The organism is Streptomyces sp. NPDC091282 (genome assembly GCF_044757385.1).
In the GTDB taxonomy this organism is placed as follows: Bacteria; Actinomycetota; Actinomycetes; order Streptomycetales; family Streptomycetaceae; genus Streptomyces; species Streptomyces gramineus.
In genome coordinates this window covers 1-112,313 of sequence record NZ_JBIVUX010000003.1, presented here as the reverse complement: position 1 = coordinate 112,313, position 112,313 = coordinate 1, and the positions used below count along the sequence as shown (strand labels likewise).

The window sequence follows — 112,313 nt, the reverse complement described above, 5'->3', positions numbered from 1 at the left end:
GCATCGACTCAGTGTTCAAGATCGCACCGAAGGCGTTCACGATGCCTTCGCACATCGGTGACCTGGGGGATCGTTTCCACGAATCCGCCAAGGCACACTGAGAGGACACAAGGCTGTGGACTGGTATCCGGCTCCCGGGGAAACCCCGCGCATGCGGGTGGAGGTCGCCTTCGCGACCGGCATCGCACCGCCTGTCGCGGGGCTGCGTTCCTTCCGCGACACCGAGCGGCACGACATCGAAGCTCAGCTAGGCTGGCCGCCCGGTCCCGGCTTCACCCCTCGGAGCAGGCCCGACAGGGTCGGAGTACGGGCCCTGGACATCGCCCTGCTCGGCATTCCACGCCTCCTCAACATCATCGCGAACGCGGGCGCGGCCGGCGGCACCTTGTTCGGCGAACCGGCCGATGTCGGCAAGCCACGTGAGCCGGAGAACGAAGTGGACGACTTTCCCGTCATGTGGGCGGCACCCGGCGACACGGCCCGGACCCTCCCCTGGCAGCTCGACCCCGCCCGTCGGCCCAAGGCATACCGGACCGAGCTGGTACTGACCGACCAGCGCCTCGTCATCCTGGGAAGGGACGAGGACGACGGGTCCGTCCCCGCCGAAGAACTATGGGCGGCTGCGCGCGACGCGGTCGCCCACATCGAACGCATGCCTTACTCGGAGGGCGGGTCGGATGTCAGAGTCCGCTTCACGGACGGATCGTGGACGCGCTGGAAGGTCCAGGAGCCGCTCAAGCTCGCGGGACGCTTCCGGAACGACCGACTGCCGGTGACGGAGGGCGACCTCACGCCGGAACAGCGCGAGCGCCTCGCCGAACTGGTGGCGTCGCCTCCCCTGCAAATCTCCCGCTCGATCGGCACGATGCTTCCAGTCACCGAACCGCCGTCTCTAGAAAGCTTCTCGGACGGCACCGTGATGGTCGAACTCCAGGTCCCGCTCTCCAACGGCATTATGTGGACAGTCACTCGCTATCTGTCCCCGGACGGCACGGACGACATCACTAAGGACAGCCTCCAGTGACGGAACCGATCCTGCTGGAGACAGCGACGGCTGAACAGCCCGTCCCACCAATGACGTTCGTCGTCCCGGAGGGTTTCCACGCCCTACCCGTCGGGATCCCCGACGAAGAACGTGCTGCAGCGATGGCGGAGTTCGTACGAGGCGTGTATCCCGGTGGGGACGACGTGCTGTGGCAGTCGGCGGCGCCGTTCTACGGGCTGATCGCGGAAGCGATGGCGGCCGCCGGGCTCGCCTACTCAGCCTTCGGCCTGTTCTCACTTGATTCCGGCGGAGTGGCGCACTGCGCTCTGAGCGTGGCGGCGTACGTCACCGATCATCCCGCCCCGGACATCGCCGCGCAGGGCATTCTGGCCATCCTCTCTTCCGACGCGACGAACGACGCACGCTGGCTCGACCTGCCCTGCGGTCCCTCCGTCGTCAACATCACGGTGCGGGAGATCAGCCTCAATCCCGAGGTCACGGCCAGCGGTGAGCGGACCACGCTGCACACGGGCCAGATCCAGGTCCACGTCCCGTTCCCATCGGGACGCCACACGGCCGTCTTCACTCTGGACACCGCCGCAATCGACTACTGGGGCGAGTTCTGCAACATGGTGACGGCGGTCCTCCAGACCGTCTCGTTCCCGGAGGCGACGGAGCCCATCGGAAACACACCCCCTTAGGTCCAGGCCAGGACTGTCTGCGTTCGTTCCGTGCGCCTAACGACACTGCACCGACGTGGATTTGGCGGCTTCATCACCCGGGCCGGGCAGCCGCCCCGGGCTCCAACCGCCGTCATCGGACGACTGGCAGACCGTCGATCATCAGGCTGCTGGGTGTGCCCCTCGCGGTGAGGCGACCCAATGCACCCAGAATTATCACCATTCACAGTGAAGTTCGCGCTGGCGAAACCAAGAACCTCACCGATACCGTCGGATCTCTTGACTGGACTTATGTCTTACGGGGAGATCACTGTGAAGCGCCGTACCCTGCCCGCCGTCACCGCGCTGGCGGCCACGGCAGCACTGCTGTTGACCGCCTGCGGCAGTGGGGACGACAAAGCCGGCGACAACGACAAGATCGCGGGCGCCGACCGGGCCACGAAGACACCGACGGCTTCCGCATCCGCCTCGGGCGCGCCGGCGGAGGACACGCCCGACGGGGTGGACGTGTCCCTGCCCAAGGACGTGAACCTCGTCTTCGACTGGGACAGGCCGAAGGACAAGAACGAGGCGGCTGCGATGGAGGACGCTGCGAACTTCATGCGCTCCATCTACCGGGGCGTCGTCAAGCACTCGACCAAGGACGCATCGCTGGCGGCGTACGCAACCGGCGACGGGCTTAACTATGCAACCGTGCAGATCAACGAGTGGATGAAGGGCGGCTGGACCGCCACCGGTACTCGCCGCCACTACGACGCCACCACCCGTTCCGCCTCGAACGGCACCTCGGTGGAGGTCGGCTTCTGCTCGGACGCGAGCAAGTTCTATGGCAAAGAGATCAAGACTGGGAAGGTCCTGAAGACCAAGCCCAGCCTTAAGGACTTCGGCTACTACAAGATCATCATGGTCAAGGTCGCCACGAGTGAGAACCTCTGGCAGGCGTCCAAGGTGTACGTCGAGACGGGAGCTCGACAGTGCCAGTGAACGATTCACGGCGTTCGCCTCTCGGCACGTGCACCGCCGTCCTCGTTCTGGCCATGAGCGCGCTCATGCTGACGGCGCCCAACTCGGTCGCAGACCCGGTGGACTACGGCAAGGGCGGCGATTCGGACGCGAAGGGCGGCAGCGACAAGACCAGCATCTACGCCGCCGCCGAGATCCACTACTCCGGCGCCGTCGCCAAGACCGGCGGCACCGGCAACGTCACCTCCTCCGACGTCAACTGGACGCCTCCGCCCTGCTGGTACGCCCCCTACCTCGGTGCCAAGGACTTCAAGAAGAAGATGTCCGGGGAGATCGACAGCGCCAAGAACACGCCCGGCATGGGCGGCACCGCGGGCGCGGCGATCGGCGAGATGCAGCGGCACTACGAGGACGACTACGGCTGGACCGACACGCCCGGCTACAAGGACTACAACGTCGACAAGGACGGCCAGGGGATGTTCTGGGCCGCCGTCGAGAACCCCGACGAGCCCGACATCCTCAAGCGCAGCTCCTGCAACGACCTCCCCTTCTGGGTCGACAACGGCGACACCCCGCCCGCCCGGTACCAGGAGGCGATCAAGCCCGAGATCCTGGCCGCCCTCGCGTACCAGCGCATGCAACTGCCCGACACCAAGGTGACCCTGGCTCCCGAGGCCACCACCAAGGTGAACCTGCCGACGTGGGCGTGGCTGGACAAGGCCGTCTTCGACGAGGTGCAGGCCACGGCGGCCATCGACGTCCCCGGCTTCGGCATCCAGGCCACGACCACCGCCAAGCCGGTCGCGCTCAAGCTCGAACCCGGCACCGCGGACGCCGAGACCTTCCCGCCCTCCGGCGAGTGCGCCATCAACGGTGACGGGTCCATCGGCAAGCCCTACGCCAAGGGCGACGCCGACAGCACGCCGCCCTGCGGAATCAGGTACCTGCACTCCTCCGGTGACGGCGTCTTCAAACTCCGGGCGACGATCACCTGGAAGATCTCCTGGACGGGTACCGGCGGCGCGGGCGGAGACCTGCCCGACGGCACGTTCGGCACCACCCAGGACATCACCGTCCAGGAGATCCAGGCCGTCAACCGCTGATCGGAGGCGGGTGGATGGAGAGCCTCCGTCCACCCGCCGCCCGGCCGTTCACCGGATCCAGCGCAAGGATTCCGCGATCGATTCGCAGAGCCGGCGCATGGGGCCCGCCACCCCGTCGAGCGGCACCGCGAACGCCAGGACCAGGTAGCCGACTCCGCCGGGCATCTGGACATAGAGGTCCAGCGTCGTCGGACCGAGGACCCGGACGGCCTCGCCTGCGGGCAGGACAACGGTCGAGATCGCAGGGGAGAAGCCGTCACTCTGCGCCGACCCCGCCCGGAGCGATTCTTGGAGATCGCGGGCAGACAGACCCTCGGCGCGTGGGATCAGGGAGACGACGAGCGAGGCCGGGAGAACACCGCCGCCCTCCAGCTCCGGCCTGAGGAAGAACTCCAGCGCCCCCGCTCTGACGGCGGCCTCGGCGGTGTTGCGCAGGACGGCCCAGGTCTCCTGCCTGAGGTCGGCCGATACGTTCTTGCCCTCGGCCTGGTGGTCCACGAACGTCTTCAGTTGCGCACGCCAGCGCTCCTCGGTGAGATCGATGCGGAACCAGTCCCGGGGTACCAGGAGTCGGTAGTCCCTCGGGGGTGCCGTGGCGGCGGGCTCCGTGGTCATGCCGGCATCACCGTCGGCCTGCCCGACTCGTCGAACAGCCGGACGCTCTTCACGACGCCGGCGAACATGGTCGAGAAGACGTCCCAGGCCTGAGGTGTGGGAGTGCCCATCTCCAGTACCAGGACCGTTCCGTTGTCGAGCGGTATCTGCACCTGGATGAAGGATGTCACCACCGGTTCGTCGGCTCCGGAGGCGGTGAGGCTGCCGGGCAGGCTCCCCTTCCGGGTGCCGATGCAGGACACGGCCGGACCGCAGGGCAACTCGATCTCGCTGACCTGGCCCATGTCGAGGTGACGCATCGTCGAGCCCAGGAAGGCGACGGGGCGCGCGCCGGCCCTCGCGTCCAGGTCGATCATGCTGACGGTGACCGTCGCCGTGCACCGGTCCCCGTCCACCTCCGTCATGACGAAGCCGGAGTACTGGATCCCGGCTTCGACGAAGGAGTCGTACTGGGCGGCGACCATGACCGCCCACTCCAATTGCACCTCGAAGGTGGCCTCGGGCATCACGGAGCGGGCCAGTTCGACGAGTTGCTCGGCGGTCTCGTCCAAGGTGTCCGCGTCCATCGGGATCTCGAAGAACCCCTCCGGCATGATCCACCGGACATCGATGCCCGGGCCGCCGAGCGAGCCTCGAACATTCTCTTCAGTTGTCACGGCGCTCACGACAGGCCTTCTCCCTCGACGGTTTCTGCTTCGTCCGCTTCGGGACGGAACGTGGCCGCGAATGGATACGGGCCGTAGTGCGGGTAGTGAGCGGGTACGTCTGCCCCGCCTTCGCTCGCGAGATGCGCCAGCTCCCGGTAGGCACGCGCGCGGGCCCGGAGGTTCTGACGAACAGGGTTCCCCCAGTGCAGAGCGGCAGTGCGGACGAAGACGGCGAGCAGGATCAGTACGACGGCACAGGCCGCAGCCGCGTAGCCGATTCGGGCCGTGTCCGACTCCCAGAACTGGACCACGCCGCCCCAGTACACCGCCGCGCCGAAGCCGACGAGCGCCAGGGGCACACCGATCTTGAACCCCGCGTTGAACAGCGCGGTCTCGTCCTCATGCCGAAGCCGGAGCATACGAAGGACCTGCCGGTCGTCCAGGAAGTCGAAGCGGAGTTCTTTTCCCGACTGCTCCGCGAACGCCTTGGCGGCCGGGACGGCGGCAATCACCTCACCGGGAACGAGCCGCGCGGTCTCCGCTCCCCTGCGGCCGACGAATTCCCATGCGCCGAGTTCGGTCGAGTCGCTCACTTGGATCACCTTCTTGATACGCGGCTTGGACGGACGTCGGAGCGCCTACGCGGCCAGCGCCGCGTGGAACGGCTTGGGCGAAGGCTGAGGCGACGGTGACGGGGTCGGTGTGGGCCGGGCGGGCTCCGGCTCCTGGTAGCCGGTGGTCCCGCCGTTCTTGCCGCTGAACATCCGGTGGAGTGCGCTCGCGAGACCGTTCCCCTTGATGACCCCGGTGATCTGCTTTCCTGCGATGGGGACGAACTGTTCGGGAAGACCGGCGACGTTGAGCCGCTGCCCGACTTTGAGACCTTGGGCGAGGACCTTGTTCGTCAGGGTGACGCTGAGGCCGTTGAGGAAGTTGTGCCCGACTCCGGCAAGAGCACCGGCCCCGACCTCACCCAAAGTTCCCAGCTTGAACACTCCCTTGAGTTTGGTCACGGCCTTGAAACCCTTGAGGGCACCGAGCCCGGGAAGAACTCCCAGAAAGTCCGTGCCGAGTGTGAGCCAGTTGACCTTCCCGCCACGCACCGTCATGTCGTAGGCGTGCCCTGCCAGTGCCGCCGCGCTGGCGAGCACCGCGAGGGTGGCGAAGACGGGGACCAGGAACTGCAAGGGCGGGATGAATGCGCAGACGACTGCGAGGACGGACAGGATCGCGGAGATGTTGGAGAATGTGTCGGCCCAGTCGGCAAGCCAGTTCATGAATCCGCCAGGGTCACGCACCGCGTCATGGTGGACCACATCCTTGATGTGGCGGGCGGCACGGTCCCCTGCGTCATCGAATATGTCCCTGGCGTCCTTGACCTCCTTTCGCGCCTGACCGATGCGATGCAGCGCGTCGTCGCGCTTCCTCTCCCAGCGTTCGTACTCGGGCCTGTCCGCCTCGGGTATCTGACTGACGAGGTACTTGTCCGTGAACCTCTTCACTTCCCGGTCGGCGAGATCGTGATCGGACTTGGCCTCGCGGTAATCCGTCAGGGCCTTGTCAGCCTTCTTCTGAGCTCGCTGCAGCTCTCCGGCGAACTCCTTGGATTCGCCCTCGGCCACTTTGGTACCCAACGCCTTGGACGCCTCGTCGTACCGCTCGAACGCCTTCTTGAGCCGGTCTCCGGCACCGTCCGCGATCTCGTTGAAGGCGCGGCCGGCGTCACTGTCCCACCCCTCCACCGAGGACAGCGCCTTGATCACCCGCGCCTGCTCGTCGATGGTGTCGGCCATCTGCCGCAGCTTCCGCCCGAGGGCGGCGACTTCGTCCGGGTCCCCCGGCGTGGGATCCTCGTCCCACAGCGGCGGCCAGTCACTGGATCGCCTGCTCACTTCTTGCCCTTCCCCGTGTTCTCGGCAATGGCCCTGGCCAATTCATGGTCGATCTCTTCGTACTTCTGGGCCGCCGCTCCCGTGTAATCGGCCAGCTTCTTCAGTTCCTTCGACAGCTTCTTGCGCGTCTTCTTCCAGGTGGTACCGAACTCGTCGAAGGCGTCTTTCAGCCCACCGTGCCCAAGTTCGTCCTCGTAACCGTCCGAAGGGTTCCCGTGCTGGTCAAACTCTTTGTGGAGTTTTCCCAGTGTGCGGGAGCACCCCTTGATCATGTCGAGGTCGTACCTGATTCTGTCGGCCATTGAAAAGCTCCCCCATCATGGACATGAGACACTGCCGCGAGACGTCCTCCGACAGACGACACGGAAGGTGGGACGGGGTTGTCCACGAGTACCGACCACACCGTGCGGGACCGGCTCGGCGTCGCCCCCGACGCAGCGGCCTGGTGCACGATCGGCAAGATCCCGGAGCCTCCGGCCGAAGCACACCGGGCAGCCGGATCGGCGCCCCTGCGGCCCGCCTTCATCAGGCCGCTCGGCATGCTCGGGGTCACGCTGGGAACGCCCGTCCTGTACATCAGCAAGCTGTTCGCGCTCATCGCCACGGGTGAGGAAGCCCTCCAGCGCATGCTGTCGACGACCGGGGAGCAAGACCGTCACCGTGCCGCGATGCTCGAAAAGAGACGACGGGACGAAGCCGTCGTCGAGTTCGGTCTCGACAGGACCTTCGACGGCGACTGGAACGGGGCGGCCGGCCGCCTCCTCCTGCAGTGGTACAGCCATTCCCCCCACCACGAACGTCTGGTCGCACTCGCCGGAAACCGCATCCTGCTGGCTGCCCCGCCCAAGCGCGTGTCGATCCGCCGCGATGCCCTCATGCAGGTCGTCGCCGAGATACCCGCAGGAGAGGCCGTCCTCGCGGACCCCCTCGCCGACTTCACGCTCAAGAACGACAAGCTGCTCCTGCGCTTCGACGACGGCTCGTGGCTCACGCTGAAGACCGAGGAGTGGGACAGCGAGCTGCACACGTACGTGAAGCGCCGTCAGCAACCGGACGAGGCCCGGGCCACCGAAGCCTGACAGCCGGGTGCGACGAAGCACAGCACGTGCTCCGTCGCACCCGGTCGTCCAGCGACCTCGGACTTTACTAACCCTTGGCCTGCTTAGCCAGCTGATCGTCCAGCTGCTCGTACGCTTCCTTGGCCTTCTTCAGGAAGTCCGAGAGGCCGTGCAGGCCCTGGATGGTCTTGGTGGCGCCCTTGGTGAAGTCCTTCATGGAGTCGTCGTAGGCTCCCGAGGCCTTCTGGGTGGTGAAGCCCTCCTCCACCAGTGCCGAGACACGCTTCTCGATGTTCTTGATCTTGTCCTCGAGCTCGTGCATGTCCTTGATCAGGTCGCCGGCGACCTTCTCCATCTCGGCATAAGTAAGGTCCGTGTCTTTGCCCTTGCCCATGTCGGCATCCCTCCCGTTGTGTTGTGGCCGCCCCAGGGCTCGCCCCCGTGGCTTGCTCGGACGGATCGGCCGGTCCTGACCCGGCCGTCCCATGAGCAAAGATCCTACGGGTGGGACACACGTGGCCGCAGGGCCCTCGTGCGAGGGAATCGTGAACCGGAGCAATCCCGTTGCGCCCGTGAAAGGCCGTCCGGCTAAGGTCGATCCGAGTGTGCCGGGCCGGCGAGGAGGACTGACGTGCGCCTGAGTATGACCGTCGTGGACCCGGTAGGCGGCGCCACCGCCGACGTCGTGCTCGACGCCGATCCCGAGTCGACCGTCGGTGACGTCGCCCGGGAACTGGCGAGCCAGGTCGGTCTCGGCCGGCCGGACGGTGACGAGGTCGCCCGGGTCATACCCATCGGGGCGCCGCGCGGGACGTCGGCCGTCCAGGCGGCCGGTCCGCTCGCCTACGTCGACGGCTACGCCCTCGACCCGGCCGCCACCGTCGTCGCCTCGCCGCTGCGCGACGGTGTCGTCGTCAGCCTGCACGATCCCGCCGGATGCGTGCTCGGCGAGCCCACCGGGATCGTGGAGTTCCGGGTGGCGGGCGGTCCCGCGGCCGGTGCCGTGCACCGGCTCGGTGTCGGGCGGTACGACATCGGCTCCGGCCCCGCCTGCCACCTCCGCGTCGACGACCCCGAGCTGCCCGTCCGCGCCGCCACCCTCACCATCGCCATCGACGGGACCTGCAGGGCCGAGACGCACACCGACGGCGCCCGGCTGGACGGCGAGGAGTTCGACGGCCCCGGCGACTGGCCGCTCGGCGCCCAACTGGCGCTCGGCAACAGCCTGTTGGAGATCACCGGATACACCCCGCCCAACGCGGCCCTCAAGTGGTCCGACGACGGTGCCGGGCTCGACTACAACCGGCCGCCGCGGCTGCGCCCCGCCGAGCACCAGACGCACTTCTCGCTCCCGAACCCGCCCGGCGACTACGAGGCCCGGCCGCTGCCCTGGCTGATGGCGCTGCTGCCGCTCGTCGGCGCCGTCGTCTCGGTGATGATGTTCGGGCGCTGGTACTACCTGATCATGGCCGTGATGAGCCCCGTCATGCTCTTCGGCAACTACTTCATGGACAAGAAGCACGGGCGCAAGTCCCACGCCAAGCAGCTCAAGGAGTACAAGGAGCACAAGGGCCGGATCGAGGACGACGCGCAGGAGGCCCTGAGGACCGAGCGGAGCGACCGGCGGGCCGCCGTACCCGATCCCGCGGCCGTGCTGACGTACGGCACCGGGCCCCGGACGCGGCTGTGGGAGCGGCGCCGTACCGACGCCGACCACCTGCTGATCCGGTTCGGTACCGGGCGGGTGCCCTCGGAGGTCGAACTCGACGACCCGGAGCAGGACGAGCACAAGCGCAAGGTCCGCTGGTACATCGAGGACGCGCCGGTCGCCCTGTCGCTGCGCGACCTCGGAGTCGTCGGCGTCGCCGGGCCCGGGGACGCGGCGCACGCGCTGGGCCGCTGGGCGGTCGCGCAGACCGCCGTGCTGCACAGCCCGATGGACGTGCAGTTCTACGTCCTCACCGACCACGACGCCGGCGGCCGCTGGGACTGGGTGCGCTGGCTGCCGCACTCCCGTCCCGGCGGCGGCCAGGACGTGAACGTGCTGATCGGCACGGACTCCGAGACCGTCGCGGCCCGCGTCGGAGAACTCACCCAGATCCTCGACGCCCGGCAGAAGGCCCTCCAGCAGGGCGGCCGGAGCAAGACGGACGGGCCCGCCTTCGCCGACCCGGACGTCGTGATCGTGTGGGACGGGTCGCGGCGGCTGCGGTCCATGCCCGGTGTGGTGCGGCTGCTGAAGGAGGGGCCGGGAGTGGCCCTGCGGTCCATCTGCCTGGACGAGGAGGAGCGGTTCCTGCCGGGCGAGTGCCAGGGTGTCGTCGTCGCCGAACCGGTGGCGGCGAAGGAGGCGCCCGCGACGGCCGTGGCACAGCAGGCGGCCGGTGGCTTCCCGTCGTTCCAGGCCTGGCACCCGCAGGCCCAGCAGACGCAGCAGGCGGCGGAACAGGCGCCGCAGGACCTGGAGTTGCGGCTGCGGGTCGAGCAGAGCGGGGCGCTGCGCAAGCGGGACGTGCGCCCCGACCTCGTCTCCCCCGCCTGGTGCGCCCGGCTCGCCCGCTCGCTCTCCCCGCTGCGTGACATCAGCGGCGAGGCCGAGGACTCGGCGCTGCCCGCCGCCAGCCGGCTGCTCGACGTGCTCCAGCTGGAGCCGCCGAGCCGGGACGCGATCGCCGCCCGCTGGCGGATGGGCGGCCAGTCGACGATGGCGGTCATCGGGGAGTCCTACGACGGTCCGTTCGGCATCGACCTCCGGCGCGACGGCCCGCACGGCCTGATCGCCGGCACCACCGGTTCCGGCAAGTCCGAGCTGCTCCAGACCATCGTGGCGGCGCTGGCGGTGGCGAACACGCCGGAGAACATGACCTTCGTGCTCGTCGACTACAAGGGCGGCTCGGCGTTCAAGGACTGTGTGCAACTCCCGCACACTGTCGGCATGGTGACCGACCTCGACGCGCACCTCGTGGAGCGGGCGCTGGAGTCGCTGGGCGCCGAGCTGAAGCGGCGTGAGCACATCCTCGCCGCCGCCGACGCCAAGGACATCGAGGACTACCAGGACCTGGTGCGCCGCAACCCCGCGCACCCGCCGGTGCCCCGGCTGCTCATCGTCATCGACGAGTTCGCGTCCATGGTCCGCGACCTTCCGGACTTCGTCACGGGCCTGGTGAACATCGCCCAGCGAGGCCGGTCGCTCGGCATCCACCTGCTGCTGGCCACCCAGCGGCCCTCGGGTGTGGTGTCGCCCGAGATCCGCGCCAACACCAACCTCCGGATCGCGCTGCGGGTGACCGACGCGGGCGAGTCGACCGACGTCATCGACGCGCCCGACGCCGGGCACATCGCGAAGAGCACGCCGGGCCGGGCGTACGTGCGGCTCGGGCACGCCTCGCTGATCCCGTTCCAGTCGGGCCGGGTCGGCGGCCGGCGGCCCGGTGCGGCCGACCCCGCGACCCTGGCGCCCTGGGCCGGGGCGCTGTCCTGGGAAGACCTCGGGCGGGCCGCGTTGCGCAAGCCCAAGTCCGAGGCCAGGGAGGACGACGAGATCACGGACCTGAAGGTGCTGGTGGACGCGGTGCGCGAGGCGAACACCGCGCTGGCGATCCCGGCCCAGCACTCGCCGTGGCTGCCCGCCCTGGACGACATGCTGCTGCTGGACGACGTGCCGGCCGTGCAGGGGCAGGGCGCGCTGCCCGCCGCCCCGTACGGTGTCGAGGACCTGCCCGGCGAGCAGGCACGCCGTGCGGTCGCCGTCGACTTCGCGCGTTTCGGGCACCTCATCGTCGCCGGTGCACCGCGCACCGGACGCTCCCAGGTGCTGCGCACCATCGCCGGTTCGCTGGCCCGCACCAACTCCTGTGCGGACGTGCACCTGTACGGCATCGACTGCGGCAACGGCGCGCTCAACGCGCTGACCCGGCTGCCGCACTGCGGAGCGGTCGTCGGCCGCAACCAGACCGAGCGCGTCGAGCGGCTGATGGCCCGCCTCAGCGGTGAACTCGGCCGCCGTCAGGAGCTGTTGGCGGACAAGGGGTTCGCGGACATCGGCGAGCAGCGGGGCGCCGTCGCGGAGGCGGAGCGGCTGCCGCACATCGTGCTGCTCCTGGACCGCTGGGAGGGCTGGCTGCCGACCCTCGGCGAGCTGAACCACGGCGACCTCACCGACCAGATCATGGTGATGATGCGGGAGGGCGCGAGCGTCGGCATCCATCTGGTCCTCACCGGTGACCGGCAGATCCTGGCGGGCCGGATCTCCTCCCTCACCGAGGACAAGTACGGTCTGCGGCTCGCCGACCGGGCCGACTTCTCGATGCTGGACATCAACTCCCGCAAGGTGCCCGAGGAGATCCCGCCCGGCCGGGCCTTCCGCAGCGAGACGGCCGCCGAGACGCAGTTCGCGCTGCTGTCGGAGGACACCAGCGGGCAGGGACAGAACGCGGCGATCGTCGCGATCGGCGAGGCGGCCGAGGCCCGGGACGCCGGGGTGCCGCGCTCCCGGCGGCCGTTCCGGGTGGACGTGCTGCCCGGCCGGATCTCCTTCGAGGACGCGTGGGCGATGCGGGACCCGGCCGCGGCGGCCTCGCCGCTGTGGGCGCTGGTCGGTGTCGGCGGCGACGAACTGACCGCCTTCGGACCGGACCTGGCGCAGGGCGTGCCCGCGTTCGTCATCGGCGGACCGGCCAAGTCCGGCCGTTCGACGAGCCTGTTGGGCTTCGCCCGCTCCTATCTCGCGCAGGGCGTGCGGATCGTCGTGGCCGCGCCGCGGATGTCGCCGCTGCGTGAACTGGAGGGCCGGGACGGCGTGTTGAAGGTCTTCACCGGGCGGGACGTCGACGAGGACGAGCTGACCGAGGTACTCGCGTCTGCGTCGCCGGCCGAGCCGATCGTCGTCCTGGTCGACGACGCCGAGGTGCTGGACGACTGCGACGCCGAGGACGTCTTCAAGCGGATCGTGGAGCGCGGGGCCGAGGAGGGCCTCGCCGTGGTCATCGCCGGTGACGAGGACGAGATCTGCGACGGCTTCTCCGGCTGGCAGGTCGACGCGAAGAAGGCCCGCCGGGGCATCCTGCTCTCCCCGCAGGAGTCCGGTTCCGGCGAGCTGATCGGCATCCGGACGACCCGGAACATGGTCGGCGGGCCCGTCACGCCCGGCAAGGGCATGCTGCACCTGGGCAGCGGGGAGCACGTCACGGTGACCACTCCGCAGTAGCGGCGGCCGCGGGACGGGGGCTCAGTCCCCCGTCCTCGACATCACCGACACCGGGTTGCCCTCCGCCGAGCTGTCCGAGGTGTAGATGAGATCGCCGTCGCTCGGGGTCAGGTACACGGTGACGGGGTCCGGGTCGCAGCCGTCGTGGTTGCCCTCGGCGCCCTTCGAGGTCGCGACGATCTTCTTGGCGGTGACCGATCTCAGGGTGAGGACGTCCGTGCAGACCCCGCCCAGCTGGTCGGTCTGGCGCAGCCGGCCCAGCTCCTGGCCGGTCCTGGCCTGCCGGACGGTGACCCGGAAGGTGCCGACGGGCAGGTTGCCGTCCAGGGCGGTGGCGGAGCCCTCCCAGGTGCCCAGGTAGGCGGCCGGGACGGGTCCGTCACCGGAATCGGACGGCGACGACGGCGACGACGGCGACGACGACGGCGACGAGGAAGAGGAGGACGCGGAGGACGACGCCGAGGACGATCCCGTCGGCGAGGTGCCGGCGCCGCTGCTCGGACCGCCGTCGTCGTGGCCCAGGTAGGGCTGCAGCAGGAACCCCGCGCCGACGGTCACCGCCGCCAGCGCCCCGGCGACCGCGAGCGCCACCGTGCAGCTCACCCGGCGCCCGCGCCCGCCCTCCCCCGCCGGTACGGCGGTCGCGGCGACGCTCACCGAGACCTTCCCCGGCGGTACGGCGTCCCGCGGCTCGGGTACGGCCGCGGGCGGCACCGTCGGCGGCGGCCCGAACACCCCTGCGGGCACGGGCCCGCCCGCGGGAACGCCCGTCGACGCACCCGTGGAGGCACCCGTCGAGGCAACTGGGGGAACGCCCGTCGAGGCGCCTGCGGCAACGCCCGTCGAAGCTTCCGCGGGCGCCTCCCGCGAAGGCGCCCCGAGCGCCACCGTCCCGGACGCCGGCACCGCCGCCTCCGCGGCTCCCGTCGCCTCCAGGTTCAGCACCGCCACCGCGCTCCGGCTGACCCGCTCCACCAGCGCCCCCGGCAGCCAGCCGCCCGACATCAGCCGCGCCGCTCCCTCCGGGGCGAGCCGCCGGGCCACCTCGCCGGGGGCCGGCCGGGCCGCCGGGTCCTTCGCCAGGCAGGCCTCGGTGACCTCGCGCAGCTCACCGGCCAGCGCGCCGAGTTCGGGTTCCTCGTGGACGACCTTGTAGAGCAGGGCGGCGGAGGAGTCGCCGGGGAAGGGCGGTGTGCCGTTCGCCGCGAACGCCAGCACCGCGCCGAACGAGAAGACGTCCGCGGCACCCGTGACGCCCTTGCCGAGGATCTGCTCGGGCGACATGTATCCGGGCGAGCCGATGGAGACGCCCGACGACGTCAGCGAGGCGGTGCCGTCCGTGGCGCGCGCGATGCCGAAGTCGATCAGCAGCGGGCCGTCGAGGGTCAGCAGCACGTTGGACGGCTTCACGTCCCGGTGCACCAGGCCCAGTTCGTGGACGGCGGTCAGCGCCTCGGCGAGGCCGGCGCCCAGGGCCCGTACCGTGTGCGCGGGCAGCGGGCCGCCGTCGACGACGGCCGCGGTGAGGGACGGGCCCGCCGCGTAGGCGGTGGCGACCCAGGGCACCGGGGCCTCCGGGTCGGCGTCCAGGACGGGTGCCGTCCAGGCGCCGCCGACCCGCCGGGCGGCGGCCACCTCGCGGCGGAAGCGGGCCCGGAACTCCTCGTCCAGGGCGAAGTGCGGATGCACGATCTTCACCGCGACGGACCGGCCGCCGGCCGAGCGGCCCAGATAGACGCGGCCCATGCCGCCGGAGCCGAGCCGGCCGAGCAGCCGGTACGGCCCGACAACCGTAGGTTCGTCACCCGCGAGCGGCTGCATGTCCCCACCCCCCAGTAAGTCCGGGCAGCAGCCTATTGCCTGTCAGGCCTGAAGCAGATCGACCTTCACATCCGCCGCGAATCCGGTCGTCGGGCCGACCCGGCGGGCGAACTCCTGGACGGCGGCCAGCTGGGGTGCGCCGAAGCTGAAGTCGAGGGTGGTGAAGTACTGGGCCAGGGTCGCCTCGTCGAAGGCCTCCCAGCGGGCGGCCTGTTCGGCGACCTTGGCGACCTCCTCCAGGGAGAGGTTGCGGGAGTCCAGGAAGGCGCCGTGCACCTCGCGCGTGAGGTGGGGCTCGCGTTCCAGGTAGTCGCGGCGGGCCGCCCAGACCGCGAAGACGAACGGCAGGCCCGTCCACTCCTTCCACAGCGCGCCGAGGTCGTGCACCTGGAGGCCGAAGCGCGGGGCGTCCAGCAGGTTGGCGCGCAGGGCCGCGTCGCCGATGAGCACCGCCGCGTCCGCCTCCTGCATCATCAGGCTCAGGTCGGGCGGGCAGGTGTAGTAGTCGGGGCGGACGCCGTAGCGGTCGGCGAGCAGCAGCTGGGCCAGGCGGACCGAGGTGCGCGAGGTCGAGCCGAGGGCGACCCGGCGGCCGTCCAGCTGGTCCAGCGGGACCTGCGAGACGATCACGCAGGACATGACCGGGCCGTCGCAGCCGACGGCGATGTCCGGGAAGGCGACCAGGTCGCCGGCGTTGCGCAGGAACTCCACGAGGGTGATGGGCCCGATGTCGAGGTCGCCGCGCACCAGCTGCTCGCTGAGCTTCTCAGGGGTGTCCTTGGTCAGCTCGAAGTCGAGAAGGGTGCCGGTTCTCGCGAGCCCCCAGTAGAGGGGCAGGCAGTTCAGGAACTGGATGTGGCCGACGCGCGGCCGGGTGCGAGAATTGTCCACATCGCGAGACTAGACCCCATGAGGTACGGTGCTGAGACCGCCCCTGACGTCAACCCACTTCCGAGGCCGTTCAAACGTCCGGGTGACGTGATCTTGGCCTCTGTTGCTTTCGGCTGCCCGCATGCTAGGCTCGCCGCAAGTTGCAGTTTGGTTTCCCTTGCAGTACAGAGCCTGCGGAGCATGTAACCGCGGGCTCTCGTCGTTTTCAGACGTATGCAGTTGTGCGGCACTTAGTTTGTTTTCACACTTGCAGGTTCTGGAGCAGGGCGACCCTTTTGAGCCCAAGGAGGGCTTATGGCTACCGGAACCGTTAAGTGGTTCAACGCCGAAAAGGGCTTTGGCTTCATTGCCCAGGAGGGCGGCGGCCCGGACGTCTTCGTTCACTACTCCGCGATCAACGCGAGCGGCTTCCGCTCGCTCGAGGAGAACCAGCAGGTGAGCTTCGACGTCACGCAGGGTCCGAAGGGCCCGCAGGCGGAGAACGTCACCCCCGTCTGATCTCACTGATCCAGACACCCACAAGTCTGATCTCAGACTGAGTGCAGTACCCAAGGAGCCCCGCGCCTTACGGCGACGGGGCTCCTGCCCTTTTCCCGGGCCCGGCCCGGACGGCGGGCGCTGTCAGTGGCGGCCGCTAGCGTGCCGCGGCATGACCGCCGATTTCGTCACCGCCATCCGCACCTTCTACGACACGGTCGCCGAGGACTACGCCGACCACTTCCGCACCGATCTGGCCGACCGGCCGCTGGAGCGGGCCCTGCTGGCCGCGTTCGCGGAGCTGGTCGGCGAGGGCGGTGCGGTGGCCGACCTGGGGTGCGGGCCCGGCCGGGTCACCGCCCGGCTGGCCGGGTTCGGGCTGTCGGTGTTCGGGCTGGACCTGTCCGAGTCGATGCTCGCCGTGGCCCGCCGGGAGAATCCGGGCCTGCGCTTCGTCGCGGGCTCGATGCTGGACCTGGACCTGGCGGACGGGGCGCTGGACGGGGTGCTGTGCTGGTACTCGTCCATTCACACGCCCGACGACCGGCTGCCGGCGCTGTTCGGGGAGTTCCGCAGGGTGCTGCGGCCGGGCGGGCGGCTGCTGCTCGCCTTCCAGGCGGGCGACACGGACCGGCGGCTGACGGATCCGTGGGGGCATCCGGTGGCCCTGGACTTCCGGCGGCGGCGGCCGGAGACGATGGCCGCGCTGCTGGCACAGGCGGGCTTCACGCTCCACTCCCGCACGGTGCGGGAGGCCGACGCCGACCTCGGCGAGAGCAGTCCGCAGGCCTTCCTGCTGGCGACCGCCTGACGCGGATGGCGGCGCCGCTCAGTGGCCGGCGAGCTGTTCGCGCAGCAGCTCCCGCACGCCGACCGGGTCGCGGCCGAGCAGCTTCGCCAGGGTCGGGTCGGCGGTCGCGAACTCGTGCTCGCGGGCCGCGGGGAAGATGCTCAGCAGGTGGCCGGCCGTCTCCTCGGGGACGCCGCCGGCCACCAGCCGGGCGCGGAAGGCGTCGTCCGGTGCGACGGTCCTGGTGACGGCGCGGCCGGTGAGAGCGGTCGCGGCGGCGGCGAGGTCGGCGAACGTCAGCGCCTCCGGGGCGGTGAGCGCCGGCGTCGGGCCCTCGAAGCGGCCCTCGTCGGCGAGGATCACGGCGGCCGCCTCCGCCAGGTCGGCGTGGGCCGTCCAGCAGACGGGTCCGTCAGCGGGCAGGACGACCTCTCCGGAGGCCAGGCCCTCGGCGAGGAAGTGCAGTCCGCTGGCCGCGTGGAAGCCGTTGCGCAGCGAGGTCCAGGCGGCGCCGGAGGCGGCCAGGGCCTCCTCGGTGGCCGCGTGGTCGCGGCAGGCCTGGAACCGCGAGGTGGGGCTCGCGCCCATCTGGGCGGTGTAGAGGATGCGGCGGGCGCCGGCGGCCACGGCCGCGTCGATGGCGGTGCGGTGCTGGCGTACGGTCTCCGCGCCCATCCGGTCGACGGAGACGATCAGGATCTGGGACGCGCCCTCGAAGGCGTGCGCCAGTCCGGTCCCGTCGGTGAAGCTGCCCTGCCGCACCCGCACCCCGCGGTCCGCGAAGGACCGCGCCCGCGCCTTGTCCGGGTCGCGCACGCTGACGCCGACCCGCTCGGCCGGCACGCGGTCCAGCAGCCGCTCCACGATCTGGCCGCCGAGCTGTCCGGTGGCTCCGGTCACGATGATCACGATGTCCTCCAGGACGTCGATATCAATGGAAACGCTTGAAGCGTAACATCGATACTAACGATGGAATCAAGTGCGCGATATCGTTGATTCATGGCCTCCGGTTCACCTGACACGACCCCCGCCGCCTCCGCCTCAGGCTCCGCCGCGGACACCCGGCAGCGCGTCATCGACGCCGCCATCGGGCTGCTGGAGCGCGAGGGGCGGGACGCGGTCACCACGCGGGCGGTCGCCGTCGCGGCGGGACTGCAACCGCCGGCCCTGTACCGGCTGTTCGGCGACAAGGAGGGCCTGCTGGACGCGGTCGCCGAGCACGGCTTCGCCGCGTTCCTCGCGAGCAAGCGCGTGGTCCCGGACCCGGAGGACCCGATCGAGGACCTGCGCGACGGCTGGGACCTGGCGGTCCGGTTCGGCCTGGAGAACCCGGCGCTCTACTCGCTGATGTACGGCGACGCCACGCGCGCGGAATCGGCCGCGTTCCGGACCGGGATGGGGATCCTGAAGGGCCGGGTGCGGCGGCTCGCGGTGGCCGGCCTGCTGCGGGTGGGCGAGACCCTGGCGGCCAACGTCATCCACGCCACGGCCCGCGGCGCCGTCCTCACCTGGCTGTCGATGCCGGAGTCCGAGCGCGACCCGGCCCTGCTGACCACGCTGCGCGAGGCGATGGTCACGGCCGTCACCGACGAGGAGCCCGCCGTGCGCGCCGCGGGCCCGGCCGGTGCCGCCCGCGCCCTGCGCGCCGGTCTCACCGACCGCCCGACCCCCCTCACCCCCGCCGAACAGCACCTCCTGACGGAGTGGCTGGACCGCCTGGCGGACGACGTGTGACACCCGCCGGGGCGGTGCCGGGTGCGTCCCGGAGCTACCGCTCCTTCGCGTAGAGGCCGTCGATCTCGGCCGCGAAGTCCTTCATGATCGCCTCCCGGCGCAGCTTCATCGACGGCGTCAGGTGGCCCGCCTCCTCGGTGAAGTCGACGGGCAGCATCGTGAACCGGCGGATGGACTCGGGGCGCGAGACCAGCTTGTTGGCCTCGTCGACGGCCCGTTGCAGGATCGCCAGCAACTCCGCGTCGTCCAGGAGGAGTTCCGGCGGCACCGGATGCTTGCCGTTCATCTGGCGCCAGTGGGTGAGGCCGTCCCTGTCGAGGGTGATCAGCGCGCTGACGTAGGGCAGTCCGTCGCCGACCAGCATCACCTGGGAGATCAGCGGATGGGAGCGGAGCCAGTTCTCCAGCGGTGCCGGGGCCACCGACTTGCCGCCGGCCGTGATCAGCAGCTCCTTCTTGCGGCCGGTGATGGTGAGGTAGCCCTCGTCGTCGAGTTCGCCGATGTCGCCGGTGGCCAGCCAGCCGTCCCGGGTCGCCGGGACGACCCCGCCGGCCTGCGGGTCCCAGTAGCCGCGCAGCACGTGGTCGCCGGCGAGCAGGATCTCGCCGTCGGCGGCGATGCGCACCTTGGTGCCGGGCATCGGCCAGCCGACCGTGCCGAGCCGGGGTTTGAGCGGCGGGGTGACGGTCGAGGCCGCGGTGGTCTCGGTCAGGCCGTAGCCCTCGTAGATCTCGATGCCGGCACCGGCGTAGAACGCGGCGAGCCGGCGGCCCAGCGGGGAGCCGCCGCAGATGATGTGCCGGACCCGGCCGCCCATGGCGTTGCGGATCCGCCGGTAGACCAGCGGGTCGTAGCAGGCGCGGGCGGTCTTCAGTGCGCGGCCGGGGCCGCTGCCGGTGCCGGTCTGCTTGGCCTCCAGGGCCTCGCCGTACCGCTGCGCGATCCCGGTGGCCCGGTCGAAGACCGCGACCCGGCCGCCCGCCTCCGCCTTGGCACGCGCGGAGTTGAAGACCTTCTCCAGCATGTAGGGGATGGTCAGCAGGCAGGTCGGCTTGAAGGCGGCCAGGTCCGGGAGGAGGTCCTCCGGCCTGAGGCTGGGCGCGTGGCCGAGCCGGACCCGGGCGCGGATGCAGGCGATCGCCACCATCCGGCCGAAGACGTGGGACATGGGCAGGAAGAGGAGGATGGAGACCTCCTCGTCCTTGCGGGCCTTGAAGATCGGGTAGAGGAGTTCGATCGCGTTGTCGACCTCGGCGAAGAAGTTGCCGTGCGAGAGCGCGCAGCCCTTGGGCCGGCCGGTGGTGCCCGAGGTGTAGATGAGGGTGGCGATGGTGTCGGGGCCCAGCATGCCCCGCCGTACGGCCACTTCGGCGTCCTGGACGTGGCCGCCCGCCTCCGCGAGCCGGTCCACGTGCCCCTTATCCATCACCCAGAGGTGGCGCAGGTCGGGCAGCCGGTCCAGCTCGGGGCCGAGCGCGGCGGCCTGCGCGGAGGTCTCGGTGACCAGGGCGACCGCACCGGAGTCGTGCAGGATCCAGCGGGTCTGGAAGACCGAGGAGGTCGGGTAGACCGGGACGGTCACCAGGCCCGCGGCCCAGGCGCCGAAGTCGAGGAGGGTCCATTCGTACGTCGTCCGGGCCATGACGGCGATCCGGTCGCCCGGCATCAGCCCTTCCGCGATCAGCCCCTTGGCCACCGCCAGGACCTGCGCGGCGAACTCGGCGGCCGTCACCTGCTCCCAACGCCCCTCGCCGTCGGCCGACTTGCGGCTGAGGACGATCGTGCCGGGGCCGGCCTCCGCGTTCTCGAACGGCAGGTCCGCGAGCGAGCCGTGCCGCACCGGCGGCGCGAACGGCGGGACGGACGCCTCCCGCACCACACCGTCCAGCCGCTGCACGAGGGGTTCGACCAGGATCGGCTTCCCGTCGTAGTCCGTGGCCTGGATCGCGGCGCCCGGGGAGAGGGGGACGGCGTGCTGGAAGGACGAAGTGGACACGGGGCGGCTCCTCGGGCGTGCAGCGGTGAACTGCTTGCTGCATCACGTACGTGCCTCGTGCGGCGAGGCGTTCACCGGCGCCGGCCCTCGGGCAGGGGTTACCGGCGGTTAGGTCTGGAGATCGTACGGGGCCGCTGTGGCGGGGGTGTGGGTTTTCGGGGATGGTCCGGGGCCGGGCCTGTGCAATCCCGGAGGGTACGTGAGGGTCTCTCACGTTAGGCCCCACTTCCGGACCTTGCCCGCCGTGACGTAGACTTACCTTCGGTAACCTTACTCCAGAGTCAGCAGTTCGGGCGAGACCGGGGGACGCACATGACGGAGACCGTCCTCGGCGGGACGCCCGCCCTCGCACCGCTGCTCGCGCGGGGCGCGCTGCGGTCGCCCTTCAAGAGGCCCGCGGCAGCCGCCTCCTACCCGCGCACCCGGCTCGTGCTCCCGGACGTCCGCGCCGACCTCGGCAGGCTCGCCGCCTACGAGCGCGTCTGCGGCTTCGGCACCGGCGAGGACGGGCTGCCCGTCACCTATCCGCACGTCCTCGGGTTCCCGCTGGCCATGCGGCTGATGAGCGAGCGCGACTTCCCGCTGCCCCTGCTGGGGCTCGTCCACACCCACCTCGACGTCTCCCGGTACGCGGTGATGCCGGCCGACGCGGCCTACGAACTCTCGGTCCGCGTGGCCGGGTTGCGGCCGCACCGGCGGGGCACCGAGGCCGTGGTCGTCACCGAGGTGCGGGACGGACAGGACCTGGTGTGGGAGTCGCGGAGCCGGTACCTGGCCCGGCACCGGACCGCGGGGACGGCCGGGACCGCCCGGCCCGAGGAGCGGGCGCCGCTGCCCGCCGTCGCCGAGTGGCGGATCGCCGCCGACGTCGGACGGCGGTACGCGGCCGCCTCCGGGGACCGCAACCCGATCCACCTCCATCCGCTCACCGCGCGGCTCTTCGGTTTCCCGCGGGCCGTCGCGCACGGCATGTGGACCGCGGCCCGGTGCCTCGCGGCCCACGGCGTGCCGGAACGGGCGCACGTGGAGGCGGAGTTCCGGGCGCCGGTGCTGCTGCCGGCGACGGTCGCCTACGCGGCGCGGGCGGGCCGGTTCGAGCTGCGGGGTCCTGCGGACCGGGTGCACGTGACGGGCGGTGTGCGGCCGCTTCCCGGCTGAGGGCGGGCTCCGGTCAGGCGCCGGCCCAGGGCCTGCCGTCCAGCAGGCCGCCGAGACCGGCCCAGGCGAAGTTCATCAGCGTCGTCGCCGCCTCGCGCGCGGTGACACCGGGCGTGACGTTGGCCCAGGCGGCGAGGGACTCGGCGGCGCCGACCAGGGCCTCGGCGAGCCCCGCCACCTCACGCTCGGGCAGGTCGGGGTCGCGGCGCGCCTCGCGGGCGGCGACCACGATGAGCTGGGTCACGAACTCCACCAGCTCGGTGCGCATCGCGGCGACCTCGGAGGCGAACCGCTCGCCGTGCGTGCGCGCCTGGAGGTGCAGCACCGACCAGCCGTCGGGGTGTGCGGCGGTGTGCACGAAGAACGCCCGCAGGCCGTCCCAGAGCTGGCGGTCGGCGGGCAGGTCCCTGCGGACCCCGCCGCGGACCGCCTCGGTGAGCGCCGTCGCCTCACGGCGGATGCACGCCGTGAACAGGTCGTCCTTGGAGTTCAGGTACAGGTAGACCAACGGCTTGGAGACACCGGCGAGTTCGGCGATCTCGTCCATCGACGCGGCCATGTAGCCGCGCTGCCCGAAGGTCCGCACGGCGGCGTCCAGCATCTGCTGCTCCCGGACCGCCCGTGGCATGCGCTTGGTCTTCACGGCACCCATGGGCAAAGCCTACGGGCGGCCGGACGCGCGGGAGTCGTTCAGGAAGAGGTCCGGGCCTCGCCCCGGGGCTGCGCCGCCTCGTCGACGACCTCGTCCTCCTGGCTGCGGCTGGCCTCGATGTTGGCCTTCATGCGGTCGACCCGCTGCGAGACCTGGACCGACGCGCGGTCCCGCTCCTTGCGCAGCACGACGAAGCTGATCGGCGCCGACACGACCAGGGACAGCAGCAGGACCCACAGGAGGTTGGAGTCCCCGAAACCACGCGGGAACGCGCCGGCGTAGACCAGGCCCCAGACGACCAGGAAGCAGCCCGCGAAGATACCGAGGCGCATCAGCGTGTAGCGGAGCATCTCAATCCAGTCTTCCGATGACGAAAAGGGGCACCGTCCAGTGAAGCACGGGCCGGGACCGATCTTGCAGCGGGGTCAGGCGAGCGTCAGCAGCATGGTGATGTCGTCGCGGTCGTCGCCCGGTGCCACCCGGATCGCGCCGGGGACGCGGCCGACCTCCCGGTAGCCGCAGGAGCCGTAGAACGTCTCCAGGCCCTGGCCGCCGCGGCAGGTGAGGCGTATCGCGGCCGTGCCGTCGAAGCCGCGGGCCGCGTCGGCGGCGGCCGCGAGGAGGTCACGGCCGTAGCCCTGGCCCTGGTGCTTGGGGTGGACCATCACCGTGTACAGCCACACCCAGTGCTTCATGAGGCGGTGGGTGTTGAAGGAGAAGAAGGCGGTGGCGGCGACGTTGCCGGCCTCGTCGTGGCCGACGAGCAGCCGGGTGCGGCCCTCGGCCATGCCGACGAGGTGCTTGACCAGTTCCGGCCGGATCTCCTCCGGGGTGACCGGGGCGACGAACCCCACGGAACCGCCGGCGTTGGACACGTCCGTCCACAGGTCGAGGATGCCGTCGCGGAGGGCGGGGGTGACCGCCGGGTCCAGGGTGAAGGTAAGGGGCATGGCGGGATGCTATCCCTTACCCCAGGAGAGGTGCGACGACTATTCGCCATACGGACAGAGGTGCGCCCCTGAAGGGGCGCGGGGAACTGCGCGACAAGCCACGACGCACCCGCACCCGGCCACACGCCGCCGGCGGACTCAGACCCGCATCGGCTGCGGCGACTCCCGGCGGGCCGGGTCCGGGCCGTCGTACTCGCGGATGATCTCGTAACGCGTGTTGCGCTCCACCGGACGGAAACCGGCGTCGCGGATGAGGTCCAGCAGATCCTCACGGGTCAGCTTGTTCGGCGTGCCGTAGTTGTCCGCGTCATGGGTGATCTTGTACTCGACGACCGAGCCGTCCATGTCGTCCGCGCCGTGCTGGAGGGCGAGCTGCGCGGTCTGGACGCCGTGCATGACCCAGAAGACCTTGACGTGCGGGACGTTGTCGAAGAGGAGCCGGGAGACCGCGAAGGTCTTCAGGGCCTCCGCGCCGGTCGCCATCTGGGTGCGGGCCTGGAGCCGGTTGCGGACCTTGCCGTCCTTCACGTCCACGAAGTCGTGCTGGTAGCGCAGCGGGATGAAGACCTGGAAGCCGTTCGTCTCGTCCTGGAGCTCGCGCAGGCGCAGCACGTGGTCGACGCGGTGGCGGGGCTCCTCGATGTGGCCGTACAGCATGGTGCACGGGGTCTTCAGACCCTTCTCGTGCGCCAGGCGGTGGATCCGCGACCAGTCCTCCCAGTGCGTGCGGTGGTCCACGATGTGTTGGCGGACCTCCCAGTCGAAGATCTCCGCGCCGCCGCCGGTCAGGGACTCGAGACCGGCGTCGATCAGCTCGTCGAGGATCTCGGAGGCCGACAGGCCGGAGATCGTCTCGAAGTGGTGGATCTCGGTGGCGGTGAACGCCTTCAGCGAGACGTCCGGCAGGGCCGCCTTCAGCTCCCGCAGCGAGCGCGGGTAGTAGCGCCACGGCAGGTTCGGGTGCAGCCCGTTGACGATGTGCAGCTCGGTGAGGTTCTCGCCCTCCATCGCCTTGGCGAGCTTCACCGCCTCCTCGATGCGCATCGTGTACGCGTCCTTCTCGCCCGGCTTGCGCTGGAACGAGCAGTACGCGCAGGACGCGGTGCACACGTTGGTCATGTTGAGGTGCCGGTTGACGTTGAAGTGGACGACGTCACCGTTCTTGCGGGTGCGCACCTCGTGTGCGAGGCCGCCGAGCCAGGCCAGGTCGTCCGACTCGTACAGCGCGATGCCGTCCTCACGGGTCAGCCGCTCACCGGCCCTGACCTTCTCCTCCAGCTCGCGCTTGAGCCCGACGTCCATACCCACACCTCTCTACGACAACTTCGACAACCGTACGCCCCCGTCCTTCGGGCGGGAGGCGCCCCCGCACGGACCTTCGGGCCTACACCTCTTCGGGGAGTTCCCCGACCCGGTTCTCCCACTTCGTGGACAGCACGACGGTGGTACGGGTCCGGGAGACGCCCTTGGTCCCGGACAGCCGCCGGATGGTCTTCTCCAGGCCGTCCACGTTGGTCGAACGCACCTTGAGCATGAAGGAGTCGTCGCCGGCGATGAACCAGCAGTCCTCGATCTCCGGCAGGTCCCGCAGCCGCTGCGCCACGTCCTCGTGGTCGGCCGCGTCGGAGAGCGAGATGCCGATGAGGGCGATGACGCCGAGGCCGAGCGAGGCGGCGTCGACGGTGGCGCGGTAGCCGGTGATGACACCGGCCGCCTCCAGCCGGTTGATGCGGTCGGTGACGCTGGGTCCCGACAGTCCGACGAGCCGCCCCAGCTCCGCGTACGAGGCCCGGCCGTTCTCCCTCAGGGCCTGGATGAGCTGCCTGTCCACGGCATCCATGCGATCGAAGCCTTCCACTGAAAGTTCCCGAAGTAGATGAGAGGTGGTGCAGGGGTACCGCTACGTGCTCGCGCCGCCGAGGTCGCCCTCCCAGCGGCGGTACAGCCGGTGCCCCACACCGGCCGCGTCCAGCACCCGCCCGGCCACGAAGTCCACCAGGTCCTGGATGTGCGTCGCGCCCGCGTAGAACGCCGGGGAGGTGGGTACGACGACCGCCCCCAGGTCGTCCAGGGTGACCAGGTGGCGCAGGGTCTGGCCGTTCAGCGGGGTCTCGCGCACGGCGACGACCAGCGGCCTGCGTTCCTTGAGGTTGACGCTGGCCGCCCGCTGGAGCAGGTCCTTGGAGAGCCCGAGCGCGACCCCGGCGACGGCGGCGGTGGACGCCGGCACGATCAGCATGCCCTTGGTCCGGTACGACCCCGAGGACGGCCCGGCGGCCAGGTCCCCGGCGTTCCAGTACCGCACCGCCGCCAGGTCCGCCTGGAAGGTCCCGGGCTTGCCGTCGGCCCCGCGGCCCAGCCATTCCCCCAGGTCCTCGCGCCAGTGCGCGTCCCGGAAGGAGATCCCGGTCTCGTCCAGCAGGGTGAGCCGCGAGGCCCGGCTGACCACCAGGTCGACGCTCTCGCCCGCCGCCAGCAGCGCTCGCAGCACCGCGGCCGCATAGGGCGTTCCGGACGCCCCGGACACCCCCACGATCCAAGGCACGCGCTGCGTTTCTCCTGCGTTCACACCTTGAGCGTACCGGCGCACCGACCGAGGTTCAGGCCGGGTGGGGTGCCTCGGCTCCGACGCGGAGCCGGAGGGCGCCCACCGGGGGGCCTCCGGGAAGCCGCCGGGCTCCGTCAGGCGGTCAGACCCCGGACGAGGAGGTCCAGCAGGGCGCACACGAACAGGGCAATCCCGATGAACCCGTTGACGCTGAAGAAGGCGCGGTTGAGACGGGAGAGGTCGTGCGGGCGGACGATGGTGTGCTCGTACACGAAGGCGCCCGCGACGATCACCAGCCCCAGCCAGAAGAACGCACCGGCGCCGGTGGCCAGCGCGTACCAGACGAACAGGCCCGTCGTCACCGCGTGGCACACCCGCGCGCCCCGGATCGCGGCCGGGATGCCGAACCGGGCCGGGACGGACATGACGCCGATCTCGCGGTCGGTCGTCACGTCCTGGCAGGCGTAGATCAGGTCGAAGCCGCCGATCCAGATGCCGACCGCCAGGCCGAGGATCACCGCGTCCCAGGACCACTCGCCGCTGATCGCCAGCCAGCCGCCGATCGGGCCCATGGCCTGGGCGAGGCCCAGGATGGCCTGCGGGAAGTTCGTGAACCGCTTGCCGTAGGGGTAGACCACCATCGGGATCACGGCGACCGGCGCGAGGGCCAGGCAGAGCGGGTTGAGCAGGGCGGCCGAGCCGAGGAAGACCGCCACCGCGATCAGCGCGCCGGTCCAGGCGTGCTTCACGCTCATCGCGCCGGTGACCAGCTCGCGGTGGGCCGTGCGCGGATTGCGGGCGTCGATCTCGCGGTCGATGATCCGGTTCACGGCCATCGCGAAGGTGCGCAGGCCGACCATGCAGATCGTGACCAGGAGCAGCCGGCCCCAGTGGATGTTCCTGTCCCACTCGTACATCGCGGTCAGCGCCGCGATGTACGCGAAGGGCAGGGCGAAGACCGAGTGCTCGATCATCACCAGCCGCAGGAAGGCCTTCGTGCGTCCCGGCTGCGGGAGCGCTGCGGAAGCGGAACTCACAGTCCGTACTCCTTCCAGCGGCGGTCGACGGTCGCCGCCGTTTCGGGGTCGGACAGGACCATGTCCGGCCAGCCCCCGTCCCTGGTGTACCCCTCCTCGGGCCACTTCTTCGTCGCGTCGATGCCCGCCTTGCCGCCCCAGAACTGCTGGTAGGAGGCGTGGTCGAGGTGGTCGACGGGGCCTTCCACGACCGTGAGGTCACGGGCGTAGTCGGTGTTGCCGAGGGCCCGCCAGGCGACCTCGTGCAGGTCGTGGACGTCGCAGTCGGAGTCGACGACCACGATCAGCTTGGTGAGCGACATCATGTGCGCCCCCCAGACCGCGTGCATCACCTTCTGCGCGTGCTTCGGGTACTTCTTGTCGATCGAGACGATCGCACAGTTGTGGAAGCCGCCGGCCTCGGGGAGGTGGTAGTCCACGATGTCCGGGACGATGATCTTCAGGAGCGGGAGGAAGAAGCGCTCGGTGGCGCGGCCGAGGGGACCGTCCTCGGTCGGCGGGCGGCCGACGACGATCGACTGGAGGAGCGGACGCTTCCGCATCGTCACGCAGTCGATCGTCAGCGCGGGGAACGGTTCCTGCGGGGTGTAGAAGCCGGTGTGGTCGCCGAAGGGGCCCTCGGGCAGCATCTCGCCGGGCTCCAGCCAGCCCTCCAGGACGACCTCGGCGTTCGCCGGCACCTGGAGCGGGACCGTCTTGCAGTCGACCATCTCGATCCGCTTGCCCGCGATGAACCCGGCGAACAGGTACTCGTCGATGTCACCGGGCAGCGGCGCGGTGGAGGCGTAGGTGACGGCCGGCGGGCAGCCGAAGGCGATCGCGACGGGCAGCCGCTCGCCCCTGCGCGCCGCCACCTGGTAGTGGTTGCGGCTGTCCTTGTGGATCTGCCAGTGCATGCCGATGGTGTTCCGGTCGTGCCGCTGGAGGCGGTACAGGCCGAGGTTGCGGATGCCGGACTCGGGGTCCTTGGTGTGGGTCAGACCCAGGTTGAAGAAGGAGCCGCCGTCCTGCGGCCAGGTGAACAGGGCCGGCAGCAGGCCGAGGTCGACGTCGTCGCCGTGCAGGACGACCTCCTGGACGGGCGCGTTGTCGGCCTTCACCTTCTTCGGCGGGACGTGGGCCATCGCGCCGAGCTTCCCGAACGCCTCGCGGACGCCGACGAAGCCGTGCGGGAGTTCCGGGCGCAGCAGCCCGCCGATCTTCTCGGAGATCTCGCCGTACGACTTCAGCCCGAGGGCCTTGAGCAGCCGCCGGTCGGTGCCGAAGACGTTCATGGCCAGCGGCATGCTGGAGCCGCGCACGTTCTCGAAGAGCAGCGCCGGGCCGCCCGCCTTCTGCACCCGGTCGACGATCTCCCCGACCTCCAGGTACGGGTCGACCTCGGCCTTGACACGCTTGAGGTCTCCCTCGCGCTCCAGTGCCCGGAGCAGGGAGCGAAGATCGTCGTAAGCCATGCCCCCCAGTATCGGCCACCCGGGGCCGGGGCCCGGTCACCGCCCCCTGGGATGCCCCCTGCGATACTCGTCGGCCGTGACAGTCCGCCGCCGGATCAGCCGGTTACCGCTGCTCCTCCTGCCGCTCGTGCTCGCCGCCTGCGCACCCGGTCAGGACACCGGCGGCTCACCGGTCTCCGCGCTGACCCGCGTCGCGGCCGCCGACCGCCCGGCGGCTCCCGACCTGGCGGGTGACGGTCTGGACGGCACGGCGGTACGGCTCGCCGACTACCGGGGCCGGGTCGTCGTCCTGAACGTGTGGGCGTCCTGGTGCGGGCCCTGCCGGGCCGAGGCGCCCGAACTGTCCAAGGCCCAGAAGGAGTTGGACGGCGAAGGGGTCCAGGTGCTCGGGGTGGACACGGACATCGAACGAGGCAGCGGACGGTCCTTCGAGCGGGCGCACGGGCTGGTCTACCCGAGTCTGCACGACCCCGGTTCCCGCAAGATGCTCAGGCTGCCCAAGGGCTATGCGCCGCGGGCGCTGCCGTACACCCTCTTCATCGACCGGGCCGGGCGGATCGCCGCGAAGTACCTGGGCCCGCTCACGGCGGCGGACGTGCGCACGATCGTCGGCCCGCTGCTGGCCGAGAAGGCGTGATCAGCGCGCGCTCTCGACCATGCGCTCCGCGGGTGCGCCGTCGGGTGCGGGTGCGTCGGGGCTTGTCGCGCAGTTCCCCGCGCCCCTGACGGGGCACCCGCTACCCTGGCCGCCATGCTCAGGTATCTGCCTTTTCTGCTGGTCCTCGCGCTGTGGATCTATGCCTTCGTGGACTGCCTGAACACCCCCGAGGAGGAGGTCCGCGCGCTGCCGAAGCTGGTGTGGGTGCTGATCATCCTGCTCTTCGGCGAGGTGCTGGTCGGTCCGGTGGCCTGGCTGGTCGCGGGCCGGGCACGGCAGCCGCGCGAGCGGTGGGTCGCGCCGGACGACAACCCCGAGTTCCTGAAGTCCCTGAAGCCGGAGGATCCGCGCACCGACTGACCTGCCCTAGAGCAGCGCCTTCACCTGGGCCGCGGTCAGCGGGCGCTGGAACACCTGGACCTGCCTGATCGAGCCCGGGAACCAGTCGGCGGGCCCGCCGCCCGCGGTGGCGCGGCCGATCACCAGCGGGCCGTCGGCGGCCACCGGATCACCGTCGTCGACACCCGCCTCCTGCACGCCGTCGACGTACAGGATCATCTGGTCGCGCGCGTCCTCGTAGACGCCGACCAGGTGGGTCCAGACGTCCGGCTTCGGGACGGTGAACGACAGGGCCCGCAGGTCGGGCCGGGCAAAGGCCCAGCGGTTCTCGGCGGCCGCGTACTGGAGGTAGAAGCCGCTGACGGCACCGGCGTCCTGGCTGACGGCGGTCGCGAAACCCGCCGGCAGCGTGCTCAGCGCCACCCACGCCGAGACGGTGAAGCCGTGGCCCTTGCCGGTCCTCAGCACCGGCCCCGCGGTCATGATCTGGCTGGTACCGCCGTCGAACAGCGGGGCACCGTCCTTGCCCCGGCCCCAGCCGACCCCGGCGGCCGTGCCGTCGTACCGGCCGGTGTCGTCGGCGGCGACCGCGCCCGAGGTCTCGTCCAGCGGCCACGCGGCGAGCGGCGACGGGACGGAGACCGACCCGCCGGAGTGCTTCGGCGACGCCCCGGCCCCGCTCCGGCCGACGAGCCGCGCGACCGGTACGGCCGCGAGCGCGGCCACCGCGAGCGCTCCGCCGGACAGCAGCAGGGTGCGACGGCCGGTGCCCGGGTTCTGCCGGTACGGCACCGGCGGCACCGGCTGCGGCGCGGGTTCGAGCCGGGTGACGGGACGGGTCGCGACGGGGCGCGGAACCGGGCGGGTGACGTCGGTCGCGGAGACGACCGCAGGGCGCGTGAGCGGGGCGTCGGCGTCGGCGTCGGCCGTGAAGCCGGTCCTGGCCAGGATCTCGCGCGGAGTGGGCCGCCTGGCCGGGTCCTTGGCCAGGCAGGCGGCGATCAGCGAGGCGAGGTCCGGATCGGTGACGGCGGTGATGTCGGGTCCGTCGTGCACGACCCGGTAGAGCAGCGACGGAGTGGACCCGTCACCGAAGGGGTTGCCGCCCGTGGCCGCGAAGGTCAGCACCGCCCCGAGCGCGAACACGTCGCTGGCGCCGGTCACCTCACCGCCCTCGACCTGCTCCGGCGACATGAATCCGGGCGAGCCGATCATGAGCCCGGCCCGCGTGATGGTCTCGGACTCCACACTGCGGGCGATGCCGAAGTCGATGACCCGCGGCCCGTCGTCGGCGAGCAGCACGTTCGACGGCTTGAGGTCCCGGTGCACCAGGTGCGCCGCGTGGATCGAGGTCAGCGCCTCGGCCAGCCCGGCGGCCAGCGCGAGCACGCTCCCGGCGGCCAGCGGACCCCGCTCCGCGACCGCGTCCTGGAGCGAGGGTCCGGCGATGTAGCTGGTGACGAGCCAGGGCAGGGCGGCGTCCGGGTCGGCGTCCACGACGGGCGCGGTGAAGGCACCGCTCACCTTGCGGGCGGCCTCCACCTCACGCCGGAACCGCGACCTGAACTCGGGCTGTCCGGCGACCAGTTCGGCGTGCACCACTTTCACGGCCACGGACCGGCCACCCGGCGAACGGCCGAGGAACACCCGGCCCATGCCACCCGCGCCGAGCCGCCCGAGCAGCTGGTACTCCCCGACGGAGCGCGGATCGCCGGGCTCCAGAGCTGCCACGACCCCTCCCGCACCGCTGACACCCGAAGACCCGGTCAGCATAGGACCGCCGATCGCGCTCACTGGCCAATTCCAGCTCCCCCAGGGCAAGTTGCCCTCGGGTCTGCCCTCGCGGACAGGCCGCTACACCGACGCGACGAAGGCACTCCACGCGTCCCGGCCGAGGATCAGGACGGGCCCGCCGGGGTTCTTGCTGTCACGGACGGGGACGGCGGAGGTGAACTCGGGGGCGAATTCGAGGCAGTCGCCGGGCTCCTCGTCGCTGTAGCTGCTCTTGACCCACCTCGCCGCGCTCAGCTGATGCTGGTTCATCGTCGCCGTACTCCTCCATCAACTGGCCGATCAGAGCGGCGGATTCGCGGGCGGACAGGGCGTCCGCCCGGAGCACATCATAGAGTCGGCTCTGCTCCGCGTAGGCGGCTGGATCATTGTCGAAGCAGCCGCGCCTGTGCGATTCCGAGTAGGTCCAGCGCTCCCCGTCGGGCAGCGTGACCAACGACATCGTCTTGGCGGGCCGCTTGATGTCGAAGCGATCGGCGGGGGCCACCTGGATGCGGATGTTGGGGAGTTGCCCCGCGCGCAGCAGGTGCGCGCACTGGTCCCGCATCACGGCGGGACCGCCCACCGCGTGCCGCAGACAGCTCTCGTCCATCACGACCACATAGGTGGGTCCGTCCTCGGTGAAGTAACGCGGCTGTCGGCTCAGCCGCGCCGCGACCCGCTGTTCCAGCCGGTCACCGCTGGCTCGGCGGGACAGCAGGGCCCACGTGTACTCCGGGGTCTGCAACAGGCCGGGCACGACCATGACGTGATAGGTGGACAGCGCGATGGCCTGCGCCTCCATCTCCACCCAGCGCTGGAACCAATCCGGATGCTCCACCTGCTGGTACCAGTCGATGCGCCCCCACAGCCGCGTCAACACCCCACCCGTGCGCAGGGCTTCGTCGCACGTCTTCGCGAAGGACGCCTGCGGCACCCGGGTGCCGGCCTCCACCCGCGCCACCAGCGACCGGTCGCAGGGGACCTGTTTGGCCAGCGCGTCCTGCGTGAGGAGGGCTTCCTCGCGATAGTGGCGTAACAGCTCTCCGAAAAGCTCCGCGTTGGTGGTCACCGACCGGCCCCCTCTGTGACAGGTGCCGGTGGCACGCGTCCGGCATTGATACCGACCGTTCCCGTCCGCAACGCTCGACACACCCAGAGTGACGAAGGTGGCGTCGGAGCGCACATGACTGAGCACATCGAATACAGAATCGAAACGGGAACGGTCGTCTACGACACCCGTGCGGACAAGGTCGGCGAGTACCGGGGACAGGCCGGCCCGTACGCCCTGCTGCGGCCCCTCGGCGGCGGCCGGGAGTGGGAGGCGCGGCCGGAGTCGGTGCGGCCCGCGACGGCCGGGGAACGGCTCGCCGCGGAGGTGCGGGCGGCCAACCACCGCTCCCGCACGCCGAGTCACCCGGCCCCGGACACCCCGGCACCGGAACCGGTCGCCGGCTGCGCGGCCTGCGCCGAGTTCGCCGGGCGGCGGGGGCAGGCCGCGGCGCGGTCGGACGCGAGCGCGGTGACCGACGCCGACGTGCTGCTCCGGCGGCACCTGCGCCGCGACCACTGGGGCACCAGGCCCCGCCGGTTCTTCCGCTTCGTGCCGTACCTGATCACGCAGGACGACACCGCCGAGCCGGAGTACGCGGCGTACTGCGTCTCCGGGGACGAGGCGGACTGCGGCGCGGAGTCGGGGCCGTGCGGGTCGCCCGGAGCGGTGGAGGAGTGGCAGCGCCGCCACACCCGGGACACCCGGCACCTGCGCTACCGGCGCAGCTTCACGGACTACGCGGTGCTGGAGCAGGAGAGCGCGCGGCCCTGACGCGGGTCAGCAGGGCGAGTCGTCGGGCAGGTGCTCCTTCGCCCACGCGCCGAGTTCCTTCAGCGAGGGCTCCAGGGCGGCGCCGGCCGCGGTCAGGCGGTAGGAGACCCGCAGCGGCGGGCCCTCGTCGACCTCGCGCACGACGAGCCCGGCGGCGCCGAGTTCGGTGAGGCGGTCGGAGAGCATGCGTTCGCTGATGCCGGGGATGGCACGGCGCAGGGTGGCGAAGTGCGTCGGCCGGTCCAGCAGGACGGACAGGATCGGGCCGTTCCAGCGCTTCCCCAGTACCTGGAAGACACGCGTGATGCCGACGTCCACCGCCTTGCACTGTTCCGGGTCGTGCGTCTGGTCCACCGCCATGGCTTCAGGGTACAGGTCCACGACAGAGGGAGGTGAAAAAAAGTAAGCACCTGTGTTATCTATAGCTGAGTACGAATTCTCAGCCCGCGTCCCGCACCGGGCTCGCCATTCCTGTGTCTGGAGACCCCCATGGCCACCCTTCTCCACATCGACTCCTCCCTCCTCCCGGGCGGGGCGTCCGCCTCCCGCGCCGTCACGGAGGCCTTCCGCGCGGCATGGCAGGAGCAGCACCCCGGCGGCACGGTGGTCTACCGCGACCTGGCCGCGGACCCGGTACCGCACATCACCGCGGACAGCCACACCGCCGGATTCGCCGACCCCGCCGCCCACACCCCCGGGCAGGCGGCGGCCTTCGCGGAGCGGGTGCGGCTGATCGAGGAGCTGGAGCAGGCGGACGCGATCCTCATAGGCGCCCCGATGTACAACTTCACGATCCCCTCGACGCTCAAGGCGTGGCTGGACAACGTGATCCTGTTCGGCCGCACCGGCGGCGAGAACCCGTCCGCCAAGGGCACGCCGGTCACCGTCGTGGCCAGCCGCGGCGGTTCGTACGCTCCGGGCACCCCGCGGGAGCCGTTCGAGTACGTGCAGAACTACCTGGAGGCGGTCCTCTCCGGCGCCCTCGGCCTCGAAGTCGACTTCATCGTCCCCGAGCTGACGATGGCTCCGCAGAACCCGGCCATGGCCGAGCTGGTGCCGCTGTACGAGGCCTCCCGCGACCGTGCCCTCCAGGACGCGGCCGCCAAGGCGAAGGACCTCGCGGCGCGCCTCGCCGCGTAGCGGTCCTGCGGAGCGGATTGCGCCGATCGGCCCAGCTCCGCATGCGGGTCCGGTGGCGGGCGGTTGTGATGGACGCGTTGTCATCCCGCTACCAGGAGGCCTTCATGCGCATCCGTGCTCTCGCCGTCACCGGCGCCATCGCCGCCACCCTCGCCCTGGGCACCACCGCCGCCTACGCCGACAACGGTGCCGACGCCACCGGTTCCGCGGCCAACAGCCCGGGTCTGCTGTCGGGCAACGTCGTCCAGGTGCCGGTGAGCATCCCGGTCAACCTGTGCGGCAACAGCATCAACGTGATCGGCCTGCTCAACCCGGCGGCGGCCAACGCCTGCACCAACGGCTGACCCGGCCGGAACACCACCCGCGGAGCCTGCCGAGGACCCCTGTCCTCCGGCAGGCTCCGCGCGTGCGTGGCGGCGCTACGTGCGTGGCGGCGCTAGTCCCCCTCGGAGGCGAGGTACTTCTCGTAGGCGTCGGCGCTCATCAGCCCGTCCAGCTGCTTCTTGTCGGAGACCTGGACCTTGATCATCCAGGTGTCGTGCGGCTCCATGTTGATCAGCTCGGGTTCGGACTCCAGGTCCGGGTTCACCTCGCCGACCTTGCCGCCCACCGGCATGAAGAGCACGCTCACCGACTTCACGGACTCCACGGTGCCGAACTCCTCGTTCGCCGGGACGGTCTTGCCCACGGTCGGCACGTCCACGAACACGATGTCACCGAGCTGCTTCTGGGCGTACTCGGTGATCCCCACCTCGGCGGTGTCGCCGTTGACGCGGACCCATTCGTGTTCCCTCGTGTACTTGCGGTCGGTCGGATACATGGCGCGGCTCCTTCGAGGTCGGTGGGCGCAATCAGCCTGCCACCATCGTCGCTCTGAGTAACGGGGTGGCTACGCCTTCCGGGCTAGTCGTCGTCGCGCAGCCGCCGCCAGACGCGGGTGCGGTGCAGGACGTAGCCGGCGGCGGCCACGGCCACGATCTGGAGGCCGACGGCGAGCAGCCAGAACTCGTCGCGGGTCTCCAGCTTGTCGGTCAGGAAGGTGAAGTTCATGCCGAAGAACCCGGTCAGGAACGACAGCGGCAGGAAGATCACCGACACGATGGCCAGCCGGTTGATCACGCCGTTCTGTTCGCCCGCGATCAGCGACGAGTAGCTGGCCAGGGCGCGGCGCGCGGCATCCTGGAGGGACTCGACGTCCGTGCGGACCAGCCGGGCCGTGCGGACGAACTCCTGCGCCAGCCGCTGCCGTTCGGCCGGGAAGTCGCTGCTCGTCATCCGGCGGGCGACCACGTCGTCTACCGCCTGGAGGTAGGGCAGCAGCGCGTGGTGCAGCAGCGCGGCCCGGCGGCGCAGCTGGGACAGCCGGTAGATCTGCTCGGGACGCCGGTCCTCGAACATGTCGTCCTCCAGTTCCTCCACCTGGAGCAGCGCCCGCACCGTGGCCCGGCGGAAGGTGGCCAGCGCCTCCTGGAGCAGCAGGAACAGCGTGGCCACGGCATCCCGCGGCCGCTCCCGGCACAGCTGCGCGGTGAAGCCCGACGCCAGGACGTCCTGACCCCAGTGGGCGGCCACCACGAAACGCTCACCGGCCAGCGCGTGCACGTAGGCGATCCGGTCGTCGACGACCACGGGGACGACGAAACCGGCGAGGTCACCGAGGAACTCGGCCCGCGACGTCTCGTCCGCCCGGCCGAACCAGGCCAGGTCCTCGTCGTCCAGCCCGAGCCGGCCGGCCGCCGGCTCGTCCGCCGGATCCGCCGCGTCGGGCAACTGGACCCCGAGCAGGAGGAACGGGTCCTCGGCGATCAGCCGCCGCGCCTCGGCCGGGGACACCCGCGTCCGGCCCCCGTCCGGCACCGACACCCTCGTCAGGATCATCGCCCTCACCGCCCTCGGCCACCGTCCCAGCCTCCGCACGCCCGGCGCCCCGCGCACGCCGGGGCGCCCGTCTGCCGGGCCGGACGGCCACCTACGGGTGAGGGCGCGGCCCGTTGCCCCGCCGCCGCGGGCACAGGAGAGTGAGGACATGGACCAGCAGCAGGCACGGACCTGGCTCGCCACCGCCGTCACCGAGGCCCGCGCCGGGCTCGCCGAGGGCGGCATCCCGATCGGCGCCGCGCTCTACGGCGCCGACGGCACCCTGCTCGGCCGCGGGCACAACCGGCGGGTGCAGGACGGCGACCCGTCCCTGCACGCCGAGACCGCCGCCTTCCGGGCGGCGGGACGGCAGCGCTCGTACCGGGGCACCACCATGGTGACGACGCTGTCGCCGTGCTGGTACTGCTCGGGCCTGGTCCGCCAGTTCGGGATCTCCCGGGTGGTGATCGGCGAGGCGGCCACCTTCCACGGCGGCCACGACTGGCTCGCCGAACACGGCGTGGAGATCGTCCTGCTGGACGACCCGGAGTGCACCGCCCTGATGCGCACCTTCACCACGGACCACCCGGCCCTGTGGAACGAGGACATCGGCGAGGACTGATTCCGTCACGGCCGCACCACGCACACCGTCGATGACATCACTCCCGGTGCCGGTTTCGTAACCATACGGACATCACTCGGTCTGGCCCGAAGCAACTACCCCTTCCTACACTGGTGTCAGGGGGGAGCTGCCTTGCACAGACGGTTGCACGGGCGTGGGGCGCTGTTCGACGTGGAGCCGGCCGGGCTCATACCGAGGATCGTCGGGTTACGGCCGTACCAGCACCGCGCCCATCCACCGGAACACCCGGGCGAGCTGCCGTTCGTGGTGCTGACCGGGGCCCGGGGGCTCGGCAAGAGCGCGGTGCTCGGCGAGTTACGGGACGCCTACCAGGGGCACACCCCGGTCGCGCTCGCCGACTGCGCGGAGGCGCAGTTCGCGGCGCCGCCCACGGAACGGCCCGCGGAGTCCTGGTCGCCGCTCGGGCAGCTCCTGCTGGTCGTCGCCGAACAGCTCGCGGAACCGGTGACCGGCGCCGGGCGGATCACCTTCCCGCGTCTCATGTCCGGGCTGGTCGCGGTGGCCGCAGGAGGCTGGGGCGACGCCGACTCGGAGCGGATCCGGCGCGAGGTGGAGCGGATCCTGCTGCTCAACGAGAGCGGCTCCTGGATCAGCGGGCTCGCGGGACGCTGGGCCGGGAAGGTGGCCGCGAAGGTGGTGGCCGCCGCCACCGGCACCGGGCCGCTGGTCTCCGGCGCCATCGAGGCCACCCTGGAGTCGGTCGCCGAGGGCTTCACCAGCCGCCGGCACCAGAAGGCGTCGGTCTGGTACCGCACGTACCCCAACGCGGGCGGCCACGCGCAGCGCGGACTGATCCTGCTGTCCGGCCACTTCCGGGCCGGCGGCACCTCACGGGAGCACGCCGAGCGCTACCTCGTACGGGCCCTGCTCGCCGACCTGGCGGAGGCGTACGCGGGCGTGCTGCCCCGCATGCAGCGGCTCGGCCGTCCGCTGGTACTGATCGACAACGCGCAGGCCGGGCCCGGTCCCGGCCTCCTCGACGCCGTGCTGAAGGACCGCGCCGACGGGATCGCCGACCAAGTGGCGTTCGTCGCCGGACTGCGCGGCGACGGCCGGGAGCTGCTGCGCAACGGCGTACGGCGGGAACTGGCCGAGGTGGCACGGCACACCGAGTGGGCGCCGGACGCGGCCGCGCCGTCCTCCCGGGCCCTGCTGGTGGCGCTGCCGCCGCTCTCCCCCGACGACACCCTGCACCTGGTCGCCGCCCCGGCCGTGCCCCAGCTCCCGCACGCCGTCCACCGGCTGACCGGAGGCAACCCGCTGGGCACCACCGTGCTCGCGGAGGCCGCCGCCCAGCACCCGGACCGCGCCGGCACCCTCGCCGACCTGCTGACGGCCGAGGTCCGGCTGACCGAGGACGGCCCCGCGGCCCCCGCGTACGCCCAGCTCCTGGACCGGCTGGTCCCCGAGGACCGGCTGGACGAACTGACCGTCCTGGCCGCCGCCCACGACTACGGTTCGGCGTGCGCCCTGGCCGAGGCGCTGCTCCCGGACGACTTCGGACCGTCGGGCGTACGGGCGTTGCAGGACCTGCTGGCCGAGGAGGGCATGCCCGTCAGGTACGGGCAGTTCGTCGGCGACCGCTTCGTCCGCACCCTGCTGCTGCTCCGGCTGCACCTGCGCGACGGCGACCACGGCGACTGGCGCACCGTCCACGAGACGCTGATCGGCTTCTACACCGGCGACTGGCCGGCCGGCTTCCGGCTGCACCTGCAACTGGCGCTCGGCGAGACCGACCAGGCCGTCGCCCACCTCCGCGACACCTTCCTGACCGTGGAGACCCCCGTCTGGCTGCGCACCCTGCGCTTCCTCGCCTCCGCGCCCTACTTCCACGCCCACGACGCCGAGGGCCGCGACTCCGCCGGGCAGGGCGACCGGCGGGCGGCGGTGGCGCTGGGCCGCACCGACGCCCGCCACCCCGTGCCCGAGGGCGCGGACCCCGTACTGCACCTGCGGGTACGGCGGTTGCTGCACGCGCTGTGGTACCTCACCGACCCGCTGGTGGTGCCCGACGCGAAGGTGGGCGACCGGCTGCGCTTCGAACTGGAGCAGCTGTCCAACCTGCGCCCGGCCGACAACGCCCTGCTGTGGCAGGCCTCCCGGGCCTGGCCGGCGGCGGCCCTGGCCGGACGGCCGCCGCGGGCCGACGGCGACGACGAGGGCGACGACGACCGGAACGGGGTGGTGTGATGGCACGGCGGCGCATGGGCACGTGGTTGCGCGAGGGCGTCTGGGAGATCCCGCTGCGCCGCTACCTCGCCCTGCTGGTCACGGCCGCACTGATCGCCGGTGCGGTGATCGGGATACGGACGGCCGTGCGCGACGACCGGTCCTGCGCACCGGGAGTGGCCCGGCCCGAGGGCAGCGACGAGTGCGTGGGCGTGGCGACCACGGCGTTCGACTTCGGTCATCCGCAGCTGCGCGCCACGGTGGAGGCGATCGCCCGGGAGAACTCCCGCCTCGCACCCGGGCGTTACGTGACGGTCGCGGTGATGCTGCCGTACACCGCGACCGCGGCGGCGAGTCTCGCCGACATCGAGCACGAGCTGCAGGGCGCCTACCTGGCCCAGTACCAGGCCAACCACGACTCCAACGGCCAGTCGCCGGCGATCCGCCTGGTGCTGGCCAACCCCGGTGCCACCAGCCAGTACTGGAAGGAGATGGTGGACCGGCTGGCGGCCATGACCGGCGGCCAGGACCGGCTGCGGGCGGTGGCCGGGGTGGGGCAGAGCACCGACGACAACAAGAAGGCCGTCAAGGAGCTGACCCGGCTGGGCATCCCGGTGGTCGGCTCGTCGATCACCGCCGACGACCTCGCCAACGGGCAGGGCGGCAAGGACCCGTACCCGGGGCTGGCACGGGTGGCCCCGACCAATACCGACGAGGCTCGGGCGCTCGCCTCCTTCGCCAAGGTCGGCGCGGGCCGGGCACTGCTGGTGTACGACAGGCCGGGCGACCCCTACACGCGGACGCTGCAGAAGTCGTTCGCCGCGCTGATCAAGGGGTCGCCGTACGAGCCGCAGCCGTTCACGCCGCCGGCCGACCGCAGCAAGGAGGGCACGACCGCGAACACGTTCCGGCAGATCACCAACCTGATCTGCGACACCTCGCGGTCGACCGACACGATCCTGTTCGCCGGACGGCACACGCAGCTGCGGCAGTTCATCAACGCGCTGGGCGGACGGGGCTGCCAGGACCGGAAGTTCACGGTGCTGACCGGGGACGAGGGGTCGTACCTCACGGGCGAGAAGCACCTGGACCGCGACGCCCTCCGGCACAACCTGTCGGTCCGCTACACGGCTCTGGCGCATCCGGACGCGTGGCTCAAGGGCAGCCCGGCGACGGGTGGTTCGGCGGCCGCGGCCCAGACGCTGACCCGGCTGCTGACCAGCGCCGAGCGGTCACCGGTCGGGCCGATCGGACCGGTGGCCCTGGAGGACGGACAGCTGATCATCGCGTACGACGCGATGCGGCTCGCGGTGCACGGGATCCGCGAGGCGGTGCCGCAGGGCAGGTCGGTGCCCGCGCTCGCCGACGTCGGGCTGCAGTGGCCGCAGGTGAAGGGGTCGCTGCGGGTGGACGGGGCGAGCGGGTGGATCTGCCTGGACGTGCACGGGAACCCGTACGACAAGGCGGTGCCGATCGTGGAGCTGCGGCCGGAGGGCGGGTCCAGGTTCGTGACCCTCGCCTGGCCGGAGGGGAAGCCGCCGGGCGGGGCGTGCCTGCCGCCGTCGTGAGGCCTGATTCCCCGGCCCTCGCACGCCGTCCTCGCATGCCGGCCTCGGACGCCGTGTTCTCACGCCGTGTTCTCACGCCGTCAGAAGCTCGGTCAGCCGCTGGAAGCGGCTCTGCCACCGCTGATCCGCGGCGCTCTCGTCCTCGCCGTCGCGGGTGAAGCGCAGGAGCGTGCCGGACTCGCCGTCGGGTTCCAGGTGGAAGCGGAGCCTGCCGCCGCTGGCCACCGTGTACTCGGCGATCCGGTCGACGTCCCAGGCGGTCACCCGGCCCGTGCCCAGCTCACCCAGGGTGACCATGCCGTCGAGCCTCGGTTGCAGGACGTCGACCGGGGTGAGCCAGGCGGCCAGGCCCTCCGCGGTGGAGAGGCTCGGCCAGACCTGGCCCATGGGCCTCGGCAGTCGGATCAGCAGCTGAAGGACGGCCATGGGACCAGTGTGGCCCCTCGGTGGCTCACACGCCCGCGTAGGAGTGCTTGCCGGTGACGAAGATGTTGACGCCGTAGTAGTTGAACAGCCAGCAGCCGAAGGCGAGCATCGCCAGGTAGGCGGCCTTGCGGCCCTTCCATCCCGCGGTGGCGCGGGCGTGCAGGTAGCAGGCGTAGGCGACCCAGGTGATGAAGGACCAGGTCTCCTTCGGGTCCCAGTTCCAGTACCGGCCCCAGGCGCTGCCCGCCCAGATCGCGCCCGCGATGATCGTGAACGTCCACAGCGGGAAGACCGCCGCGTTGACGCGGTAGGCGAACTTGTCCAGCGAGGCCGACGCGGGCAGGCGTTCCAGGACCGAGGTGGCGAAGCGGCCGGGGGTGCCGCCGGTCTCCAGCTTGTTCTCGTAGGAGTCCTTGAACAGGTAGAGGATCGTGGCGACCGCGCCGACGTAGAAGACCGCGCCGCAGAAGATGGCGGTGGAGACGTGGATGTAGAGCCAGTACGAGTGCAGGGCCGGGACCAGCGGCTCGCTCGCCGTGTAGAGGACGGTGACCGCGAGACCGAGGTCCAGCAGGACCGTGGTGATCAGGAACAGGCCCATCCAGCGGACGTTCTTCTTCAGGGCCAGCAGCCCGAGGTAGATGGCGACGGCCACCGTGGAGAACGTGATGTTGAACTCGTACATGTTGCCCCACGGCGCCCGCTGCACGGAGGCGGCCCGGGTGATCACACCGGCCAGCTCCACGAGGAAGGCGAGGACCGTGAGGGAGATCGCGATCCGGCCGTAGAGGTCGCCCTGCTCGTCGCCGCCGTGCGCGCCGGGCCCGTCCGGCACGTCCCGCGAGCCCGCCGCGGAGCGGACCACGACCTTCGGGCGTTCCAGTACGGCGGTGCCGCCGGCCTTCTTGACCGTGACCGCGGGCGCCTTCTTCGCCGCGGGCTCGGTGGTGAGCGCGTTGGCGGTCCGGGCGACGCGGCTGCGGCTGCCGAGCAGCCACTCGAAGATGTAGGCGAAGAAGGCCAGCGTGTAGACGGCCATCGAGGAGTAGATGAGCGTGTTGCTCATGCTCGCGAGATGCTCGTTGGTCGCGGCGAGCGTGGTTGCGGCGGCGGAAGTCATCGCTTCTCAGCCCCTTCGGCAGGTACGGGGGATGCTGCTGACTGGTCGTCTTCGTCGGGGTCGGGAGCCCCCGGCGCCTGGTCGTAGAGGATGTCGGCGAGGTCGCCCAGTTCCTCGGGCACCTTCGCCGACTCGCTGCGGCCGAGGCCGGCCATCTCGACGACGGTGACGCCGTCGGGGCCCGGCACGGCCCGCACCCAGACGCGGCGGCGCTGGATGAACAGCGAGGCGGCGAGGCCGAAGATCGCGGCGAGCGCGCCGCCCAGCGCCCAGCCGCTGCCGGGCTCCTGGACGATCTCGAAGCCGGCCCATTCCTTGACGTCCTTCTCGAACGTCACGGAACCGGCGCCGTCGGGCAGCTGCATGGTCTGTCCGGGCTTCAGGTTGTCGCGGAACTGCGCCCCCTTGGAGTCCTTGAACTCCTTCATGTGGGACTTGTCGAGCTGGTAGACGCTCTGCGGGATGCCCGAGTCGACGCCGAGGTCGCCGTGGTACGGCGTCAGGTTGAGCACCGGGTTGCCGAGCGCCGGGAAGGTGGACAGCACCGAGGAGCCGCCGCCGTAGGTCGGCAGGAAGAACGCCGAGATGCCGAGCTGCTCGCCGACGCCCTTGGCGTTCTTGTAGCCGTCCATCACCTTGACCACGCCCTGCGAGGTGACGTTGGCGTCGAGCGGGAGCAGCGGGACGGCGTCGTGGTAGACGACGGCGCCCTTGGCGTCGCGGACCGTGACGACGGGGGCGTAGCCGTGGCTGACGAGGTAGACCTTGGCGTCGTCGATGCGCAGCGGCTGGTTCACCTTGATGGTGGTCCGCTTCGGCTTGCCGTAGGCGCCCTCGCTGTAGTCGATGTCGGCGCTGAAGGTGACCGGCGTGCCCTTGCTGGGGCCGCTGGTCTGGTAGCTGGCCTTGAAGTTCTTCAGGTCGAAGCTGAACGGCACCAGGTCGTCGGTGCTGAACAGGGAGCCGGACTTGAAGTCGTCGTACTGGAGGATCGAGTTGGCGAAGCCGTCGCCCTCGACGACCAGCTTGGTGCCGTCCGACTTGTACATCTGGCCGGAGGCGAACGCGATCAGCATCACGATCAGCGCGACGTGGAAGACCAGGTTGCCGAACTCGCGGACGTAGCCCTTCTCGGCGGCGACCGCGTCGCCGACGAGGTGGGAGCGGAAGCGGCGCTTCTTCAGCAGGGTCAGCGCCGCGTCACGGACCTCCTCGGGCGCGGCCGTGGTCCGCCAGGTGGTGTAGGCGGGAAGCCGGTTCAGCCGCTTCGGCGCGCCCGGCGGACGGCCGCGCAGCTGGCCCACGAACTGCCAGGCGCGCGGGATGATGCAGCCGACCAGGGAGACGAACAGCAGGATGTAGATCGCCGAGAACCACACCGAGCTGTAGACGTGGAACAGGCCGAGCTTGTCGTAGAGGGGCGACAGCGTCTTGTGGGCCTTGCGGAAGTCCTCGACCTTGGAGATGTCGGCGCCGGACTGCGGGATCAGCGAGCCGGGGATCGCACCCAGCGACAGCAGCAGGAGCAGCAGCAGCGCGACCCGCATGGAGGTCAGCTGCCGCCAGAACCAGCGGGCCCAGCCGACGACGCCGATGCCGGGGACGATCGGCGGCTCGTCCTGGGAGGGCGCGGTGGACAGCTGCGAGCCGGCCGCGCCGAGATCCTGATCGTCAGGGGCGTGCTTCGAACTCGTACTCATCGATCAGATCCCTACACTGAAGCCGTCGGACCAGCCCTGCATCTCCTGCACGAGGCTGTCCCAGGCCCCGGTCAGCAGCAGCACGCCGGTCACGATCATCATCGTGCCGCCGATGCGCATCACCCAGACATAGTGGCGCTTGACCCAGCCGAAGGCACCGAGCGCCTTGCGGAAGGCGACCGCGGTGAGCACGAAGGGGACGCCGAGGCCGAGGCAGTACGCGACGGTCAGTATGGCGCCGCGGCCCGCGCTGCCCTGCTGTGACGACAGGGCGATCACGGAGGCGAGGGTCGGGCCGATGCACGGCGTCCAGCCGATCCCGAAGAGCGCGCCGAGCAGCGGTGCCCCTATCAGACCGGCCGTCGGCCGCCGGTGGAAGCGGAACTCGCGCTGGGTGAACCAGGGCATCAGGCCCATGAAGAACACACCCATGGCGATCATCAGCACGCCGAGCACCTTGGTGAGGGTGCCGGACTGTTCCTGGAGGTCCTGGCCGAAGTAGCCGAACAGGGCCCCGCCGGAGACGAAGACGGCGGTGAAGCCGAGGACGAAGAGCGCGGCGCCGGTGGCCATCCGGCCGCGCCGGGCCTCGGCCAGGTCGGTGCCGGCGACCCCGGTGACGTACGACAGGTAGCCCGGGACGAGCGGCAGCACGCAGGGCGAGAAGAAGGAGACGAGTCCGCCGAGCAGCGCGATCGGCAGGGCGACCAGCAGGGCGCCGCTGAAGACGGTCTCGTTGCGGCCCGTCTCCGCGGCGACCGTGAGGAGTGCGCTCACGTCACTTCTCCGCGACGACCGGCTTGATCATCTTTTGCAGGTTCTCCTCGCTGAGCGCCGCCAGCGAGCGCGCCGCGACGTTGCCCTGCCGGTCGAGGACCAGGGTGGAGGGGATCGCCTGCGGGTTGAGCGTGCCCTTCTTGAAGCGGAGCATCAGCTTGCCCGTCGGGTCGTACAGGCTCGGGTAGCCGATGCCGTTCTGCTTCTCGAAGGCGACCGCGGAGCCGGTGCTGGTGTCGCGGGTGTTGATGCCGACGAACTGGACACCCTGGTCCGCGTACTGTTTGGAGACGGCCGCGAAGTAGGGCGCCTCGGCACGGCACGGGCTGCACCAGGAGCCCCACACGTTGAGGACCACGACCTTGCCCTTGTAGTCCGCGACGTCGAGCGTGCTGCCGTCGATGGTCTTGCCCGACAGGTCGGGGGCCGCCGCGCGGTGGCCCTTCGCGACCGTGTCGATGCCGTTCTTGCCGGCGACGAAGTTGGTGTTGCCGCCACCGCCCGAGGTACCGCCGGAGCCGCACGCGGACAGGGTCAGAGCCGCCGCGGCGGCCATGGCGCCGAGCAGGACGGCGCGGCTACGGGTACTCATGTGAAAAGTTTCGCATGCCCGTTCTGAGGATCTTGCGCACCCCCCTGGGTCCGGGATGCGCCCCCGTTTCAGGCCGCGGTCCCCTGCTTGAGGAGCGTCTTCCAGCCGCCCGTCGGCCGCTGGCCCACGTCCAGGGTGCGCAGCTTCTCCAGGACCTCGGGCTTCTGGACGTCCATCCAGTCCACGAACTGGCGGAAGGAGACCAGGCGCACGTCCGCGCCCTTCTCCTTCTCGCGGGCGATGTGCTTGAAGGCCTCCTCGACGGAGTCCATGTAGATGCCGCCGTTCCACTGCTCGAAGTGGTTGCCTATGAAGAAAGGCGCCCGGTTCGTCGTGTATGCCCGCTCGAATCCCGCTATGTACGACTGTGCGGACTGCTTCCGCCAGCCCGGGTAGTTGTAGGCCGGGGCCTTGGTCGAGTTGACCGACTGGTTGGCGAGCATGTTGTAGTCCATGGACAGGACCTCGAAGGAGTGGCCGGGGAACGGGATCTGCTGCAGCGGCAGGTCCCAGATGCCCAGCTTCTTCTGCGGCCAGACCTGGCGGCCGCCCGGCGAGGAGGCGTCGTAGCGCCAGCCGAGGTCGCGGGCGGTGGGCAGCAGGTTGTTCTGGCCGAGCAGGCAGGGCGTGCGGCCGCCGACCAGTTCCTTGTCGTAGTCGAAGGGCAGGGACGGCAGGTCGGTCCAGCCGCTGTTGGTCCGCCACTCCTTCACGAACGCCTTGGCCTGGTCGATCTCGCTGCGCCACTGCTTGGGCGTCCAGTTGCCGACCGTGCCGTAGCCGCCGCAGAAGTGCCCGTTGAAGTGGGTGCCTATCTCGTGCCCTTCGAGCCAGGCGCGGCGGACGTTGGCCAGCGTCGCCTTGATGTGCTCGTCGGTGAGGTAGCCGATGTCGGAGGCGCCCCGCGGGTTGTTCGGCGGGTTGTACAGCCGCTTCTTCGACTCCGGGAGGAGGTAGAGGCCCGAGAGGAAGAAGGTCATCGACGCGCCGTGTTCCTTGGCCAGGTCCAGGAAGCGCGGGAAGAGGCCGTTGCCGACCTCGCCGGCGCCGTCCCAGGAGAAGATCACGAACTGCGGCGGGGTCTGGCCCGGCTCCAGCGGCTCGGGGGCCGCGGGCTGGTGGGGCTGCTTGCCGGTGCGGGAGGTGGAGCCGTCGCCGAGGGGATGGGCGGTGGGCTTCGGGCTGGGCGTTCCGGAGGGAGTTCCGCCGGAACCGCCGGCGTGGGTGGCGCCGTCCGACGATGTGTGGCTCCCGCAGCCGGCGAGGCCCAGTCCGGCCGCGGCGCCCGCGCCGACGCCGAGTAGTCCCCTTCGGGTGAAGGTCCGCATGGTTCCCCGATTCGTCACGTCCGCTGGTGGTCACCCATTCAGAGGCCGGGACGAACCGGGAGGTTCCATGAGGAACAACATATTTTCAGATTAATTTAAGGAAACCGGTTTCAGGGGTGCGGAGTTCACGCCCCGAAGGCCTTGCCCTTCCCCTGCACCGGCTTGGCACCGGCGCGGAGGTGAGCCGGGACGAGGTCGATGGCCGGCTCGGAGTACCCGACGGAAACGATCCTGTCCCCTTGATATGTGAAAGTCGTCAGGGAGGCCAGGGTGCACTGCCGCTTGCGCGGGTCGTGCCACAGCCGGCGCTTCTCGACGTAGGACCGCAGGATCCAGATCGGCAGCTGGTGGCTGACCAGGACCGCCTCGTGCCCGCGGGCCCGGTCCTTGGCCGCGTCCAGCGCGCCCCGCATCCGGACGACCTGGTCGACGTACGGCTCGCCCCAGGACGGCCGGAACGGGTTGACGAGGTACTTCCAGTTGGCGGGCTTCTTCAGCGCACCGTCGCCGACCCCGAAGGTCTTGCCCTGGAAGATGTTCTCCGCCTCGATCAGCCGCTCGTCGGTGGCGAGGTCGAGACCGTGCGCCTTGGCGATCGGGGTGGCGGTCTCCTGCGCACGCTCCAGCGGCGAGGCGACGACGTACGTCACGTCCCGCGGGGCGAGGTGCTCGGCGACCCGGTCGGCCATCTTCCGGCCCAGCTCGGACAGGTGGTAGCCGGGGAGGCGGCCGTAGAGCACCCCGTCGGGGTTGTCGACCTCGCCGTGCCGCATCACGTGGACGACGGTGATGTCCTGCTGCTCGCTCATGCTGCCGTGGCCTCCGCGGCCGCTCGGGCCGCCGCCGGGAGGGCGTCGGCGATCTTCTGGATGGCCCGGTCGTCGTGGGCCGTGGAGACGAACCAGGACTCGAAGGACGACGGCGGCAGGTAGACGCCGTCGGAGAGGAGGGAGTGGAAGAACGCGGTGAAGCGGAACGACTCCTGGGCCCGCGCGTCCTCGTAGTTGCGCACCGGACGGTTGGTGAAGAAGACGGAGAACATGTTGGACGCCGTCTGCACCTGGTGCGCGACGCCCTCCTTGTTCAGCGCCTCGGAGACCAGCGCCTGGATCTGCGCGGAGACGGCGTCGACCTTCTCGTAGGCCGCCTCGTCGAGCAGCCGCAGCTGGGCCAGCCCGGCGGCGGTGGCGACCGGGTTCCCGGAGAGGGTGCCGGCCTGGTAGACCGGGCCGGCCGGCGCGAGGTGCGCCATGACGTCCGCGCGTCCGCCGAAGGCGGCCGCAGGGAACCCGCCGCCCATCACCTTCCCGAAGGTCATCAGGTCGGGCACCACCCCGTCGATCCCGAACCATCCGGCGCGGCTGGTCCGGAACCCGGTCATCACCTCGTCGGAGATGTACAGGGCGCCGTTCTTGTGGCAGGTGTCCCTGACCCCCTGGTTGAACCCGGGCGCGGGCGGTACGACGCCCATGTTGCCCGGCGAGGCCTCGGTGATCACGCAGGCGATCTCCCCGGGGTGCCGGTGGAAGGCCTCCTGCACGGCTTCGAGATCGTTGTACGGCAGCACGATCGTGTCGCCGGCCTGGGCGCCGGTGACACCGGGGGTGTCGGGCAGCGCGAAGGTGGCGACCCCGCTGCCGGCCGCCGCGAGCAGCGAGTCGACGTGACCGTGGTAACACCCGGCGAACTTGATCACCTTGGTGCGCCGGGTGAATCCGCGGGCCAGCCGGATGGCGCTCATGGTGGCCTCGGTCCCGCTGCTGACCAGCCGCACCTGCTCCAGCGGGTCGATCCGGGCGACCATCTCCTCGGCCAGGGCGACCTCGCCCTCGCCGGGCGTGCCGAAGGAGGTGCCGCGGGAGACGGCGTCCTGGACGGCGGCGATGACCTCGGGGTGGGAGTGGCCGAGGATCATCGGCCCCCAGGAGCAGACGAGGTCGACGTACTCGCGGCCGTCGGCGTCGGTGAGGTAGGCCCCCTTGCCGGAGACCATGAAGCGGGGGGTGCCGCCGACGGCACGGAAGGCGCGCACCGGGGAGTTCACGCCGCCGGGCGTGACCGCGGAGGCGCGGTCGAAGAGCGCCTGTGAGACGGGCGCGTCGTAGGGATAGGGCGTTTCGCTCTGGGCACTCATGGCGTGCGGCTTCTCCGGCTTCTCGGACTCCGGTTGCTGGGTGACCTCCTCAGGGTAGGCGGAGGAGCCTGCTCTGCTCGCAGCGACGGTGGCCTTCGCGGGGCGGACGCGAGCGGACGCGGTGACGGCGGGGCCTCTCGTACGGGTAATCGGCGGGCCCGGCGCGGGGCCCTGGGCATCTGCGAGACTGTGACCCGATACACCCAGCTCATCCGGTACAGAGCCGGCCGGAGGCTGTAAAGATCCTGCGGACTGATGTTTCGACGCACGTTTCGGCGGGCGGCCGTGGGGGAGGTCACTGACACGATGATCGGGTTGCGCGGCGGGGGCCACGCGTCCTAGAAAAGCAGTCGGGTGGAGATATGCATCGCGGTGGCGGACTGGGCGAGGGGACTGACGACCTGGGTCCTCGACGTGCCCGGCGGGGAAGGCACCGACGCGACGCGGAGGAAGCGGCTGAGGCAGCACGTCAGGAACAGGGCGGCGTACCGAGTGAGTCCGATCGGCGCGACCGACGTATCGATCAGTGGGACCAGAGGGGCCAGCGGATCGATCGCCGGATCGAACGTTCTCAGACCGGTAGCAGGAATGGTGGTCGGGTGGGGGTGACGTACAAATACTTCGGCGCACCGGACGGCGCGACCGCGGCCCGGGTCCCGATCTCCATGCGCCCCGAGGAACTCGGCGGCGACGAGCTCGGTATGAACGGCATGTTCACGAAGATCAAGCCGGAGACCATGGCCGCGATGGTGCTGACGGGCATCGAAGGCGTGCCCCTGAACAAGGTGCCGCCCCTGGAGCTGGTCGTCCTGCACCCGGACTACGCGGTCGTCAAGCTCCCCATGACGGTCGTGGACCCGCTGCGCGGCATAGGCGAGGAAGCGGTCGGCGCGGCGGCCTTCATCTGGTCGACGGTCCCGGACCGGGGCGGCCCGAGGGACGCGTTCAACGTGTATCAGCTGCTGCACGAGTGGCAGGACTTCAGCCACCGGCTGCATGAGGCGGGGCATCAGCCGTATTGCCTGGTGTGGCCCTGAGCTGGGGGCTCGGGGGTTTCGGGCGGGGTTCTCGGACCCCGCCCTCTGTGTGCGCCCAGGGCCGGTCGGGTCAGCGGATGCGGGCCACGCCTGCGTAGATGCCGCTGCCCTCGGCGGCCGGGGCCACGGAGGCGGCGAACCACTCCGTCGCGGTGACCAGGCCCGGCGTCACGAGGTCCATGCCGTCGAAGAACCGTTCCACCTCGGGGCGGGTGCGGAAGGCGAGCTTGATGCCGCCCTTGGCGTACTCGGCGACGACCTGCTCGACGAGGTCCGGGTAGAGGTCGGACGCGGCGTGCGACAGGATCAGGTGGCTGCCGGAGGGCAGCGTGCCGACCAGGGCGCGGACGATGCCGTGGGCGTCCTGCTCGTCGCTGATGAAGTGCATCAGCGCGATCAGCGACAGCGCGACCGGGCGGTCGAAGTCCAGGATGTGCCGGGCGTGCCGGACGATCGCCTCCGGGTCGCGGACGTCCGCCTGGATGTAGTCGGTCGCGCCCTCGGGCCGGCTGATCAGCAGCGCCTCCGCGTGCCGCAGGACGATCGGGTCGTTGTCGGTGTAGACGACCTTGGCCGACGGCACGACGTTCTGCACGATCTGGTGCAGGTTCGGCTCGGTGGGGATGCCGGTGCCTATGTCCAGGAACTGGTCGATGCCCTGGGTGGCGAGCCACGCGGCGGCGCGGTGCATGAACTGGCGGTTCTGCCGGGCGGCGTCCCTGGCCTCGAGCGGCAGTTTCTCGCCGACCGCCTCGTCGACGGGGTAGTTGTCCTTGCCGCCGAGCAGCCAGTCGTAGACCCGCGCAGGGTGCGCCCTGCTGGTGTCGATCGACGGAGACGGCTGAGGATTGGTCGTCATGGCAACTCCATCGCGCCGGTGAGAAGTACAGAGCGAGTTCGCGGTGATCGTACTCGTCATCTCATCTGCCATGGAAAGTGGGCGACTTGAACACCCCTGGAGGGTTTCGATGCGCAAGGTGACCTATTCGATGAGCATGTCGCTCGACGGCTACATCGTCGGGCCGGACGGAGGGTTCAACTGGTCGGCCCCCGACCCGGAACTGTTCCGCTTCTGGATCGAGGAGATCCGGGAGGTCGGCGTCCACCTGATGGGGCGGCGGCTGTACGAGACGATGCTGTACTGGGAGACCGCCGACCAGGAGCCCACGTTCGACGACGCGGACCGCGAGTGGACCGCGCTGTGGAACCCGCTGCCGAAGGTGGTGTTCTCCACCACGCTCTCGGAGGTCCGGGGCAACGCCCGGCTGCTCACGGGCGGCGTGGCGGAGGAGATCGCGCGGCTGCGGGCCGAGCCGGGGACCGGCGACATCGCGATCGGCGGCGCGACCCTCGCCGCCGAGGCGGCCGCGTCCGGCCTGATCGACGAGTACCGGGTCATGGTCTACCCGGTGCTGGTCGGCGGCGGCATTCCGTTCTTCCCCAGGGAGGAGCGCCGGGTGGACCTGGAACTCGTCGAGAGCCGCACGGTCAGTTCGGGGGTCGTCTACCTCCGGCACCGGGTGGTGCGCGAGGCGGCCCCGGCGCCGGACGGGACAGAGTGAGCGGCCGCCCTCAGATCCAGGTGTCGAGCCACATCCTCGCCTGCCAGCCGGCGTACGGGATGGTCCGGCCGGTGTAGATCGGGAAGAAGTAGACGAAGTTCCAGGCGATGAGCAGGACGAGGACGCCCGCGGCCACCGCGCCGGTCCGGCGCCTGCGCTCCGTCGCGCCCGGCGGCCCCAGCATGGCCCCGATCATCATCGTCACGGCCAGGCACAGGTAGGGCACGAAGGCGACCGCGTAGAAGGAGAAGATCGTGCGGTCCTGGTAGAGGAACCACGGCAGGTAGCCGGCGCCGACCGCGCACAGCACGGCGCCGGCCCGCCAGTCGCGGCGCAGCGCCCAGCGGTGGAGCAGGTAGACCAGGGCGAAGCAGGCGGCCCACCACAGCAGCGGGGTGCCGAGCGCGAGCACCGTCCGGGTGCACGGGGTGGCGGTGTGGCAGCCGTCCTCGCCGGGCTGCGGCGAGGTGTAGGAGAACAGCACCGGCCGGCCCTGCACCAGCCAACTCCACGGATTCGACTGGTATTTGTGCGGCGTGTGCAGCCCCACGTTGAACTGGTACACCAGGTACTCGTAGTGCCACAGGCTGCGCAGCGGGGCCGGGATCCACGACCAGGTGCCGCCGCGGCCGTCCGCCCAGTGGCGCCCCCAGCCGTCGTCGGACAGGAACCAGCCGGTCCAGGTCGCCAGGTAGGTGGCGACGGCGACCGGCGCGAGGGAGAGCGCGGAGGGTACGAGGTCCTTGCGCAGCACCGCCCGGTACGGGTGCCGGGCTCCGGCGACCCGGCGCGCGCCGACGTCCCAGAGCAGGGTCAGGACCATGAAGAAGACCAGGAAGTAGAGGCCGTTCCACTTGGTGGACGCCGCCAGGCCGAGGAAGAGGCCGGCCGCGAGCCGCCAGGGCCGCGCGCCCGTCCCCGTGCGGTCGCCGGTGTCGCCGTCCGGGCGGATCCGGCCGTCCGGGCCGGCCGGCAGCGCCGCCGCGAGCCGGGCCCGCGCCCGGTCCCGGTCGACCAGCAGGCAGCCGAAGGCCGCCAGCACGAAGAACATCACCACGAGGTCGAGGAGTGCGGTCCGGCTCATCACGACGTGCAGGCCGTCCACCGCCAGCAGCGCGCCGGCCAGGCAGCCCAGGAAGGTGGACCGGAACAGGCGGCGGCCGATCCGGCACAGCATCAGGACCGACACCGTGCCGAGCAGCGCGGTCATGAACCGCCAGCCGAACGGGGTGAGGCCGAACAGCCCCTCCCCCAGGGCGATCACCCACTTGCCGGTCGGCGGGTGCGCGACGAACGACCCTCCGTCGGAGAGCGGGATCACCTGCGGATGGGCGAGGATCTGCGGGTCGGCGATCTTGCGGTCCGGCCAGCTGCCCTCGTAGCCGAGCCGCAGCATCGACCAGGCGTCCTTGGCGTAGTAGGTCTCGTCGAAGACGATCTCCCGCGGGCTGCCGAGCCGCCAGAACCGGATCGCGCCCGCCAGCACGGCGACCAGTAGCGGCCCCAGCCACGCCATGGCCCGCGCGGCGCGGTACGCCGGGGCGGGCGCGAGACCGAGGAACTCCCATGGGCGCGGGGACGGTTCGGGGAACGGCGGGACGAGCCGCTCCCGCACGTCGGCGGCGGGGCGGACGGGAGCCGGACCGGCCGGCCGCCGGTCTCCGGGCCGCGTCCGGACGCCGGTACCGCGACTCCGGTCCGTTCCGTCCGACCCGTCCGACCCGTCCGATCCACCCGTCCCGCCCGATCCACGCGATCCGTCCGGTCCGCCCGGTCCGTCCGTCCCGTATGTTCCGTCTGTTCCATCGAGCACGTGAGCCACGTCAGTTGGACGTGATTTCGCCCGTACGGGTTGCGGTCCGGGGTGTCGGTGATGTCACTCCCGCGGCCCGGTCACTCCTCGCCGTGCTGGCGGCGGATCCTGGCGGCCACCTCGTTGCCCTCCGTCTCCCACCAGGGGCGGACCCGCTCGGCGGACTCGGCGGACGGGACGGCCGGGGCGGAGCCGGCGCTCGGGACGGCGGCGGAGGCGGCGACCGCGGCGGCCTGCTGCCGGTCCAGCTGCCGGTCCAGCACCGCCGTCTGCACCCGCTCCGCCCGCGCCCACTGCACCAGGATCAGCAGCAGGAACGGCAGCGCGACCAGCTCGGCGATGCTCAGCATCGCGCCGCCGCCGATCTGCTGGTCCTGCCGGACGTCCGGGGACCAGGACGGATGGTGGTGCAGGTACCAGGCGCCGGCGATCAGCGTGCCGTGCGTCATGACGACCACGCCCGGGATCGCGTCGATCACACCGTCCAGGAAGACCAGCGCGGCCCGGACCGGGTGGGTGCACCAGGCGGGCAGCGTCTCCTCCCCGGCCAGCACGGGGACGACGAACAGGCAGCCCGCGGCCAGCAGGTGCAGGTACATCAGCTCGTGCAGCCAGCCCACCCGCAGCGCGGTCGCGAAGTACGGCGTGAAGTAGACCGTCAGCTCGGTGGCGAGCACCAGCGCCGTACTGACCAGGGGGAAGGTCAGCAGGCGCAGCACCCGGCCGGTCGTGACGCGGCGCAGCCGTGCCGCCGCGGGCCCCGGGAGCGCCCGCGCGGCGAGCCGGAGCGGGTCGCCGAGCGCCAGGCCCAGCGGCGCGACGAGGTCGAGCAGCACGTTCTGGACGGCGGCCGGCCAGAACAGCACGTGGTCGTAGACGGCGAGCGCCGACATCGTCGCCACCACGAGCGCGCCGAGGCCGACGACGGCGAAGGCCGCGGTGCGGACCGGCGACCAGGATCCGCCCGCGGCGCGCACCCGCAGCACGCCCCAGCCGTACAGCCCGCCCAGCAGGACGACCAGCAGCAGCGCGGGCACGTCCGGCTGCCATGACGTCAGCAGCACGCCCACGGTCGGTTCGGCCATCCCGCTCGCCCTCCTCGGGTCCTTCGGTCCTGCCGCGCTCGGGTCCAGGACGAAACGGGTCAGGTCCGACCCACTGCGCGACGCTATACCCGCCGCGCCCGGCCCTCGCACCGGGATCCCGGTTCCGGCGGCGGCACCCGGCCGGGCCCGGCCGCTCCGGGCCGCTCCGGGATGCTCACGGCCTCCAGGGAACGGTGAGGAATCCCTCCGCGCGGGCGCTGGCCAGGCCGATCCTCGGGATGTCGCTGCTGCGGGCGAAGAGCAGGTAGCGCGGCTCCCATATCGGGCGGTACTTGGCGTTCGCCCGGTACAGGGACTCGATCTGCCACCAGCGGGAGAAGAACGTGAGGGTCGCGTGCCACAGGCGCAGCACCGGGCCGGCGCCGAGGCGGGAGCCGCGTTCGAAGACCGAGCGGAACATCGCGAAGTTCAGCGAGACCCGGTCGACCTTCAGGTCGGGGGCCCGCAGGAGGAGTTCCACGACCATGAACTCCATCAGGCCGTTCTCCGCGTCGCGGTCGCGGCGCATCAGGTCCAGGGAGAGGCCGTGCTCGCCCCACGGGACGAAGCTGAGCAGGGCGCGGGGCACGTCGTCGGCGTCCCGGCACTCCAGCATCACGCAGCGGCCGTCCGCCCGGTCGCCGAGGCGGCCGAGCGCCATCGAGAAGCCGCGTTCCGTGGTGCCGTCGCGCCAGTGGTCCGCCCGTTCCGTCAGCAGGGTCATCTCGTCGGCCGGGATGTCCTCGTGGCGGCGGACCCGGACCGTGTAGCCGGCGCGGCGGACCCGGTTGTGGGCCTGGCGGACCACCCGCATCGCGCGGCCCTCCAGGGTGAAGTCGGCGATGTCGACGATCGCCTCGTCGCCGAGTTCCAGGGCGTCCAGGCCGTGCCGGGCGTAGATGGTGCCCGCCTCCTCGCTCGCGCCCATGACGGCGGGCGTCCAGGCGTGCTGCCGGGCCTCCGTCAGCCACGCGTCGATCGCGCCGGGCCACGCCTCCGGGTCGCCGATCGGGTCGCCGGAGGCCAGGCTGACGCCGCCGACGACGCGGTAGGTGACGGCCGCCTTGCCGGTGGGCGAGAAGATCGCCGCCTTGTCGCGGCGCAGGGCGAAGTACCCGAGGGAGTCGCGGGCGCCGTGCCGGTCCAGCAGGCCCCTGAGCCGCTCCTCGTCCTCGGCGCCGAGCAGGCGCCGGCCGCGCGGGGAGCGGAAGCCGGCGTACAGGACCAGGCAGAAGGCGGCGGCGAGCAGGACGTTGATGACGATGTCGGTCCAGCGGGAGGCGTGCACCGCGGTGACCCGGTCGGCGAGCGGCCCGACGCTGATGCCGCGCAGGAGCGTGTAGGCGATCTCGTCGGGGAGGGTGGCGCCGCGGGAGGTGTTCGTGACGTGTACCAGGAGCGTGCCGAGGACGCCCGTGACGGCCACGCCGCCCACGCCCGCCGCCAGCGCGAGCCGCGGGTTCGACGGGTCGCCGATCGCGTCGAACTCCCGGCGGCTGATCAGCAGCGCGGCCACGAAGAGGCCGGTGAGGGCGGCGGAGACCCAGTTGAAGGCGTGGGCGCGGTACTCGTGCTGGGTGAGCGCGAGGACGTAGAGGACGAAGAGGGGCGCGGAGAGCACGACGTTGACCACCCACGCGGCCCGCTTGCGGCGGCGCATCACCAGCACGAAGAAGATCGCGAGGGCGGCCGAGACCAGACCGGCCGTGGCCAGGTACGGCGTGAAGAACTGGCCGGAGTGGTGGGCGTGCTGCCGGTGGAGGTGCAGGGTGAGGCGGCCGTTGTTGTGCTCGTCGACCTCCTGCCGGAACGGCAGGGACAGCACCGCCGCTATGTTCAGGACGGCGATCAGGCGCAGGTACCAGACGGTGGCGTCGGCGGCCCGTCTGCGCAGCGCGGCACCGGGCGTGGTGTCGGGGGCGCGCCGGTCGGCGGACGGGCGTGGCGGGTTCAGGGTCGACTGCTGTGCGGACATGGTGGCCGGGTCACCTTGGGGACGGGGACGGGACGGTGGCGGAGGGAGCTGACCCTACGGTCCGTAGGGTAACGGCGGGAGACGACAGGGCGACCTGCCGTGGTGCGGAATACGGTGTGAAAGGCGCGGGGACCTCTTACGGACACTCCCGCTCGGCCCGCCGCCGGGCCGCCAGCACCCAGGCGATGTTCCCGATCGCCGCACCCGCGGCCACCGCGGCGACGATCACCCCGCCCGTCGCGAGCCCGTCGCTGAACAGGTGCGGACGCCGGTCGAGGCTGTGCAGGCCGAAGCCGGACAGCTCGTACACGCCCACCGCCGCGATCAGCAGGCTCGCCACCAGCATCGCGACCGTGGGAGCGAGGCTGCGCCGTGTCTCCGTTGCGTCCGTGCCCTGCATGAGTACCCCCGATGAGCTGACGAGCCGCCGTGGCCGATGGGGAACCTACAATACGTAGGGTCAAAAGGGCCTCAGGACGAGCGTATGCGCATCGGCGCGGGCACGGGGGCAGCGCGCCCCGGCCCGGTGTCCTCGGTGTTCTCCGTCACAGCCGTCCCGGCGGCGTGCTCCGCACGGGTGACGGCCCGGCGTACGCGGGCTGACGGCGCCGCGGTCCGCGCGCCCCGCCACGTCTCCATGGTCCGCGCGCCCCGCCACGGCTCCGCGGTCCGCCCGCCGCTACGGCGCGCCGCCGGGTCCCCGTGCGGGACCCGGCGGCGGCGGACCGTCCCGCTCCCGGCACGGTTCAGCCGAACCGGCCCGCCACGTAGTCGGCGGTGCGCTGGTCCTGCGGGGAGTTGAAGACCGCGTCCGTGTCCCCGTGCTCGACGATGCCGCCCGGGGTGCCCTGCTCCGCGAGGAAGAACGCGCACTGCTGGGAGACGCGCGCCGCCTGCTGCATGTTGTGCGTGACGATCACGATCGTGACCTGGCCGGCCAGGTCCTGGATGGTCTCCTCCACCCGGCGGGTGGAGGTGGGGTCCAGGGCCGAGCACGGCTCGTCCATCAGCAGCACCCGGGGGCGTACCGCGAGGGCCCGCGCGATGCACAGACGCTGCTGCTGTCCGCCGGAGAGCGCGCCGCCGGGCTGCCGGAGCCGGTCGCGGACCTCCTTCCACAGGCCCGCGCGGGTCAGGGACTCCTCGACCAGGTCGTCCTTCTCGCGACGGCCCGCCTTGGCGCCGGTCAGCTTCAGGCCCGCCACCACGTTGTCGTAGATCGACATCGCCGGGAACGGGTTCGGCTTCTGGAAGACCATGCCGATCCGGCGGCGTGCGTCGGTCAGCCGCCACGACGGGTCGTAGATGTCCTCGCCCTCGAAGAGCACCTCGCCGCCGAACTGCGCGGAGGGGATCATCTCGTGCATCCGGTTGAGGGTGCGCAGGAACGTCGACTTGCCGCAGCCGGACGGGCCGATGAGCGCGGTGACCTCGCCCGCGGGCATGGTCAGCGACACCTGGCTGAGCACCTGGTGGGAGCCGAACCAGGCGGAGACGGCACGGGCTTCGAGGGTGGCGGGGGCGGGGCCGCCGACCGCCGGGACGGCGGCGGGGAGCACGACGGTGTCGGTCGTCCCGACGAGGGCGGTGGCGGTCTCGGTCATCTCATTCACCTGGTTCACAGCAGATTCGGCAGCAGTTCGGTGGTCCGCGTGGCGACCTGGAGGCCGAGCACCGCGACGACCGGGGCGAAGGCGATCCACGTCTGGTGGCGGCCCCAGCGGTGCCAGGTCCAGACGGCGGCGACGGCGGTGAGCAGCAGCGCCTGCAGCCACATCACCAGCGGCCACGGCACCCCGGAGGGGCGGGCGAGGGGTTCCTCGGAGGCCGGCAGGGTGCCGGCGCGGATCACCGCGGAGGGGGTCTGGAACGGTTCGGAGACCAGGTCGGCGTCGACCCGCAGGATCCCCGAGGGGGCGAACCGCGGGCCCGTGGCCGTGATCAGCACGAGGCGGCTCTTGCCGGCGGCCAGCGCGGTCGGCGCCGGGTCCCCGGCCCGTCGTACGTCGACGACCTGGTAGTCCGCCGTGCCCTGGCCGGTGATCACGGTGAAGGTGTCGCCGGCGGTCAGCTCCGCGAGCCTGCCGAACGGCCCGCCGTACGCGGCCGCCCGGCCCATCAGCACGCTGGTGCCGGCCTGACCGGGCATCGGTGTGTCCCGGCGGTGGCCGGGCCCGTCGGTCAGCACGGCGGAGTCGGTGCCCTCCAGGACGACCTGGCTCAGGCCGAGCTTCGGGATCCGGACGAGCGCGAGCGGGGTGCCCGGCGCCAGCAGCTTGCCGTCCTGGCCGGTCTGGGCCACCGGCGCGGTGCCGAGGGCGAGTTGCTCGCGCAGCTGGTCGAAGTCGGCGTGCTGGGCGGCGTGCTGCTGGGCCCCGCTGACCACCAGCAGCTGCGCGGTGATGCCGAGCAGCAGCGCGGCGAGGCTGAGCAGTCCGCCGCGCGAGAGGTGGCGGACTGCGGTGACACCGCGGACGGGCCTGCGCGGCACGGCCGCGGCCGGTGTCCTCGGTATCGGTACGGCGACGGTCACGAAGCCCGCCTCCTTCACAAGACGCGTGCGGGGCCGCCGGGAGCCGCGTGGCTCCCGGCGGGCCCGTCAGGGGATTACTTGGAGGTGATGGTGAAGTTGGCGCCGGTCTTCGAGTTCACGGTCGAGGAGCCGACGTAGAAGGCGTGCAGGGTGTGCTTGCCCTTGGAGAGCTTCGGCAGCGTGATGGTGACGTGGCCGCCGCCCAGGGTGCCGGTCGCGATGACCTTGGAGCCCTGGTAGATGCGGACGGTGCCGCCCGGGATGGTGCCGGTCGCGGTGACCTTGACGGTGACCTTGCCCCTGGCGGTGTGGCTCACCGAGGTCGGGTGCGAGGCGGAGACCGCCGCGGACGTCTTCGTGATCTTCAGGGAGACCAGCGTGGAGGACGCGTTGAGCCGGGAGGTGCCCGGGTAGGACACCGACAGCGCGTGCGTGGCGACCTTGAGGTGGTTCGACAGGCCGATGGAGACCTTGCCGGACGAGTCCAGGGTGCCGGTGCCGACGACCGTGGTGCCGTCCTTGACGGTGACCTTGCCGGTCGCCTTGACGCCGTGCGTGCCGGTGACCGCGACGGAGACCTTCGGGGTCTTGCCGTAGGCGGTGGTGGCGGTGGTGGCCTTGGTGGTGCTGGCGTACTTGACGGAACCCTTCCAGGTCGCGTCCGCACCGGCGCCGATGATGTTGTAGCCGGTGACCGTGGCCGTGTAGGTGCCGTTGGCCAGGCCGGTGAAGGAGTACGTCTTGGTGGTCGCCGGGACGTCCTTGGTGGCGACGACCCCGCCGTCCGCGTCGGTCAGCGTCACCCGGTAGTCGGTCAGCGCCAGCGGGGTGGCGCCCGGAGCGGTCCAGGACAGCTTCAGGCTGGCGTCGCCCACGGTGGTCTTCAGAACGGGTGCGGCCGGCACCGTGTTGCTGGAGGACAGGCCCTCCAGGCCGCCCTGCAGCGCGTGCTTGGCCTGCAGGTTGACGGAGCCGTTGTACGGCTCGTTGACGAAGCCGAAGGCCGAGATGACCTTCTCCGCGCTCTCCGACGCCAGCTTGGCGGTGTGGCTGCCGCTGGTGACGAAGATGTCGTACAGGTCCTTGTCGAAGAAGACGCTGGTCGGGTCGATCGCGCGGCTCGGAAGGACGTTGTAGACGTCACGGCCGAACGTCGAGTTCTCGTAGTAGGCCTGCACCGGGGCCAGCTTGCCGTTCACCGTGGTGACCGGGCTGGTGGCACCGTCGTCGCCCGGCAGCGTGACGGAGGCCAGGTGGCCGCCGGCCGCGGCGGCGGCCTTGCTGTAGTCGGGCGAGACGCCGTTGTTCTGCGCGATCCAGGAGCCCACGGAGAACGGGACGAGCGCGCCGTCCTCGGTGAGGGCCGTGTTGGCCTGGTTCTCCTGGACGACCTGCACGTTCGCGCCGAGCGGCGTGGTGGACATGCCGATCGCCGCGAGGAAGAACTTGCGGGTGCCCGAGCCGTCCTGCGGGATCTTCGGGTGCAGGGTCTGGCCGTTCAGAACCTTCAGCGAACCGGAGTAGATCTCGAACAGCTGCTGCTTGGTGAGCGAGTCCAGGCCCGAGCCCTTGACCGCGACACCCACGGCGTCGCGGGCCATCGGCACGTAGGTGAGGGCCGTTCCGGTGGTGGACGGGCCGCCGGAGGAGCGGGCGAAGTCGACCTGGCCCTTGATGACGGTACCGGTGCCGGCCGGGAACTTGTCGCCGGTCAGCGACGCGGACAGCGCCTTCTGGCCGTTGCCGGAGCCGTTCGGGCGGGCGAACGGCGCGCCGCCGGAGCGGGTGATGATGGTGGACGTGAGGGAGCCGGTGCCGGGCTCGATCGCGTCGTACGAGGCGATGCCGGAGCCGTTCGCCGACTTCACGGCGGTGGCGGAGTAGCTGGTGCCGTTGACGGTGTCGCCGGCCAGGGCGTTGACCACGTCCTGGGTGGTGTCCGAGCCCACGCCGACCAGCTGGCGGAAGGTGCCGGCGGGGGTGGGGTCGGCGATCGCCGGGGTGGCGAGGGCCAGGCCGCCGGCCACCACGGCCGCGGCGACGAGCGCCGCCGAGGAGCGCAGATTGCGCATCGAGAGTCTCCTGACGAGAGCTAGCTGGGGTGTTGCAGAGGGATCTGGCAGGGTGGTGCAGACCGTCCGCCCCGACTGCCTTTCGGGGCGGACGGCCGTCTGTGGAAGCGCCCCCTCAGGGGCGCGGGGAACCGCGCGACCAGCCACGGCGGACCCGCAGCCGACGTACGGCCGCGGTCACGGAGGCCACCGACAGCCGGCGCCCGCCGGCGAACGGCGCCCCCGCTCCGGCGACCGCCCCGAGCGCGGCTCCGACCGGTACGGCGTAGCGCAGCGGGTTCGCGGGGTCGGCGGGGGTGTTGCCGGCCGCGGTGGTCTCCAGCGCCCTGCCGCCGTCGAACGACGCCGACGGGCTCGGCGAGGCGCTGCTGCCCGCTCCCCCGGCAGGGCCGGTGCCGCCGACGGCGCCCGCGCCTCCGGTGTCCCCGGTGGAGCCGGTCGCGCCGCCACCGGAGGTGTCGGTGCCGCCGCCGTCGGCCGAGCCGTGGTCGGCGGGGCTCGGGCCGGTGTAGTGGATCAGCGCGTCGGCCGCCTTGACGGTCTGGGCGCGCAGCTTCCGGGAGAGCGGGGCGTAGCCGAGGGGCAGCTTGCCCGGGTCGGAGCCGGAGGCCTGTCCGGTGGCCGCCGCGAACCGCAGGAGGGCGGCGTAGTCCTGACGGTCGGCCTTGGTCACCTTGCCGGGACGGACCGCCGCGTAGACCAGCTGGGCCAGCGGATAGGCGCCCTTCGCCGTGGCGTTCGCCGGAGTGATCTCGGCGACGCCGGAGCCGGCGGCGGTCGCGGCGGCCGCGGTCAGGCTCGCCTCCGTCGGGGCGACGAACGCGCCCGCGCTGTTCTCCAGTTCGGCGGTCTGCAGCCCGTAGCGGGCGGCGGAGGCCACGTCCGTCACCGTGATCACGAAGCGCGATCCGACCGTCTGCGGACCGACGCTCTTGTACGCCGGCGGGGTGGCCAGCGGGTCCCAGCTGGACTTCCAGAGGGTGTCCGCGCGCCGGGTGTGCAGGGCACCGGCGTGCATGTCGTCCACGTAGGGGTGGAAGTCGGTCATGCACTGCTTGTCGTCGTCGGGGGCGCCGGAGCCGGGCGGGACGGTGCACCAGGGGTCGTTCTTCGGGTACTCGTCGGTGTTCGACGGGTCGAAGGCGGCGCCGGACGGGTTCAGGTCCGCGTTGGTGCTGTAGTACGGGTTGATCCGCATCCCGTCGGCGTCGGGCACCCCGGCGAGGAACTGCCGGGCGTCCTTGTCGGCGACGATCCACTGCCAGAGCGCGCGGGCGGTGTCGGTGTGGCCCAGCGAGGTCATGAGGTCGGTGTCGGTGGCCGGCGTCTCGGCGACCGAGAGGTTGGCGAACTCGGGGTTCAGGGAGATGAACTCCGGGTCGGAGGCGAGTCCCGCCGGGTTGTTCTTCGCCCAGCCGTACCCCTTGGCCACCCCGCTGTCGAGCACCGATCCCCAGGTGGAGTTGCGGTACGACTCGGTCAGCAGCTTGGCCAGCAGGCGCGGGTTGAGCTTGATCGACTCGACTTTGGTGCCGGCGAGTCTCTGCACGCTCTGTGGCGCCGTGGACTTGGGTCTGCGTTCGATCGTGAACCCGATGACGGCCCCGCTCAGCGCGACCGGCGCGTAGGTCGTCGGGTCCGACGGCGCGCTGGTGCCCGGGTCGGCACCGAGCCTGCGGGTGGTGAAGGCGAGGCCGCTGGAGCCGTCCGAGATGAGCCGGGCCCGGGTGTTGGGCTCGCCGTACTCGGTGTAGCTGTAGACCTTGCCCTCCGTGCAGAGCTTGGCCTGCCAGCTGGTCATCGCGTCGGCCGCCAGCTCGCTGCCCGTGGTCGGGCGCTCGTCGGAGCCGAGGGCGCAGTTGGTGCCCACGCTGTTGAAGTCCAGCTTGACGGCGACGCGGTTCTTCCAGTTGGTCGAGGAGACCGGGGAGCCCGCGTTGACGTGGCTCTTGTCCGCGTACGGCTTGCCGTCCAGGTCGAGGCTGCCCTGCGGGACGATCACCAGCCAGCAGGAGCGCGGCCGGGTGACTCCGTCGGTGGTGACCGGGACCCCGCAGCCGAGGTGCGGCGCCTCGTTGGCGGTCTGGACCTCGAAGTACTCCTGGCCGGTGCCGTCGGCACTGGTGCGGGCGAAGTCGACCTCGTTGGTGGTGTTGTAGTTGAAGAGGGGGTTGTTCTGGGTGTTCCTGGTGATCGTGGTGCCGTCCACCGACTTGAAGGGGACCTCGCCGGGGGCGTTGGGGTTGGTGGCGCCGTACCGGTCGTCCTGGCCGTAGTTGGTCGGGTCGGCGCTGTAGAAGATCTGCCGGGTGTCGTCCTGGCCGTTGCCCGGCCAGCCACCGCGGTTGGTGGTCGGGGAGGCACCGAACTGGCACTGGGTGCGTGACGGGCCGGGGTTGACCGGGACCGTGCCGTCGTCGTCGCCCCAGCACTGCATGATCTGCACGAAACCGGTGTCGAACTGCGAGCCCGCGAAGGTGGTCGGCGCGCCGCCCGACCAGCTCACCGAGATGGCCTGGCTGGTGAGGTGGGTGGTCTGGGAGACCGTGAACTTCATGTCCTTGAACTCGCCGCGCCCGGCGACCGTTACGGCGGAGCCGGTGGCCGCGGTGGCGGTGGGAGCGGTCTGGGCGACCGCGAGTCCGGCGAGGGCGCCGACCGTGGCGCCCGCGAGGAGCCGTACCAGCGCGTTGCGTATGCGAGCGCGTCTCACCGCGTGCTCCCCTCGTCGGAGCGGTCGCCGCTCTTGTCGCCGACCAGCCGGGACACCAGCGACGGCAGCAGCAGCAGGCCGAAGACCAAGACCGCGGCCAGCAGCATCAGCGTCTGGGTGGCGGTCCAGCCGTGCCCGGTGGCCACGGCGACGGGCTGGGCCAGGGCGACGGTGCCGCCCGCGGCCGTACCACCGGCGGCGGAGGTGCCGTCGGAGCCGGTGCCGGTTCCGTCCGGTGAGACGGTCTGGCCGGTGTCGGGGTCGACGGAGGGCGTGGCGCTGCTGCCGCCCGCGGAGCCGCCGCCGTCGGAGCCGGTGCCGGTCGCGCCGCCGGAGCCGGTGGAGCCACCGGAGGAGGAACCGCCGCTGCCCGAGCCGGACTTGGTGCCGCCGGTGCCCGTGGTGCAGGGCGCGGCACCCTTCTTGTCACAGGCCGCGGGGTAGGGCGCCGTCTGGGCGAGCTTGTTCTGACCGCCGGCGGTGAAGGTCGGGTTGTTGCAGTTCTTGATGTTGATGTTCTGCGTCTCCACGCCCGGGATCCGGCGGATCTGGTCGAAGCCCGCCTGCACGAGGTTGATCGGGAGCGGCGAGTAGCCGAGCTTCGGGGCCTGCTGCTGTCCCTGGCACATGAAGTAGTACGAGAACGCGCCGAGTGTCTTGCCCTTGTCCTCGGTGAAGGTGCCCTGCACCTTGAGCGGCAGGATCATGTACGAGTAGCTGGACAGCGGGTAGTTGCGCTTGTCGGTGTCGTTGTAGACGCCGTCGAGCTGCTGGGTGAGGTAGTCCGCCGAGCTCTTGTTGGTGTTGATCTTCGCCTTGAGCAGCGAGACCGCCACGTTCGAGGGGGTCGGCTCGGTGTAGTAACCGGCGTGGTTCAGGACCTTGGCGACGGGATACCGGGCGTTGATGGCGTACGAGTAGTTGACGTACCCGATCGCGCCCTCGCCGTAGTTCTGGGCGACGTACCCGGCGACACCGAGGTCGCCGGACTGGGCGATCATGCCGGAGACGGTGGGGTAGTACGAGGTCTGGCCGCAGGAGCCGGACCGGCCGACCTTCGCGCAGTACGCGTTCCACAGCGCCTTGTGCTGGTTCGCCATCCACATCGTGAACTGGGCGGTGGAGCCGGAGCCGTCCGAGCGGACCACCGGGACGATGGTGCGGTGCGGCAGCTGGAGGCCGGGGTTGTCGGCCTTGATCACCGGGTCGTCCCAGGTCTTGATGACCCCGGTGAAGATCTTGGTGACGACGTCGCCGGAGAGGCGGAGGTTGGTGACCCGCTTGCCGTTGACAGTGAGGTGGTACATGAAGACGGTGCCGCCGGCCGTGATCGGCATGTAGGCGTAGGACCCGGACGCCGGGCGCTCGGCCGCGCTGCCGTCGGTGGGGTTCGTCTGGAACGGGATGTCCGAGACGGCGAAGTCGACGGTGCCGGAGAGGAACTGGCGGCGGCCGTCCGACGAACCGGTGCCGGCGTAGCTGATCCGCATGCCGTACTGGTTGACGGCGCGGCGCCATTCGTCGACGGCGTTCTCGGCCCAGGTGGAGCCGGCGCCGGAGATGGGGGTGTAGCTGTCGGCGGACGCGCTCTGCGTGAGGCCGATGACGGTGAGCGGGGTCAGGATGCTGAGCAGCGCGGCGAGGATGCCCAGCCGTCTCAGGGTGTTGATGACAGGGCTGGACATCAGTGCGCGTCTCCTGCGGAGGACGGGGGCTCTTCGCCGTTGGTGGGTGCGGATGCGTCGTGGCTGGTCGCGCAGTTCCCCGCGCCCCTGGGTGGGTCGGCCTTGCCGGTGTCAGGGCCGGGACCGTTCTCGAACAGGTCCAGCCCAGGCGTCTGCGCTTCGGTGAAGCGGGTGGCGTCCCGGCGGGAGGCCCGTGCCGCGCGCTTCGCCTGCCGCTTGTTCTGGTGGCCGGGGCCGCGTCCGCCGATCACCCGGGCGATCGCGAAGAGGACCAGGACCAGGGCCATCAGGACCGCCGCCGAGCCGAAACCGCGGGCGATCATGGCCGGTTCGGGCGACTTGACGAAGTTGAAGACGGCGAGCGGGAGGGAGACCATCGGGCCGCTCGTCGGGTCGGCGTTGAGCGCCGCCGTGAAGCCCGCGGTCAGCAGGACCGGCGAGGTCTCGCCGATGCCGCGGGCCGTGCCGAGGATGACGGCGGTGGCCAGGCCCGAGCGGGCCGTCGGCAGGACCACGTGCCAGACCGTCCGCCAGCGCGGGGCGCCGAGCGCCTCGGAGGCCTCCGTCAGCGTGCCCGGCACCAGGCGCAGCACCACGTCCGCGGCGCGGATCACGATCGGCAGCATCATCACGCTGATCGCGAAGCCCGCCGCCAGACCGGACTTCTGCATGCCGAGGCCGAGGATCCAGACCGCGTAGACCATCAGGCCGGCCACGATCGACGGCAGCGCGGTCATCGCCTCGACGATCGTCCGGACGAACCGGGAGAAGCGGCCGCGGATCTGGTTGAGGTACACCGCGCAGGCCAGGCCCAGTGGGACCGTGATCGTCAGCGCGATGGTGATCATGATGAGCGTGCCGAGCATGGCGTGCGCGATGCCGCCGTGGGTCAGCGGGTCGAGCGGGCCGGCCGCCTGCATGTCCTGGGTGAAGAAGTTGCCGTGCGGCAGGGCCTCCCGGCCGCGCCAGGCGGTGAAGCCGACGACCATCGTGAGCGCGAGGAACATCAGGCCGCCCGCGGTCCACAGGACGACGGTCATCACCCGGTCCCGTACCGCCTGCGCGTCCTCGTCAAGGCCTGTCAGCACCGCGTAGATACCGAGGAATGAAAGGTACGCGGTGACGAAGAATCCCAAGGCTCCCGAGAACGGGGCGAGTTCGCCGAAGAGCAGGATCGCGGTGCACAGCCCGGAGGCGGCGGCGCCGAGCAGCGACAGCACCCCGGAGCGGGTGAACCCGCCGATCCGGCGCGGCACGTCGGGGAGTCCGGCGGCCGGGCCGTCCGCGGCCGCGACCGCGGTGCCGTTCGCGGGGACGACCGGGGCGGCGTCCCGCGGGGTGTTCTTCTCCAGGTCTACGACGGTCATCGTCAGGCCTCGCTCTGCGCGCCGGACCGTGACCGCGCCACGATCGAGGAGGCGGTGAAGTTGACCGCCAGGGTGAGCAGGAACAGCGCCAGGCCGGCGGCCATCAGCGCCGACATGCCGAAGGTGGAGGCATCGCCGTAGTGCAGGGCGATGAGGGAGGAGACCGAGTTCGAGCCGGTCTGCAGGATGTGCGGCTGGATCACGAAGACCGGGGAGATGATCAGGTAGACGGCGATGGTCTCGCCGAGCGCGCGGCCCAGGCCCAGCATGGTGCCGCCGATGATCCCGCCCATGCCGTACGGCAGGACGACCGAGCGGATCATGCCCCAGCGGGTGGCGCCGAGCGCGTAGGCGCCCTCGCGTTCACCGGCCGGGGCCTGGGCGAACACCTCGCGCATCACCGAGCACTGGATCGGCGCGACCATCAGGGCGACGACGATCCCGGCGACGAAGGTGGAGGCGGTGTAGACGCTCTGGGAGGCCAGGGGTTCGCCGGGCCGGACGCCGTCGACGTGCAGGAACGGGATCCACCCGAACCAGTCCGACAGCCAGCGGGACAGCCCGATCACGTGCTGCTGGAGGAAGAACAGCCCCCACAGGCCGTAGACCACGGACGGGACGGCGGCCATCAGGTCCACCATCGTGACCAGCGTGCGGCGCAGGGGCCGGGGTGCCACGTCCGAGATGAACAGGGCGGTCCCGATGGCCAGCGGCACGCTGATGGTGACGGCGACGGCGGCGATGAGCAGCGTGCCGGTGAGCACGGCCGCGATGCCGAACCGGTGGACGTCCGGCTGCCACTGGGCGGTCGTCAGGAATGCCCAGACGCCTCTCGCCCGCAGCGCCTGTCCGGCCCTGAGCAGCAGGAACAAGCCCACCGCGGCCATGATGGCGAGGACGACGCCGCCCGTGGCCGTCAACTGGTACCGGAACATCCGGTCCCCGAGCCCCCGGGCGGCGGTAAGCCGCCTGGGCACGGGTCTTTCGGATTCCGCCCCGGCGGAACCCTCGAGTGTGGACACCACTGTGTCCCCCCTATACGAAACGATTCTCCCCGCACGGCCCCGAAGCGGGGTGCCGCGCGGACAGAGTCAATGGCCGGTTCCTTGCGCACCAGCGCGTCACATGTGGAGGAAAGGTGAACTGTTCATGCCTTTTGAGTGGGGAAGTTGTGGGCGTGTACACACGAATGGGCCGCCGGGGGCGCTCCCCGCCGGACGGTGTGCGGGTGCGAAGACAAGGACGGCCGGGGGCGAAGGCGCCTGTGAGCGGGTGCGCGGGGCATGCGGGGCGGCCGAGGCGTGGGCGCCGAGGCTGCGACCGGGTGAAGCCGCAGTGAAGTTGCAGTCGCGGACGGGGAGTTGGACGACGGTCCGGTTCAGTCGCGGGCGGCCGCGAGGGCGCGCTTGACGGCGTCCTCGTCCTGGCCGAGAAGCGCCTTCTCCAGACTGTGGTCGTCATGCCGGGAGAACCGCTCCCCCTCCGCGACGTCCTGCTCGCCCAACACCCGCCCGCACCATTCGCCCCGGTCACCGGTGTGGTCGTCGAAGGGCACGGACCCGCCCTCGCCGAGGACGACCCAGCCGCCCTCGTGCCATCTCAGGGCGAGCAGATAGGTGTGGCCGATCTCCAGCCGGGGCGCGTCCGTGGCCGTCTGCGCCACCCGGGAGCCGCTGGACCGGTAGACCTGCCAGCCCGGCGCGACCATGTCGAAGCCGGATCCGATCGCGTGCCGGGGCGAGGCCCGGGACCACAGCCGGCTGTCGACCCGGAAGGTCACCCGCCGGTCCATCGCGTACGCGACCGGCCCCTTGGCGTAGGTCCGCCGCCCGGTCTCCCGCTCCCCGGTCGGTCCTGCGACGACGACGTGATCGGCGTACGTCACCCAGTCCCTCGCGGTCTGCGACGGATACGGGTCGCCCGACATCCCGCACCCCGGCACCGACTCCAGCCCCGGCCCGCCCACCAGTACCCCGGCCGTGATCCCGACGGCGGCCAGCACCGCGGCGAGCGGCCGGGCCGGCACCCGCCGGGGCATGACAGATCGTTCCCCCATGACGAAGACGCTCCCCCGTGCGTTGATCGACGCGGCGGAGTCCGGACCCGGTCGAGATCCGCCGCCGCGATGATCACCCTAGGCACGGGCCGGCGAAGGTGAACAAGGCTCACCTCGGTCCCGGCACGGAACTGTGACGCGCGGGCACCACGCCACGACCGGCCCGCAGTCCCGCGTACACGGCTCAGGCCCGCTCCACCCGGCCCCCGGCCAGTCCCCCGCCCACCGTGAAGCCGATCACCGCGCCGCCGCCCGCCCGGCGGAAGGCGAAGGGGGCGCCGCCGTGGGCCATCGCCACCTCGCGGACGATGGAGAGGCCGAGGCCGGAGCCGGGGAGGGAGCGGGCGTCGGCGGCGCGGTAGAAGCGGTCGAAGATCCGGATCAGGTCGCCCTCGGCGATACCGGGGCCGCGGTCGAGGACCTCGACGCGGACCGTGCCCGGCCGGGCGGGCCCGGTGACGCTGATCTCGATGGGCCCCCGGCCGCCCCGGTCGAACTTGGCCGCGTTCTCCACCAGGTTGGACACGGCGCGCTGGAGCATGCCGGGACGCCCGTCGGTGGTGGTGTCACCGGCGGCCCGCAGCAGGATCTCGCGGCCGGTGCGGCGGCGGGCCAGCCCGGCGACGTCCTCCGCGATGTCGGCCAGGTCCACGCGCTGCGGCGGCTCCATGTCGGACTGCCCGGCGGCGAGGTCGACCAGCTCGTTGACCAGGTCGGTCAGCTCGCGCGCCTCCTGGCCGAGGTCCGCCACGAGTTCGTCGCGGGTGTCGGGCGGCAGCTCGTCGATCCGGCGGAGCAGGGAGATGTTGGTGCGCAGCGAGGTCAGCGGGGTGCGCAGTTCGTGGCCTGCGTCCTGGACCAGGCGCCGCTGGTCCTCCTCGGACTGGGCGAGGCGGCCCAGCATGCGGTCGAAGGCCCGGCCCAGCCGGCCCACCTCGTCGAGGCCGGTCACCGGGACCTGGATGCCGAGCTGCCGGGTGCGGGCCACGCCCTCCGCGGCCGAGGTGAGGATCACCAGCCGGCGGGTGATCCGGCGGGCCAGCCACCAGCCGAACAGTCCCGCGGCCACCACCACCGCCGCCATGAGGGCCAGCGTCCGCTGCTGGAGGGCCTGCAGCAGGTCCTCCGTGTCGCTGAACTCCTGCGCCACCTGCACCGCGCCGCGGCCGTCGCCGAGGGCCACGGTGGCGATCCGGAACAGGTCGTCGCCGACCCGGACGTCCTTGTGCTGGGCCGTCGTCCCGGCGCCCCGGGCCATGGCGGCCGCCCGGTCCGCGTCGGTGACGGGGAGCGCCGGGCTGCCGTGGTCGACGACCTCGCCGCGCGCGCCGAGCACCTGGACGTCGGTGCGGACCGGCCGGACCAGGTCGTGTCCGGGCCGGGAGGAGGAGAAGAAGTCCTCCGGCACCATCCGGTCCTGCTTGACCTCGTCCTGGACGTCGGAGACGACCTGCGTGAACACCGACTGCTCGTCGACGCGGACCAGCCGTGCGGCCGCGTTGTACGACAGGATGCCGACCACGACGGTGACGGCGGCGGTGATGGCCGCGAAGGAGAGGACGAAGGTGGTGCGCAGGGAGACGAGCCGGGGCCGGCGCCTGACCAGCGCCCGCCCGAGCCGCCGCAGACGGCTCACTCAGTCCTCCCGCAGCACGTAACCCACGCCCCGGACGGTGTGGATCAGCTGCGGGGCGCCCGGCTCGTCGAGCTTGCGGCGCAGGTAGCCGACGTAGACGGCGAGGTTCTTGGAGCCGGGGCCGAAGTCGTAGCCCCAGATCCGGTCGTAGATCGTGGAGTGGTCCAGGACGATCCCGGCGTTGCGGGCGAGCAGTTCCAGGAGCTCGAACTCGGTGCGGGTCAGTTCCAGCTCGCGCCCGCCCCGCCAGGCGCGGCGGGCCTGGAGGTCCATGCGCAGGCCGGCCGCCTCGACCTGCCGGTCGGAGATCTGCGGTTCCCGGCCGGAGTCGGCGACGGCGCCGCCCTGGCCGCCGCCGGTGGTCACCGGTGAGGTGCGGCGCAGCAGGGCCCGCAGCCGTGCGAAGACCTCTTCGACGTCGAAGGGCTTGACCACGTAGTCGTCGGCGCCGGCGTCCAGTCCCGCGATCCGGTCGGCGGTCTCGACCAGCGCGGTCAGCATGAGGATGGGGGTGCGGTCGCCCTCGGCGCGCAGCACCCGGCAGACCTGGAGGCCGTCGATGCCGGGCATCATCACGTCGAGGACCAGGACGTCGGGCCGCACGCGGTGGGCGTGCGCCAGGGCTTCCACTCCGTCCGCGACCGCCGTCACCTCATAACCCTCCAGGGAGAGGGCCCGCTCCAGGGCGTGGCGGATGGCGCGGTCGTCTTCGGCGAGCAGCACAGTCTGGGGCACGGATCCAGTCTGCCAAGGCCGCGGGGCCGGGGCCGGGGTGAGCGGGCCTACGATCACCCTTTTTACCGGGCTCTCACCGTCACGGAGGCAACGGGCGCCGGGGCGCGGCTGTCGCCGGTGCCCGCCCCGGGCCGGTCAGCTCGCCGCCAGCCGCGCCAGCTGCTCCTCGAAGGGCACCACCTCGGGCGGAGCCTCCCGCCTGGTGCCGCCGAGCCCCGTCATCAGCGCCGCCAGCTCGCCCGCGGCGCGTTCGACGCGGCTCTCCAGGCCCTCCGCGCCCCAGTCCTCCGAGGCCGCGTAGACGCCGGTCGGTACGACCACCGCCCGCAGGTAGGCGAAGAGCGGCCGCAGCGCGTGGTCCAGCACCAGCGAGTGCCGGGCCGTGCCGCCGGTCGCCGCGATCAGCACCGGCTTGCCGGCCAGCGCCTCCTGGTCCAGGACGTCGAAGAACGACTTGAACAGACCGCTGTAGGACGCCGTGAACACCGGCGTGACCGCGATGACGCCGTCCGCCGCGGTCACCGCCTCCAGCGCGGCGGCGAGCCGGCGGCCGGGGAAGCCGTTGGTGAAGTTGTGGGCGATCTCGACCGCGAGGTCGCGCAGCTCGACCACCTCGATCTCGGTGCCGGCGGCCTCCCGGCCCACCGCGGCGGCCAGCCGGTCGGCCAGCAGCCGGGTGGACGAGGGCACGCTCAGTCCCGCCGAGACGACGACGAGCTTCATGCCTGTACCTCCTTCTTCTCCGCCGCGGCGGCGGCCAGCAGCGACGCGTGGGTCGGCGCCTCCGGGACGTCGGCCGGACGGCCGTTCGCGAACTCCTTGCGGAGCACCGGTACGACCTCCTCGCCGAGCATGTCGATCTGCTCCAGGACGGTCTTCAGCGGCAGGCCCGCGTGGTCGACCAGGAACAGCTGGCGCTGGTAGTCACCGGCGTACTCCCGGAAGGCCAGCGTCTTCTCGATGACCTGCTCGGGCGTGCCGACGGTCAGCGGGGTCTGGTCGGTGAAGTCCTCCAGGGAGGGCCCGTGGCCGTAGACCGGCGCGTTGTCGAAGTAGGGCCGGAACTCACGCACCGCGTCCTGCGAGTTGTGCCGCATGAACACCTGGCCGCCGAGGCCGACGATCGCCTGCTCGGGCGTGCCGTGCCCGTAGTGGGCGTACCGGGCCCGGTACAGCTCGACCATCCGCTTGGTGTGGTCGGCGGGCCAGAAGATGTTGTTGTGGAAGAAGCCGTCGCCGTAGTAGGCGGCCTGCTCGGCTATCTCCGGCGAGCGGATCGAGCCGTGCCAGACGAACGGGGCGATCCCGTCCAGCGGCCTCGGGGTGGAGGTGAAGCCCTGCAGCGGGGTGCGGAACTTGCCCTCCCAGTCGACGACGTCCTCGCGCCACAGCCGGTGCAGCAGGGCGTAGTTCTCGATGGCGAGGTTGATGCCCTGCCGGATGTCCTGGCCGAACCAGGGATAGACCGGTCCGGTGTTGCCGCGGCCCATCATCAGGTCCACCCGGCCGTCGGCCAGGTGCTGGAGCATCGCGAAGTCCTCGGCGATCTTCACCGGGTCGCTGGTGGTGATCAGGGTGGTGGAGGTGGAGAGGATCAGCTTCTCCGTGCGCGCGGCGACGTAGCCGAGCATGGTGGTCGGCGACGACGGGACGAACGGCGGGTTGTGGTGCTCGCCGGTCGCGAAGACGTCCAGGCCGACCTCCTCGGCCTTCAGCGCGATCGCGACCATCGCCTTGATGCGCTCCCGCTCGCTCGGCGTCCGGCCCGTGGTGGGGTCCGGCGTGACATCGCCGACGGTGAAGATCCCGAACTGCATGCTCGCTCACCCTCCAGGTTGTTGACGGTTCAACTATACCTGCAGAACGAGACCCCGCCCGCCGCTATTCCCGGCACCTCCGCCGCCCCGGGCCCTACGCCTTCCAGGCCGGATCCCGCCCGGTCAGCCCGAGCAGCCGCTCGAACTCCGGTGCCCCCGCCGGCACCGGCACCGGCTCCCCGAACATCCCCATCGCCCGTGCCGTCGGCGCCATCCCCGCGACCTGCCCCGCCAGCTCCGCGACCACCGCCGCGTCCGCGGGCGGCTCCGGCTGCCCGGTGGCCCGCGCCAGCTCCCACCCGTGCACGGCCAGGTCCAGCAGCGCCATCGCCCCCAGGGTCCGCGCCGGCATGTCCATCGTCCCCGCCGTCCCCGCCTCCGCCCCGGGCGCCGACCAGGCCGCCGCCAGCTCCCGCGCCGCCCCGGCGAACCGCTCCCGCCAGTCCGCGCCGTCCCCGACCCGGTCCGGCGTCACGGTGAAGTCCACCGACCCCTTCGCGGCCAGCTTCCGGAACTCCACGACCACGTGGAACAGGTGATTGACCAGGTCCTTCACGTCGTACTCGGCACAGGGCGTCGGATCCGCGAGCGCCCCGTCCGGGACCCCCCGCACCACCGGCAGGACCCCGTCCACCGCCCTGCCCAGCAGCTCACCGATGCCGTACTCCCGCGCACTGCCCGTGTTCGTCTCCATGCCCACGACCGTACGAACCCGCACCCGCGCCCCTCTTGAACAAACGCGACGCCCGCCCCGGAACGTACGATCCGGGCATGGCCGCCGCACCCGTCCACGACACCCGCGGCATCGTCGACCCCGCCGGACTGCTGTCCCGCGTGCGGTTCCGCCGCCACCGGCCCGCCGAGCCGCTGCGCCGGTACGTCGAGACGTACTGGTTCATCGACTGGGACCTGCCCGAGCCCTACGTCTCCCACGTGGTCCCGCACCCGTCCGTCAACCTCACCTTCCAGTGGGACGAGGACGAAGGGCCGCCCTACGCCGAACTCACCGGCGTCGCCCTCGGCCTCTACGCCCGCCGCCTCACCGGCCGCGGCCGGGTGTGCGGCGCGAAGTTCCGGCCGGGCGGCTTCCGGCCGTACGCCCCGCACCACCCGGTCTCGCACTGGACGGGCCGCGCGCTCCCCGCGGGCGAGGTGTTCCCGCGGGCCACCGCCGACCTCGCCGCCGCGATCGTCGGCCCGGCCGGGGACGCGGCCAGGGCGGCGGCGCTGGACGCGTTCCTGCTCTCCCTCGCCGCCGTCCCCGACCCCCAGGCCGACCGCGCCATGGCCCTGGCCGACCGCATCCGCCGCGACCGCTCGGTCCACCGCGTGACCGCCTTCGCCGCCAGCCAGGGCATGTCGGCCAGGGCCCTGCAACGCCTGTTCTCCGGGTACGTCGGGATCACCCCGAAGTGGGCCGTCCTGCGCCACCGCATCCACGAGGCACTGGAACGCGCGGGCCGGGACGGAGACGTGGACTGGGCCGCCCTGGCCGCCGAACTCGGCTACGCCGACCAGGCCCACCTGATCCGCGCCTTCAAGGCCACGGTCGGCGTACCCCCGACCGCCTACACGGCCGGCCGCTGAGCCCGCCCGCCCCGCTCAGCGGGCCGCCCGGAAGGCACGGCCCGCCGCCGTGGCCGTCGTACCGTCCGTGAACAGCCCGCTGCTCGGCTTCGAGGGGTCCGCGCCCAGCCCGAACCACGCGTACCGCTGGAGGTACGGCAGCCCGTCCAGCGCCTTCGTGGACGCCGTGACGAAGTCCGCCTGCTGCTGCGCCGACGGGAAACGCGTCCCCTGCGAGAAGTCGATCAGCGCGTACTCGGTGAGCCAGATCGGCTTGTGGTAGCGCGCGTACACCGCCGCCAGGTACGAGGTCAGCTGCTGCACGGCCTGCGGGGTGCGGAAGTCGCCGCCGTACCAGTGCAGCGTGACGAAGTCGACCCGGTACCCCTTCGCCCGCGCCCCGGACATGAACCGGTCCAGCCAGCCGCCGGCCGTGTCCGCGCCGTACGCCACCGCGGGACTGCCCAGCACCTTGCCCGCCGCCATCAGCCGCGGCCACAGCTCCAGCGCCTGGTCGACCGACATGTTCGACTGCTGCGCCATGTCGGGCTCGTTGAAGCCCAGCAGATACGGCCCCGCCGCCCGCGCCTGCGCCAGCGAGGCGTCGGTGACGGACGCGGCGCCCCAGATCATCGGCACGAAGGAGGACGGGCCCGGCGTGGTCACGCCCTGATGCCCGGTGTTCCACGTGTAGTACCAGCCCGCCCCGCTCGCGGCCAGCGCCTGGCTCACCCCGTCGAACGACCACACGCCGACGCCCTTGCGGGCACTGGAGGCGACCTGCACGGGGGCCGCGGTGTGCGGCGACGGCGTGGGCCGCGCGGACCGGCTCGGCGACGCGCTCGGCCCGGCCGAGGACCGGGAGGGCGACGGAGAGGCCGACGCGGAGGGCGAGCGCACCGGGCTCGGCGAGGTTGCGGCCACCGGCGTCGGCGGCGCGGCCGTCCGGGCCACCGGGGCCTGCGGACCCGCCGACAGCCGGGCCGCGACCAGCGCGGCCACCACGACGAACACGACACCCGCCGCACCGCCGACCACCACGCGCCTGCTCACCGCACGCCCGGCCCGCCGGACGCCCCGGCCCGGCCGCCCGTGCCGCCCGCGAGGAGTTCCGGGGGCGCCGGTGGTTCCGGAGGTTCCCGGGGTGCCCGTGGATCCCGGAGTGCCCGTGGATCCCGGAGTGCCCGTGGATCCCGGAGTCCCGGACGAGGCACCGGCAGCCTGGGCGAGCAGCCGTGCCGGATCCAGGCCGGCCGGCACCGCCACCAGCGGCAGCCCGCTCAGCAGCCGCTCCATCGGCAGCAGCCCCCGCTCCAGGCCCGCGCACTCCCCGCAGCCCCGTATGTGACGGCCGAACCGCTTGCGCCACAGCGGACTGGGCACCCCGTCCCACGGCGCCGCGATCTCGTCCAGCCGGGCACAGCGCGGACCGGCGCCCAGCCCCCGCACCACACAGCGCGAGACCTCCATCTGCTTCTTCATGCGCTGCACCCGCACGGCGGCATGCCGGTCGGACAGCCCCAGCGCACCGGCCAGATCGGCGCGCTCCAGCTCGCCGGTCTCCTCCAGCCACCACAGGGACAGCAGCTCCTGGTCGTCCGGATCCAGCCAGCGGGTCGCCTCGGCGATCTCCTTGCGCTGCTCGGTCAGGCCCAGCCGCAGGATCGTCAGACCGGCGAAGTCGAGCGCGGGATCGGTGATCGCCTCCGCGTCGTCCAGGCGGGCCCTGCGGTCCCGGTCCGTGGCCCGCAGCGCCTCCCGGCTGCGCACCTGCCGGATCGTGATCGCGACCAGCCAGGACCGCAGCGCCGACGGATCCCGCAGCTTCGGCAGCCCGCGCACCATGCGCAACAGCGTCTCCTGTACGACGTCGTCGACGTCGGCGTGACCGTTCAGGGCCCGGCCGACGATGTTGTAGACCAGCGGCAGACAGTGGGCCACCAGCTGCTCCAGGGCCCGCCCGTCACCCGCGCACGCGGCCGTCACCAGGCCGGGGGCGGGCCCCCTCCGGTGGTTCTCGATCATGTGGTTCCTCCGCGCAGGGATCCGGCTCTTGGAACGGAGACCCCCCGAGGCGCCCTGGGACAACAGAAAACCGGCGGGTCGACGTCGAAACCTGTTCGGATCCGCAATTTATGTTGTGCGGCCGCCGCGCACGAGGTCTCCGAGAGGCAGGCACACATCCGGCACAGCCCGAGGGAGGCCCGGGGATGGCACGAGGACGCAGAAGACACCGCACGAGACCGGCGCGACGCGGCCGGTGGTACGCCGCCGCGGCCGCCGCGCTCGCGACGGCCGCCACCGTACTGATCACCTACGGCGCGTGGACCCCGTCACCCGCATCCGGCACCGCGCGCACGGCGGACCGCCCGGCCGCCGCGGCCGCCTCCGCCGAACCGCCGGCCGCCTCCCCCACCCCGACCCCCGGCCGCCGCACCTCCCCGGCCCCGGCCCCGACCCCGTCCGCCACCGCGAGCGCGTCCCGGCCGGCCGCGCCCAGGGCCACGAGCGCCCGCGAACCCGCCGCCACGCCGCACCGGCAGGCCCCGGCGGCCGTACCGGCCGGCCGGCGGCTGATCACGGTCGTCAACCGCACCGCGCAACCGGTCTGGGCGGTCGTCACCGGCACCGCCGCCTACCCCGCGGGCCACCGCCTCGCCCCCGGCCAGACCTTCTCCCTGAACGTGGCAGGCGACTGGGGCGGCCGCGTCTGGGGCCGCACCGGATGCACCGGCAGCGCGGCCGGACCCTGCGCCTCCGGCGACTGCACCAGCGTCTGCACCGGACCCAACCCGCCCACCACCCTCGGCGAGTTCACCTTCGACGCGTACGCCGGCATGGACTTCTACGACGTCAGCATGGTCGACGGCGCCAACCTGCCCATGTACATCAACATCTCCCACACCACGACCACCGACCCGGTCGGCGACACCGGCTGCTACCGGGGCACCTGCACCACGGAGATCGACTGCCCCGAGGCCATGCGGTCGTACTCCGGCGGCCGGGAGACCGGCTGCAAGCCGCCGTGCGCGGCCTTCGGCGGCGACACGTACTGCTGCCGCGGCGCCTGGGCCGGCCGCGACCGCTGCGTCCCCGCCAAGTGGCCCGTCGACTACACCCAGGTCTTCAAACGGGCCGCGCCGTACGCCTACTCGTACGCCTTCGACGACGCGGCGACCATGGCCTGCAAGGGCGCCTGCTACTACCGGGTGACCTTCGGAACCACCTAGGGCCCGCCTGACGGTCACCCCTGCCCGGTCAGAAGGCGTACGGGTCCCCGGTCGCCAGCACCAGCACCCGCTGCCGGTCGTTCGTCCGGTCGTGGTCCACCGCGCCGCCGCTCCAGGCCATGTCGGCCTCCAGCGTCACCTCCGCCGGCCGCTCCCGCAGCCGTACCGGAACCACCAGCTGCTCGCCGGGCAGGTCGACGGCGAGCGGCCCGGTGCCGCACACCACCTCACGCTCGCCGGAGCGCGCGCAGGCGGGCGGCAGCTGCTGCGTGTCCGCCAGCGCCGCCGACCACGTCAGCCGCACCGTCGCACCGGAGACGATGTCCGGGCCCAGATTGCGCGGGGTCACCCGGACCACCACCACGTCCCCGTTCATCACCACCGACCCGTGCACCTCCAGGTCGGCGTCACCGGCCCACGCGGTCCCACCGGTCCCGACACCGAGCGCGAGGGCCGCCACAGCGGCCACCGCGAGTCCACACCGACGCATCGCCATGACACCCGTCCTATCCGTCCGTCTACGGCATCCCCACGGATGTATGCCACACGGGCCGCTCCTCAGGCGCCCTCCAACAGGTGACACGCAGACCACGTGACACGCTGCCCACATGCTGATTCTCCGCTCCGCCGCGCTCTTCGTCGTCGCCGCGCTCTTCGAGATCGGCGGCGCCTGGCTGGTCTGGCAGGGCGTCCGCGAACACCGCGGCTGGCTCTGGGTGGCCGGCGGCATCCTCTCCCTCGGCGCCTACGGCTTCGTCGCCACCTTCCAGCCCGACGCCCACTTCGGCCGCATCCTCGCGGCGTACGGCGGCATCTTCGTCGCGGGCTCGCTGCTCTGGGGCGCGGTGGCGGACGGCTACCGCCCCGACCGCTGGGACCTGACCGGCGCGGCGGTGTGCCTGGCGGGCATGGCGCTGATCATGTGGGCGCCCCGGAGCTGACACCGGGCGCCCGGTCCCGCCTCGGCCGTGCCGCCTAGACTCTGCGGAGCAAGCCGCACCTGAAACCCGCCGAGGAGCAACCCATGGCCCCCTCCCCCATCGCGGTCGTCACCGGCGCCAGCAGCGGCATCGGCGCCGCCACCGCCCGCAGCCTCGCCGCGGCCGGCTACCGCGTGGTCCTCACCGCCCGCCGGGAGGACCGCATCGAGGCGGTGGCCAAGGAGATCAACGAAGCGGGCCACCAGGCGACCGCCTACCCGCTGGACGTGACGGACCGCGCGGCCGTGGACGAGTTCGCGACGGCCTTCAAGAAGGTCGCCGTCCTCGTGAACAACGCCGGCGGGGCCCTCGGCGCGGACCCGGTGGCCACCGGCGACCCGGCCGACTGGCGCACGATGTACGAGACGAACGTCATCGGCACCCTCAACCTCACCCAGGCCCTGCTCCCCGCGCTGGAGGCGAGCGGCGACGGCACGGTGGTCGTCGTCTCCTCCACCGCCGGCCACGGCACCTACGAGGGCGGCGGCGGCTACGTCGCCGCCAAGCACGGCGCCCACGTCCTCGCGGAGACGCTGCGCCTGGAGATCGTGGGCAGGCCGGTCCGTGTCATCGAGATCGCTCCCGGCATGGTCAAGACGGACGAGTTCGCGCTGACCCGCTTCGGCGGCGACACGGAGAAGGCGGCCAAGGTCTACCAGGGCGTCGCCGAGCCCCTGACGGCCGACGACGTGGCGGAAGCGATCACCTGGACGGTGACCCGCCCCAGCCACGTCAACATCGACCTCCTGGTGGTCTGCCCCCGCGCCCAGGCCTCCAACTCCAAGGTCCACCGGGACCTGTGATGCCGGACGACGATCCCGCGAGGGCACTGGAAGACCACCTGGAGAAGTCCCGCCTCGCCCAGGAGACCAGGAACGAACGCCAGGTCTGGTACTTCCTGGCCTACTTCCTCTTCGGCATCCACGTCCTCGCCTTCGTCATGATCTACGCGGTCCGCCACGCGAAGTGACTCGAACGGGTGAACGTCGCCGATCACCCGAACTCCGTCCGAACACCGACCTAGGCTCGCACCACACCATCAACTCGTCGGCCCTCGGCAGGCATGCAGCCCGCGCCGAGGGCCTGACCGGCCCTGACGTGGAGCCTTCTCATGGCTGACTGCGAGCCCGACGCCCAGCGGTTCATGGACCTCACGGTCCCGGAGTACGCGTACATGTTCGGGTTCTTGCAGGCGGACGGGCACCTGGCCCAGGGCGTGGGCAGGAAGGGACGCCTGACCGTCGAGATCAACGCCAAGGACGTCGGCCTCCTGCGCAGGTTCCAGCAGTTGACCCCGTACTACAGCAGCATCACCGAGCGCACCCGGGCCACGAACTTCTCCGAGGCCCACCGGTCGGCCGTCTGGACCCTGTGCTCCCTCGAAGCCAGGACCGCGCTGAACGATCTCGGTCTGCCGTACGGCAGCAAGTCCAGGACCGTCGCCCCGCCGACCGTCGCGTTCGCTCACCGCGACTACCTGCGCGGTGTCGTCGACGCCGACGGCTCCGTGGGCCGCACGAGCAAAGGCTTCCCCTTCGTCTCGCTGACGACCGCCAGCACGGCCGTCGCCGCCTACCTGTGCTTCTACGCGGGGAAGGTGACGGGATCGGAACGCACGCTCAAGCGCAATGCGCGCGACGACGTCTACAACGTTCTCTACACGAAGGAGAACGCCCAGCTTCTGGCGGCCGACCTCTACTACGACGGCTGCCTGTCCCTGGAGCGCAAACAGGCCGCCGCCGACGGGCTCCGCACATGGACCCGGCCGCCGGGCATGCGGGTCGCGCCCGCCCGGCGCCGCTGGACGGCACACGAGGACCGTGTACTGCTGCGCCTGGACGACGACGCGACAGCCGCCGCGGAACTGGGACGGACCGAGAAGAGCTGCTGCATCCGCCGGTGGCGCCTGCGCACCGGCCGGACCCCGATGCCCGCCCCGGTCAGCCCTTCACGCAAATGAACTGCTTCAGCTTCGCCACGACCTCGACGAGGTCACGCTGCTGCTCCATCACCTGGTCGATGTTCTTGTAGGCGCCCGGAATCTCGTCGACCACTCCGGAGTCCTTACGGCACTCCACACCGCGGGTCTGCTCCTCCAGATCCCTGGTCGTGAAACGGCGCTTTGCCGCACTGCGGCTCATACGCCGACCGGCACCGTGGGACGCGGAGTTGAAGGCCTTCGTGTTCCCGAGCCCCTTCACGATGTACGAGCTGGTGCCCATCGAGCCCGGAATGATCCCGAACTCACCGGCGCCGGCCCGGATCGCCCCCTTCCGGGTGACGAGCAGGTCCATACCCTCGTACCGCTCTTCGGCCACGTAATTGTGATGGCACGAGATCTCCGACTCGAAGACGGGCTTCGCCTTCTTGAACTCCTTGCGGATCACGTCCTTCAGCAGCGCCATCATGAGCATGCGGTTGTACTTGGCGTACTCCTGAGCCCAGTAGAGATCGTTCCGGTACGCCGCCATCTGCGGAGTGTCCGAGACGAACACGGCGAGATCACGATCGACCAGGCCCTGGTTGTGCGGGAGCTTCTGGGCCACGCCGATGTGGTGCTCGGCGAGTTCCTTGCCGATGTTCCGGGACCCGGAGTGGAGCATGAGCCAGACCGAGTCCGACTGGTCAAGGCAGACTTCGATCATGTGATTGCCGGATCCGAGCGTTCCCATCTGCTGATGTGCCCGTTCCTGGCGGAATTTGACCGCGTCCGCGACGCCGTCGAACCGGCCCCAGAACTCGCCCCACCCGGCCGTCGCCAGCCCGTGGAAGTCGGCCGGCTCGACCGGGTCCGTGTGCATGCCGCGGCCCACCGGGATCGCCTGCTCGATCTTGGAGCGCAGGCGGGACAGGTCGCCCGGCAGGTCGTTGGCGGTCAGCGAGGTCCTCACCGCCGACATGCCGCAGCCGATGTCGACGCCGACCGCCGCCGGGCACACGGCACCCCGCATGGCGATGACCGACCCGACCGTGGCGCCCTTGCCGTAGTGGACGTCCGGCATGACCGCGAGGCCCTTGATCCACGGCAGGGTCGCGACGTTGCGCAGCTGCTGGAGCGCGCCCTCCTCGACGCCGGCCGGGTCGGTCCACATCCGGATCGGCACCTTCGCGCCCGGTATCTCCACGTACGACATAGCTTCCTCATTCCCCCGCGAACCATTGAATAAAAAGGACAAATGCCCTATTGAAGTCATAACGCAAATGCGTCGCCAAGGACCCTGAAATCAGACTCGGGACCGGCGTTCACGGCAGTGCGTGCGGTACACATTGTCTCCAGGGGGCGCCCTGCTGCGGCAAGCGATTAACCAGCGGGGACACCGGAGCAGGACCGAGCGACCCAGTGAACGGAAAGGAGCCTGCCCGTGCAGCGGAAGGCATACGTAACCGGCACCGCCGCCCTCCTCGCGGCCCTGCTGGCCGGCTGCACGAGCGGTTCCAGCGGCGGCGACGACATCAGCGACAAGAACGCGGACACCGGCACCTCCACCGTCGCCGCCCAGCCCGGCAAGTACCGCACCCTCCCGGAGCCCTGCGGCGCGGTCGGCCAGGACACCCTCGCCACCCTGCTCCCGGGCATCGCCCAGATCCCCGAGGGCGAGCAGCGCGACAAGGCCTACGCGGGCCAGGCCGCGCTCACCTACGACACGGACCGCAAGGTCGGCTGCCGCTGGAAGGTCGAGTCCGCCGACGCCACCGACCGGCTGTCGGTCGACTTCGAGCGCGTGGTCTCGTACGACAACGCGGTCAGCGACGACAACGAGGCGCAGACGATCTACACGCAGCGCGAGTCGGCGGCCGACATCCCGGAGTCCGCGCCCGCGAGCCCCGTCGAATCGCAGTCGCCGTCCGGACCGGCGTCCGGGACCCCGTCCGCGTCGGCCTCCTCCTCCGCGACCGCGTCCACCTCGCCCTCGGGTTCCGGCAGCCCCTCCGCCTCGGCGTCCGGCTCGACCACCCCGGCCGATCTCCAGCCCCGCGCCCTCACCGACCTCGGCGACGAGGCGTACATCGACGACCAGACCAGCGGCTCCGGCTCGACGGCCGAACAGCGCACGGTGACTGTGGTGTTCCGCACGTCCAACGTCGTGGTGACCATCGAGTACGAGGAGCAGCCGATGGCCACCGGGACCGTCCCGGACAGCGAGGAACTGCAGGACAGGGCCCAGAAACTGGCCGCGCAGCTGGCCGAGGCGCTCAACAGCTGAGCGTCCGGGCACACCCCGGGCACCCCGCCCGCAATGCCCGCGAACCGGAACAGCACGGCTCCCCCACCGCGTACCGTGGCCCCTCGGACCCGATCCGACGGCAGGAACCCCGAACGTATGAGTGAAGGAACCATGCAGCGAGCAGCAGTCCAGCAAGACGGCCGGCGCGACCGGGACGAGCGGAACGCACAGCGACGGGCCGGGCGCCTGCGCCGCGGCCTGGTCTGCGCGGCCGTCGTCCCCGCCGTTGCGCTGTTCGCGGCGGCCTGCTCCTCGGACTCCGGCTCCGGCTCCGGCTCCGGCTCCGGTGACACCGCGCAGCAGAAGGGCGGCGGGTCCGGCACGTCCGCCGCGCCGACCGGCTCCGGGGACGGCACGGGGGCCGAGGCGTCGCCGACCGTCCAGGCGGCGAAGTACCAGAAGCTGCCGGAGCCGTGCGCGGTGCTGTCGAAGAAGACGCTCACCGCGCTCGTACCGAAGGGCGCGAAGTCGGGCAAGAAGGGCTCTTCGGACGACACGGCGTCGCGGGGCAGCTGCTCCTGGAGCAGCCTGGACAACAACGGCGTCAAGGGCTCGCAGTTCCGCTGGCTGAACATCTCCTTCCTGCGCTTCGACTCGGACACCAGCCGCGGCACCGGCGAGAAGCAGGCCGAGGCGTACTACGCGAGCCAGGTGCAGGACGCGCAGTCGGTGACCGGCGCCAAGAACACCAAGTCGGAGCCGGTGGCGGCGACCGGTGACCAGGCGACCGTCGTGCACTACGACCTGAAGAAGAAGGAAGGCGCCTTCCGGCAGCAGACGGTCGTGGTCCGGGCCGCGAACGTGGTCGTCACCCTCGACTACAACGGCGCGGGTCTGGCCGGCGAGAAGACGCCGGACGCGGACGCTCTCACGAAGTCCGCGGAGAAGGCCGCCAAGGAGGCGACCGTCTCGGTCGCGACGGCCAACGGCGCTGCTCCCGCTCCGAGTTCACCTGCGGCGACGCCGTCGAAGAAGCCCTCCAAGTCGCCCTCCGCGAGTGCCTCGCCCTCCAAGTCGTCAGCCAAGAAGGACTGACCGGCCACACGCGGGCCGCACTGATGTGCCACCCTGTTGCGCGCAACAACATGCAAGGGGAGGGGAGTACGGGTGTCCGCGCCAATACAGCTGACTCGGATGCACCGCGTTCTCATCGGCGTGGTCGTGACCGGCGCGATGGTCATCGCCGGGATCGGCTTCGCCGGCTCGTACGCGGCCGTCCGTGAGCTGGCCATCAAGAAGGGCTTCGGGAACTTCGCCTATGTGTTCCCGATCGGCATCGACGCGGGCATCTGCGTCCTGCTCGCCCTGGACCTGCTGCTGACCTGGATCCGCATCCCCTTCCCGCTGCTGCGGCAGACGGCCTGGCTGCTGACCGTCGCGACGATCGCCTTCAACGGCGCGGCGGCCTGGCCGGACCCGCTGGGCGTGGGCATGCACGCGGTGATCCCGATCCTGTTCGTGGTCGCCGTCGAGGCCGCCCGGCACGCGATCGGCCGGATCGCGGACATCACGGCGGACAAGCACATGGAGGGCGTCCGCCTCACCCGCTGGCTGCTCTCGCCGGTGCCGACGTTCCTGCTGTGGCGCCGGATGAAGCTGTGGGAGCTGCGCTCCTACGACCAGGTCATCAAGCTGGAACAGGAACGTCTCGTCTACCAGGCGAGACTGCGTTCCCGGTTCGGCCGCGCGTGGCGCCGCAAGGCCCCGGTGGAGTCGCTGATGCCGCTGCGGCTGGCCAAGTACGGCGTGCCGCTGGCGGACACGGCCCCGGATGGTCTGGCGGCGGCCGGCATCGACCTCCCGGCGCGGCTGCCGGCCCCTGCGGCCGCCGGCGAGCAGCGGGCGGAGCTGGTCCCCGCCCCCCGGGCCGGGCAGCAGGAGGTGCCGGAGCAGGCGGTGCCGCAGCCCGCCCCGGAGGCCAATCCCTGGCTCCAGTCGAGAGACCCGCAGCAGATCCAGTACCAGGGCGGCTACGACCCGACGTACGACCCTCGGTACGCGGCCTGGCTCGCACAGCAGCAGCAGTACGAGCAGGAGCAGTACGCACAGCAGCAGCCGTATCCGCAGGAACAGCAGCAGTACCCGCAGGAGCAGTTCTTGCAGGAGCAGTTCCCGCCGGAGCAGTTCCTGCCGGACCAGCGGCCCCTCCCCGAGGAGTCTCCGTCGGAGACCACCGGCAGCTTCCCCATCCCGTCCGGTCCGGGCCGCACCCGTGAGCTGGGCGAGGGCGGCGGCCCGCCGGAGCCCCGGGCTCCGTCGGAGGAGGACTACTACCTGGTCTTCCGCGAGTCGATAAAGGGCGGCAACGGCGCTCCCACCCCGCGCGGGTTCATCGCCGACGTCGAGGCGACCTACGGCGTCGCCCTCGACGAGGCCGAGTCCAAGCGCATGGTGACCCGCTTCTCCAACCGTCTCAACGCGGAGCTGGCGGACGAGCACATCGCCTGACCCTGGCACGCGGAAGGGGCCCTCCGAGAACCGGAGGGCCCCTTCCGTGCGTCGGCCTACGCCCCGAGCAGCGCCCGCACCCGCTCCTGCCCCACGGCGAGCAGCAGCGTGGGCAGCCGCGGGCCGGTGTCACGGCCCACCAGCAGGTGGTAGAGCAGCGCGAAGAACGTCCGCTGGGCCGTCTTGATCTCGGCCGGCAGCTCCTTGGGCGTGGCGTCGGCGGAGAATCCGGCCTGCACCTTGGGCACGCCGTAGACGAGGTGCGTCAGCCCGTCCAGCGACCAGTGCTCGGCGAGCCCGTCGAGCAGCAGCCGTACCGACTGCTGGGACGCCTCGTCGAGGGACTTCAGCAGCTCGGCGTCCGGCTCGTCCCGCACGATGGTGCGCTGGTCGGCCGGTACCTGGGTGTTGATCCAGGCCTCGGCCTTGTCGTACCGCGGGCGGGCCTCGTCCACCGACGTCAGCGGGTCGGCCGGGTCCAGCTCGCTGAGGATGCGCAGCGCCTGGTCCTCGTGGCCGGCGGTGATGTCGGCGACCGACGCCAGCGTCCGGTACGGCAGCGGCCGCGCGGTCCGCGGCAGCTCACCGGCGGCCGTGCCCACCGCACGGGCGTGCGCGGCGACGTCGGCGGGCAGCGCGGCGCCCTCGGCCACCTTCGCGTCCAGCTTGTCCCACTCGTCGTAGAGCCGCTGGATCTCCTGGTCGAAGGCGATCTTGAAGGACTGGTTGGGGCGGCGGCGGGCGTAGAGCCAGCGCAGCAGCTGCGGCTCCATGATCTTCAGCGCGTCGGCGGGCGTGGGCACGCCACCGCGCGAGGACGACATCTTCGCCATCCCGCTGATGCCGACGAACGCGTACATCGGACCGATGGGCTGCTTGCCGCCGAAGATCCCGACGATCTGGCCGCCCACCTGGAAGCTCGACCCCGGCGACGAGTGGTCGACGCCGCTCGGCTCGAAGACGACGCCCTCGTAGGCCCAGCGCATCGGCCAGTCGACCTTCCAGACCAGCTTGCCGCGGTTGAACTCGCTCAGCCGGACGGTCTCGGTGAAGCCGCACGCGGTGCAGACGTAGGTCAGCTCGGTGGTGTCGTCGTCGTAGGCGGTGACGGTGGTCAGGTCCTTGCCGCAGCCGCCGCAGTACGGCTTGTACGGGAAGTACCCGGCGGAGCCCGCGGAACCGTCGTCCTCGCTCGCCGCGCCCGAGCCCTCGGCGGCCTCCAGCTCGGCCTCGTCGACGGCCTTCTGCTGCTGCTTCTTCGCCGGGGCCTTCTTGGTGCGGTACTGGTCGAGGATGGCGTCGATGTCACCGCGGTGCTTCATCGCGTGCAGGATCTGCTCCCGGTACACCCCGGAGGTGTACTGGGCGGTCTGGCTGATCCCGTCGAACTCCACGCCCAGCTCGGCCAGCGACTCGACCATCGCGGCCTTGAAGTGCTCCGCCCAGTTCGGGTGGGCGGAGCCGTGCGGGGCGGGCACCGCGGTGAGCGGCTTGCCGATGTGCTCGGCCCAGGACTCGTCGACCCCGGCGACGCCGTTCGGGACCTTGCGGTAGCGGTCGTAGTCGTCCCAGGAGATCAGGTGCCGGACCTGGTGGCCGCGCCGCCGGAGCTCGTCGGCGACCAGGTGCGGGGTCATGACCTCGCGCAGGTTGCCGAGGTGGATCGGGCCGGACGGCGACAGACCCGACGCGACGACGACCACCGGAGCGGTAGCGAGTGATGTCACCGCGCCCGGGGCCCGACGCTCCGACTCCTCGATGACCTCATCCGCGAAACGGGAGACCCAGTCGGTGGTCTCGGTGCTCTGAGCCACGATCGGCACGTCCTTCTTTCTGGCGCGGGACAGCCGGTACGGTCGCACGGCTGACCGCTCCATTCTCCCAGCCGACCCCGAATCCACGAAAACGGGTTACCGGCGCGCCCCCTGAGAGGCGGCACAGCCGCATGCTCAGGGACGCGGGGAACTGCGCGACCGGCCACGACGCATCCGCGCCCGGCAACGCGCCACCCCTCCCCCGGGCCCGTGGCCGCGAAAACCCCTTTACCCCCCGTGAAATACTGGATCCGTCTGTCAGAACCCCCGAGGAGAACGGCTCCCATCCCATGGCCCCGGTCACGTCCCTCAGCGACGCCGTCAACCAGCAGCTCACCGACGCCCTCTCGGCAACCTTGCCTGAGGCCTCCGTGGACCCGCTGCTGCGACGTAGCGACCGGGCCGACTTCCAGGCGAACGGCATTCTCGCCGCCGCCAAGAAGGCCAAGGCCAACCCGCGGGAGCTGGCGGCCCAGGCCGTCTCCCACGTCGTGACGGGCGCGGAGCTGATCCAGGACGTCGAGGTCTCCGGCCCCGGCTTCCTCAACATCACCCTCTCCGACCGGGCGATCACCGCGAACCTGGCCGCGCGGTACGCGGACGGCGACCGGCTCGGCGTGGCGGCCAAGGAGAACCCGGGCGTCACGGTCATCGACTACGCCCAGCCGAACGTGGCCAAGGAGATGCACGTCGGCCACCTGCGCTCCGCGGTGATCGGCGACGCGCTGCGCGGCATGCTCGACTTCACCGGCGAGCGGACGATCGGCCGGCACCACATCGGCGACTGGGGCACCCAGTTCGGCATGCTCATCCAGTACCTGATCGAGAACCCGGACCAGCTGTCCGCGGAGACCGACACGGACGGCGAGCAGGCCATGTCGAACCTGAACCGCGTCTACAAGGCGTCCCGGGCCGTCTTCGACGCGGACCAGGACTTCAAGGAGCGGGCCCGCAAGCGGGTCGTCGCCCTGCAGTCCGGCGACAAGGAGACCCTGGACCTGTGGCAGCGGTTCGTGGACGAGTCGAAGGTCTACTTCTACTCGGTCTTCGAGAAGCTCGACATGGAGATCAGGGACGACGAGATCGTCGGCGAGTCCGCGTACAACGACGGCATGCCCGAGACCGCCCGGATCCTGGAGGAGACGGGCGTCGCGGTCCGTTCCGAGGGCGCGCTCGTCGTCTTCTTCGACGAGATCCGCGGCAAGGACGACCAGCCGGTCCCGCTGATCGTGCAGAAGGCGGACGGCGGCTTCGGCTACGCGGCCTCCGACCTGACCGCGATCCGCGACCGGGTCACCGGCCTGCACGCCACCTCGCTGCTCTACGTCGTGGACGTCCGGCAGTCGCTGCACTTCAAGATGGTGTTCGAGACGGCACGGCGGGCGGGCTGGCTCACCGACGACGTCACCGCGCACAACATGGGCTACGGCACGGTGCTGGGCGCGGACGGCAAGCCCTTCAAGACGCGTGCGGGCGAGACCGTACGGCTGGAGGACCTGCTGGACGAGGCGGTGCAGCGGGCCGCCGAGGTGGTCCGGGAGAAGGCGCAGGATCTCGGTGAGGCCGAGATCCAGGAGCGGGCCGCGCAGGTCGGCATCGGTGCCGTGAAGTACGCGGACCTGTCGACGTCGCCGAACCGGGACTACAAGTTCGACCTGGACCAGATGGTCTCGCTCAACGGCGACACCTCCGTCTACCTCCAGTACGCGTACGCCCGTATCCAGTCGATCCTGCGCAAGGCGGGCGAGGTCCGGCCCGCCGGCCACCCGGAGCTGGAACTGCACGCGGCGGAGCGGGCGTTGGGCCTACACCTGGATGCGTTCGGCGACACGGTCTTCGAGGCGGCCGCGGAGTACGCCCCGCACAAGCTGGCCGCCTACCTGTACCAGCTGGCGTCGCTGTACACGTCGTTCTACGACAAGTGCCCGGTCCTGAAGGCCGATTCGGAACAGCAGGTGGAGAACCGTCTCCTCCTCTGCGACATGACGGCCCGCACCCTGCACCGGGGCATGGCGCTGCTGGGCATCAGGACGCCCGAGCGGCTCTGACGGCACGTCACGGCGGCCCGTCCCCTCGGCGAGGGGGCGGGCCGCCGTGTCGTTGTCAGTGGGCGCCCTTACAGTCATCGCCATGGCGACTCTTCCCAACCCGCTGCCCAAGCTGGCGACCGACCCGAGCGGCCGGTCCCTGGGGCTCCAACTCCCGCCCGGGACACTGCTGGACGAGACCCTGGACGGCCCGTGGCACCAGCCGTTGCTGTGGTACGCGGGCCAGCCCGCCGGTCCCGGGACCTGGACGGCGCTGGGCGCGCAGGCCGGCCGCGCGGGACTGCTGCCGGTGCTGATCGACGTCTCGGAGGTCGACGACTGGGAGTTCGCGCCCGAGGAGACGTCGTACCCGGGCGACCACGACGCCGACGAGGTGCTGGAGGACCACTGGGAGGAGGACCCGCCGGACGACGAGGAGTGGCCGGGCCTGGCCCCCGCCCCGACGCTGGTCGCCGACCCGGACGCACGGGCCGCCGACGTCGCCGACGCGCTCAGCCAGGGCCGGTCCTGGCTGAAGGAGCCGCACCTGGCGCTGGTGCCGGCCCGGCGCAGCGCGGACATACCGGCGGCCATCGGCTGGAGCGGGCCGGTGAACCACGAGGAGGACGTGGCCCGGCTGTGCGCGGTGCTGCGCTCCTGGGAGGACCGCTTCGGGATACGGGTGGTGGCCCTGAGCCTGGACCACCTCGCCGTCTCCGTGGCCGCGCCGCCCGCAGGCCTCGACGAGGCGGAGGCGGTGGCCGCCGAGCACTTCGCGTTCTGCCCGTACAGCGTGCTGCCCGGCGCCGACGACACGCTGTCGTCGTACGCGGAGCAGCTGGTCGGCGAGCGGCTGTGGCACTTCTGGTGGGACTGAGCCGCCTCAGCCGCTGAGCCCCGCGGCCAGCCTGCGCAGTCCCTCCGCGATCTCCTCGGGGGTCTGGGTCACGAAGCACAGGCGCAGGGTGGCGCGGTCGGGTTCGCCGGCGTGGAAGGGCTCGCCGGGGACGTAGGCCACGCGGTGCTCCACCACCCGGCGCAGCAGCGCGGTGGTGTCGTACGGCTCCGGGAGCCGGGCCCACAGGAACATGCCGCCCTCGGGCCGGTGCCAGGTGGAGCCGGCCGGCAGGGCGTCGGCGAGACCGGCCAGCATGGCGTCCCGGCGGGCCCCGTACACCGCGCGCACGGTGGCGACGTGGCCGTCCAGGACGTCCAGGTACCGGGCGGCCGCGAGCTGGTTGAGGGTCGGGGTGTGCAGGTCGGCCGCCTGTTTGGCGACCGCGCAGGCGCGCCGCAGGGCACCGGGGGCGCGCAGCCAGCCGAGGCGCAGGCCGGGGGCCATCACCTTGGAGAAGGAGCCGAGCAGGACCGTGCGGTCCGCGGCGCCCGGGAAGGACGCGATCCAGGGGACGCGGTCGCCGTCGTAGCGGAGTTCGCCGTAGGGGTCGTCCTCGACGATCCACAGGCCGTGCCGGGCGGCGGCGGCTGCGACTGCGGCGCGGCGGGCGGCGGGCATGGTCCGGCCGGTGGGGTTCTGGAAGGTGGGGACGAGGTAGAGGAGCTTGGGCCGCTCGGTGCGGATCAGTTCCTCCAGGGCGGCCGGGTCGATGCCGTCCGCGTCGCCCGGGACGGGCAGGATCCGGGCCCCGGCCAGGCCGAAGACCTGAAGTGCCGCCAGATAGCAGGGGCTTTCGACGAGGATCGTGTCACCGGGGTCGATCAGCGCGCTCGCCAGCAGCGACAGGGCCTGCTGGGAGCCGGTGGTGACGAGCAGGTCGTCGGGGCCGGTGGGCAGGCCCTGTGCGGTGATACGGGCCGCCAGTCCGGAGCGCAGGGACGGTTCGCCCTCCGTCGTGGAGTACTGCAACGCCCGCTCGGGCTCCTCCTCCAGGACCGCCCGGAAGGCGGCCGCGATGCCGTCCCGGTCGAAGAGTTCGGGGGCGGGCAGCCCGCCCGCGAAGTTGATCACCTCGGGGCGTGCGGTGACCGCGAGGATCTCCCGTACCGGCGAACCGCCGACGGCGCGGGCACGGGCCGCGAGCGGCGGCGTGGCGGCTGGGGCACCGGTGACGGTCATGGACGGCTCCTCGGGCAGATCCTCGTCTTGGCCGGAGCCTAGAGAGGTGGATGCCGTCTACACCGGTGATTCCGCGATGCGGACGGACGGCACCCCCTCGCCCGTTCGGGGCATCCGCGCGTCCCGTCCCGGCGTCCCACGGCCCGGGATCCGTGCAGGTCACGGACGTGGACCGGGTTCGGTCGTCCCGGATCGTCCGGCAGCTCTGGCGATCGGGGCGCCGCAGCCCACAGGCTGAGGGCACATCGAGATCGCGGCCCCCGCGGGCCGAGCCGGTCACGCCGATCGCGCCGAGCACGCCGACGACGTCAAGGGAGCCCTCGCATGTCCGCCAAGCACACCGCCCCGGCCGCCGGGCGCCGCCGTCTCCTGGCGGCCGCGGCCCTGGCGCTGGTCGCCGCGACCGCCCTGAGCGGCTGCCGGGACGGCGAGGGCGTACGCGACGAGGGTCCGTCCGCCGCCTCCCTGTCTCACCCCGCCGACGGCGACGACGCGGGCCGCCAGGCCTCGCCGCCCAGCGGGAACTCGTAGGCGGGCCGGCCGTTGTCGCCGCTCGTGCGGAACGGCCGTCCCTTGTCGTCGATCCGCAGCGTCCCGTGCCGCGACCCGCTGGACCAGGACAGCTCCAGGTACCAGTCGACCGAGTACGCGGAGGCGTCGGCCGTGATGTAGAACACCTCGGGGTCGGAGCCGCTGACCTTGAAGGGGAAGTCCCGGTGCCCCGCCTCCGGCACGACCGCGGGCCGCATCGCGTCCAGGGCGACGGTGAAGGAGCGGGTGGGCACGTTGCCGCCGCAGCCGACGCCCGGGTATCCCATCGCGTAGTCGTTCCAGGCGAGCGGTGAACTCCGCTGCGCCGTACGGACCGTGAGCCCTTCCAGCACCACGGTCTGCCGCCCGCTGCCCTGCACGGTGAGCGTGACGTACTGCTCGCCCGAGGAGACCGCCTGGTGCGCGGTCACCCACGCGGTCGCGTCGGTCTCCAGCGGCGGCGGTGCCACGTCGGCCGGGCCCCGGTTGATCAGGTAGTGCTGGGAGCAGGGGCTCTCCCAGCTGTAGGGGCGGGTGTCGACGGTGAGCGGGGGCGTGGCCGTGCCGCCGTCCGCGGGACGCGAGGAGCCGTCCGGGGCGGCGCCGTCGGCGGCCCCAGCGGCCGGGTCCGGCGACGCGGAGGACGCGGAGGATCCGGACGAGGACGGCGGAGCCGTGGACGAACCGGCCTTCGGCGGCGCCGAGTTGCCCGGTGTGTGGTGCGCAGCGGTCCCGCCGGCGGCCGTGGCACCGGTGTTCTTCGCGTCCGTCCCGCCCAAGGGCAGCTGGAGGGCCAGGGCGGCGGCGCCGAGCAGGGCGACGACCGTGATCCCGGCCAGCAGCGCGGGCCGCGGGATCCGCCGGCCGCGCCGTCCGGCCGCGGCCTCGGGCACCCGCACGGTGTCCGGGCCGGGCGCGGGCTCCGGATCCCGGACCGGCTCCGCCGCCGCCTCCGCGTCCGCCTTCGGTTCCGGCTTCGGTTCAGGTCCGGGTTCGGTGGCCGTACCGGCCGCCGCGGCCCGCTTCTCCGGTGCGTCCGCCTTGCGGCCCCGCTGCGCGTCCGCCAGCACCCACCGCCGGTGCAGCTCGACGAGTTCCTCCGGACCGGCCTTGCAGAGCCGGGCGAGACGTTCCACGGGGGCGTAGTCCGCCGGGACGGCGTCGCCGTTGCAGTAGCGGTGCAGGGTCGAGGTGCTCATGTGCAGCCGCTTCGCGAGCGTGCCGTAACTCAGTCCCGAGCGGTCCTTCAACTCCCGCAACAGCTCCGCGAAGTCGCTTCCCGCAGCGCCGTCCGACACGGTTCCTCCGTCCCCCGCATCCCGCTCCCCCGTTCCAGGGAAGGGATGTTCTCCCAGTTCAGAGCCGGTGCGACCGTTCCGGCGTCCCTGATCGTCCGGCAACTGTGGCGGACGGGACGGAGCGGCCCGCAGGCTGCTGCCATCCAAGCACGCCACCACTCGAAAGAGGATTCGACATGCGTACCGCCCGCCGTGTCCGTCTGCTCGCCGCCGCCGGCACCGCCGTCGCCGCCCTCGCCCTCACGGCCTGTCAGAACGGCACCGGCACCCGGGACGAGGGAGCGTCCCTGCCGCCGTCGGCCGCGACGGCCTCGACGGCCTCGACGCCCGCCCCCTCGGGGACGCCCGGCGGCGACACCGGCACCGGCACGGCCACGGGCGGCGGCGGGTCGTCCGCCGCGCCGGTGAGCGGCACGGCCACCAAGACGCCGAAGAGCAACGGCAACGGCGGCGGAAGCGGGGGCGGAAGCGGCTCCGCCGCCGTGCTCTGCAACGGCTCCAACACCGCCGTCACCGTCCAGCCGCTGTCCCGCCCGCTGAACCACATGCTGATCACGGTCCGGAACACCGGCACCAGGACGTGCCACCTGACCTACTACCCGGTGCTCCGCTTCGACGAGATGCAGTGGGTCCCGCGGCCCGCCGAGGAGACCCACCCGCAGGCGGTCACCACCCTGGCCCCGGGCGAGTCCGGGTACGCGGGCGTGCAGCTGTCCGCTGCCGACGGCAGCGGCGACGGCGGCACGACCGGCCGCAGACTGACCGTGGCCTTCCAGGGCACCACCCCGAACAGCGACGGCGGCGCGTCGGCGACACCGTCGCTGCCGGCGAAGGGGATGTACTACGACAGCTCGCTCCAGGTCACCTACTGGCAGCAGGACCGCGGCGACGCCCTCGACTGGTGAGCCGCGGCCCGCGGTCCCGCCGTCCGGGACTCAGCCGAGCATCCGGGCGGCCTCGACGGCCCAGTAGGTGAGGATGTTCCGGGCACCGGCGCGCCTGATGCCGGTCAGGGTCTCCAGGATGGCCCGGTCCCGGTCGATCCAGCCCTTCTCCGCGGCGGCCTCGACCATCGAGTACTCGCCGGAGATCTGGTAGGCGGCGACCGGCACGTCCACGGTGTCGGCGACCCGGGCGAGGATGTCGAGGTAGGGCCCGGCCGGCTTGACCATCACCATGTCGGCCCCCTCCTCCAGGTCCAGGGCCAGCTCCCGCAGGGACTCCCGCACGTTGGCCGGGTCCTGCTGGTAGGTCTTCCGGTCGCCCTGCAGGGAGGACCCGACGGCCTCCCGGAAGGGCCCGTAGAAGGCGGAGGCGTACTTGGCGGTGTAGGCGAGGACGGCGACGTCCTCCCGCCCGATCTGGTCGAGGGCGTCACGAACGACGCCGATCTGGCCGTCCATCATCCCGCTGGGCCCGACCACGTGGGCGCCCGCGTCGGCCTGCACCTGGGCCATCTCGGCGTACCGCTCCAGGGTGGCGTCGTTGTCGACGCGCCCTTCGGCGTCCAGGACACCGCAGTGCCCGTGGTCGGTGGTCTCGTCGAGGCAGAGGTCGGACATCACGAGCAGGTCGTCGCCGACCTCGGCCCGTACGTCCCGCAGGGCGACCTGGAGGATGCCGTCCGGGTCGGTGCCGGGCGTGCCGAGGGCGTCCTTCTTGCCCTCCTCCGGCACGCCGAACAGCATGATCCCGGAGATGCCCGCCTCGACGGCCTCCAGGGCCGCCTTCTTCAGGGTGTCCCGGGTGTGCTGGACGACGCCGGGCATGGCGGCGATCGGCACCGGTTCGGTGACGCCCTCGCGCACGAACGCCGGGAGGATGAAGTCCGCGGGATGCAGCCGGGTCTCGGCGACCATGCGCCGCATGACGGGGGTGGTCCGCAGCCGACGCGGCCGCGAGCCGGGGAAGGAGCCGTACTTCGTCATGCGCCCTACGCTACGCCCGTCACCGGGGCGCCCTTGCCGACGTGGCGTCGGGGAGCCCCGGGAACCACGAAGGGGTCCGAGGGGCACAGCCCCCCGGACCCCTCGCGGCTACCTCACGTGGTGGAGCGCCGGCGCCGGGCTCCCGGCCGCCGCTCGCTCGGCCGCGTCACCGGGTCCCCGGCCTCCAGCGCGGCGGCGCGCCGCCGCAGGCCGAACTCCGCCAGCGCCTCCGCGAGCTTGCCCGCCGACGGCTCGGGCGCCATCACGTCCACCCGCAGCCCGTGCTCCTCGGCCGTCTTGGCCGTGGCCGGGCCGATGCAGGCGATGACGGTCACGTTGTGCGGCTTGCCGGCGATGCCGACGAGGTTCCGCACGGTGGACGACGACGTGAAGAGCACCGCGTCGAAGCCGCCGCCCTTGATCGCCTCGCGGGTGTCGGCCGGCGGCGGCGACGCGCGCACGGTCCGGTAGGCCGTGACGTCGTCGACCTCCCAGCCCAGCTCGATCAGCCCGGCGACCAGCGTCTCCGTGGCGATGTCGGCACGCGGCAGGAACACCCGGTCGATCGGGTCGAAGACCGGGTCGTAGGGCGGCCAGTCCTCCAGGAGACCGGCGGCGGACTGCTCGCCGCTCGGCACCAGGTCCGGCTTCACGCCGAAGGCGACCAGCGCCTTCGCGGTCTGCTCGCCGACCGCCGCGACCTTGATGCCCGCGAAGGCGCGCGCGTCGAGGCCGTACTCCTCGAACTTCTCCCGGACGGCCTTGACCGCGTTCACCGAGGTGAAGGCGATCCACTCGTACCGGCCGGTGACCAGGCCCTTGACCGCGCGCTCCATCTGCTGGGGCGTGCGCGGCGGTTCGACGGCGATCGTCGGCACCTCGTGCGGCACGGCGCCGTACGAGCGCAGCTGGTCGGAGAGGGTCGCCGCCTGCTCCTTCGTGCGCGGTACGAGCACCTTCCAGCCGAACAGCGGCTTGGACTCGAACCACGACAGCTGGTCGCGCTGGGCGGCGGCGGACCGCTCACCGACCACGGCTATCACGGGCCGGCCGCCCTCCGGGGAGGGCAGCACCTTGGCCTGCTTCAGGGTCTGGGCGACCGTGCCGAGGGTGGCGGTCCAGGTCCGCTGCCGGGTGGTGGTACCGGCGACGGTGACCGTCATCGGGGTGTCCGGCTTGCGGCCGGCGGCGACCAGCTCCCCGGCGGCCGCGGCCACCGAGTCGAGGGTCGTCGAGACCACGACCGTGCCGTCGGAGGCACCGACCTCGGTCCAGCACCGGTCGGAGGCGGTACGGGCGTCCACGAAACGCACGTCCGCGCCCTGCGCGTCCCGCAGCGGCACACCGGCGTACGCCGGCACCCCGACCGCGGCCGCGACACCGGGCACCACCTCGAAGGGCACACCGGCGGCGACGCAGGCGAGCATTTCCTCGGTCGCGTACGTATCAAGTCCCGGGTCCCCGGACACCGCACGGACGACCCGCCTGCCGCCCCGTGCGGCCTCCATGACAAGATGAGCCGCATCCCGCGCGGGCGGGAGCGCAGCGGTTGTTGACGCTCCGTCAACAACCGTGAGTTGAGGCGTGCCTGTGCCCTGATACGGGTCCGACGAGGAACCCGGATTCATCGGCACGACGGAGACGCCCTGCCTGGCGTGGGCCCTGATCACGTCGAGCACCTCGTGCTCGGCGACCAGAACGTCCGCGCTGGACAGTGCCTCCACGGCACGCAAGGTCAGCAGTCCCGGATCCCCGGGTCCGGCACCCAGGAAGGTGACGTGCCCGTGTTCAAGGCCGGCGGGAAGGTTGGTGGGGCTCACTGTGCTCGCTCCCCCATCAGACCGGCCGCGCCCTGGGCAAGCATCTCGGTGGCGAGTTCGCGACCGAGCGCCGTCGCCTGGTCGTTTGTCTCGGGCACGGGACCGGTGGTGGACAACTGCACCATCCGCGAGCCGTCGGTCGTGCCGACGACGCCGCGCAGGCGCATTTCCTTGACAATCTGCCCGTCGGCCAGAAGGTCGGCCAGCGCGCCCACAGGGGCGGAGCAGCCGGCCTCCAGGGCGGCGAGCAGTGACCGCTCGGCGGTCGCGGCGGCCCGGGTGAACGGGTCGTCGAGTTCCCCGAGCGCGGCGATCAGCGACGCGTTGTCCGCGGCGCATTCGACCGCCAGTGCCCCCTGGCCGGGGGCGGGCAGAACCGTGTCGACCGACAGGAAGTCGGTCACCTCGTCGAGCCGGCCTATGCGGCTGAGTCCGGCCGCGGCCAGCACGACGGCATCCAGCTCGCCGTCGTGCACGTATCCGATCCGGGTGTCGACGTTGCCCCGGATCGGCACGGTCTCGATGTCGAGCCCGTGGCTGCGCGCGTACGCGTTCAGCTGCGCCATGCGGCGCGGCGAACCGGTACCGATGCGCGCGCCGCGCGGCAGGTCGGTGAGCTTCAGCGCGTCCCGGGCGACGATCACGTCACGCGGGTCCTCGCGTACCGGTACGGCGGCCAGGACCAGGTCCTCGGGCTGCGTGGTCGGGAGGTCCTTGAGCGAGTGAACGGCGAAGTCGACCTCACCGCGCGCCAGCGCGTCCCGCAGGGCGGTCACGAAGACGCCCGTGCCGCCGATCTGCGCGAGGTGCTCGCGGGAGGTGTCGCCGTAGGTGGTGATCTCGACGAGCTCGACGGTCCGTCCGGTCACCCGGCTCACGGCTTCCGCCACTTGCCCGGACTGGGCCATGGCGAGTCTGGATCGCCTGGTCCCCAGTCGCAGTGGGTTGTCACTCATTCCGGTCGGTCCTTCTTGTCTGTGCTGTCCACGGCCCGGGAGACGGAGGCGACCGTCTCGGGGTCGAGGTCGAACAGGGTCCGCAGCGCGTCCGCGTACCCGGCGCCGCCGGGCTCCGCGGCCAGTTGCTTGACCCGTACCGTCGGCGCGTGCAGGAGCTTGTCGACGACCCGGTGCACGGCCTGGCGGATCTCGCCGCGCTGCCGTTCGTCCAGGTCGGGCAGGCGCCCGTCGAGCCGTGCGATCTCGCCGGCCATCACGTCGGCGGCCATGGTGCGCAGCGCGACCACGGTCGGCGTGATGTGCGCGGCCCGCTGCGCCGCCCCGAAGGCGGCCACCTCGTCGGCGACGATCCGCCGCACCTGGTCCACGTCGGCCGCCATGGGGGCGTCCGCGGACGCCTCCGCGAGCGACTCGATGTCCACCAGCCGGACCCCGGCGAGCCGGTGCGCGGCCGCGTCGATGTCGCGGGGCATGGCGAGGTCGAGCAGGAAGAGTTCGGGCGCGGGCCGCACGAGGCCGGCGACCGGCTCGGGCCTGCGCAGCTCGGGGATGCGTCCGACCCGGGCGGCGGTCGCGGCGAGCGCGTCGATCAGCTCCGCGTCGGCCTCGGGCGTACGGCGCCCGGCCTCGCGGATGTCGACGGTGCCGTTGTCCACCCAGGCCGCGTGCTGCTCCAGCTCGGCGGCGCCCATCCCGGCGACGGCGGCCTCGCCCATGACGGAGAAACCGCTCTGCTCGGCGGTGAGGTCGAGCGGGCAGTTCTCGTCGTTGCCGACGGTGCCGGCGGCGGGCTTCGGGGTGCCGTGCGCGGGCCGGTCGTCCGAGATCTCGGCGACCGGTGCGCCGGTCCGGCCCTCGACGGCGGCGGCGATCGCGTCGGCCGTCAGCACCAGCCCGGTCGCACCCGTGCACGAGACGGCGATGTCGGCACGTGTCAGCTCGACCGGCACCGAGTCCATCGGTACCGCGCGGGCCACCACGTCCGTGTCGTCGCTCTCGTTCAGGATCTGCGCCAGGCGCGCGGCCCGGTCGTACGTCCGGTTCGCCACGACGATCTCGGCGACACCGGCCCTGGCCAGCGTGGCGGCGGCCAGCGAGGACATCGACCCGGCGCCGATGACCAGCGCCTTCCGGCCCTTGGCCCAGGTGTCGACGTCGGTGCCGGCGGCGAGCTGCGCCAGGCCGAAGGTGACCAGGGACTGCCCGGCCCGGTCGATCCCGGTCTCGGAGTGGGCCCGCTTGCCGACCCGCAGCCCCTGCTGGAAGAGGTCGTTCATCAGCCGGCCGGCGCTGTGCAGGTCCTGCGCCAGGGCCAGCGAGTCCTTGAGCTGCCCGAGGATCTGGCCCTCGCCGACGACCATCGAGTCCAGCCCGCAGGCCACCGAGAACAGGTGGTGGACGGCCCGGTCCTCGTAGTGCACGTAGAGATGAGGAGTGAGTTCGTCCAGGCCGACCCCGCTGTGCTGGGCGAGCAGCGTGGACAGCTCGGCGACCCCGGCGTGGAACTTGTCCACGTCGGCGTAGAGCTCGATGCGGTTGCAGGTGGCGAGGACCGCGGCCTCACCGGCCGGTTCGGCGGCGACCGTGTCCTGGACCAGCTTGACCTGGGCGTCCGTGGTGAGCGCGGCCCGTTCCAGGACGCTCACCGGGGCGCTGCGGTGGCTCAGCCCGACGACGAGGAGACTCATGCCGGCATCACGGCGGGTACGTCCCCGTCGGGTCCCTGCTCGGTGGACTCCTGGTGGGCGGCGGGGGCCGGGGCGGCCGTCGCCTCGTGCTCCTCGCCGGCCTTGCGCTGCTCGTGGAAGGCGAGGATCTGCAGCTCGATGGAGAGGTCGACCTTGCGCACGTCGACGCCGTCCGGGACGGTCAGCACGGTCGGCGCGAAGTTGAGGATGGAGGTGACCCCGGCGGCCACGAGCCGGTCGCAGACCTGCTGGGCGGCACCCGCGGGCGTGGCGATGACCCCGATCGACACACCGTTGTCGCTGATGATCTTCTCGAGGTCGTCGGTGTGCTGCACCGGGATGCCCGCGACGGGCTTTCCGGCCATCGCCGGGTCCGCGTCGATGAGGGCCGCGACCCGGAAGCCGCGGGAGGCGAAGCCGCCGTAGTTGGCCAGGGCCGCGCCGAGGTTGCCGATACCGACGATCACGACCGGCCAGTCCTGGGTCAGGCCCAGTTCGCGGGAGATCTGGTAGACGAGATACTCGACGTCGTAGCCGACACCGCGCGTTCCGTACGAGCCCAGGTAGGAGAAGTCCTTGCGCAGCTTCGCGGAGTTGACCCCCGCGGCGGCCGCCAGTTCCTCGGAGGAGACCGTGGGGACCGAGCGCTCCGACAGTGCGGTCAGCGCCCGGAGGTACAGCGGAAGCCTGGCGACGGTGGCCTCGGGGATCCCTCGGCTGCGGGTCGCCGGTCGGTGAGTTCGGCCAGTTGCCACGGTGCTCCTGCGGGTAGAGCGGGGCTGCGGACGGTCACACGTTCCCAGACCGCCCCGTCCACAGCAGGCTATGTCTTTGTGAACGCGTGCACAAAGATGGTGTCCGATTTGCCCGGCCAACGTGACCGGGGTCACGCACCCCCGGCGCGGTCGCGGGGAACCGGCGTACAGGCGCTCGCGCTCCATCTCAGACGGGGGCAAAACAGTACACACTCCTCACTCATCCCGCCCCCGAGACCAAGCCGCCGTCGATCCTAGGCGACTTTCCGGCCCGTTTGGACTAGTCGGTCAGTGCCTTGCGGAGGCGCTCTTCGTTCACACGCCAGAAGGTGTGCTGTTCACCGTCGACGAGTACGACCGGAATCTGCTCCCAGTACAGGTCGTGCAGATGCGAATCCCCGGTGATGTCCCTCTCCTCCCAGGGCACCCCCAGCTCGCCGCACACCTTCTCGACCACGACCTGTGCGTCATCGCACAAATGACAACCCGGCTTACGGATCAGAGTGACCAAACGCGCACGAGACGCAGGTGCCTTGCGGCCGAAGAGAGGACTCATGCGGTCCATTCTCCCGCCCTGCCACGCCCTGCTCGCCGCCTTGTTTAACGGACCGGTCGCAGAGAGTTCACACCCGCCCAACTCCCGCGACCCCGGGACCACCGAACAAACTGGCTATGCTCACGACATGGCCGCTCTCGGATGGCTCACTCCCCGTAGACGCTCCGCCACGGCGCGGAGCGTGTTGGCAGGCGAGGCCTCGGCGGAGGCAGCCCGCAAGAGCCAGGAAGCCCTCCTGGCAGACGACGCTGCGTCCGCCGTCCCCAAGGACGACGCCGCCGAACCGGACTTCCCGGTGCTCGGCGACACCAAGGCCGCCGCGTTCTTCGACCTCGACAACACGGTCATGCAGGGCGCCGCGATCTTCCACTTCGGCCGGGGCCTGTACAAGCGGAAGTTCTTCGAGACCAGGGACCTGGCCAAGTTCGCCTGGCAGCAGGCGTGGTTCCGGCTGGCCGGCGTCGAGGACCCGCAGCACATCCAGGACGCGCGGGACTCCGCCCTGTCCATCGTCAAGGGCCACCGGGTCGCCGAGCTGCAGACCATCGGCGAGGAGATCTACGACGAGTACATGGCCGAGCGGATCTGGCCCGGCACCCGCGCCCTCGCCCAGGCCCACCTGGACGCGGGCCAGAAGGTGTGGCTCGTCACGGCGGCGCCGGTGGAGATCGCCGGCGTGATCGCCCGGCGCCTGGGCCTGACCGGAGCGCTCGGCACGGTCGCCGAGTCGGTCGGCGGCATCTACACCGGCAAGCTGGTCGGCGAGCCCCTGCACGGCCCGGCGAAGGCCGAGGCGGTGCGCGCCCTCGCCGCCGCCGAGGGCCTGGACCTGTCCCGCTGCGCGGCCTACAGCGACTCCCACAACGACATCCCGATGCTGTCCCTGGTCGGGCACCCGTACGCCATCAACCCGGACACCAAGCTGCGCAAGCACGCCCGCGAGATGGACTGGCGGCTGCGCGACTACCGCACCGGCCGCAAGGCGGCGAAGGTGGGCATCCCGGCCGCGGCCGGAGTCGGAGCGGTGGCCGGCGGCACGGCCGCGGCGATCGCGCTGAGCCGACGGCGCCGGTAGCGCGCAGCGGGCACCGCACCACCACGGGACCACGGCCGCGGCCCGGCCGCGCGTGACCTGCGATCCCTCGCGCGGATCCACCCCCGAGCCCCCGGCCGGGGGCACCCCGGCGATCCCCGACACGCGTCCCAAACCTCGCGCGCCCGAATTATCGCGGCGCCTTCCCAACACGCCCTCGACTCCGCCTCAACACGCATCTTTCTGATCAACAAGCGATCACGCTGCGACACTTGAACCACCCCAAATCGGTTACAGAAGCGACGCAATCGATGATTTGAGCAACTCGGTGTAGCAGTGCCTGCACGAAGCGTTATTCTCCTCAGACGCAAACCGGTACCCCTCCGTCGCTACGACGGGTGAAAGGTTCCGTACTGCACGTGATGGAAGCTCTGCCTCTGGGAGTCCCGTGTACCCACACGTCGGGGTTGACGCCTCGGGCCTGGCTACGCTGCGCGCAACTGTCGCAACGGTCAAAGAGACGCTGCGCGGCCTTGTCCCGACCGCGTACGCCGTCCCCGCCCTCGCCACCACCGCACCGATCGGTCCGTGTTACGCGCTGGCCGACGGCAGCGCGGCCGTGGGCAGACGCGGCCGTGCCACCGGCACCGCCGCGACCACCGCCCGCCGTCCGGCCGCGGACAGCGACAGCGCCCGCATGATGGACCTCGTGGAGCGCGCCCAGGCCGGCGAGTCCGACGCGTTCGGACGCCTCTACGACCAGTACAGCGACACCGTGTACCGCTACATCTACTACCGGGTGGGCGGCAAGGCGACCGCCGAGGACCTCACCAGTGAGACGTTCCTGCGCGCCCTCAGAAGGATCGGCACCTTCACCTGGCAGGGCCGCGACTTCGGCGCCTGGCTGGTCACCATCGCCCGCAACCTGGTCGCCGACCACTTCAAGTCGAGCCGCTTCCGGCTGGAGGTGACCACCGGCGAGATGCTCGACGCCAACGAGGTCGAGCGCTCCCCTGAGGACTCCGTCCTGGAGTCCCTGTCGAACGCGGCCCTGCTGGACGCCGTACGGCGGCTCAACCCCCAGCAGCAGGAGTGCGTGACGCTCCGCTTCCTCCAGGGCCTCTCGGTCGCCGAGACCGCCCGGGTGATGGGCAAGAACGAGGGGGCCATCAAGACCCTCCAGTACCGGGCCGTGCGCACCCTCGCCCGGCTCCTCCCCGAGGACGCGCGCTGAGCCGGGCACGCTCGGCTACGGTCAACTCACGCTCGGTGAAGGCCTGTTGTCTTTCTCAGCCGATCGTCGGACGTCCGTAACCCAAGTGCCGAGCCGCTCGTTGTGCGGGATACAGGCTCCCTGTGGTCACGTCCAGCAAGACCCTGATCACACGATCGTGTGGTTCGGTCGAGGGCGTGCAACCCTCAGGACCCCCTGGGGAGTCGACCGTCATGACGAGAGGAGGTGCCGCCAGTGATCGCGAACGTATCGGCACACCGGCGGGCGAACGCCTTCGCCCAGGCCCTGGAGGAGCAGCCCGACCGGGACCCGGCGGCCGAGCGGCCCGAGGGACCGGCGGGCGATCCGCCGGAGACCGCGGATCGGGCCGAACGGACCGAGCAGGGCGAGCTGTTGGCCCTGGCGACCGAGCTTGCCACGCTGCCCAGGCCAGTGCTCGACCCCGAGGTCAAGGTCGTCCAACGGGCCCAGCTGGTGGCCGCGATGGAGGCCATGCTGGCGGAGGGCACCCTGGGCGGGGCGGCGGACACGTCGGTACCCGAGCAGCGCTCCCACCGGTCCAAGGGCGCACACCGGGCCGGCCCGCTGGGCAAACTACGACCGCGTTCCCGGCTCACCAAGGGGCTGGCCGCGGGCGGCCTGAGCGTCGGCGTGGCCGCCGGAGCCTTCGGCGGGGTCGCCGCCGCGAGCTCCGAGGCCCTGCCCGGCGACTCGCTCTACGGCCTCAAGCGCGGCATCGAGGACTTCAAGCTCAACTACCTGTCCGACGGTGACGACCAGCGCGGTCAGACCTACCTCGACCAGGCCTCGACCCGGTTGATGGAGGCCCGCCGGCTGATGGAGCGGGACCGCGGCGGCCACCTCGACCACGAGTCCATCGGCGAGATCCGTCGCACCCTGTCCGGGATGCAGCACGACGTCACCGAGGGCCACCGGCTGCTGCACGAGGCCTACGAGCGCGATCCGCACTCACTGGGCCCCATGCAGGCGCTGTCCGCCTTCGCCAGGTCCCACCGCGAGGCCTGGGGCGCGCTGCGCGAAAGGCTCCCGGTCCAGCTCGGAGACGTCAGCCAGCAGGTGTCGTCGGTCTTCGACGCCATAGACCAAGAGGTCGCCCCGCTCCAGTCCCGGCTCCCCCAGCCCTCCCAGAACACCGGTGACGGCACCGGCAGGCAGGGCGGCGGCACGGCGTCCACCGGATCCTCCGGCAGCCACCGGTCGACGGCTCCGTCGTCCTCGGGCAGCTCGGGCTCGGGCCACGAGTCCGGCACCGGCAGCCCCAGCGGCTCGGCCTCCGGCAGCGCCGGCGACGACCTGATCGGCGGCACCACGGGCGGCCTCCTGGACCCGCCGAAGACCGGGAGTTCGGGCGGCGGCAGCGCGTCCCCGTCCAAGTCCCCGTCCAGCGGACCTGACGTCACGCTGCCCCCGCTCCTCCCCGGCCTGCTCCCGGGCCTGGGCATCGACAGCGAGGACGCCAACGGCTGACCGCGCGGCCCCGCGCCCCTCAGGGGCGCGGGGCTGTCTTCCGACATGCCGTCAGAAGAACACCGACCGCCGCTGCACCAGCAGCTTGTACAGCGTGTGCTGGATCTGCTCCCGCACCTGATCGGTCAGGTTGAACATCAGCATCGGGTCCTCGGCCGCCTCCGGCGGATAGCCGTCCGTGGGGATCGGCTCACCGAACTGGATCGTCCACTTCGTCGGCAGCGGCACCGCACCGAGCGGCCCGAGCCACGGGAACGTCGGCGTCAGCGGGAAGTACGGGATCCCCAGCACCCGGGCCAGCGTCTTCGCGTTGCCGAGCATCGGGTAGATCTCCTCGGCCCCCACGATCGAGCAGGGAATGATCGGCACCCCCTGCCGCAGCGCGGTGGACACGAACCCGCCCCGCCCGAACCGCTGGAGCTTGTACCGCTCGCTGAACGGCTTCCCGATGCCCTTGAACCCCTCCGGCATCACCCCGACCAGCTCGCCCTGCTCCAGCAGCCGCTCGGCGTCCTCCGCGCACGCGAGGGTGTGGCCGAGCTTGCGCGCCAGCTCGTTCACGACCGGCAGCACGAAGACCAGATCGGCCGCCAGCAGCCTGAGGTGACGATTCGCCTGATGATGGTCGTGCACGGCGACCTGCATCATCAGGCCGTCCATCGGCAGCGTCCCGGAGTGGTTGGCGACGATCAGCGCACCGCCCTCGGCCGGGATGTTCTCCATGCCCTTCACCTCGACGCGGAAGTACTTCTCGTACACCGGCCGGAGCATCGACATCAGGACCTGGTCGGTCAGCTCCTCGTCGTACCCGAAGTCGTCGACCTCGTAGTCCCCGGTGAGCCGGCGGCGCAGGAACGCCAGACCGCGTGCGACGCGCTGCTCCAGGCCGGCGTCGTCGTGCGGCGTCGTCACGTCCGTCTCAGCGCTCTCCCGGTTCACGTGCACATCTTCCTGCGCGGGGATCCGCCCGGCGAGAGGCTGGACCTCGCGCACCGCGCCGGACTCGCGCACCGCCGCCTGCTCGCCGCCGCCCTTGTGCCGGTTCCCCGGACCCCGGCGCCGGGCCGGCCGCTGCACGGCAGCCCCGCGGGACCGGTCGTCGTCGAACGGAATGACCTTGGCGTCCGCCATCGTGTTGCGCTCCTCAGTTGGCGCTCTGCGTCGGTGTCTTCCCGCCGCTCAGGACGGGCAGGGCGGCGACCCGGTCGACGGCGGCGGCCACCGCCTGCGGCGGCAGCAGCCCCGTGGCCTGGGCGCGCACGAAGTCCGCGAACGTCTCCGCCGTCGTGTACTTCGGCTGGAATCCGAGCGTCTCGCGCATCTGCCCGGTGGCGACCACCCGGCCGTGCGTGAGCAGCCGGATCTGCTCGGGCGAGAAGTCGCTCATGCCGAGCGTCCGTACCAGGGACCCGGCCCAGGTGACCGCCGGCAGCAGCAGCGGCACGGTGGGCCGGCCCAGCCGCCGCGAACACTGCGAGAGCAACAGCACACCGTCGCCCGCGATGTTGAAGGTGCCGCTGTTCAGCGTTCCCCGCGCCGGCTCCCGCGAGGCGATCCGCAGGACCTCGATCACGTCGTCCTCGTGCACGAACTGCAGCCGCGGGTCGTACCCGAGGACGGTGGGGAGCACGGGCAGGGAGAAGTACGAGGCGAGCGGGGTGTCGGCGGTCGGCCCGAGGATGTTGGCGAACCGCAGCACGCACACCGCCACGTCGGGCCGCCTGCGGGCGAACCCCCGCACGTACCCCTCGACCTCCACCGTGTCCTTGGCGAACCCTCCGCTCGGCAGGGACTTCGGCGGGGTCGTCTCGGTGAAGACCGCGGGATCCTTCGGCGCGGACCCGTACACGTTGGTACTGGACTTGATCACCAGCCGCTTGACGTGCGGCGACTTCTGGCAGGCGCCGAGCAGCTGCATGGTCCCGATGACGTTCGTCTCTTTGACGGTGGCCCGGCTCCCGCTGCCGAGCGGCGTGCCGGTCACGTCCATGTGGACGATGGTGTCGGCGCCGCTCTCGGCGAGGATGCGCGCGATGGTCGGCTGCCGGATGTCGGTCCGGATGAAGTCGGCGCCGCCGAGATGGTGCTCGGGCTGGACCGCGTCCACGGCGACGACCCGCTCCACTTCGGGGTCACGCTGGATCCGTCGTACGAATCGGCCTCCGAGCTGACGGGCCACTCCGGTCACGAGCACGACCTTCGCCAAGATCAGCGCCTTTCTTCCGTGTTCCCGTATGCGGGCCAACTTAGCGGGTTGACGTCGCCCAGGCATGACCCCCAGCGGGCCGGGGTGAGCCGTAGCGGCCGGAAAATGCGTGTGGCCCCCCACCGTACTGGTGGGGGGCCACAGACAAGCTCTCGCGGCTCGGCGCCGTAATTACTTCTTGTTACGGCGCTGAACGCGCGTGCGCTTGAGCAGCTTGCGGTGCTTCTTCTTGGCCATCCGCTTGCGCCGCTTCTTGATAACAGAGCCCACGACTACCCTCGCTCACTTCTCATCACTCGGTGCTGGGCGCCATGGGCCCATACGACCTACGAGGGGCTAGCCTACCCGCCCGAGCGCTGAGGTCGTAATCGAGGTGCTCCGGGACGATTCCCGGAACGGCCGTCAGGCGGTCTCCACCCCCACATAGCTCTCGCGAAGGTACTCGTGTACCGCTTGTTCGGGGACGCGGAAGGACCGCCCCACCCGGATCGCGGGCAGATGACCGCTGTGCACCAGCCGGTACACGGTCATCTTCGACACTCGCATCACCGCGGCGACCTCTGCCACGGTAAGGAACACGACCTCGTTGAGAGGCCTCTCGCCAGCTGCCATGACACACCTGAACCTTCCGCACTCGACGGGCCACCGGCTTCCCCTTCCGGTGACTCTTCGTCGTTGCGTGCTCACTCCCCAATGTAGGGGCGGGTGATGCGAGTGGGGAAGAGGTGCACCCATCGGCGGCCTACTGTGACAGACACGCTCGATTGAGTACGTAGCGGGTGAGCGGCGTGTAGTAATCGGACCGCACGCCGTCATCAACCGGAACGGCGACGGACACGACCCCCTCGGCCTCACCCACGAAGAGCGCAGGGTCATCCGTATCCGCCAGACCAATGGCCTCAAACCCGAGCTGACCAGCACCGCAGACCCACCCGTGGTCCCCCACCACCAGCTCGGGCAGCGGCCCGCCGCCGCCCGCCGCCGCATCCAGGGCCAGCCGAACCGGCAGGGGTGAGTGCGTGTGGGCACCCGGCGCACAACCGGGGCGTTCACCTCCCGATTCCCGCACCAACCCGACACCTTGTACGTAATCGAGGCTGCACGTGCGTAGACCGAACCGGGTCGTTATGTCGACACAGCGACCCTGCGCGGGGGTGAGAACCTCACATCCCGCCGCCGACATCGCGTGCGCGAGACCGGCGTAGAAGCCGATCAGCCGGTGCGGGTGGCCGGTCCCGAACAGCACGGGCGCCCGCCGCCGGGCGACGTCCCGCACCCGGGCCGCGAAGGCATCCAGCGCGGCCACCGTCAGTTCGGGATCGATCACATCATGCCCTGAAACGCATCGGGGATCGTCCGAAACCCCACACTTGCCCGCCATCAAGCGAACCAAATCCCGCTCGGTCCAGGCCCCTTGCGGGTCAATACCGATCAACACCCGAGGATCCCGGGCCGCGAACAACCGATAGCGCCCAAGACTCCGCTCCCGCGCGGAAGCCACCACCCCCGCCAGCCCCACGGCCACCAGGTAATCGCGAAGCGCAGCACCACTCGACACCTCAGAGATGGTGACGGACCAGGCCCCGGAAGACTCCGGGAACGGGCGAACGCCCCACGGTTGGCCTAACGGCCGCCCCGCCCCGTGCCACCGCCCGAGGACGTCCCTACGCCAGCAGCCCGCGGAGCGGGAAAACGGCCCGCCGGGTGGCCAGCACCGCCTGGTCCAGGCGGTCGGCGGGGTCGTACCCCGCCTCCCACTCGGCCCAGCCCACCGGCCAGCGCCCGTCCGTCATCCGCCCCGGCCCCAGCTGCCGGGTCCTGGCGTACACCTCCTGCCGCCACACCTCGGGGACCAGCGTCTCCGGAGCGATCTCCCGGCCCGCGGCGATCGCCACCAGATGCGTCCAGGACCGCGGTACGACGTCCACCACCTCGTAGCCTCCGCCGCCGAGCGCGACCCACTTCCCGCCGGCGTACTCGTGCGCCAGCTCGTGGCAGGCCACCTGCACGGCCCGCTGCGCGTCCAGGGAGACGGCGAGATGCGCCAGCGGGTCCTCGAAATGCGTGTCGGCGCCGTGCTGGGTCACCAGCACCTGCGGCCGGAAGTCCGCGAGCAGCTCCGGCACCACCGCGTGGAACGCCCGCAGCCACCCCGCGTCCCCGGTGCCCGCAGGCAGCGCCACGTTCACCGCGGCACCCTCCCCGGCGCCCGCACCGACCTCCTGCGGCCAGCCGGTCCCCGGGAACAGCGTGGCGGGATGCTCGTGCAGCGAGATCGTCAGAACCCGCGGGTCCTCCCAGAACGCGGCCTGCACCCCGTCCCCGTGGTGCACGTCGACGTCCACGTAGGCGACCCGCTCCGCCCCCAGTTCGAGCAGCCGGGCGATGGCGAGCGAGGCGTCGTTGTACACGCAGAACCCGGAGGCCGCCCCCGGCATCGCGTGGTGCAGCCCGCCCGCGAAGTTCACCGCGTGGTCGGCGTCCCCGCGCCACACCGCCTCGGCCGCCCCCACCGACTGCCCGGCGATCAGCGCGGACACCTCGTGCATCCCGGCGAACGCCGGGTCGTCCAGGGTCCCGAGCCCGTACGACGCGTCGGCCGCCGCGGGATCCGCCGAAGCCGCCCTGACCGCCTCGACGTAGTCCTCCCGGTGCACCAGCCGCAGCGTCGACTCCCCGGCCGGCTTGGCCGCGACGACCTTCACCGCCCGGTCGAGCTCGAACGCGTCGACCAGTTTCCGGGTCAGCGCCAGCCGGACCGGATCCATCGGATGGTCCGGGCCGAAGTCATAGCCCGTTACTGCCTCGTCCCACATCAGCTGTGCGCGGCCGCTCATGCCCGCCACCGTATCGGTCCGTCCGCACCGCGAACGAACGGGCGTACACCAACGTCACCAGCACCAACACCATCGGCACCAGCATCGCCCCGCGGTAGCTCCACGCGTCGCCGAGCGCACCCACCAGCGGCGAACCGACGAGGAAGCCGACGTAGTTGAAGATGTTCAGCCGCGCGATGGCCGCGTCCGAGGCCCCCGGGAACAGCCGGCCCGCCGCCGCGAAGGTCTGCGGCACCAGCACGCACAACCCGAGCCCCAGCAGCGTGAACCCGGCCATCCCGACCCACGCCCCGGACGCCCCCGCCACCACCGCGAACCCGGCCGCCGCCACCAGCGCCCCCAGCCGTACGACCGCCGCGGCCCCGAACCGCCGCACCCCGAAGTCCCCGATGGCCCGCCCGACCAGCGTGGTCACCATGTACACGTTGTACGGCACGGTGGCCAGCTGCTCACTGCTGCCGAGCACGTCCTTCAGGTACTTCGCGCTCCAGTTGGAGACGGTCGAGTCACCGATGTACGCGAACGTCATCACCAGGCACAGCGGCAGCAGCAGCTTGAACACCACACCGCCGCCCGCGCCCGCCGCGTCCGTGGCGTCCTCCGGCGGCGCCGGCTCGCTGTCCACGTACCACCGGCTCCCCACCAGCGCGGCCGGCAGCAGCACCGCCACCACCGGCAGGTACGACACCCACAGCGCCAGATGCCAGTGCGCGCCCACCCACGCCAGCGACGCCCCCAGGATCCCGCCCAGGCTGTAGGCCGCGTGGAAGCTGAGCATGATGCTCCGCCCGTACGTCCGCTGCAGACTCACCCCGAGCATGTTCATCGAGGCGTCCAGCGCCCCGACCGCCAGGCCGAACGCGGCCAGCGCCACCGCCAGCTCGGCCACGTGTCCGCCGGCCCCGACCCCGAGCAGCGCCAGCATCACCACCGGCTGGGACCAGCGCAGCAGCCTGCTGGGCCGCACGCGCTTCACCAGCTGCTCGGTGGTGACGCTGCCGACACCGGCCAGGATCGGCACGGCCGCGAGAAAGACCGGCAGCAGCGCGTCGGAGACGCCGTACCGGTCCTGGATGGCGGGGATGCGCGTCACGAGCAGCGCAAAGGTGGCACCCTGCGTGAAGAAGCTGAACGCCAGCGAGGCCCTACCGCGCCGCAGCACATCTGTCATGGCGGCGAGCGTAGGGCCCCGGCGTACTCGTGGGTAGATCCAGCCAAAGATGAATTTCCTTCAGCTTTACTTCGGTGTCGCTCAGACGGCGACCGCGAGCCGCCGCTCCCGCTCGGCGTCCTGGCGCCGCACCTCGTCGGTGACCAGGTGGGCCATCGGCTCGGCCGCCGCCCCGCCGCAGACCACCATCCCGAGGGTGATCGCCGCGACCAGGAGGAGCGAGCCGAGCCAGACCATGGTGTCCACGGGGACGGTGTAGGCGCCGACGACCCGCACGACGCACTCCGCCAGCAGCACCACGCCCCAGATCACCGAGAACAGCCGCTCCTTGCGCAGGAACTCGGCCGACCCCGACGCGCCTCCGGCGGCCAGCCGCTCCCAGGCCGCTTCCCTGGCCGCGTCGCCCTTGACCAGGAAGGGCTTGAGGCCGGCCGTCATCATCGGCCGCCCCATCGCCACCGACACCAGGATCCCGATGCCGATGGTGCTGCTGACCGCGCCGTCCTTGGCGAGCATCAGCCGCGGGTCACCGGCGACGAAGCTGAGCGCGAGCCCGACCACGTTCACGACCAGGATGAGCGCAGCGAGCCCGTTGACCCGGCGTTCCTTCGCCACGCCCCAGACCGTGCGCACGGCCGGCACCACGCTGCTCCAGGCGAGCGCCGCGAAGGTGCTCATCCCGAAGGCCCCCTTGAAGAAGTAGTACGACCCGAGGGGTACCGCCACATCCACGATCAGCGGCCGGAGGTTCTCCAGCATGCCGGCCTGCTGCTTGCTCTGGGACCCGGTGTTCGTCGTCTTCGTCATGCCCTCAGCTTCGCGTCCGGACGGGATCCGCCAGTAGAAACGAACGTCCGGAGCTCGGCATGACAATTGTCAGCGCCGCCGCGATGTCTGCGGTCATTCCAGCAGGTCGGCCAACTGCCCCGGGTCGCTGAAGAGTTGGGTGGCACCGCGCAGGCGGTCGGCCGGTGTCATGGCGGTGAAGCCGTACACGTCCATCCCGGCCGCGACGGCGGCCTGAACGCCCAGCGGGCTGTCCTCGACGACGGCACACCGCTCCGGCGCGACGCCCATCCGCTCGGCCGCGTAGAGGAAGAGGTCCGGCGCGGGCTTGCCCCGGCCCACGTCCTGCGAACTGAACACCCGTGACGCGTCGAACCAGCGGTCAAGACCGGTGGCGCGGTGTCCCACCCGGATCCGCTCATGACTCCCGGACGAGGCGACGCAGTACGGCACTCCGTCCGCCGTCAGCTGCTCCAGGACCTCCGCGACGCCGGCGACGGGCTTCAACTCCCTTTCGAAGGCGGCGAACACCCGCGCGTGAAAGACGTCGTCGAAGTCGTCGGGCAGCCGCTGCCCGGTGCGCGCCTCGACGAGGTCGTGAACGCGGTGCATCGCGGATCCCATGTAGTCCCGTATGGAGTCCTCGTAGGACGTCGGATGCCCCAGCTCGGTCAGATAGGCGGCGAGCAGCCGGTTCGAGATCGGCTCGCTGTCCACGAGGACGCCGTCGTTGTCGAAGATGACCAGGTCGTAGCGCATGACATCGAGCATAAATGCAGAAAGGCCCACACCATACGGTGTGGGCCTTTCCCAATATTTGTTCGGCGGTGTCCTACTCTCCCACAGGGTCCCCCCTGCAGTACCAT

At 71.5% G+C, this 112,313-nt stretch carries 106 protein-coding genes and 2 pseudogenes (1 of these 108 running past the window's edge); 37 read left to right on the top strand and 71 right to left on the bottom strand.

The annotated features are described in order from the left end of the window. The 5 genes from ACIQOE_RS14255 to ACIQOE_RS14235 all read left to right on the top strand — a co-directional run. Positions 1 to 101: the end of an enoyl-CoA hydratase/isomerase family protein gene (locus ACIQOE_RS14255; protein WP_365570451.1), read on the top strand. 1,099 nt of this gene lie to the left of the window's left edge; the window shows 101 of its 1,200 coding nt (coding positions 1,100-1,200); its start codon lies off the left edge, out of view; its stop codon occupies positions 99 to 101. A 14-nt stretch (positions 102 to 115) separates the two neighbouring features. Next, entirely contained in the window at positions 116 to 1,024 is a 909-nt protein-coding gene (locus tag ACIQOE_RS14250; protein ID WP_401411703.1) for a hypothetical protein, read from the top strand. After that, entirely contained in the window at positions 1,021 to 1,686 is a 666-nt protein-coding gene (locus ACIQOE_RS14245; protein ID WP_401411701.1) for a hypothetical protein, read from the top strand. The genes ACIQOE_RS14250 and ACIQOE_RS14245 overlap by 4 nt, the downstream gene beginning before the upstream one ends. A gap of 291 nt (positions 1,687 to 1,977) precedes the next feature. Further along, positions 1,978 to 2,649: a hypothetical protein gene (locus ACIQOE_RS14240; RefSeq protein ID WP_401411700.1), complete on the top strand. Its 672-nt coding sequence runs from the start codon at positions 1,978 to 1,980 to the stop codon at positions 2,647 to 2,649. A 53-nt stretch (positions 2,650 to 2,702) separates the two neighbouring features. Further along, positions 2,703 to 3,731 (top strand): hypothetical protein, encoded by a 1,029-nt coding sequence (locus ACIQOE_RS14235; RefSeq protein WP_401411698.1) that lies wholly within the window; start codon positions 2,703 to 2,705, stop codon positions 3,729 to 3,731. 48 nt (positions 3,732 to 3,779) lie between these two features. Here ACIQOE_RS14235 and ACIQOE_RS14230 read toward each other — a convergent pair whose 3' ends face one another. Genes ACIQOE_RS14230 through ACIQOE_RS14210 form a run of 5 tightly spaced genes read right to left on the bottom strand, consistent with a single transcriptional unit; the run spans position 3,780 to position 7,187 of the window. After that, on the bottom strand, positions 3,780 to 4,346 hold the full coding sequence (locus ACIQOE_RS14230) for a hypothetical protein (RefSeq protein WP_401411696.1): 567 nt from the start codon (positions 4,344 to 4,346) through the stop codon (positions 3,780 to 3,782). After that, positions 4,343 to 5,002 carry a hypothetical protein gene (locus ACIQOE_RS14225; RefSeq protein WP_365570433.1) on the bottom strand — a complete coding sequence of 220 codons (660 nt, stop codon included), beginning with the start codon at positions 5,000 to 5,002 and terminating at the stop codon, positions 4,343 to 4,345. Before ACIQOE_RS14225 ends, ACIQOE_RS14230 begins: the two co-directional genes overlap by 4 nt. Before the next feature lie 5 nt (positions 5,003 to 5,007). Further along, positions 5,008 to 5,586, bottom strand: coding sequence for a hypothetical protein (locus tag ACIQOE_RS14220; RefSeq protein WP_351317928.1), 579 nt, complete (start codon positions 5,584 to 5,586; stop codon positions 5,008 to 5,010). A gap of 45 nt (positions 5,587 to 5,631) precedes the next feature. Continuing rightward, positions 5,632 to 6,885 (bottom strand): putative T7SS-secreted protein, encoded by a 1,254-nt coding sequence (locus ACIQOE_RS14215; RefSeq protein WP_365570427.1) that lies wholly within the window; start codon positions 6,883 to 6,885, stop codon positions 5,632 to 5,634. Beyond that, positions 6,882 to 7,187 carry a type VII secretion target gene (locus ACIQOE_RS14210; protein WP_351317924.1) on the bottom strand — a complete coding sequence of 102 codons (306 nt, stop codon included), beginning with the start codon at positions 7,185 to 7,187 and terminating at the stop codon, positions 6,882 to 6,884. The genes ACIQOE_RS14215 and ACIQOE_RS14210 overlap by 4 nt, the downstream gene beginning before the upstream one ends. A gap of 78 nt (positions 7,188 to 7,265) precedes the next feature. Between ACIQOE_RS14210 and ACIQOE_RS14205 the strand changes: the two genes are divergently transcribed. Next, positions 7,266 to 7,964, top strand: coding sequence for a hypothetical protein (locus ACIQOE_RS14205; protein ID WP_401411693.1), 699 nt, complete (start codon positions 7,266 to 7,268; stop codon positions 7,962 to 7,964). Between the two features lie 67 nt (positions 7,965 to 8,031). Here the strand turns inward: ACIQOE_RS14205 and ACIQOE_RS14200 are convergent, their stop codons facing one another. Next, positions 8,032 to 8,337: a WXG100 family type VII secretion target gene (locus ACIQOE_RS14200; protein WP_351317920.1), complete on the bottom strand. Its 306-nt coding sequence runs from the start codon at positions 8,335 to 8,337 to the stop codon at positions 8,032 to 8,034. Positions 8,338 to 8,574: 237 nt separating this feature from the next. Here ACIQOE_RS14200 and ACIQOE_RS14195 point away from each other — a divergent pair, with 237 nt between their 5' ends. Next, positions 8,575 to 13,149, top strand: a complete 4,575-nt coding sequence (locus ACIQOE_RS14195; RefSeq protein WP_401411691.1) for an FtsK/SpoIIIE domain-containing protein — start codon at positions 8,575 to 8,577, stop codon at positions 13,147 to 13,149. 21 nt (positions 13,150 to 13,170) lie between these two features. Here ACIQOE_RS14195 and ACIQOE_RS14190 read toward each other — a convergent pair whose 3' ends face one another. Beyond that, positions 13,171 to 14,970 carry a protein kinase gene (locus ACIQOE_RS14190; protein ID WP_401411689.1) on the bottom strand — a complete coding sequence of 600 codons (1,800 nt, stop codon included), beginning with the start codon at positions 14,968 to 14,970 and terminating at the stop codon, positions 13,171 to 13,173. 42 nt (positions 14,971 to 15,012) lie between these two features. Then, positions 15,013 to 15,861 (bottom strand): menaquinone biosynthesis protein, encoded by an 849-nt coding sequence (locus ACIQOE_RS14185; protein ID WP_362175230.1) that lies wholly within the window; start codon positions 15,859 to 15,861, stop codon positions 15,013 to 15,015. A gap of 294 nt (positions 15,862 to 16,155) precedes the next feature. Between ACIQOE_RS14185 and ACIQOE_RS14180 the strand changes: the two genes are divergently transcribed. Together ACIQOE_RS14180 and ACIQOE_RS14175 are read left to right on the top strand one after the other, a co-directional pair. After that, positions 16,156 to 16,359 (top strand): cold-shock protein, encoded by a 204-nt coding sequence (locus tag ACIQOE_RS14180; protein WP_003992177.1) that lies wholly within the window; start codon positions 16,156 to 16,158, stop codon positions 16,357 to 16,359. 151 nt (positions 16,360 to 16,510) lie between these two features. Further along, a complete protein-coding gene (locus ACIQOE_RS14175; RefSeq protein ID WP_365555024.1) occupies positions 16,511 to 17,149 on the top strand; it encodes a methyltransferase domain-containing protein in 639 nt (212 codons plus the stop codon). 18 nt (positions 17,150 to 17,167) lie between these two features. Here ACIQOE_RS14175 and ACIQOE_RS14170 read toward each other — a convergent pair whose 3' ends face one another. Continuing rightward, on the bottom strand, positions 17,168 to 18,037 hold the full coding sequence (locus tag ACIQOE_RS14170; protein ID WP_401411686.1) for an NAD(P)H-binding protein: 870 nt from the start codon (positions 18,035 to 18,037) through the stop codon (positions 17,168 to 17,170). A 90-nt stretch (positions 18,038 to 18,127) separates the two neighbouring features. Here ACIQOE_RS14170 and ACIQOE_RS14165 point away from each other — a divergent pair, with 90 nt between their 5' ends. Beyond that, a complete protein-coding gene (locus tag ACIQOE_RS14165; RefSeq protein ID WP_401411684.1) occupies positions 18,128 to 18,862 on the top strand; it encodes a TetR/AcrR family transcriptional regulator in 735 nt (244 codons plus the stop codon). 34 nt (positions 18,863 to 18,896) lie between these two features. Here the strand turns inward: ACIQOE_RS14165 and ACIQOE_RS14160 are convergent, their stop codons facing one another. Further along, positions 18,897 to 20,807, bottom strand: coding sequence for an AMP-dependent synthetase/ligase (locus ACIQOE_RS14160; RefSeq protein WP_401412511.1), 1,911 nt, complete (start codon positions 20,805 to 20,807; stop codon positions 18,897 to 18,899). Positions 20,808 to 21,170: 363 nt separating this feature from the next. On the opposite strand from ACIQOE_RS14160, the gene ACIQOE_RS14155 reads away from it, so the two are divergent. Beyond that, positions 21,171 to 22,016, top strand: coding sequence for a MaoC family dehydratase (locus ACIQOE_RS14155; RefSeq protein ID WP_401411682.1), 846 nt, complete (start codon positions 21,171 to 21,173; stop codon positions 22,014 to 22,016). A gap of 13 nt (positions 22,017 to 22,029) precedes the next feature. Here ACIQOE_RS14155 and ACIQOE_RS14150 read toward each other — a convergent pair whose 3' ends face one another. The 8 genes from ACIQOE_RS14150 to ACIQOE_RS14115 all read right to left on the bottom strand — a co-directional run bounded on the left by ACIQOE_RS14150 (position 22,030) and on the right by ACIQOE_RS14115 (position 28,657). Beyond that, complete coding sequence (locus ACIQOE_RS14150) at positions 22,030 to 22,668, bottom strand: TetR/AcrR family transcriptional regulator (RefSeq protein ID WP_401411680.1); 639 nt, start codon at positions 22,666 to 22,668, stop codon at positions 22,030 to 22,032. Positions 22,669 to 22,706: 38 nt separating this feature from the next. Further along, on the bottom strand, positions 22,707 to 23,018 hold the full coding sequence (locus ACIQOE_RS14145; protein WP_351317902.1) for a DUF4229 domain-containing protein: 312 nt from the start codon (positions 23,016 to 23,018) through the stop codon (positions 22,707 to 22,709). A 75-nt stretch (positions 23,019 to 23,093) separates the two neighbouring features. Continuing rightward, entirely contained in the window at positions 23,094 to 23,618 is a 525-nt protein-coding gene (locus ACIQOE_RS14140) for a GNAT family N-acetyltransferase (protein ID WP_365555031.1), read from the bottom strand. Positions 23,619 to 23,756: 138 nt separating this feature from the next. Then, complete coding sequence (gene mqnE, locus ACIQOE_RS14135; protein ID WP_351327908.1) at positions 23,757 to 24,920, bottom strand: aminofutalosine synthase MqnE; 1,164 nt, start codon at positions 24,918 to 24,920, stop codon at positions 23,757 to 23,759. Between the two features lie 82 nt (positions 24,921 to 25,002). Continuing rightward, positions 25,003 to 25,458, bottom strand: a complete 456-nt coding sequence (locus ACIQOE_RS14130) for an Lrp/AsnC family transcriptional regulator (RefSeq protein WP_362647513.1) — start codon at positions 25,456 to 25,458, stop codon at positions 25,003 to 25,005. Between the two features lie 60 nt (positions 25,459 to 25,518). Continuing rightward, complete coding sequence (locus ACIQOE_RS14125) at positions 25,519 to 26,163, bottom strand: UbiX family flavin prenyltransferase (protein WP_351327912.1); 645 nt, start codon at positions 26,161 to 26,163, stop codon at positions 25,519 to 25,521. A gap of 137 nt (positions 26,164 to 26,300) precedes the next feature. Further along, positions 26,301 to 27,203, bottom strand: coding sequence for a menaquinone biosynthesis prenyltransferase MqnP (gene mqnP, locus ACIQOE_RS14120; RefSeq protein WP_365570402.1), 903 nt, complete (start codon positions 27,201 to 27,203; stop codon positions 26,301 to 26,303). Then, positions 27,200 to 28,657, bottom strand: coding sequence for a menaquinone biosynthesis decarboxylase (locus ACIQOE_RS14115; protein WP_351327916.1), 1,458 nt, complete (start codon positions 28,655 to 28,657; stop codon positions 27,200 to 27,202). The genes mqnP and ACIQOE_RS14115 overlap by 4 nt, the downstream gene beginning before the upstream one ends. 76 nt (positions 28,658 to 28,733) lie before the next feature. On the opposite strand from ACIQOE_RS14115, the gene ACIQOE_RS14110 reads away from it, so the two are divergent. Both ACIQOE_RS14110 and ACIQOE_RS14105 read left to right on the top strand, forming a co-directional pair. Further along, complete coding sequence (locus tag ACIQOE_RS14110; RefSeq protein WP_365555034.1) at positions 28,734 to 29,294, top strand: TlpA disulfide reductase family protein; 561 nt, start codon at positions 28,734 to 28,736, stop codon at positions 29,292 to 29,294. Positions 29,295 to 29,408: 114 nt separating this feature from the next. After that, a pseudogene (locus ACIQOE_RS14105) lies at positions 29,409 to 29,672 on the top strand (PLD nuclease N-terminal domain-containing protein); the annotation flags it as partial. Positions 29,673 to 29,681: 9 nt separating this feature from the next. Here ACIQOE_RS14105 and ACIQOE_RS14100 read toward each other — a convergent pair. The 3 genes and pseudogenes from ACIQOE_RS14100 to ACIQOE_RS14090 form a co-directional block, all read right to left on the bottom strand. Continuing rightward, positions 29,682 to 31,385, bottom strand: coding sequence for a protein kinase (locus ACIQOE_RS14100; RefSeq protein ID WP_401411675.1), 1,704 nt, complete (start codon positions 31,383 to 31,385; stop codon positions 29,682 to 29,684). A gap of 123 nt (positions 31,386 to 31,508) precedes the next feature. After that, positions 31,509 to 31,613 (bottom strand): annotated as a pseudogene (locus ACIQOE_RS14095) (DUF397 domain-containing protein); the annotation flags it as partial. Further along, positions 31,582 to 32,496, bottom strand: a complete 915-nt coding sequence (locus tag ACIQOE_RS14090; protein WP_401411673.1) for a Scr1 family TA system antitoxin-like transcriptional regulator — start codon at positions 32,494 to 32,496, stop codon at positions 31,582 to 31,584. The gene ACIQOE_RS14090 and the pseudogene ACIQOE_RS14095, both read right to left, overlap by 32 nt. A gap of 114 nt (positions 32,497 to 32,610) precedes the next feature. Between ACIQOE_RS14090 and ACIQOE_RS14085 the strand changes: the two genes are divergently transcribed. Then, positions 32,611 to 33,249, top strand: a complete 639-nt coding sequence (locus ACIQOE_RS14085) for a hypothetical protein (protein ID WP_401411671.1) — start codon at positions 32,611 to 32,613, stop codon at positions 33,247 to 33,249. A 6-nt stretch (positions 33,250 to 33,255) separates the two neighbouring features. Here ACIQOE_RS14085 and ACIQOE_RS14080 read toward each other — a convergent pair whose 3' ends face one another. Beyond that, positions 33,256 to 33,609, bottom strand: coding sequence for a helix-turn-helix domain-containing protein (locus ACIQOE_RS14080; RefSeq protein WP_351935033.1), 354 nt, complete (start codon positions 33,607 to 33,609; stop codon positions 33,256 to 33,258). Between the two features lie 129 nt (positions 33,610 to 33,738). Between ACIQOE_RS14080 and ACIQOE_RS14075 the strand changes: the two genes are divergently transcribed. Beyond that, positions 33,739 to 34,389, top strand: a complete 651-nt coding sequence (locus ACIQOE_RS14075; RefSeq protein ID WP_351327927.1) for an NAD(P)H-dependent oxidoreductase — start codon at positions 33,739 to 33,741, stop codon at positions 34,387 to 34,389. A 104-nt stretch (positions 34,390 to 34,493) separates the two neighbouring features. Further along, positions 34,494 to 34,733 (top strand): chaplin, encoded by a 240-nt coding sequence (locus ACIQOE_RS14070; RefSeq protein ID WP_363014709.1) that lies wholly within the window; start codon positions 34,494 to 34,496, stop codon positions 34,731 to 34,733. 92 nt (positions 34,734 to 34,825) lie between these two features. Here ACIQOE_RS14070 and gcvH read toward each other — a convergent pair whose 3' ends face one another. Together gcvH and ACIQOE_RS14060 are read right to left on the bottom strand one after the other, a co-directional pair. Beyond that, positions 34,826 to 35,209 (bottom strand): glycine cleavage system protein GcvH, encoded by a 384-nt coding sequence (gcvH, locus tag ACIQOE_RS14065; protein ID WP_351935031.1) that lies wholly within the window; start codon positions 35,207 to 35,209, stop codon positions 34,826 to 34,828. An 83-nt stretch (positions 35,210 to 35,292) separates the two neighbouring features. After that, positions 35,293 to 36,267: a CorA family divalent cation transporter gene (locus tag ACIQOE_RS14060; RefSeq protein WP_365555043.1), complete on the bottom strand. Its 975-nt coding sequence runs from the start codon at positions 36,265 to 36,267 to the stop codon at positions 35,293 to 35,295. A 148-nt stretch (positions 36,268 to 36,415) separates the two neighbouring features. On the opposite strand from ACIQOE_RS14060, the gene ACIQOE_RS14055 reads away from it, so the two are divergent. The 3 genes from ACIQOE_RS14055 to ACIQOE_RS14045 all read left to right on the top strand — a co-directional run bounded on the left by ACIQOE_RS14055 (position 36,416) and on the right by ACIQOE_RS14045 (position 40,626). Continuing rightward, on the top strand, positions 36,416 to 36,868 hold the full coding sequence (locus tag ACIQOE_RS14055) for a nucleoside deaminase (protein ID WP_351327935.1): 453 nt from the start codon (positions 36,416 to 36,418) through the stop codon (positions 36,866 to 36,868). 132 nt (positions 36,869 to 37,000) lie between these two features. Then, complete coding sequence (locus tag ACIQOE_RS14050) at positions 37,001 to 39,079, top strand: hypothetical protein (RefSeq protein ID WP_401411667.1); 2,079 nt, start codon at positions 37,001 to 37,003, stop codon at positions 39,077 to 39,079. Continuing rightward, entirely contained in the window at positions 39,079 to 40,626 is a 1,548-nt protein-coding gene (locus ACIQOE_RS14045; RefSeq protein ID WP_401411665.1) for a hypothetical protein, read from the top strand. Before ACIQOE_RS14050 ends, ACIQOE_RS14045 begins: the two co-directional genes overlap by 1 nt. 72 nt (positions 40,627 to 40,698) lie before the next feature. On the opposite strand, the gene ACIQOE_RS14040 is transcribed toward ACIQOE_RS14045, so the two are convergent. From ACIQOE_RS14040 to hemL, 8 genes are all read right to left on the bottom strand, one after another. Beyond that, a complete protein-coding gene (locus ACIQOE_RS14040) occupies positions 40,699 to 41,052 on the bottom strand; it encodes a hypothetical protein (protein WP_401411662.1) in 354 nt (117 codons plus the stop codon). A 25-nt stretch (positions 41,053 to 41,077) separates the two neighbouring features. Next, positions 41,078 to 42,172: a c-type cytochrome biogenesis protein CcsB gene (gene ccsB / locus ACIQOE_RS14035; protein ID WP_351327942.1), complete on the bottom strand. Its 1,095-nt coding sequence runs from the start codon at positions 42,170 to 42,172 to the stop codon at positions 41,078 to 41,080. Next, positions 42,169 to 43,872, bottom strand: coding sequence for a cytochrome c biogenesis protein ResB (locus ACIQOE_RS14030; RefSeq protein ID WP_401411660.1), 1,704 nt, complete (start codon positions 43,870 to 43,872; stop codon positions 42,169 to 42,171). Before ACIQOE_RS14030 ends, ccsB begins: the two co-directional genes overlap by 4 nt. Positions 43,873 to 43,875: 3 nt before the next feature. Further along, positions 43,876 to 44,649 carry a cytochrome c biogenesis protein CcdA gene (locus ACIQOE_RS14025; protein ID WP_351327946.1) on the bottom strand — a complete coding sequence of 258 codons (774 nt, stop codon included), beginning with the start codon at positions 44,647 to 44,649 and terminating at the stop codon, positions 43,876 to 43,878. Position 44,650: 1 nt separating this feature from the next. Continuing rightward, on the bottom strand, positions 44,651 to 45,241 hold the full coding sequence (locus tag ACIQOE_RS14020; protein ID WP_351935024.1) for a TlpA disulfide reductase family protein: 591 nt from the start codon (positions 45,239 to 45,241) through the stop codon (positions 44,651 to 44,653). A gap of 68 nt (positions 45,242 to 45,309) precedes the next feature. After that, positions 45,310 to 46,569 carry a hypothetical protein gene (locus tag ACIQOE_RS14015; RefSeq protein ID WP_401411657.1) on the bottom strand — a complete coding sequence of 420 codons (1,260 nt, stop codon included), beginning with the start codon at positions 46,567 to 46,569 and terminating at the stop codon, positions 45,310 to 45,312. A 125-nt stretch (positions 46,570 to 46,694) separates the two neighbouring features. Then, the gene (locus tag ACIQOE_RS14010; RefSeq protein WP_351327953.1) at positions 46,695 to 47,378 is read right to left on the bottom strand and encodes a histidine phosphatase family protein; all 684 of its coding nucleotides are present in this window, start codon (positions 47,376 to 47,378) and stop codon (positions 46,695 to 46,697) included. After that, entirely contained in the window at positions 47,375 to 48,703 is a 1,329-nt protein-coding gene (gene hemL, locus ACIQOE_RS14005) for a glutamate-1-semialdehyde 2,1-aminomutase (RefSeq protein WP_351327955.1), read from the bottom strand. The genes ACIQOE_RS14010 and hemL overlap by 4 nt, the downstream gene beginning before the upstream one ends. A 362-nt stretch (positions 48,704 to 49,065) precedes the next feature. On the opposite strand from hemL, the gene ACIQOE_RS14000 reads away from it, so the two are divergent. Next, positions 49,066 to 49,740, top strand: a complete 675-nt coding sequence (locus ACIQOE_RS14000; RefSeq protein ID WP_351327957.1) for a hypothetical protein — start codon at positions 49,066 to 49,068, stop codon at positions 49,738 to 49,740. 70 nt (positions 49,741 to 49,810) lie between these two features. Here ACIQOE_RS14000 and ACIQOE_RS13995 read toward each other — a convergent pair whose 3' ends face one another. Continuing rightward, positions 49,811 to 50,599, bottom strand: coding sequence for an SAM-dependent methyltransferase (locus ACIQOE_RS13995; RefSeq protein ID WP_351327971.1), 789 nt, complete (start codon positions 50,597 to 50,599; stop codon positions 49,811 to 49,813). A 109-nt stretch (positions 50,600 to 50,708) separates the two neighbouring features. Between ACIQOE_RS13995 and ACIQOE_RS13990 the strand changes: the two genes are divergently transcribed. Next, positions 50,709 to 51,302: a dihydrofolate reductase family protein gene (locus ACIQOE_RS13990; RefSeq protein ID WP_351327973.1), complete on the top strand. Its 594-nt coding sequence runs from the start codon at positions 50,709 to 50,711 to the stop codon at positions 51,300 to 51,302. Positions 51,303 to 51,312: 10 nt separating this feature from the next. Here ACIQOE_RS13990 and ACIQOE_RS13985 read toward each other — a convergent pair whose 3' ends face one another. The 17 genes from ACIQOE_RS13985 to ACIQOE_RS13905 all read right to left on the bottom strand — a co-directional run bounded on the left by ACIQOE_RS13985 (position 51,313) and on the right by ACIQOE_RS13905 (position 73,483). Further along, positions 51,313 to 52,917, bottom strand: coding sequence for a dolichyl-phosphate-mannose--protein mannosyltransferase (locus ACIQOE_RS13985; protein ID WP_401411654.1), 1,605 nt, complete (start codon positions 52,915 to 52,917; stop codon positions 51,313 to 51,315). Between the two features lie 278 nt (positions 52,918 to 53,195). Continuing rightward, a complete protein-coding gene (locus ACIQOE_RS13980) occupies positions 53,196 to 54,200 on the bottom strand; it encodes a cytochrome c oxidase assembly protein (RefSeq protein WP_401411652.1) in 1,005 nt (334 codons plus the stop codon). Positions 54,201 to 54,375: 175 nt separating this feature from the next. After that, a complete protein-coding gene (locus ACIQOE_RS13975; protein WP_365555057.1) occupies positions 54,376 to 56,175 on the bottom strand; it encodes a phosphatidylglycerol lysyltransferase domain-containing protein in 1,800 nt (599 codons plus the stop codon). Between the two features lie 136 nt (positions 56,176 to 56,311). Then, entirely contained in the window at positions 56,312 to 56,575 is a 264-nt protein-coding gene (locus ACIQOE_RS13970; protein ID WP_351327979.1) for a hypothetical protein, read from the bottom strand. Positions 56,576 to 56,921: 346 nt separating this feature from the next. Continuing rightward, positions 56,922 to 57,779 carry a phosphate ABC transporter ATP-binding protein PstB gene (gene pstB, locus ACIQOE_RS13965; RefSeq protein ID WP_401411649.1) on the bottom strand — a complete coding sequence of 286 codons (858 nt, stop codon included), beginning with the start codon at positions 57,777 to 57,779 and terminating at the stop codon, positions 56,922 to 56,924. Positions 57,780 to 57,793: 14 nt separating this feature from the next. After that, the gene (locus ACIQOE_RS13960) at positions 57,794 to 58,708 is read right to left on the bottom strand and encodes a sortase (RefSeq protein WP_401411647.1); all 915 of its coding nucleotides are present in this window, start codon (positions 58,706 to 58,708) and stop codon (positions 57,794 to 57,796) included. Between the two features lie 74 nt (positions 58,709 to 58,782). Further along, the gene (locus tag ACIQOE_RS13955; RefSeq protein WP_399013518.1) at positions 58,783 to 60,780 is read right to left on the bottom strand and encodes an Ig-like domain repeat protein; all 1,998 of its coding nucleotides are present in this window, start codon (positions 60,778 to 60,780) and stop codon (positions 58,783 to 58,785) included. A 115-nt stretch (positions 60,781 to 60,895) separates the two neighbouring features. Then, positions 60,896 to 63,493, bottom strand: coding sequence for a hypothetical protein (locus ACIQOE_RS13950; protein ID WP_401411645.1), 2,598 nt, complete (start codon positions 63,491 to 63,493; stop codon positions 60,896 to 60,898). Beyond that, positions 63,490 to 65,178 carry a phosphate ABC transporter substrate-binding protein PstS gene (locus ACIQOE_RS13945; protein ID WP_401411643.1) on the bottom strand — a complete coding sequence of 563 codons (1,689 nt, stop codon included), beginning with the start codon at positions 65,176 to 65,178 and terminating at the stop codon, positions 63,490 to 63,492. Before ACIQOE_RS13945 ends, ACIQOE_RS13950 begins: the two co-directional genes overlap by 4 nt. Next, positions 65,178 to 66,545, bottom strand: a complete 1,368-nt coding sequence (gene pstA / locus ACIQOE_RS13940) for a phosphate ABC transporter permease PstA (protein ID WP_401411641.1) — start codon at positions 66,543 to 66,545, stop codon at positions 65,178 to 65,180. Before pstA ends, ACIQOE_RS13945 begins: the two co-directional genes overlap by 1 nt. A 2-nt stretch (positions 66,546 to 66,547) precedes the next feature. Then, positions 66,548 to 67,522, bottom strand: a complete 975-nt coding sequence (gene pstC, locus ACIQOE_RS13935) for a phosphate ABC transporter permease subunit PstC (protein WP_401411639.1) — start codon at positions 67,520 to 67,522, stop codon at positions 66,548 to 66,550. Between the two features lie 401 nt (positions 67,523 to 67,923). Further along, complete coding sequence (locus tag ACIQOE_RS13930; RefSeq protein WP_365570352.1) at positions 67,924 to 68,601, bottom strand: hypothetical protein; 678 nt, start codon at positions 68,599 to 68,601, stop codon at positions 67,924 to 67,926. Between the two features lie 184 nt (positions 68,602 to 68,785). After that, positions 68,786 to 70,237, bottom strand: a complete 1,452-nt coding sequence (locus tag ACIQOE_RS13925) for an ATP-binding protein (protein WP_401411637.1) — start codon at positions 70,235 to 70,237, stop codon at positions 68,786 to 68,788. Then, complete coding sequence (locus tag ACIQOE_RS13920; protein ID WP_351327996.1) at positions 70,238 to 70,972, bottom strand: response regulator transcription factor; 735 nt, start codon at positions 70,970 to 70,972, stop codon at positions 70,238 to 70,240. 135 nt (positions 70,973 to 71,107) lie between these two features. Beyond that, a complete protein-coding gene (locus ACIQOE_RS13915) occupies positions 71,108 to 71,695 on the bottom strand; it encodes an FMN reductase (protein WP_351935009.1) in 588 nt (195 codons plus the stop codon). Beyond that, complete coding sequence (locus tag ACIQOE_RS13910; protein WP_362647602.1) at positions 71,692 to 72,789, bottom strand: LLM class flavin-dependent oxidoreductase; 1,098 nt, start codon at positions 72,787 to 72,789, stop codon at positions 71,692 to 71,694. The genes ACIQOE_RS13915 and ACIQOE_RS13910 overlap by 4 nt, the downstream gene beginning before the upstream one ends. Positions 72,790 to 72,883: 94 nt before the next feature. Beyond that, a complete protein-coding gene (locus tag ACIQOE_RS13905; RefSeq protein ID WP_401411634.1) occupies positions 72,884 to 73,483 on the bottom strand; it encodes a TIGR03086 family metal-binding protein in 600 nt (199 codons plus the stop codon). A 77-nt stretch (positions 73,484 to 73,560) separates the two neighbouring features. On the opposite strand from ACIQOE_RS13905, the gene ACIQOE_RS13900 reads away from it, so the two are divergent. Next, on the top strand, positions 73,561 to 74,376 hold the full coding sequence (locus tag ACIQOE_RS13900) for a DUF6597 domain-containing transcriptional factor (RefSeq protein WP_401411632.1): 816 nt from the start codon (positions 73,561 to 73,563) through the stop codon (positions 74,374 to 74,376). A 15-nt stretch (positions 74,377 to 74,391) separates the two neighbouring features. Here the strand turns inward: ACIQOE_RS13900 and ACIQOE_RS13895 are convergent, their stop codons facing one another. Next, positions 74,392 to 76,380 carry a sigma-70 family RNA polymerase sigma factor gene (locus ACIQOE_RS13895; protein ID WP_401411630.1) on the bottom strand — a complete coding sequence of 663 codons (1,989 nt, stop codon included), beginning with the start codon at positions 76,378 to 76,380 and terminating at the stop codon, positions 74,392 to 74,394. A gap of 185 nt (positions 76,381 to 76,565) precedes the next feature. On the opposite strand from ACIQOE_RS13895, the gene ACIQOE_RS13890 reads away from it, so the two are divergent. Beyond that, a complete protein-coding gene (locus tag ACIQOE_RS13890) occupies positions 76,566 to 77,585 on the top strand; it encodes a thaumatin family protein (protein WP_401411628.1) in 1,020 nt (339 codons plus the stop codon). Between the two features lie 28 nt (positions 77,586 to 77,613). On the opposite strand, the gene ACIQOE_RS13885 is transcribed toward ACIQOE_RS13890, so the two are convergent. Continuing rightward, positions 77,614 to 78,081 (bottom strand): hypothetical protein, encoded by a 468-nt coding sequence (locus tag ACIQOE_RS13885; RefSeq protein ID WP_365555082.1) that lies wholly within the window; start codon positions 78,079 to 78,081, stop codon positions 77,614 to 77,616. A gap of 112 nt (positions 78,082 to 78,193) precedes the next feature. Here ACIQOE_RS13885 and ACIQOE_RS13880 point away from each other — a divergent pair, with 112 nt between their 5' ends. The 4 genes from ACIQOE_RS13880 to ACIQOE_RS13865 all read left to right on the top strand — a co-directional run bounded on the left by ACIQOE_RS13880 (position 78,194) and on the right by ACIQOE_RS13865 (position 80,525). Next, positions 78,194 to 78,526: a YnfA family protein gene (locus tag ACIQOE_RS13880; protein WP_362647615.1), complete on the top strand. Its 333-nt coding sequence runs from the start codon at positions 78,194 to 78,196 to the stop codon at positions 78,524 to 78,526. An 83-nt stretch (positions 78,527 to 78,609) separates the two neighbouring features. After that, positions 78,610 to 79,368, top strand: a complete 759-nt coding sequence (locus tag ACIQOE_RS13875; protein ID WP_401411625.1) for an SDR family NAD(P)-dependent oxidoreductase — start codon at positions 78,610 to 78,612, stop codon at positions 79,366 to 79,368. Beyond that, positions 79,368 to 79,535 carry a hypothetical protein gene (locus ACIQOE_RS13870; RefSeq protein ID WP_351328012.1) on the top strand — a complete coding sequence of 56 codons (168 nt, stop codon included), beginning with the start codon at positions 79,368 to 79,370 and terminating at the stop codon, positions 79,533 to 79,535. Before ACIQOE_RS13875 ends, ACIQOE_RS13870 begins: the two co-directional genes overlap by 1 nt. Before the next feature lie 141 nt (positions 79,536 to 79,676). Next, a complete protein-coding gene (locus ACIQOE_RS13865; protein WP_401411623.1) occupies positions 79,677 to 80,525 on the top strand; it encodes an LAGLIDADG family homing endonuclease in 849 nt (282 codons plus the stop codon). On the opposite strand, the gene ACIQOE_RS13860 is transcribed toward ACIQOE_RS13865, so the two are convergent. Beyond that, complete coding sequence (locus ACIQOE_RS13860; protein WP_351328016.1) at positions 80,506 to 81,699, bottom strand: RtcB family protein; 1,194 nt, start codon at positions 81,697 to 81,699, stop codon at positions 80,506 to 80,508. The two genes, ACIQOE_RS13865 and ACIQOE_RS13860, sit on opposite strands and share 20 nt — an antisense overlap. 228 nt (positions 81,700 to 81,927) lie before the next feature. On the opposite strand from ACIQOE_RS13860, the gene ACIQOE_RS13855 reads away from it, so the two are divergent. The 3 genes from ACIQOE_RS13855 (at position 81,928) to ACIQOE_RS13845 (ending at position 85,239) form a co-directional block, all read left to right on the top strand. Then, on the top strand, positions 81,928 to 82,770 hold the full coding sequence (locus ACIQOE_RS13855; RefSeq protein ID WP_351328017.1) for a DUF3558 domain-containing protein: 843 nt from the start codon (positions 81,928 to 81,930) through the stop codon (positions 82,768 to 82,770). 117 nt (positions 82,771 to 82,887) lie between these two features. Continuing rightward, complete coding sequence (locus ACIQOE_RS13850; protein WP_401411620.1) at positions 82,888 to 83,826, top strand: DUF3558 domain-containing protein; 939 nt, start codon at positions 82,888 to 82,890, stop codon at positions 83,824 to 83,826. Positions 83,827 to 83,925: 99 nt separating this feature from the next. Beyond that, complete coding sequence (locus tag ACIQOE_RS13845; RefSeq protein WP_401411618.1) at positions 83,926 to 85,239, top strand: DUF2637 domain-containing protein; 1,314 nt, start codon at positions 83,926 to 83,928, stop codon at positions 85,237 to 85,239. Between the two features lie 56 nt (positions 85,240 to 85,295). On the opposite strand, the gene lysS is transcribed toward ACIQOE_RS13845, so the two are convergent. Next, a complete protein-coding gene (lysS, locus tag ACIQOE_RS13840; RefSeq protein WP_399013494.1) occupies positions 85,296 to 87,062 on the bottom strand; it encodes a lysine--tRNA ligase in 1,767 nt (588 codons plus the stop codon). 281 nt (positions 87,063 to 87,343) lie between these two features. On the opposite strand from lysS, the gene argS reads away from it, so the two are divergent. Then, positions 87,344 to 89,101 (top strand): arginine--tRNA ligase, encoded by a 1,758-nt coding sequence (gene argS, locus ACIQOE_RS13835; RefSeq protein ID WP_401411615.1) that lies wholly within the window; start codon positions 87,344 to 87,346, stop codon positions 89,099 to 89,101. 82 nt (positions 89,102 to 89,183) lie between these two features. Further along, positions 89,184 to 89,957 (top strand): DUF4253 domain-containing protein, encoded by a 774-nt coding sequence (locus ACIQOE_RS13830; RefSeq protein WP_365555094.1) that lies wholly within the window; start codon positions 89,184 to 89,186, stop codon positions 89,955 to 89,957. A gap of 6 nt (positions 89,958 to 89,963) precedes the next feature. Here ACIQOE_RS13830 and ACIQOE_RS13825 read toward each other — a convergent pair whose 3' ends face one another. Further along, on the bottom strand, positions 89,964 to 91,157 hold the full coding sequence (locus tag ACIQOE_RS13825; protein WP_401411613.1) for a PLP-dependent aminotransferase family protein: 1,194 nt from the start codon (positions 91,155 to 91,157) through the stop codon (positions 89,964 to 89,966). A 324-nt stretch (positions 91,158 to 91,481) separates the two neighbouring features. On the opposite strand from ACIQOE_RS13825, the gene ACIQOE_RS13820 reads away from it, so the two are divergent. After that, positions 91,482 to 91,688: a hypothetical protein gene (locus ACIQOE_RS13820; RefSeq protein WP_351934992.1), complete on the top strand. Its 207-nt coding sequence runs from the start codon at positions 91,482 to 91,484 to the stop codon at positions 91,686 to 91,688. Here ACIQOE_RS13820 and ACIQOE_RS13815 read toward each other — a convergent pair. Further along, complete coding sequence (locus ACIQOE_RS13815) at positions 91,628 to 92,986, bottom strand: helix-turn-helix domain-containing protein (protein WP_401411611.1); 1,359 nt, start codon at positions 92,984 to 92,986, stop codon at positions 91,628 to 91,630. The two genes, ACIQOE_RS13820 and ACIQOE_RS13815, sit on opposite strands and share 61 nt — an antisense overlap. A 176-nt stretch (positions 92,987 to 93,162) precedes the next feature. Between ACIQOE_RS13815 and ACIQOE_RS13810 the strand changes: the two genes are divergently transcribed. After that, positions 93,163 to 93,891 (top strand): DUF4232 domain-containing protein, encoded by a 729-nt coding sequence (locus ACIQOE_RS13810; protein WP_401411609.1) that lies wholly within the window; start codon positions 93,163 to 93,165, stop codon positions 93,889 to 93,891. Between the two features lie 30 nt (positions 93,892 to 93,921). On the opposite strand, the gene hemB is transcribed toward ACIQOE_RS13810, so the two are convergent. The 6 genes from hemB to ACIQOE_RS13780 all read right to left on the bottom strand — a co-directional run bounded on the left by hemB (position 93,922) and on the right by ACIQOE_RS13780 (position 100,701). Continuing rightward, on the bottom strand, positions 93,922 to 94,914 hold the full coding sequence (hemB, locus tag ACIQOE_RS13805) for a porphobilinogen synthase (protein ID WP_362175391.1): 993 nt from the start codon (positions 94,912 to 94,914) through the stop codon (positions 93,922 to 93,924). A 113-nt stretch (positions 94,915 to 95,027) separates the two neighbouring features. After that, entirely contained in the window at positions 95,028 to 96,734 is a 1,707-nt protein-coding gene (locus tag ACIQOE_RS13800) for a uroporphyrinogen-III synthase (protein ID WP_351328034.1), read from the bottom strand. After that, positions 96,731 to 97,690 carry a hydroxymethylbilane synthase gene (hemC, locus tag ACIQOE_RS13795; protein ID WP_401411606.1) on the bottom strand — a complete coding sequence of 320 codons (960 nt, stop codon included), beginning with the start codon at positions 97,688 to 97,690 and terminating at the stop codon, positions 96,731 to 96,733. Before hemC ends, ACIQOE_RS13800 begins: the two co-directional genes overlap by 4 nt. Next, the gene (locus tag ACIQOE_RS13790; protein ID WP_365555101.1) at positions 97,687 to 99,381 is read right to left on the bottom strand and encodes a glutamyl-tRNA reductase; all 1,695 of its coding nucleotides are present in this window, start codon (positions 99,379 to 99,381) and stop codon (positions 97,687 to 97,689) included. The genes hemC and ACIQOE_RS13790 overlap by 4 nt, the downstream gene beginning before the upstream one ends. Further along, a complete protein-coding gene (locus ACIQOE_RS13785; protein ID WP_351328040.1) occupies positions 99,378 to 100,136 on the bottom strand; it encodes a redox-sensing transcriptional repressor Rex in 759 nt (252 codons plus the stop codon). The genes ACIQOE_RS13790 and ACIQOE_RS13785 overlap by 4 nt, the downstream gene beginning before the upstream one ends. A 280-nt stretch (positions 100,137 to 100,416) precedes the next feature. Continuing rightward, positions 100,417 to 100,701 (bottom strand): glutaredoxin family protein, encoded by a 285-nt coding sequence (locus tag ACIQOE_RS13780; RefSeq protein ID WP_351328042.1) that lies wholly within the window; start codon positions 100,699 to 100,701, stop codon positions 100,417 to 100,419. A gap of 118 nt (positions 100,702 to 100,819) precedes the next feature. On the opposite strand from ACIQOE_RS13780, the gene ACIQOE_RS13775 reads away from it, so the two are divergent. From ACIQOE_RS13775 to ACIQOE_RS13765, 3 genes are all read left to right on the top strand, one after another. Continuing rightward, positions 100,820 to 101,767, top strand: a complete 948-nt coding sequence (locus tag ACIQOE_RS13775; RefSeq protein WP_362647663.1) for an HAD-IB family hydrolase — start codon at positions 100,820 to 100,822, stop codon at positions 101,765 to 101,767. 406 nt (positions 101,768 to 102,173) lie between these two features. Beyond that, positions 102,174 to 102,959, top strand: a complete 786-nt coding sequence (locus tag ACIQOE_RS13770) for an ECF subfamily RNA polymerase sigma factor, BldN family (RefSeq protein WP_351328047.1) — start codon at positions 102,174 to 102,176, stop codon at positions 102,957 to 102,959. Positions 102,960 to 103,193: 234 nt separating this feature from the next. Next, complete coding sequence (locus ACIQOE_RS13765; protein ID WP_401411602.1) at positions 103,194 to 104,447, top strand: DUF5667 domain-containing protein; 1,254 nt, start codon at positions 103,194 to 103,196, stop codon at positions 104,445 to 104,447. Between the two features lie 51 nt (positions 104,448 to 104,498). On the opposite strand, the gene ACIQOE_RS13760 is transcribed toward ACIQOE_RS13765, so the two are convergent. From ACIQOE_RS13760 to ACIQOE_RS13720, 9 genes are all read right to left on the bottom strand, one after another. Next, positions 104,499 to 105,578 carry a lysophospholipid acyltransferase family protein gene (locus ACIQOE_RS13760; RefSeq protein ID WP_351328051.1) on the bottom strand — a complete coding sequence of 360 codons (1,080 nt, stop codon included), beginning with the start codon at positions 105,576 to 105,578 and terminating at the stop codon, positions 104,499 to 104,501. A 13-nt stretch (positions 105,579 to 105,591) separates the two neighbouring features. Next, positions 105,592 to 106,653, bottom strand: a complete 1,062-nt coding sequence (locus ACIQOE_RS13755) for an NAD-dependent epimerase/dehydratase family protein (protein ID WP_351328053.1) — start codon at positions 106,651 to 106,653, stop codon at positions 105,592 to 105,594. Positions 106,654 to 106,824: 171 nt separating this feature from the next. Then, the gene (locus ACIQOE_RS13750) at positions 106,825 to 106,923 is read right to left on the bottom strand and encodes a 30S ribosomal protein bS22 (protein WP_003948845.1); all 99 of its coding nucleotides are present in this window, start codon (positions 106,921 to 106,923) and stop codon (positions 106,825 to 106,827) included. A gap of 132 nt (positions 106,924 to 107,055) precedes the next feature. Next, a complete protein-coding gene (locus ACIQOE_RS13745) occupies positions 107,056 to 107,265 on the bottom strand; it encodes a helix-turn-helix domain-containing protein (protein ID WP_067299677.1) in 210 nt (69 codons plus the stop codon). A 130-nt stretch (positions 107,266 to 107,395) separates the two neighbouring features. Beyond that, positions 107,396 to 108,211, bottom strand: coding sequence for a phosphatase (locus ACIQOE_RS13740; protein ID WP_351328055.1), 816 nt, complete (start codon positions 108,209 to 108,211; stop codon positions 107,396 to 107,398). Between the two features lie 106 nt (positions 108,212 to 108,317). Continuing rightward, positions 108,318 to 109,490, bottom strand: coding sequence for an acetoin utilization protein AcuC (locus ACIQOE_RS13735; RefSeq protein WP_351328057.1), 1,173 nt, complete (start codon positions 109,488 to 109,490; stop codon positions 108,318 to 108,320). Beyond that, positions 109,441 to 110,661 carry an MFS transporter gene (locus ACIQOE_RS13730; protein ID WP_399013478.1) on the bottom strand — a complete coding sequence of 407 codons (1,221 nt, stop codon included), beginning with the start codon at positions 110,659 to 110,661 and terminating at the stop codon, positions 109,441 to 109,443. The genes ACIQOE_RS13735 and ACIQOE_RS13730 overlap by 50 nt, the downstream gene beginning before the upstream one ends. Before the next feature lie 81 nt (positions 110,662 to 110,742). After that, positions 110,743 to 111,468, bottom strand: a complete 726-nt coding sequence (locus tag ACIQOE_RS13725; protein WP_401411598.1) for a VC0807 family protein — start codon at positions 111,466 to 111,468, stop codon at positions 110,743 to 110,745. A 93-nt stretch (positions 111,469 to 111,561) separates the two neighbouring features. Next, complete coding sequence (locus ACIQOE_RS13720; RefSeq protein WP_351328063.1) at positions 111,562 to 112,206, bottom strand: HAD family hydrolase; 645 nt, start codon at positions 112,204 to 112,206, stop codon at positions 111,562 to 111,564. Between the last annotated feature and the right edge of the window lie 107 nt (positions 112,207 to 112,313).

Bases quoted from the DNA above. Each gene is read 5' to 3' on its own strand.
- ACIQOE_RS14235 (WP_401411698.1), top strand. From the start codon at position 2,703: ATGAGCGCGCTCATGCTGACGGCGCCCAACTCGGTCGCAGACCCGGTG.
- ACIQOE_RS14230 (WP_401411696.1), bottom strand. From the start codon at position 4,346: ATGACCACGGAGCCCGCCGCCACGGCACCCCCGAGGGACTACCGACTC.
- ACIQOE_RS14210 (WP_351317924.1), bottom strand. From the start codon at position 7,187: ATGGCCGACAGAATCAGGTACGACCTCGACATGATCAAGGGGTGCTCC.
- ACIQOE_RS14200 (WP_351317920.1), bottom strand. From the start codon at position 8,337: ATGGGCAAGGGCAAAGACACGGACCTTACTTATGCCGAGATGGAGAAG.
- ACIQOE_RS14190 (WP_401411689.1), bottom strand. From the start codon at position 14,970: ATGCAGCCGCTCGCGGGTGACGAACCTACGGTTGTCGGGCCGTACCGG.
- ACIQOE_RS14180 (WP_003992177.1), top strand. From the start codon at position 16,156: ATGGCTACCGGAACCGTTAAGTGGTTCAACGCCGAAAAGGGCTTTGGC.
- ACIQOE_RS14175 (WP_365555024.1), top strand. From the start codon at position 16,511: ATGACCGCCGATTTCGTCACCGCCATCCGCACCTTCTACGACACGGTC.
- ACIQOE_RS14165 (WP_401411684.1), top strand. From the start codon at position 18,128: ATGGCCTCCGGTTCACCTGACACGACCCCCGCCGCCTCCGCCTCAGGC.
- ACIQOE_RS14155 (WP_401411682.1), top strand. From the start codon at position 21,171: ATGACGGAGACCGTCCTCGGCGGGACGCCCGCCCTCGCACCGCTGCTC.
- ACIQOE_RS14150 (WP_401411680.1), bottom strand. From the start codon at position 22,668: ATGGGTGCCGTGAAGACCAAGCGCATGCCACGGGCGGTCCGGGAGCAG.
- ACIQOE_RS14145 (WP_351317902.1), bottom strand. From the start codon at position 23,018: ATGCTCCGCTACACGCTGATGCGCCTCGGTATCTTCGCGGGCTGCTTC.
- ACIQOE_RS14140 (WP_365555031.1), bottom strand. From the start codon at position 23,618: ATGCCCCTTACCTTCACCCTGGACCCGGCGGTCACCCCCGCCCTCCGC.
- mqnE (WP_351327908.1), bottom strand. From the start codon at position 24,920: ATGGACGTCGGGCTCAAGCGCGAGCTGGAGGAGAAGGTCAGGGCCGGT.
- ACIQOE_RS14130 (WP_362647513.1), bottom strand. From the start codon at position 25,458: ATGGATGCCGTGGACAGGCAGCTCATCCAGGCCCTGAGGGAGAACGGC.
- ACIQOE_RS14115 (WP_351327916.1), bottom strand. From the start codon at position 28,657: ATGGCTTACGACGATCTTCGCTCCCTGCTCCGGGCACTGGAGCGCGAG.
- ACIQOE_RS14085 (WP_401411671.1), top strand. From the start codon at position 32,611: ATGACTGAGCACATCGAATACAGAATCGAAACGGGAACGGTCGTCTAC.
- ACIQOE_RS14080 (WP_351935033.1), bottom strand. From the start codon at position 33,609: ATGGCGGTGGACCAGACGCACGACCCGGAACAGTGCAAGGCGGTGGAC.
- ACIQOE_RS14075 (WP_351327927.1), top strand. From the start codon at position 33,739: ATGGCCACCCTTCTCCACATCGACTCCTCCCTCCTCCCGGGCGGGGCG.
- ACIQOE_RS14070 (WP_363014709.1), top strand. From the start codon at position 34,494: ATGCGCATCCGTGCTCTCGCCGTCACCGGCGCCATCGCCGCCACCCTC.
- gcvH (WP_351935031.1), bottom strand. From the start codon at position 35,209: ATGTATCCGACCGACCGCAAGTACACGAGGGAACACGAATGGGTCCGC.
- ACIQOE_RS14060 (WP_365555043.1), bottom strand. From the start codon at position 36,267: ATGATCCTGACGAGGGTGTCGGTGCCGGACGGGGGCCGGACGCGGGTG.
- ACIQOE_RS14055 (WP_351327935.1), top strand. From the start codon at position 36,416: ATGGACCAGCAGCAGGCACGGACCTGGCTCGCCACCGCCGTCACCGAG.
- ACIQOE_RS14045 (WP_401411665.1), top strand. From the start codon at position 39,079: ATGGCACGGCGGCGCATGGGCACGTGGTTGCGCGAGGGCGTCTGGGAG.
- ACIQOE_RS14040 (WP_401411662.1), bottom strand. From the start codon at position 41,052: ATGGCCGTCCTTCAGCTGCTGATCCGACTGCCGAGGCCCATGGGCCAG.
- ccsB (WP_351327942.1), bottom strand. From the start codon at position 42,172: ATGACTTCCGCCGCCGCAACCACGCTCGCCGCGACCAACGAGCATCTC.
- ACIQOE_RS14030 (WP_401411660.1), bottom strand. From the start codon at position 43,872: ATGAGTACGAGTTCGAAGCACGCCCCTGACGATCAGGATCTCGGCGCG.
- ACIQOE_RS14020 (WP_351935024.1), bottom strand. From the start codon at position 45,241: ATGAGTACCCGTAGCCGCGCCGTCCTGCTCGGCGCCATGGCCGCCGCG.
- ACIQOE_RS14015 (WP_401411657.1), bottom strand. From the start codon at position 46,569: ATGCGGACCTTCACCCGAAGGGGACTACTCGGCGTCGGCGCGGGCGCC.
- ACIQOE_RS14010 (WP_351327953.1), bottom strand. From the start codon at position 47,378: ATGAGCGAGCAGCAGGACATCACCGTCGTCCACGTGATGCGGCACGGC.
- hemL (WP_351327955.1), bottom strand. From the start codon at position 48,703: ATGAGTGCCCAGAGCGAAACGCCCTATCCCTACGACGCGCCCGTCTCA.
- ACIQOE_RS14000 (WP_351327957.1), top strand. From the start codon at position 49,066: ATGCATCGCGGTGGCGGACTGGGCGAGGGGACTGACGACCTGGGTCCT.
- ACIQOE_RS13995 (WP_351327971.1), bottom strand. From the start codon at position 50,599: ATGACGACCAATCCTCAGCCGTCTCCGTCGATCGACACCAGCAGGGCG.
- ACIQOE_RS13990 (WP_351327973.1), top strand. From the start codon at position 50,709: ATGCGCAAGGTGACCTATTCGATGAGCATGTCGCTCGACGGCTACATC.
- ACIQOE_RS13980 (WP_401411652.1), bottom strand. From the start codon at position 54,200: ATGGCCGAACCGACCGTGGGCGTGCTGCTGACGTCATGGCAGCCGGAC.
- ACIQOE_RS13975 (WP_365555057.1), bottom strand. From the start codon at position 56,175: ATGTCCGCACAGCAGTCGACCCTGAACCCGCCACGCCCGTCCGCCGAC.
- ACIQOE_RS13970 (WP_351327979.1), bottom strand. From the start codon at position 56,575: ATGCAGGGCACGGACGCAACGGAGACACGGCGCAGCCTCGCTCCCACG.
- pstB (WP_401411649.1), bottom strand. From the start codon at position 57,779: ATGACCGAGACCGCCACCGCCCTCGTCGGGACGACCGACACCGTCGTG.
- ACIQOE_RS13955 (WP_399013518.1), bottom strand. From the start codon at position 60,780: ATGCGCAATCTGCGCTCCTCGGCGGCGCTCGTCGCCGCGGCCGTGGTG.
- ACIQOE_RS13945 (WP_401411643.1), bottom strand. From the start codon at position 65,178: ATGTCCAGCCCTGTCATCAACACCCTGAGACGGCTGGGCATCCTCGCC.
- pstA (WP_401411641.1), bottom strand. From the start codon at position 66,545: ATGACCGTCGTAGACCTGGAGAAGAACACCCCGCGGGACGCCGCCCCG.
- ACIQOE_RS13930 (WP_365570352.1), bottom strand. From the start codon at position 68,601: ATGGGGGAACGATCTGTCATGCCCCGGCGGGTGCCGGCCCGGCCGCTC.
- ACIQOE_RS13915 (WP_351935009.1), bottom strand. From the start codon at position 71,695: ATGAAGCTCGTCGTCGTCTCGGCGGGACTGAGCGTGCCCTCGTCCACC.
- ACIQOE_RS13910 (WP_362647602.1), bottom strand. From the start codon at position 72,789: ATGCAGTTCGGGATCTTCACCGTCGGCGATGTCACGCCGGACCCCACC.
- ACIQOE_RS13905 (WP_401411634.1), bottom strand. From the start codon at position 73,483: ATGGAGACGAACACGGGCAGTGCGCGGGAGTACGGCATCGGTGAGCTG.
- ACIQOE_RS13900 (WP_401411632.1), top strand. From the start codon at position 73,561: ATGGCCGCCGCACCCGTCCACGACACCCGCGGCATCGTCGACCCCGCC.
- ACIQOE_RS13895 (WP_401411630.1), bottom strand. From the start codon at position 76,380: ATGATCGAGAACCACCGGAGGGGGCCCGCCCCCGGCCTGGTGACGGCC.
- ACIQOE_RS13890 (WP_401411628.1), top strand. From the start codon at position 76,566: ATGGCACGAGGACGCAGAAGACACCGCACGAGACCGGCGCGACGCGGC.
- ACIQOE_RS13885 (WP_365555082.1), bottom strand. From the start codon at position 78,081: ATGGCGATGCGTCGGTGTGGACTCGCGGTGGCCGCTGTGGCGGCCCTC.
- ACIQOE_RS13880 (WP_362647615.1), top strand. From the start codon at position 78,194: ATGCTGATTCTCCGCTCCGCCGCGCTCTTCGTCGTCGCCGCGCTCTTC.
- ACIQOE_RS13875 (WP_401411625.1), top strand. From the start codon at position 78,610: ATGGCCCCCTCCCCCATCGCGGTCGTCACCGGCGCCAGCAGCGGCATC.
- ACIQOE_RS13870 (WP_351328012.1), top strand. From the start codon at position 79,368: ATGCCGGACGACGATCCCGCGAGGGCACTGGAAGACCACCTGGAGAAG.
- ACIQOE_RS13865 (WP_401411623.1), top strand. From the start codon at position 79,677: ATGGCTGACTGCGAGCCCGACGCCCAGCGGTTCATGGACCTCACGGTC.
- ACIQOE_RS13860 (WP_351328016.1), bottom strand. From the start codon at position 81,699: ATGTCGTACGTGGAGATACCGGGCGCGAAGGTGCCGATCCGGATGTGG.
- ACIQOE_RS13850 (WP_401411620.1), top strand. From the start codon at position 82,888: ATGAGTGAAGGAACCATGCAGCGAGCAGCAGTCCAGCAAGACGGCCGG.
- ACIQOE_RS13845 (WP_401411618.1), top strand. From the start codon at position 83,926: ATGCACCGCGTTCTCATCGGCGTGGTCGTGACCGGCGCGATGGTCATC.
- argS (WP_401411615.1), top strand. From the start codon at position 87,344: ATGGCCCCGGTCACGTCCCTCAGCGACGCCGTCAACCAGCAGCTCACC.
- ACIQOE_RS13830 (WP_365555094.1), top strand. From the start codon at position 89,184: ATGGCGACTCTTCCCAACCCGCTGCCCAAGCTGGCGACCGACCCGAGC.
- ACIQOE_RS13825 (WP_401411613.1), bottom strand. From the start codon at position 91,157: ATGACCGTCACCGGTGCCCCAGCCGCCACGCCGCCGCTCGCGGCCCGT.
- ACIQOE_RS13820 (WP_351934992.1), top strand. From the start codon at position 91,482: ATGTCCGCCAAGCACACCGCCCCGGCCGCCGGGCGCCGCCGTCTCCTG.
- ACIQOE_RS13810 (WP_401411609.1), top strand. From the start codon at position 93,163: ATGCGTACCGCCCGCCGTGTCCGTCTGCTCGCCGCCGCCGGCACCGCC.
- hemB (WP_362175391.1), bottom strand. From the start codon at position 94,914: ATGACGAAGTACGGCTCCTTCCCCGGCTCGCGGCCGCGTCGGCTGCGG.
- hemC (WP_401411606.1), bottom strand. From the start codon at position 97,690: ATGAGTGACAACCCACTGCGACTGGGGACCAGGCGATCCAGACTCGCC.
- ACIQOE_RS13790 (WP_365555101.1), bottom strand. From the start codon at position 99,381: ATGAGTCTCCTCGTCGTCGGGCTGAGCCACCGCAGCGCCCCGGTGAGC.
- ACIQOE_RS13780 (WP_351328042.1), bottom strand. From the start codon at position 100,701: ATGGACCGCATGAGTCCTCTCTTCGGCCGCAAGGCACCTGCGTCTCGT.
- ACIQOE_RS13775 (WP_362647663.1), top strand. From the start codon at position 100,820: ATGGCCGCTCTCGGATGGCTCACTCCCCGTAGACGCTCCGCCACGGCG.
- ACIQOE_RS13760 (WP_351328051.1), bottom strand. From the start codon at position 105,578: ATGGCGGACGCCAAGGTCATTCCGTTCGACGACGACCGGTCCCGCGGG.
- ACIQOE_RS13745 (WP_067299677.1), bottom strand. From the start codon at position 107,265: ATGGCAGCTGGCGAGAGGCCTCTCAACGAGGTCGTGTTCCTTACCGTG.
- ACIQOE_RS13735 (WP_351328057.1), bottom strand. From the start codon at position 109,490: ATGAGCGGCCGCGCACAGCTGATGTGGGACGAGGCAGTAACGGGCTAT.
- ACIQOE_RS13730 (WP_399013478.1), bottom strand. From the start codon at position 110,661: ATGACAGATGTGCTGCGGCGCGGTAGGGCCTCGCTGGCGTTCAGCTTC.
- ACIQOE_RS13725 (WP_401411598.1), bottom strand. From the start codon at position 111,468: ATGACGAAGACGACGAACACCGGGTCCCAGAGCAAGCAGCAGGCCGGC.
- ACIQOE_RS13720 (WP_351328063.1), bottom strand. From the start codon at position 112,206: ATGCGCTACGACCTGGTCATCTTCGACAACGACGGCGTCCTCGTGGAC.